The sequence below is a fragment of the Pseudomonas sp. ICMP 8385 genome, from assembly GCF_002699915.1.
Taxonomy (GTDB): domain Bacteria; phylum Pseudomonadota; class Gammaproteobacteria; order Pseudomonadales; family Pseudomonadaceae; genus Aquipseudomonas; species Aquipseudomonas gessardii.
The window spans coordinates 1-114,894 of record NZ_LKBY01000035.1 but is presented as its reverse complement, the minus strand read 5'-3'; the positions used below and the strand labels follow the sequence as shown (position 1 = coordinate 114,894).

103 protein-coding genes and 5 pseudogenes (1 of these 108 only partly in view) are annotated in these 114,894 nt (G+C 61.9%); 54 read left to right on the top strand and 54 right to left on the bottom strand.

Going from position 1 to position 114,894, the window contains the following annotated elements; all coding sequences use genetic code 11:
- From AO268_RS06050 to AO268_RS06035, 4 genes are all read left to right on the top strand, one after another.
- A protein-coding gene (locus AO268_RS06050; RefSeq protein WP_099168161.1) for an alpha-ketoacid dehydrogenase subunit beta crosses the window boundary here: on the top strand, window positions 1-774 show its 3' portion. 285 nt of this gene lie to the left of the window's left edge; the window shows 774 of its 1,059 coding nt (coding positions 286-1,059); its start codon lies beyond the left edge, outside the window; the stop codon is at window positions 772-774.
- Window positions 775-2,040, top strand: a complete 1,266-nt coding sequence (locus AO268_RS06045; RefSeq protein WP_099168160.1) for a dihydrolipoamide acetyltransferase family protein — start codon at window positions 775-777, stop codon at window positions 2,038-2,040.
- Between the two features lie 4 nt (window positions 2,041-2,044).
- Complete coding sequence (lpdA, locus tag AO268_RS06040; RefSeq protein WP_076962602.1) at window positions 2,045-3,424, top strand: dihydrolipoyl dehydrogenase; 1,380 nt, start codon at window positions 2,045-2,047, stop codon at window positions 3,422-3,424.
- Window positions 3,425-3,529: 105 nt separating this feature from the next.
- Window positions 3,530-4,549, top strand: a complete 1,020-nt coding sequence (locus AO268_RS06035; RefSeq protein WP_076962601.1) for a branched-chain amino acid aminotransferase — start codon at window positions 3,530-3,532, stop codon at window positions 4,547-4,549.
- A gap of 134 nt (window positions 4,550-4,683) precedes the next feature.
- Here the strand turns inward: AO268_RS06035 and AO268_RS06030 are convergent.
- Window positions 4,684-5,330: pseudogene (locus AO268_RS06030) on the bottom strand (GNAT family N-acetyltransferase).
- A gap of 307 nt (window positions 5,331-5,637) precedes the next feature.
- Here AO268_RS06030 and ctlX point away from each other — a divergent pair.
- From ctlX to AO268_RS05990, 7 genes are all read left to right on the top strand, one after another.
- Window positions 5,638-6,564, top strand: coding sequence for a citrulline utilization hydrolase CtlX (ctlX, locus tag AO268_RS06020; RefSeq protein WP_076962599.1), 927 nt, complete (start codon window positions 5,638-5,640; stop codon window positions 6,562-6,564).
- 11 nt (window positions 6,565-6,575) lie between these two features.
- Window positions 6,576-7,622, top strand: a complete 1,047-nt coding sequence (locus AO268_RS06015; protein WP_076962598.1) for an ornithine cyclodeaminase — start codon at window positions 6,576-6,578, stop codon at window positions 7,620-7,622.
- Between the two features lie 257 nt (window positions 7,623-7,879).
- Window positions 7,880-8,659 carry an ABC transporter substrate-binding protein gene (locus AO268_RS06010; RefSeq protein WP_057439422.1) on the top strand — a complete coding sequence of 260 codons (780 nt, stop codon included), beginning with the start codon at window positions 7,880-7,882 and terminating at the stop codon, window positions 8,657-8,659.
- A 102-nt stretch (window positions 8,660-8,761) separates the two neighbouring features.
- On the top strand, window positions 8,762-9,463 hold the full coding sequence (locus tag AO268_RS06005) for an ABC transporter permease (protein ID WP_099168158.1): 702 nt from the start codon (window positions 8,762-8,764) through the stop codon (window positions 9,461-9,463).
- Complete coding sequence (locus AO268_RS06000) at window positions 9,460-10,173, top strand: ABC transporter permease (RefSeq protein ID WP_057439424.1); 714 nt, start codon at window positions 9,460-9,462, stop codon at window positions 10,171-10,173. The genes AO268_RS06005 and AO268_RS06000 overlap by 4 nt, the downstream gene beginning before the upstream one ends.
- Before the next feature lie 3 nt (window positions 10,174-10,176).
- Window positions 10,177-11,019, top strand: coding sequence for an ABC transporter ATP-binding protein (locus tag AO268_RS05995; protein ID WP_257154347.1), 843 nt, complete (start codon window positions 10,177-10,179; stop codon window positions 11,017-11,019).
- A 14-nt stretch (window positions 11,020-11,033) separates the two neighbouring features.
- Window positions 11,034-11,531 (top strand): Lrp/AsnC family transcriptional regulator, encoded by a 498-nt coding sequence (locus tag AO268_RS05990; protein ID WP_029296543.1) that lies wholly within the window; start codon window positions 11,034-11,036, stop codon window positions 11,529-11,531.
- A 165-nt stretch (window positions 11,532-11,696) separates the two neighbouring features.
- On the opposite strand, the gene AO268_RS05985 is transcribed toward AO268_RS05990, so the two are convergent.
- The 3 genes from AO268_RS05985 to AO268_RS05975 all read right to left on the bottom strand — a co-directional run bounded on the left by AO268_RS05985 (window position 11,697) and on the right by AO268_RS05975 (window position 14,287).
- Window positions 11,697-12,530: a TIGR03915 family putative DNA repair protein gene (locus AO268_RS05985; protein ID WP_099168157.1), complete on the bottom strand. Its 834-nt coding sequence runs from the start codon at window positions 12,528-12,530 to the stop codon at window positions 11,697-11,699.
- Window positions 12,527-13,747: a putative DNA modification/repair radical SAM protein gene (locus AO268_RS05980; protein WP_099168156.1), complete on the bottom strand. Its 1,221-nt coding sequence runs from the start codon at window positions 13,745-13,747 to the stop codon at window positions 12,527-12,529. Before AO268_RS05980 ends, AO268_RS05985 begins: the two co-directional genes overlap by 4 nt.
- A 195-nt stretch (window positions 13,748-13,942) precedes the next feature.
- Window positions 13,943-14,287 carry an FKBP-type peptidyl-prolyl cis-trans isomerase gene (locus AO268_RS05975; protein WP_076962593.1) on the bottom strand — a complete coding sequence of 115 codons (345 nt, stop codon included), beginning with the start codon at window positions 14,285-14,287 and terminating at the stop codon, window positions 13,943-13,945.
- A gap of 182 nt (window positions 14,288-14,469) precedes the next feature.
- On the opposite strand from AO268_RS05975, the gene AO268_RS05970 reads away from it, so the two are divergent.
- Window positions 14,470-15,357, top strand: a complete 888-nt coding sequence (locus AO268_RS05970) for a nitrilase family protein (protein WP_099168155.1) — start codon at window positions 14,470-14,472, stop codon at window positions 15,355-15,357.
- Between the two features lie 14 nt (window positions 15,358-15,371).
- A complete protein-coding gene (locus AO268_RS05965; RefSeq protein WP_090413012.1) occupies window positions 15,372-16,541 on the top strand; it encodes a hypothetical protein in 1,170 nt (389 codons plus the stop codon).
- 40 nt (window positions 16,542-16,581) lie between these two features.
- Here AO268_RS05965 and AO268_RS05960 read toward each other — a convergent pair whose 3' ends face one another.
- Together AO268_RS05960 and AO268_RS05955 are read right to left on the bottom strand one after the other, a co-directional pair.
- Window positions 16,582-17,208: a transglycosylase SLT domain-containing protein gene (locus AO268_RS05960; RefSeq protein ID WP_076962590.1), complete on the bottom strand. Its 627-nt coding sequence runs from the start codon at window positions 17,206-17,208 to the stop codon at window positions 16,582-16,584.
- Window positions 17,209-17,288: 80 nt separating this feature from the next.
- On the bottom strand, window positions 17,289-18,257 hold the full coding sequence (locus tag AO268_RS05955) for a hypothetical protein (RefSeq protein WP_076962589.1): 969 nt from the start codon (window positions 18,255-18,257) through the stop codon (window positions 17,289-17,291).
- Window positions 18,258-18,478: 221 nt separating this feature from the next.
- Between AO268_RS05955 and AO268_RS05950 the strand changes: the two genes are divergently transcribed.
- The 3 genes from AO268_RS05950 (at window position 18,479) to AO268_RS05940 (ending at window position 20,618) form a co-directional block, all read left to right on the top strand.
- Window positions 18,479-19,975 (top strand): PAS domain S-box protein, encoded by a 1,497-nt coding sequence (locus AO268_RS05950; RefSeq protein ID WP_099168154.1) that lies wholly within the window; start codon window positions 18,479-18,481, stop codon window positions 19,973-19,975.
- Window positions 19,976-20,106: 131 nt separating this feature from the next.
- Entirely contained in the window at window positions 20,107-20,358 is a 252-nt protein-coding gene (locus AO268_RS05945; RefSeq protein ID WP_076962587.1) for a CsbD family protein, read from the top strand.
- A gap of 11 nt (window positions 20,359-20,369) precedes the next feature.
- Window positions 20,370-20,618 (top strand): DUF1652 domain-containing protein, encoded by a 249-nt coding sequence (locus AO268_RS05940; RefSeq protein WP_099168178.1) that lies wholly within the window; start codon window positions 20,370-20,372, stop codon window positions 20,616-20,618.
- Window positions 20,619-20,689: 71 nt separating this feature from the next.
- Here AO268_RS05940 and AO268_RS05935 read toward each other — a convergent pair whose 3' ends face one another.
- Complete coding sequence (locus AO268_RS05935; RefSeq protein ID WP_076962585.1) at window positions 20,690-21,880, bottom strand: MFS transporter; 1,191 nt, start codon at window positions 21,878-21,880, stop codon at window positions 20,690-20,692.
- A 177-nt stretch (window positions 21,881-22,057) separates the two neighbouring features.
- Here AO268_RS05935 and AO268_RS05930 point away from each other — a divergent pair, with 177 nt between their 5' ends.
- From AO268_RS05930 to AO268_RS05910, 5 genes are all read left to right on the top strand, one after another.
- Window positions 22,058-24,223 (top strand): WG repeat-containing protein, encoded by a 2,166-nt coding sequence (locus AO268_RS05930; protein ID WP_099168153.1) that lies wholly within the window; start codon window positions 22,058-22,060, stop codon window positions 24,221-24,223.
- A 154-nt stretch (window positions 24,224-24,377) separates the two neighbouring features.
- Window positions 24,378-24,935 carry a helix-turn-helix domain-containing protein gene (locus AO268_RS05925; protein ID WP_076962583.1) on the top strand — a complete coding sequence of 186 codons (558 nt, stop codon included), beginning with the start codon at window positions 24,378-24,380 and terminating at the stop codon, window positions 24,933-24,935.
- 22 nt (window positions 24,936-24,957) lie between these two features.
- Window positions 24,958-26,304: a glutamine synthetase family protein gene (locus tag AO268_RS05920; protein WP_099168152.1), complete on the top strand. Its 1,347-nt coding sequence runs from the start codon at window positions 24,958-24,960 to the stop codon at window positions 26,302-26,304.
- 122 nt (window positions 26,305-26,426) lie between these two features.
- Window positions 26,427-27,524, top strand: a complete 1,098-nt coding sequence (locus AO268_RS05915) for a DNA alkylation repair protein (protein WP_099168151.1) — start codon at window positions 26,427-26,429, stop codon at window positions 27,522-27,524.
- Window positions 27,525-27,674: 150 nt separating this feature from the next.
- Window positions 27,675-29,534, top strand: a complete 1,860-nt coding sequence (locus AO268_RS05910) for a DUF3857 domain-containing transglutaminase family protein (RefSeq protein ID WP_099168150.1) — start codon at window positions 27,675-27,677, stop codon at window positions 29,532-29,534.
- A 131-nt stretch (window positions 29,535-29,665) separates the two neighbouring features.
- On the opposite strand, the gene AO268_RS05905 is transcribed toward AO268_RS05910, so the two are convergent.
- Complete coding sequence (locus AO268_RS05905) at window positions 29,666-30,553, bottom strand: LysR family transcriptional regulator (RefSeq protein ID WP_099168149.1); 888 nt, start codon at window positions 30,551-30,553, stop codon at window positions 29,666-29,668.
- 130 nt (window positions 30,554-30,683) lie between these two features.
- Between AO268_RS05905 and AO268_RS05900 the strand changes: the two genes are divergently transcribed.
- The 5 genes from AO268_RS05900 (at window position 30,684) to AO268_RS05875 (ending at window position 37,652) form a co-directional block, all read left to right on the top strand.
- Window positions 30,684-32,330 (top strand): GMC family oxidoreductase, encoded by a 1,647-nt coding sequence (locus tag AO268_RS05900; protein ID WP_099168148.1) that lies wholly within the window; start codon window positions 30,684-30,686, stop codon window positions 32,328-32,330.
- 100 nt (window positions 32,331-32,430) lie between these two features.
- Window positions 32,431-34,056: an MFS transporter gene (locus AO268_RS05895; protein WP_099168147.1), complete on the top strand. Its 1,626-nt coding sequence runs from the start codon at window positions 32,431-32,433 to the stop codon at window positions 34,054-34,056.
- Window positions 34,057-34,222: 166 nt separating this feature from the next.
- A complete protein-coding gene (locus AO268_RS05890) occupies window positions 34,223-36,172 on the top strand; it encodes a DNA topoisomerase III (protein ID WP_099168146.1) in 1,950 nt (649 codons plus the stop codon).
- Between the two features lie 124 nt (window positions 36,173-36,296).
- Window positions 36,297-36,737, top strand: coding sequence for a CBS domain-containing protein (locus tag AO268_RS05885; protein WP_076962658.1), 441 nt, complete (start codon window positions 36,297-36,299; stop codon window positions 36,735-36,737).
- 585 nt (window positions 36,738-37,322) lie between these two features.
- Window positions 37,323-37,652, top strand: coding sequence for a hypothetical protein (locus tag AO268_RS05875; RefSeq protein WP_029296579.1), 330 nt, complete (start codon window positions 37,323-37,325; stop codon window positions 37,650-37,652).
- 120 nt (window positions 37,653-37,772) lie between these two features.
- On the opposite strand, the gene AO268_RS05870 is transcribed toward AO268_RS05875, so the two are convergent.
- Window positions 37,773-38,675, bottom strand: a complete 903-nt coding sequence (locus AO268_RS05870) for a LysR family transcriptional regulator (RefSeq protein WP_076962575.1) — start codon at window positions 38,673-38,675, stop codon at window positions 37,773-37,775.
- Between the two features lie 132 nt (window positions 38,676-38,807).
- On the opposite strand from AO268_RS05870, the gene AO268_RS05865 reads away from it, so the two are divergent.
- From AO268_RS05865 to AO268_RS05855, 3 genes are read left to right on the top strand one after another with little or no spacing between them, the layout of a single operon-like run.
- Window positions 38,808-39,506 (top strand): CoA transferase subunit A, encoded by a 699-nt coding sequence (locus AO268_RS05865; RefSeq protein WP_010211319.1) that lies wholly within the window; start codon window positions 38,808-38,810, stop codon window positions 39,504-39,506.
- Window positions 39,507-39,540: 34 nt separating this feature from the next.
- Window positions 39,541-40,200 carry a CoA transferase subunit B gene (locus AO268_RS05860; protein ID WP_027603173.1) on the top strand — a complete coding sequence of 220 codons (660 nt, stop codon included), beginning with the start codon at window positions 39,541-39,543 and terminating at the stop codon, window positions 40,198-40,200.
- Window positions 40,201-40,211: 11 nt separating this feature from the next.
- The gene (locus AO268_RS05855; protein WP_099168144.1) at window positions 40,212-41,393 is read left to right on the top strand and encodes an acetyl-CoA C-acetyltransferase; all 1,182 of its coding nucleotides are present in this window, start codon (window positions 40,212-40,214) and stop codon (window positions 41,391-41,393) included.
- A gap of 172 nt (window positions 41,394-41,565) precedes the next feature.
- Here AO268_RS05855 and AO268_RS05850 read toward each other — a convergent pair whose 3' ends face one another.
- Window positions 41,566-41,976: a PaaI family thioesterase gene (locus tag AO268_RS05850; protein ID WP_099168143.1), complete on the bottom strand. Its 411-nt coding sequence runs from the start codon at window positions 41,974-41,976 to the stop codon at window positions 41,566-41,568.
- 169 nt (window positions 41,977-42,145) lie between these two features.
- On the opposite strand from AO268_RS05850, the gene AO268_RS05845 reads away from it, so the two are divergent.
- The gene (locus AO268_RS05845) at window positions 42,146-42,925 is read left to right on the top strand and encodes a DUF4349 domain-containing protein (RefSeq protein ID WP_099168142.1); all 780 of its coding nucleotides are present in this window, start codon (window positions 42,146-42,148) and stop codon (window positions 42,923-42,925) included.
- Between the two features lie 2 nt (window positions 42,926-42,927).
- Here AO268_RS05845 and AO268_RS05840 read toward each other — a convergent pair whose 3' ends face one another.
- The 4 genes from AO268_RS05840 to AO268_RS05825 all read right to left on the bottom strand — a co-directional run bounded on the left by AO268_RS05840 (window position 42,928) and on the right by AO268_RS05825 (window position 46,779).
- The gene (locus AO268_RS05840) at window positions 42,928-44,013 is read right to left on the bottom strand and encodes a DUF1615 domain-containing protein (RefSeq protein WP_076962572.1); all 1,086 of its coding nucleotides are present in this window, start codon (window positions 44,011-44,013) and stop codon (window positions 42,928-42,930) included.
- A gap of 125 nt (window positions 44,014-44,138) precedes the next feature.
- Complete coding sequence (hemB, locus tag AO268_RS05835) at window positions 44,139-45,113, bottom strand: porphobilinogen synthase (protein WP_099168141.1); 975 nt, start codon at window positions 45,111-45,113, stop codon at window positions 44,139-44,141.
- Window positions 45,114-45,234: 121 nt separating this feature from the next.
- Entirely contained in the window at window positions 45,235-46,077 is an 843-nt protein-coding gene (locus AO268_RS05830; RefSeq protein WP_099168140.1) for a PhzF family phenazine biosynthesis protein, read from the bottom strand.
- Between the two features lie 3 nt (window positions 46,078-46,080).
- Complete coding sequence (locus AO268_RS05825) at window positions 46,081-46,779, bottom strand: glutathione S-transferase N-terminal domain-containing protein (protein WP_099168139.1); 699 nt, start codon at window positions 46,777-46,779, stop codon at window positions 46,081-46,083.
- Window positions 46,780-47,030: 251 nt separating this feature from the next.
- Between AO268_RS05825 and AO268_RS05820 the strand changes: the two genes are divergently transcribed.
- Window positions 47,031-47,732 (top strand): histidine phosphatase family protein, encoded by a 702-nt coding sequence (locus tag AO268_RS05820; protein WP_076962569.1) that lies wholly within the window; start codon window positions 47,031-47,033, stop codon window positions 47,730-47,732.
- Window positions 47,733-47,784: 52 nt separating this feature from the next.
- Window positions 47,785-48,840: a permease gene (locus tag AO268_RS05815; protein WP_076962568.1), complete on the top strand. Its 1,056-nt coding sequence runs from the start codon at window positions 47,785-47,787 to the stop codon at window positions 48,838-48,840.
- Window positions 48,841-48,958: 118 nt separating this feature from the next.
- Here AO268_RS05815 and mnmH read toward each other — a convergent pair whose 3' ends face one another.
- The 4 genes from mnmH to AO268_RS05795 form a co-directional block, all read right to left on the bottom strand.
- Window positions 48,959-50,059, bottom strand: coding sequence for a tRNA 2-selenouridine(34) synthase MnmH (mnmH, locus tag AO268_RS05810; protein WP_076962567.1), 1,101 nt, complete (start codon window positions 50,057-50,059; stop codon window positions 48,959-48,961).
- The gene (gene selD, locus AO268_RS05805; protein ID WP_099168138.1) at window positions 50,059-51,093 is read right to left on the bottom strand and encodes a selenide, water dikinase SelD; all 1,035 of its coding nucleotides are present in this window, start codon (window positions 51,091-51,093) and stop codon (window positions 50,059-50,061) included. Before selD ends, mnmH begins: the two co-directional genes overlap by 1 nt.
- 94 nt (window positions 51,094-51,187) lie before the next feature.
- Window positions 51,188-51,937, bottom strand: a complete 750-nt coding sequence (locus AO268_RS05800; RefSeq protein ID WP_057726241.1) for a TerC family protein — start codon at window positions 51,935-51,937, stop codon at window positions 51,188-51,190.
- A gap of 28 nt (window positions 51,938-51,965) precedes the next feature.
- Window positions 51,966-52,217: a hypothetical protein gene (locus AO268_RS05795; protein WP_032857417.1), complete on the bottom strand. Its 252-nt coding sequence runs from the start codon at window positions 52,215-52,217 to the stop codon at window positions 51,966-51,968.
- A gap of 134 nt (window positions 52,218-52,351) precedes the next feature.
- Here AO268_RS05795 and nhaR point away from each other — a divergent pair, with 134 nt between their 5' ends.
- Window positions 52,352-53,257: a transcriptional activator NhaR gene (nhaR, locus tag AO268_RS05790; RefSeq protein WP_099168137.1), complete on the top strand. Its 906-nt coding sequence runs from the start codon at window positions 52,352-52,354 to the stop codon at window positions 53,255-53,257.
- On the opposite strand, the gene AO268_RS05785 is transcribed toward nhaR, so the two are convergent.
- Window positions 53,254-54,408: an MFS transporter gene (locus AO268_RS05785; protein WP_099168136.1), complete on the bottom strand. Its 1,155-nt coding sequence runs from the start codon at window positions 54,406-54,408 to the stop codon at window positions 53,254-53,256. The two genes, nhaR and AO268_RS05785, sit on opposite strands and share 4 nt — an antisense overlap.
- Window positions 54,409-54,600: 192 nt before the next feature.
- On the opposite strand from AO268_RS05785, the gene sstT reads away from it, so the two are divergent.
- Complete coding sequence (gene sstT, locus AO268_RS05780; protein ID WP_099168135.1) at window positions 54,601-55,824, top strand: serine/threonine transporter SstT; 1,224 nt, start codon at window positions 54,601-54,603, stop codon at window positions 55,822-55,824.
- 65 nt (window positions 55,825-55,889) lie between these two features.
- On the opposite strand, the gene AO268_RS05775 is transcribed toward sstT, so the two are convergent.
- The gene (locus AO268_RS05775; RefSeq protein ID WP_076962562.1) at window positions 55,890-56,399 is read right to left on the bottom strand and encodes a DUF1993 domain-containing protein; all 510 of its coding nucleotides are present in this window, start codon (window positions 56,397-56,399) and stop codon (window positions 55,890-55,892) included.
- A gap of 115 nt (window positions 56,400-56,514) precedes the next feature.
- Here AO268_RS05775 and AO268_RS05770 point away from each other — a divergent pair, with 115 nt between their 5' ends.
- On the top strand, window positions 56,515-57,165 hold the full coding sequence (locus AO268_RS05770; protein WP_076962561.1) for a YceH family protein: 651 nt from the start codon (window positions 56,515-56,517) through the stop codon (window positions 57,163-57,165).
- Window positions 57,166-57,309: 144 nt separating this feature from the next.
- Here the strand turns inward: AO268_RS05770 and AO268_RS05765 are convergent, their stop codons facing one another.
- Window positions 57,310-58,128, bottom strand: coding sequence for a shikimate 5-dehydrogenase (locus AO268_RS05765; protein WP_099168134.1), 819 nt, complete (start codon window positions 58,126-58,128; stop codon window positions 57,310-57,312).
- 165 nt (window positions 58,129-58,293) lie between these two features.
- Between AO268_RS05765 and AO268_RS05760 the strand changes: the two genes are divergently transcribed.
- The 3 genes from AO268_RS05760 (at window position 58,294) to AO268_RS05750 (ending at window position 59,354) form a co-directional block, all read left to right on the top strand.
- Window positions 58,294-58,641 (top strand): hypothetical protein, encoded by a 348-nt coding sequence (locus AO268_RS05760; protein WP_076964485.1) that lies wholly within the window; start codon window positions 58,294-58,296, stop codon window positions 58,639-58,641.
- A gap of 229 nt (window positions 58,642-58,870) precedes the next feature.
- Window positions 58,871-59,065 (top strand): hypothetical protein, encoded by a 195-nt coding sequence (locus AO268_RS05755; protein WP_076964484.1) that lies wholly within the window; start codon window positions 58,871-58,873, stop codon window positions 59,063-59,065.
- Between the two features lie 109 nt (window positions 59,066-59,174).
- A complete protein-coding gene (locus AO268_RS05750; RefSeq protein WP_099168133.1) occupies window positions 59,175-59,354 on the top strand; it encodes a hypothetical protein in 180 nt (59 codons plus the stop codon).
- On the opposite strand, the gene AO268_RS05745 is transcribed toward AO268_RS05750, so the two are convergent.
- Entirely contained in the window at window positions 59,351-60,418 is a 1,068-nt protein-coding gene (locus AO268_RS05745) for an AI-2E family transporter (protein WP_099168132.1), read from the bottom strand. The two genes, AO268_RS05750 and AO268_RS05745, sit on opposite strands and share 4 nt — an antisense overlap.
- Window positions 60,419-60,580: 162 nt before the next feature.
- On the opposite strand from AO268_RS05745, the gene trhP reads away from it, so the two are divergent.
- On the top strand, window positions 60,581-61,900 hold the full coding sequence (gene trhP / locus AO268_RS05740; protein ID WP_099168131.1) for a prephenate-dependent tRNA uridine(34) hydroxylase TrhP: 1,320 nt from the start codon (window positions 60,581-60,583) through the stop codon (window positions 61,898-61,900).
- Window positions 61,901-62,128: 228 nt separating this feature from the next.
- Here the strand turns inward: trhP and AO268_RS33670 are convergent, their stop codons facing one another.
- The 3 genes and pseudogenes from AO268_RS33670 to AO268_RS05730 all read right to left on the bottom strand — a co-directional run bounded on the left by AO268_RS33670 (window position 62,129) and on the right by AO268_RS05730 (window position 65,200).
- Window positions 62,129-62,884 (bottom strand): methyl-accepting chemotaxis protein, encoded by a 756-nt coding sequence (locus tag AO268_RS33670; protein WP_373562116.1) that lies wholly within the window; start codon window positions 62,882-62,884, stop codon window positions 62,129-62,131.
- Between the two features lie 102 nt (window positions 62,885-62,986).
- A pseudogene (locus tag AO268_RS33665) lies at window positions 62,987-63,808 on the bottom strand (cache domain-containing protein); the annotation flags it as partial.
- A gap of 72 nt (window positions 63,809-63,880) precedes the next feature.
- On the bottom strand, window positions 63,881-65,200 hold the full coding sequence (locus tag AO268_RS05730; protein WP_176561343.1) for a Na+/H+ antiporter family protein: 1,320 nt from the start codon (window positions 65,198-65,200) through the stop codon (window positions 63,881-63,883).
- Between the two features lie 161 nt (window positions 65,201-65,361).
- On the opposite strand from AO268_RS05730, the pseudogene AO268_RS33660 reads away from it, so the two are divergent.
- Window positions 65,362-66,723 (top strand): annotated as a pseudogene (locus AO268_RS33660) (HAMP domain-containing protein); the annotation flags it as partial.
- 102 nt (window positions 66,724-66,825) lie between these two features.
- Window positions 66,826-67,581, top strand: a complete 756-nt coding sequence (locus AO268_RS33655; protein WP_373562115.1) for a methyl-accepting chemotaxis protein — start codon at window positions 66,826-66,828, stop codon at window positions 67,579-67,581.
- 7 nt (window positions 67,582-67,588) lie between these two features.
- Here AO268_RS33655 and AO268_RS05720 read toward each other — a convergent pair whose 3' ends face one another.
- From AO268_RS05720 to AO268_RS05690, 7 genes are all read right to left on the bottom strand, one after another.
- Window positions 67,589-68,005 carry a DUF1850 domain-containing protein gene (locus AO268_RS05720; protein ID WP_099168128.1) on the bottom strand — a complete coding sequence of 139 codons (417 nt, stop codon included), beginning with the start codon at window positions 68,003-68,005 and terminating at the stop codon, window positions 67,589-67,591.
- Window positions 68,002-70,029 carry a TRAP transporter permease gene (locus AO268_RS05715; protein WP_099168127.1) on the bottom strand — a complete coding sequence of 676 codons (2,028 nt, stop codon included), beginning with the start codon at window positions 70,027-70,029 and terminating at the stop codon, window positions 68,002-68,004. Before AO268_RS05715 ends, AO268_RS05720 begins: the two co-directional genes overlap by 4 nt.
- A gap of 125 nt (window positions 70,030-70,154) precedes the next feature.
- Window positions 70,155-71,108, bottom strand: coding sequence for a TAXI family TRAP transporter solute-binding subunit (locus tag AO268_RS05710; protein WP_099168126.1), 954 nt, complete (start codon window positions 71,106-71,108; stop codon window positions 70,155-70,157).
- 204 nt (window positions 71,109-71,312) lie between these two features.
- Window positions 71,313-72,632, bottom strand: coding sequence for an ATP-binding protein (locus AO268_RS05705; RefSeq protein ID WP_076964474.1), 1,320 nt, complete (start codon window positions 72,630-72,632; stop codon window positions 71,313-71,315).
- A complete protein-coding gene (locus AO268_RS05700) occupies window positions 72,629-73,297 on the bottom strand; it encodes a response regulator transcription factor (RefSeq protein WP_099168125.1) in 669 nt (222 codons plus the stop codon). The genes AO268_RS05705 and AO268_RS05700 overlap by 4 nt, the downstream gene beginning before the upstream one ends.
- Window positions 73,297-73,611, bottom strand: coding sequence for a PepSY domain-containing protein (locus tag AO268_RS05695; protein ID WP_076964472.1), 315 nt, complete (start codon window positions 73,609-73,611; stop codon window positions 73,297-73,299). Before AO268_RS05695 ends, AO268_RS05700 begins: the two co-directional genes overlap by 1 nt.
- On the bottom strand, window positions 73,611-73,919 hold the full coding sequence (locus tag AO268_RS05690; RefSeq protein WP_076964471.1) for a PepSY domain-containing protein: 309 nt from the start codon (window positions 73,917-73,919) through the stop codon (window positions 73,611-73,613). Before AO268_RS05690 ends, AO268_RS05695 begins: the two co-directional genes overlap by 1 nt.
- A 159-nt stretch (window positions 73,920-74,078) precedes the next feature.
- Between AO268_RS05690 and AO268_RS05685 the strand changes: the two genes are divergently transcribed.
- The 5 genes from AO268_RS05685 to codA all read left to right on the top strand — a co-directional run bounded on the left by AO268_RS05685 (window position 74,079) and on the right by codA (window position 79,009).
- Window positions 74,079-75,158 carry a patatin-like phospholipase family protein gene (locus AO268_RS05685; RefSeq protein WP_076964470.1) on the top strand — a complete coding sequence of 360 codons (1,080 nt, stop codon included), beginning with the start codon at window positions 74,079-74,081 and terminating at the stop codon, window positions 75,156-75,158.
- 78 nt (window positions 75,159-75,236) lie between these two features.
- Complete coding sequence (gene queD / locus AO268_RS05680; RefSeq protein WP_003173033.1) at window positions 75,237-75,593, top strand: 6-carboxytetrahydropterin synthase QueD; 357 nt, start codon at window positions 75,237-75,239, stop codon at window positions 75,591-75,593.
- A gap of 20 nt (window positions 75,594-75,613) precedes the next feature.
- Window positions 75,614-76,237 carry an NUDIX hydrolase gene (locus AO268_RS05675; RefSeq protein WP_099168124.1) on the top strand — a complete coding sequence of 208 codons (624 nt, stop codon included), beginning with the start codon at window positions 75,614-75,616 and terminating at the stop codon, window positions 76,235-76,237.
- Between the two features lie 164 nt (window positions 76,238-76,401).
- A complete protein-coding gene (gene codB / locus AO268_RS05670; RefSeq protein WP_099168123.1) occupies window positions 76,402-77,670 on the top strand; it encodes a cytosine permease in 1,269 nt (422 codons plus the stop codon).
- A 103-nt stretch (window positions 77,671-77,773) separates the two neighbouring features.
- Window positions 77,774-79,009 (top strand): cytosine deaminase, encoded by a 1,236-nt coding sequence (gene codA, locus AO268_RS05665; RefSeq protein WP_099168122.1) that lies wholly within the window; start codon window positions 77,774-77,776, stop codon window positions 79,007-79,009.
- Window positions 79,010-79,018: 9 nt separating this feature from the next.
- Here codA and AO268_RS05660 read toward each other — a convergent pair whose 3' ends face one another.
- The 5 genes from AO268_RS05660 to AO268_RS05640 all read right to left on the bottom strand — a co-directional run bounded on the left by AO268_RS05660 (window position 79,019) and on the right by AO268_RS05640 (window position 86,071).
- A complete protein-coding gene (locus AO268_RS05660; protein WP_099168121.1) occupies window positions 79,019-81,172 on the bottom strand; it encodes a lipase family protein in 2,154 nt (717 codons plus the stop codon).
- 12 nt (window positions 81,173-81,184) lie between these two features.
- Entirely contained in the window at window positions 81,185-81,958 is a 774-nt protein-coding gene (locus AO268_RS05655) for a hypothetical protein (protein ID WP_176561342.1), read from the bottom strand.
- Complete coding sequence (locus AO268_RS05650; RefSeq protein WP_099168120.1) at window positions 81,951-82,787, bottom strand: DUF4123 domain-containing protein; 837 nt, start codon at window positions 82,785-82,787, stop codon at window positions 81,951-81,953. Before AO268_RS05650 ends, AO268_RS05655 begins: the two co-directional genes overlap by 8 nt.
- Window positions 82,787-84,808, bottom strand: a complete 2,022-nt coding sequence (gene tssI / locus AO268_RS05645; protein WP_099168119.1) for a type VI secretion system tip protein TssI/VgrG — start codon at window positions 84,806-84,808, stop codon at window positions 82,787-82,789. Before tssI ends, AO268_RS05650 begins: the two co-directional genes overlap by 1 nt.
- Window positions 84,809-85,099: 291 nt before the next feature.
- Window positions 85,100-86,071 carry a diaminopimelate epimerase gene (locus AO268_RS05640; protein WP_099168118.1) on the bottom strand — a complete coding sequence of 324 codons (972 nt, stop codon included), beginning with the start codon at window positions 86,069-86,071 and terminating at the stop codon, window positions 85,100-85,102.
- A 220-nt stretch (window positions 86,072-86,291) separates the two neighbouring features.
- Between AO268_RS05640 and AO268_RS05635 the strand changes: the two genes are divergently transcribed.
- Both AO268_RS05635 and AO268_RS05630 read left to right on the top strand, forming a co-directional pair.
- Window positions 86,292-86,954: a carboxymuconolactone decarboxylase family protein gene (locus tag AO268_RS05635; protein WP_083743095.1), complete on the top strand. Its 663-nt coding sequence runs from the start codon at window positions 86,292-86,294 to the stop codon at window positions 86,952-86,954.
- A gap of 117 nt (window positions 86,955-87,071) precedes the next feature.
- Entirely contained in the window at window positions 87,072-88,223 is a 1,152-nt protein-coding gene (locus AO268_RS05630) for an MFS transporter (protein ID WP_076964350.1), read from the top strand.
- A gap of 13 nt (window positions 88,224-88,236) precedes the next feature.
- Here AO268_RS05630 and AO268_RS05625 read toward each other — a convergent pair whose 3' ends face one another.
- From AO268_RS05625 to AO268_RS05575, 11 genes are all read right to left on the bottom strand, one after another.
- Window positions 88,237-88,821, bottom strand: coding sequence for a type III secretion effector protein (locus AO268_RS05625; protein WP_257154346.1), 585 nt, complete (start codon window positions 88,819-88,821; stop codon window positions 88,237-88,239).
- Window positions 88,822-88,840: 19 nt separating this feature from the next.
- Window positions 88,841-89,188 carry a hypothetical protein gene (locus AO268_RS05620; protein WP_076964352.1) on the bottom strand — a complete coding sequence of 116 codons (348 nt, stop codon included), beginning with the start codon at window positions 89,186-89,188 and terminating at the stop codon, window positions 88,841-88,843.
- Between the two features lie 177 nt (window positions 89,189-89,365).
- Window positions 89,366-89,581: a hypothetical protein gene (locus AO268_RS05615; RefSeq protein ID WP_076964367.1), complete on the bottom strand. Its 216-nt coding sequence runs from the start codon at window positions 89,579-89,581 to the stop codon at window positions 89,366-89,368.
- Window positions 89,582-89,928: 347 nt separating this feature from the next.
- Window positions 89,929-90,819, bottom strand: coding sequence for a hypothetical protein (locus AO268_RS05610; RefSeq protein ID WP_099168116.1), 891 nt, complete (start codon window positions 90,817-90,819; stop codon window positions 89,929-89,931).
- A gap of 317 nt (window positions 90,820-91,136) precedes the next feature.
- Window positions 91,137-93,533 carry a TonB-dependent siderophore receptor gene (locus AO268_RS05605; RefSeq protein ID WP_099168115.1) on the bottom strand — a complete coding sequence of 799 codons (2,397 nt, stop codon included), beginning with the start codon at window positions 93,531-93,533 and terminating at the stop codon, window positions 91,137-91,139.
- Window positions 93,534-93,617: 84 nt separating this feature from the next.
- Window positions 93,618-94,586 (bottom strand): FecR family protein, encoded by a 969-nt coding sequence (locus AO268_RS05600; RefSeq protein WP_099168176.1) that lies wholly within the window; start codon window positions 94,584-94,586, stop codon window positions 93,618-93,620.
- Between the two features lie 32 nt (window positions 94,587-94,618).
- A complete protein-coding gene (locus AO268_RS05595; RefSeq protein WP_076964354.1) occupies window positions 94,619-95,119 on the bottom strand; it encodes a sigma-70 family RNA polymerase sigma factor in 501 nt (166 codons plus the stop codon).
- A gap of 83 nt (window positions 95,120-95,202) precedes the next feature.
- Window positions 95,203-96,558 carry an MATE family efflux transporter gene (locus tag AO268_RS05590; RefSeq protein ID WP_099168114.1) on the bottom strand — a complete coding sequence of 452 codons (1,356 nt, stop codon included), beginning with the start codon at window positions 96,556-96,558 and terminating at the stop codon, window positions 95,203-95,205.
- Between the two features lie 96 nt (window positions 96,559-96,654).
- The gene (locus AO268_RS05585) at window positions 96,655-97,950 is read right to left on the bottom strand and encodes an NAD(P)/FAD-dependent oxidoreductase (RefSeq protein ID WP_099168113.1); all 1,296 of its coding nucleotides are present in this window, start codon (window positions 97,948-97,950) and stop codon (window positions 96,655-96,657) included.
- Complete coding sequence (locus AO268_RS05580; protein WP_099168112.1) at window positions 97,947-99,035, bottom strand: polyamine ABC transporter substrate-binding protein; 1,089 nt, start codon at window positions 99,033-99,035, stop codon at window positions 97,947-97,949. Before AO268_RS05580 ends, AO268_RS05585 begins: the two co-directional genes overlap by 4 nt.
- Window positions 99,036-99,066: 31 nt before the next feature.
- Window positions 99,067-100,425: a glutamine synthetase family protein gene (locus AO268_RS05575; RefSeq protein WP_099168175.1), complete on the bottom strand. Its 1,359-nt coding sequence runs from the start codon at window positions 100,423-100,425 to the stop codon at window positions 99,067-99,069.
- A 138-nt stretch (window positions 100,426-100,563) separates the two neighbouring features.
- Between AO268_RS05575 and AO268_RS05570 the strand changes: the two genes are divergently transcribed.
- Both AO268_RS05570 and AO268_RS05565 read left to right on the top strand, forming a co-directional pair.
- Window positions 100,564-101,484: a helix-turn-helix domain-containing protein gene (locus AO268_RS05570; RefSeq protein ID WP_099168111.1), complete on the top strand. Its 921-nt coding sequence runs from the start codon at window positions 100,564-100,566 to the stop codon at window positions 101,482-101,484.
- Between the two features lie 164 nt (window positions 101,485-101,648).
- On the top strand, window positions 101,649-103,811 hold the full coding sequence (locus AO268_RS05565; protein ID WP_099168110.1) for a TonB-dependent siderophore receptor: 2,163 nt from the start codon (window positions 101,649-101,651) through the stop codon (window positions 103,809-103,811).
- Window positions 103,812-103,922: 111 nt separating this feature from the next.
- Here AO268_RS05565 and AO268_RS05560 read toward each other — a convergent pair whose 3' ends face one another.
- The 4 genes from AO268_RS05560 to AO268_RS05545 form a co-directional block, all read right to left on the bottom strand.
- Window positions 103,923-104,360, bottom strand: a complete 438-nt coding sequence (locus AO268_RS05560) for a carboxymuconolactone decarboxylase family protein (protein ID WP_076964360.1) — start codon at window positions 104,358-104,360, stop codon at window positions 103,923-103,925.
- A gap of 104 nt (window positions 104,361-104,464) precedes the next feature.
- Window positions 104,465-105,907 (bottom strand): mechanosensitive ion channel family protein, encoded by a 1,443-nt coding sequence (locus AO268_RS05555; protein WP_099168109.1) that lies wholly within the window; start codon window positions 105,905-105,907, stop codon window positions 104,465-104,467.
- Between the two features lie 117 nt (window positions 105,908-106,024).
- Entirely contained in the window at window positions 106,025-106,708 is a 684-nt protein-coding gene (locus AO268_RS05550; protein ID WP_076964362.1) for an isochorismatase family protein, read from the bottom strand.
- 94 nt (window positions 106,709-106,802) lie between these two features.
- On the bottom strand, window positions 106,803-107,669 hold the full coding sequence (locus AO268_RS05545; protein ID WP_099168108.1) for a pirin family protein: 867 nt from the start codon (window positions 107,667-107,669) through the stop codon (window positions 106,803-106,805).
- A 97-nt stretch (window positions 107,670-107,766) separates the two neighbouring features.
- Between AO268_RS05545 and AO268_RS05540 the strand changes: the two genes are divergently transcribed.
- A complete protein-coding gene (locus AO268_RS05540; protein WP_099168107.1) occupies window positions 107,767-108,675 on the top strand; it encodes a LysR family transcriptional regulator in 909 nt (302 codons plus the stop codon).
- A 118-nt stretch (window positions 108,676-108,793) separates the two neighbouring features.
- Here the strand turns inward: AO268_RS05540 and AO268_RS05535 are convergent, their stop codons facing one another.
- Both AO268_RS05535 and AO268_RS05530 read right to left on the bottom strand, forming a co-directional pair.
- Entirely contained in the window at window positions 108,794-110,404 is a 1,611-nt protein-coding gene (locus AO268_RS05535; RefSeq protein WP_076964364.1) for an AAA family ATPase, read from the bottom strand.
- A gap of 257 nt (window positions 110,405-110,661) precedes the next feature.
- A complete protein-coding gene (locus tag AO268_RS05530; RefSeq protein WP_099168106.1) occupies window positions 110,662-111,897 on the bottom strand; it encodes a M20/M25/M40 family metallo-hydrolase in 1,236 nt (411 codons plus the stop codon).
- Between the two features lie 286 nt (window positions 111,898-112,183).
- On the opposite strand from AO268_RS05530, the pseudogene AO268_RS33075 reads away from it, so the two are divergent.
- The 3 genes and pseudogenes from AO268_RS33075 to AO268_RS33065 form a co-directional block, all read left to right on the top strand.
- A pseudogene (locus tag AO268_RS33075) lies at window positions 112,184-114,310 on the top strand (DUF6531 domain-containing protein); the annotation flags it as partial.
- A gap of 49 nt (window positions 114,311-114,359) precedes the next feature.
- Window positions 114,360-114,638, top strand: coding sequence for a hypothetical protein (locus AO268_RS33070; RefSeq protein ID WP_257154345.1), 279 nt, complete (start codon window positions 114,360-114,362; stop codon window positions 114,636-114,638).
- Window positions 114,524-114,894 (top strand): annotated as a pseudogene (locus AO268_RS33065) (hypothetical protein); the annotation flags it as partial. The gene AO268_RS33070 and the pseudogene AO268_RS33065, both read left to right, overlap by 115 nt.

The window sequence follows — 114,894 nt, the reverse complement described above, 5'->3', positions numbered from 1 at the left end:
ATCCAGTTCGCCGACTATGTGTACCCGGCCACCGACCAGATCATCTCGGAAGCGGCGCGCCTGCGTTACCGCTCGGCCGGCCAGTTCACCGCGCCTTTGACCATGCGCATGCCCTGCGGCGGCGGCATCTACGGTGGGCAGACTCACAGCCAGAGTATCGAAGCGGTGTTCACCCAGGTCTGCGGCCTGCGCACGGTGATGCCGTCCAACCCCTATGACGCCAAGGGCCTGCTGATCGCCTCCATCGAAAACGATGACCCGGTGATCTTCCTTGAGCCCAAGCGCCTGTATAACGGCCCGTTCGACGGCCACCACGACCGCCCGGTAACGCCGTGGTCCAAGCACCCGCAAGCCCAGGTGCCGGACGGTTACTACACCGTGCCGCTGGACGTGGCCGCCATCGTGCGCCCTGGCTCGGCCGTTACCGTGCTGACCTACGGCACCACAGTCTATGTGTCACAAGTGGCCGCCGAAGAAACCGGGATCGACGCCGAAGTCATCGACCTGCGCAGCCTGTGGCCGCTGGACCTGGAAACCATCGTCAAGTCGGTGAAAAAGACCGGCCGTTGCGTGGTGGTGCATGAAGCCACGCGCACCTGCGGTTTTGGTGCCGAGCTGGTGTCGTTAGTGCAGGAACACTGCTTCCACTACCTGGAAGCGCCTATCGAGCGTGTGACCGGTTGGGACACCCCCTACCCTCACGCACAAGAGTGGGCGTATTTCCCTGGCCCGACCCGTGTGGGCGCGGCTTTGCAACGGGTCATGGAGGTCTGAATGGGCACGCACGTTATCAAGATGCCGGACATTGGCGAAGGCATCGCAGAAGTTGAGTTGTCGGTATGGCACGTCAAGGTCGGCGATATGGTCGTCGAAGACCAGGTGCTGGCGGATGTGATGACCGACAAGGCGATGGTGGATATTCCCTCGCCGGTTCATGGCAAGGTGATATCGCTGGGCGGCGAGCCAGGTGAAGTCATGGCCGTGGGCAGTATCCTGATCAGCATTGAAGTCGAAGGCGCGGGTAATACCAAAGAGTCGGCGCTGTCGGCAGTGGTTGAGCAAGCCGCGCCGTCGCCTAAGGCCGAAATCAAGGCGCCGGTGGTTGAAAGCAAACCGGCCACCAAGCCGCAGGTAGCGGCCCAGGCCCCGGTGGCCCGCGAGGCCAATGAGCGCCCGCTGGCCTCCCCGGCCGTGCGCAAGCATGCGCTGGATGCCGGGATCCAACTACGCCTGGTGCAGGGCTCGGGCCCGGCCGGGCGTATTCTGCATGAAGACCTCGAGGCGTATCTGCAACAGGGCAGCCCCCGCGCCTCGGCCGGCGCCAACCCGTATGCCGAGCGCAACGACGAAGAGCAGATCCCGGTGATCGGCATGCGCCGCAAGATCGCCCAGCGCATGCAGGAGGCCACGCGCCGTGCTGCGCATTTCAGCTACGTCGAAGAGATCGACGTGACGGCCCTCGACGACTTGCGCGTCCACCTCAATGAAAAACACGGCGCCAGCCGCGGCAAGCTGACGTTGTTACCATTCCTGGTGCGCGCCATGGTTGTGGCCTTGCGCGATTTCCCGCAGATCAATGCGCGTTATGACGACGAAGCCCAGGTCATCACCCGTCTCGGCGCGGTGCATGTGGGCGTCGCCACCCAGAGCGATGTCGGCCTGATGGTGCCGGTGGTGCGCCACGCCGAGGCGCGCAGCCTGTGGGGCACCGCCGAAGAAATCACTCGCCTGGCCACTGCCGCGCGCAATGGCAAGGCCAGCCGTGACGAACTGTCGGGCTCGACCATCACCCTGACCAGCCTCGGCGCGTTGGGCGGGATTGTCAGCACCCCGGTGCTGAACCTGCCGGAAGTGGCGATTGTCGGGGTCAACCGCATCGTCGAGCGGCCAATGGTGATCAAGGGGCAGATCGTGATCCGCAAGATGATGAACCTCTCCAGCTCCTTCGATCACCGGGTGGTCGATGGCATGGACGCGGCGCAATTCATCCAGGCCATCCGTGGCCTGCTCGAACAACCCGCCAGCCTGTTCCTGGAGTAAGGGCATGACTCAGACATTACAGACCACCCTGCTGATTATCGGCGGCGGCCCTGGCGGTTATGTGGCGGCGATTCGCGCCGGCCAACTGGGCATCCCGACGATCCTGGTAGAAGGCCAGGCGTTGGGCGGCACCTGCCTGAACATCGGCTGCATTCCGTCCAAGGCGCTGATCCATGTGGCCGAGCAGTTCCAGCAAACCGTACACCTGAGCCAGGGTTCGGCCCTGGGCATCGACGTGGATGTGCCGACCCTGGATATCCGCAAGAGCGTCGAGTGGAAAGACGGCATCGTCGATCGCCTGACCACCGGGGTTGCCGCGCTGCTGAAAAAGCACAAGGTGCAGGTGATCCACGGCTGGGCCAAGATCGTCGACGGCAAGACCGTGGAGGTGGGCGACCAACGCATCCAGTGCGAGCACCTGCTGCTGGCCACCGGCTCGAAAAGCGTCAACCTGCCGATGCTGCCGATTGGCGGGCCGATCATCTCGTCCACTGAAGCCCTGGCGCCGAGCCGTGTGCCAAAACGCTTGATCGTGGTCGGTGGCGGTTACATCGGCCTGGAACTGGGGATTGCCTATCGCAAGCTCGGGGCCGAGGTCAGCGTGGTCGAAGCCCAGGACCGCATCCTGCCCGCCTACGACGCCGAGCTGACGCAGCCGGTGGCCGAATCCCTCAAGCAATTGGGGGTCAAGCTGTACCTCAAGCACAGCGTCACCGGTTTTGAAGGTGGCAGTCTGCAAGTGCGCGAGCCCAATGGCGAGACCCTGGCCCTGGGCACTGACCAGGTGCTGGTGGCCGTCGGCCGCAAACCCAACACCCAGGGCTGGAACCTGGAAGCCTTGAACCTGACGATGAACGGCGCGGCGATCCAGATCGACAACCGCTGCCAGACCAGCATGCGCAATGTCTGGGCGATCGGCGACCTGAGCGGCGAGCCGATGCTGGCGCACCGGGCCATGGCCCAGGGCGAGATGGTGGCGGAGCTGATCAGCGGCAAATCCCGGGAATTCAACCCGGCGGCGATCCCGGCGGTGTGCTTTACCGACCCGGAACTGGTGGTGGTCGGCAAGACCCCGGACGAAGCCAAGGCCGCGGGCCTGGACTGCATCGTTTCAAGCTTCCCGTTTGCCGCCAATGGTCGGGCCATGACCCTGGAGTCCAAGACCGGCTTCGTACGGGTGGTGGCACGCCGCGACAATCACCTGATTGTCGGCTGGCAGGCGGTGGGGGTTGGCGTGTCCGAGCTGTCCACCGCCTTTGGCCTGAGCCTGGAAATGGGCGCGCGGCTGGAGGATGTGGCGGGCACCATTCATGCCCACCCGACCCTCGGTGAAGCGGTGCAGGAAGCGGCGCTGCGGGCGTTGGGGCATGCCCTGCACCTCTGAGTCAATGCTCCCACACAGGCCAAGAATGAAGTATTGTTGCGCCCATCCAGAAATAAACCGAAAGCCTGCCTTCGACCAGGCGGTTGTGAAGAGATAGAGGGTGTCATGGGTAACGAAAGCATCAATTGGGACAAATTGGGTTTTGACTACATCAAGACCGACAAGCGTTTCCTCCAGACCTGGAAAGACGGCGCCTGGCAAGAAGGCACCCTGACCGAAGACAACGTGCTGCACATCAGCGAGGGCTCCACCGCCCTGCACTATGGCCAGCAGTGCTTTGAGGGCCTGAAGGCCTATCGCTGCAAGGACGGTTCGATCAACCTGTTCCGCCCGGACCAGAACGCCGCCCGCATGCAGCGCAGTTGCGGCCGCTTGCTGATGCCACAAGTGCCGACCGAAGCGTTTATCGAAGCCTGTAAGGCCGTGGTCCGCGCCAACGAGCGTTTCATCCCGCCGTACGGCACCGGCGGCGCGCTGTACCTGCGCCCGTTCGTGATCGGCACCGGTGACAACATCGGCGTGCGTACCGCGCCCGAGTTCATCTTCTCGATCTTCTGCATCCCGGTCGGCGCCTACTTCAAGGGCGGCCTGACCCCGCACAACTTCCTGATCTCCGGTTACGACCGCGCCGCGCCGAACGGCACCGGCGCGGCCAAGGTCGGTGGCAACTACGCCGCCAGCCTGATGCCCGGCTCCCTGGCGAAAAAAGCCAACTTCGCCGACTGCATCTACCTGGACCCGGCCACCCACTCGAAAATCGAAGAAGTCGGTTCGGCCAACTTCTTCGGGATCACCCACGACAACAAGTTCGTCACCCCGAACTCGCCGTCGGTGCTGCCAGGCATCACCCGCCTGTCGCTGATCGAACTGGCCAAGACCCGCCTGGGCCTGGAAGTGGTCGAAGGCGACGTGCTGATCGACAAACTGGCAGACTTCAAGGAAGCCGGCGCCTGCGGGACGGCGGCAGTGATCACGCCGATCGGCGGGATTGAGTACAAAGACAAGCTGCATGTGTTCTACAGCGAAAAAGACGTCGGCCCGGTGACCCAGAAGCTCTACAAAGAGCTGACCGGTGTGCAGTCCGGCGACGTTGAAGCGCCGGCGGGCTGGATCGTCAAGGTCTAAGCCGACCCTGATTATAGGCGCTGGCTTGTGTGGGAGCTGGCTTGCCTGCGATAGCGATATGTCAGTCACCAATGCGTTGACTGACCGTCCGCTATCGCAGGCAAGCCAGCTCCCACATTTGTTTTGCGGTGGCCTCAGGATTTTGGCAGGTTCTGTGCAATCCTCTTGCCCATGCTGATCCTCGGCTCCACGCCATATCCCAGCGCCTCGTAGAACCCCACCACGTTCTCGTTGCCCAGATTGATCTGCAGGTTGATCTTCAGGCAGCCCAGGGCGATCAACGCCTGTTCCCCATGGCGCACCAACGACACACTCAGATGGGGTGGCGAGACGACAATGCCTTCTCCATCACCAGGGTGCGCTCGTTGCCGTGGTACACATCCCGCACGGTGTGGAACCCCAGCTTGGTATAAAACGGCTCGGCGGTGAGGGACGACGGTACGCTCAATACCGTGACCCCAGCCTCACGGGCCCGCTGTTCGATATCGACCATCAGTTGGCGGCCGATGCCCTGCCCTTGCAGCGCCGGGTTGACGAACACCGAACGCACGACATTGGCGTCCAAGGCCGCCGTGGCGACGATCAGTTGCTCGCGGATTGCCACCAGCACCGTGCGCCGGGTGAGCAAGTGCAGCACCGCCTGCGGCGTGAAGTTGCTCGCCACTCGGGCAATCACGTCCGCCGGGTAGTCGCCGGCGTTGCTGCTGTGCAGGGCCGCCAGGATGACTTGGCTGATGCCTTCGGTATCGGTGGGTTGGGCGAGGCGGACGGCGGTAAACATGACTCCTCCTGACGGACGACGTTACGACAGCCACCACAATACCCATGTGTGGGCTTGTGTGGGAGCCGGGCTTGCCCGCGATGCAGGCACCTCGGTGTGTCCGCCACACCGCGGTGATGCTATCGCAGGCAAGCCAGCTCCCACACAAGCCGGCTCCTACAGGTTTGAGCCCCCCTGACAGCCGATTCAGCTGTAATACCCCTCTTTTCAGCTTTCCCGGCTGGGCCGCCCCCCTGTTTCAGCCGGGATTCTGCGGCCAGAGCGCACAAAATAGCCGCAATGCCCAACCCCATGGACCCGTGCCCCCATGCAAACCACCAATACCGTCCTGATGATCCGCCCGGCGCACTTTGCCTTTAACCCGGACACCGCGATCAACAACCGCTTCCAGCGCGCGCCTGTCGACCCGGTGGCCGCACAGCATAAAGCGCTGCAAGAGTTCGACGGTTACGTCGACACCCTGCGCCAGCATGGCGTGGAAGTGTTGGTGGTGCAGGACACGCCCGCGCCCCATACCCCGGATTCGATCTTCCCCAACAACTGGTGGAGCAGCCATGCCGACGGCAGCCTGGTGCTGTACCCGATGGAAGGCCAGAACCGCCGCCTGGAGCGCAACAAAGGTGTGCTGCAAGTGCTGGAACAACGTTTCGCGATCAAAGACACCATCGACTTCAGCCACCTGGAACAACAGAACATGTTCCTCGAAGGCACCGGCAGCATGGTCCTCGACCGCCAGCACCGCATCAGCTACGCCTGCCACTCCGGGCGCACCCACCACGATGCCCTGCGCCAGTTCGCCGAACGCCTGGACTATCAGGTCTGCGCCTTCCACGCCGTCGACCGCCATCACGCACCGATCTACCACAGCAACGTGATGATGAGCGTCGGCCGCGACCTGTCGGTGGTGTGCCTCGACGCGCTGCCCCAAGCCCACGAGCGCCAGGGCCTGGAACGCTCCCTGCGCGACACCGGCAAAGACATCCTGGCCCTGGACTTCGACCAGTTGGAAGCCTTCGCCGGCAACATGCTCGAACTTCACGACCGCGATGGCCAGCCGTTGCTGGTGATGTCTGCCAGCGCCTGGCACTCGCTCAAGCCGGCGCAGCGCCAGCATGTGGAACGCCACACCCACCCAGTGGTGGTGAATATCGACAACATCGAACGCATCGGCGGCGGCAGTGCCCGCTGCATGTTGGCCGAAGTGCATCTTCCGGCCCGCGCCTCATTCCAATAAGGAGTTATTCCATGACCCGTTATATCGACGTCAACGACCTCAGCTACCTGGTCTCGCAAAAAGGCCTGCAAACCTGCATCACCGAGATGGCCGAGTACATCCGCGCCGACTACCTGCGCTGGAATGACTTCGAAAAATGCGCGCGCCTGGCCAACCACTCGCCCGAGGGCGTGATCGAGCTGATGCCGGTCTCGGATGCTTCGCTGTATGCCTTCAAATACGTCAACGGCCACCCGAAAAATACCCAGAGCGGCATGCTCACGGTCATGGCGTTCGGCGCCCTGGGAGATGTGGACACCGGCAAGCCGGTGCTGCTCAGCGAAATGACCCTGACCACCGCGATCCGCACCGCCGCCACCTCGGCCCTGGTCGCACGCTACCTGGCGCGGGACAACAGCCGCAGCATGGCGCTGATCGGCAACGGTTCGCAAAGTGAGTTCCAGGCCCTGGCGTTCCATGCCTTGCTGGGCATCAATGAGATCCGCCTGTTCGATATCGATTCCAAGGCCATGCACAAGCTGGCGAACAACCTCAAGGCCTTCCCGGCGATCAAAGTGACCCTGGCCGCAAGCGTTGCCGAGGCGGTGAAAGGCGCCGATATCGTCACCACCGTGACCGCCGACAAGGCCTACGCCACCATTCTTACCGACGACATGATCGAGCCCGGCATGCACCTCAATGCCGTGGGCGGCGACTGCCCCGGCAAGACCGAGCTGGACCGGCGCATTGTCGAGCGCGCCCGGGTGATCGTCGAGTACGAACCACAAAGCCGTATCGAAGGCGAAATCCAGCATATGCCCGAGGACTCGCCGGTCACCGAGCTGTGGCAAGTGATCAACGGCCAGAAGCCGGGCCGGGAAAACGCACGCCAGGTCACCCTGTTCGACTCGGTGGGTTTTGCCCTCGAAGACTACTCGGCCCTGCGTTATGTGCTGGATGTGGCCAAGGCCCTGGACGTGGGTAGCGAACTGGAACTGGTGCCAGACCTGGCCGACCCCAAGGACCTGTTCGCCCGCTTGGCGCAGCAGCCGGTCGCACAGCATAAAAAGCGCGCCTGAAACCGCTCTGGCCTGCCGCTTTGCGCAAGCGGCGGGCCGTAAACGCCGGTTTGAAAAGCCGATATACAGGGTGTTGCAGCCGATTCCGCTGCCACCTGCGTTTTAACAGCGTATTCCGCGTGCCAAGGCCTAGGTAAACGACACAAAAAACGCACCACCATGAAGCATTCTGAGCGCGACCAAAGAGTCAGCACATGAATGTATGCCGCACCCTTTCTACTGCCCTGACATCAATTACAAAATATAGGGAAAACACCATGACTCCGCTCCGATCACTCGTCGCCGCGCTGCTCCTGCCTTTGTGCGCCACCGCCGTCCAGGCCCAGGAATGGAAAGAAATCCGTTTCGGCGTGTTCCCCGAGTACCCCCCCTTTGAATCCGTGGCCGCCGACGGCAGCCTGCAAGGTTTCGACATTGAGCTAGGCAACGCCATCTGCGCCAAGCTTGAAGTCAAGTGCACCTGGGTCCACAACGAATTCGACGGCATGATCCCGGCGCTGCGTGCGCGCAAGTTCGACGCCATCATGTCCTCCATGGCCGTGACCCCGGCCCGGCAAAAACAGATCGATTTCAGCGATCGCCTGTTCCTCAGCCCCACCTCGGTGATCACCCGCAAGGGCGCAGGTTTCGGCGACACCCCGGAATCCCTCAAGGGCAAACAGGTGGGTGTGCTCCAGGGCTCGCTGCAGGAAGCCTACGCCCGCGCCCACCTGGCCAAGCTCGGTGCCCAGGTCAAGGCGTACCAGTCCCAGGACCAGAACTACGCCGACCTGCAAAACGGCCGCCTCGACGCAACGCTGACCGACAAGCTCGAAGCCCAGCTCAACTTCCTGTCCAAGCCTGAAGGCGCCGACTACCAATCCGGCCCGGCCTTCAAGGACCCGACCTTGCCGCTGGACATTGCCATGGGCCTGCGCAAGAACGACCAGGAACTGCTGGCGCTGATCAACAAGGGCATCGCGGCCATCCAGGCCGATGGCACTTACGCGCTGATCCAGAAGAAATACTTCGGTGACGAAGATATCTATCACGAGTAATCCCCCGCCCTATCCCCTGTAGGAGCCGGCTTGCCAGCGCTGGCGGTGCGATAAACACCGCCATTTGCGGCAGGTTCCTACCGGTTCTATCGAGACTTTCCCGTGAATGAACTCCTCAACCTGCAAGGCTTCGGCCCGCTGTTGGCCCAGGGTGCCTGGATGACCATCAAGCTGGCGTTCCTCGCGCTGGTTCTGAGCCTGAGCCTGGGCCTGATCGCCGCCGGTGCCAAGCTGTCCAGCCATAAACTGTTGCACATCCCGGCTACGCTCTACACCACCTTGATCCGCAGCGTGCCGGACCTGGTGCTGATCCTGCTGATCTTCTACAGCCTGCAACTGTGGCTCAATGACCTGACCGAAATGCTCGGCTGGAATTACTTTGAAATCGATCCCTTCACCGCCGGGGTCGTCACCCTGGGGTTTATCTACGGTGCGTATTTCACCGAGAATTTTCGCGGTGCGATGCTCAGTGTGCCGGTGGGCCAACTGGAAGCGGCAACTGCCTACGGCTTGAGCCGCTGGCAGCGCTTTCGGCTGGTGATGTTCCCGCAGTTGATGCGCTTTGCCTTGCCGGGGCTGGGCAATAACTGGTTGGTGCTGCTCAAGTCCACCGCGCTGGTGTCGATCATTGGCCTGGCCGACTTGGTCAAGGCCGCGCAGAACGCCGGCAAGACCACCAATGATCCGCTGTACTTCCTGATCCTGGCGGGCCTGGTGTACCTGGTGATCACCACCCTCTCCAACCGCATCTTCAAACGCCTGGAACGGCGCTACAACGTCGGCATCAAAGGGGTGGCGCGATGATTGAACTGATCCAGCAATATGGCCTGGCGTATCTGTGGACCGATGGCTCGGGCTTTTCCGGGGTGGCCATGACCTTGTGGCTGTTTATCGTGTCGGTGATCCTCGGGTTTTTCCTGTCGATCCCGTTGGCAATTGCCCGCGTCAGCGAGCACTTCTGGCTACGCTGGCCGGTGGAGGTGTACACCTACCTGTTTCGCGGTACGCCGCTGTATATCCAGTTGCTGATTTGCTACACCGGCCTCTACAGCCTGGAAGTGGTGCAGGACAATGCCCTGCTCAATCAGTTTTTCCGCAATGCGTTGAACTGCACCCTGCTGGCCTTTGTGCTCAACACCTGTGCCTACACCGTGGAAATCTTCGCCGGGGCCATTCGCAATATTCCCCACGGCGAAATTGAAGCAGCGCGGGCCTATGGTTTGCACGGCTGGCGGATGAACCTGTTCGTGGTGATCCCCGCCGCGCTGCGCCGCGCGTTGCCGGCCTACAGCAACGAAATGATCCTGATGCTGCACGCCACATCCCTGGCATTTACCGCCACCATCGCCGACATCCTCAAGGTGGCCCGCGACGCCAACGCCGAAACGTTCCTCACGTTCCAGGCCTTCGGTATTGCCGCACTGCTGTACATGCTGCTGTCCTTTGCATTGGTGGGCCTGTTCCGACTGGCCGAACGACGCTGGATGCGCTTTCTTGTCCCGACCCGAGGCTAACCCATGAATCAGTCCGCACAGGCCCTGGCCGCCCATCCCACCCACATTGCCGCGCCCCGCCCGAGCGTGGTGGCGGCCGGCACCAACGTCAAACTCAAGGTCGAAGACCTGCATAAAAGCTACGGCGACCATGAAGTGCTCAAGGGTGTTTCGCTCAACGCCAGCAAGGGCGATGTAATCAGCCTGATCGGCGCCAGCGGCTCCGGCAAGAGCACCATGCTGCGCTGCATCAACTTCCTCGAACAACCCGACGCCGGGGTGATCACCCTGGACGGCATCAGCATTGAAATGCGCCAGGGTCGCGCAGGCGTGCAAGCGCCACACCAGGCGCAACTGCAAAACCTGCGCACGCGCCTGGCCATGGTGTTTCAACACTTCAACCTGTGGAGCCACATGACCGTGCTGGAAAACATCTGCATGGCGCCGCGCCGGGTGCTGGGTGTGAGTGGCGCCGAGGCAGAAAAACGCGCGCGCATGTACCTGGATAAAGTCGGCCTGCCAGGCCGGGTCGCCGATCAATACCCGGCGTTTCTCTCCGGTGGCCAGCAACAGCGCGTGGCCATCGCCCGGGCCCTGGCCATGGAACCGGAGATTATCCTGTTCGACGAACCGACCTCGGCGCTGGATCCAGAGCTTGTAGGGGAAGTCCTAAAAGTCATACAGACGTTGGCCGAGGAAGGTCGTACCATGCTCATGGTCACCCACGAAATGGGCTTTGCCCGGCAAGTGTCCAGCCAGGTGCTGTTCCTGCACCAGGGCCGCGTCGAAGAACAAGGCAGCGCCGAGATCCTCGACCACCCCACCAGCGAACGCTTGCAGCAATTTCTCTCCAACCGCTTGAAGTGAACACAGAACCGACCATGGATACCAAGGCCAACGGACCCCATTCCTCCCCTGCGCTGGATCGCATTGATGAAGCCATCATCGATGTGCTGCGCCATCAGGGGCGCATCACCTACGAGAAGCTGTCTTCGCTGGTGCACCTGACGCCCAGGCCCTGCCTGGAGCGGGTGCGCAAGCTGGAGCGGCGCGGGGTGATCCGCGGTTATGGCGCAATCATCGATGTGCAGATGGTCTCGCCGGGGTTGTCCTTGCTGGTGCTGGTGGCCTTGTCTAACCAGAGCGGGCGCTCGGCACAAAAAGCTTTTGAAGCCTGCGTCAAAGCCTGCCCGCAGGTATTCGAGTGCCAACTGATCAGCGGGCCCTTCGACTACAGCCTGCGCATGCGCTGCCGGGACATGGAGCACTACCGCGTACTGACGGAAACCTGGTTGAACAATGATGAGCTGCACATCGACAAACTGGTGGCCCACCCGGAGTTGGCCGTGGTGAAAAATACGGCGACTGAGTTGGCCTGACCCCCATCCCCTGTCGCGATGAAGATCCAATGTGGAAGCTGGCTTGTGTGGGAGCTGGCTTGCCTGCGATAGCATCACCTCAGTACAACTGATAGACCGAGGCGTCTGCATCGCAGGCAAGCCAGCTCCCACACAAGCCAGCCCCCATATATTTCCCCACATGTTTTAACCATGCCCGCTTGAAATCCGCTTGCCTGGGCGCTCACCAATCAGCTTCGCCTGCCCATCCCGCTGCTTCCCCGTCCGCGCCTCACTGATCAACCCCGGTATCAACTTACCCTCCGGCAGATTCTTCCAGAATCGGCTCGGCAAGTGCCCTTCCATGACCTTGGGATTCAACCGCGCCGGGTTGAAGATATGGCTGTAATAGGTCAGCCACATGGCACTGTGTGGGTCCTCGACATTCTGTGCCAACTGCTGCCATTGCTCCGGGCACTGGCGTTGGTGGATCAACTGCGCACCGTCGTAATACACCCCGTCCAGGGGCGTGGCGATCATCCAGCGATGACGGCCCATGCGCCCGACAAAGTGCTGGCTGGCGCTATGCAAAATATCGTGGGCCGGCTCGTGCCAGGCCACGTACTCCGGCAGCTCCGGGCCCGCCGCCGCCGGCAGGGCGATAAAACGCACAAACGCATGCAGGTGATGGGCCTCGCGCCGCACCTGCTTGATCCGCCGCTGCAACTCGCTGCCCAGTTGATCCCCTGCCATCATCGCCGTGCGGTCGCCATGGCTGACGCGCCACAGCACTTCATACAACAGGCTCCAGCGCTGCTCGCCGTGGTAGCAGGCTGCACTTTCCAGCAGCTCCAGCAGGGCCTTGGGAATGCGCGCCTGGAACGGGCCGTTGTGCGCCGGGTAGTGCTCGTCGGTGGCGAACAGGTCCGCCACTTCCGCTTCGCCCCAACTGACATGGCTGGGGTCGACCTGATGGCTGAGCAGCCAGCGCGCCTGCTCGCGCCAAGTGCTGAACAGGTTGTCGCATTCCAGGCTGATCATCCCCACAACCCCATCTGTTGCGGTAGCGGGCGGTCGCGCAGTTGCTCGCGCAGCAACACACTGGTGCTTTCCGCTTGCTGGGGGTGGTAGTCGCTGGTGATGAAAAACGGCTTGGCCTTGCTCAGCACGCAGCGCATGCGCGCCAGGTCTTCAAAACGGATCTTGCGTTGCAGGCGCAGCGCCACCAGGCGTTCGGTGGTGCGCAGGCCAATCCCCGGGATACGTGCGATCAACGTCGCCTCGGCACGGTTCAGGTCCAGCGGGAACACCTCGCGATGCTCCAGGGCCCAGGCCAGCTTGGGGTCGATATCCAGCGCCAGATCCCCCGGCCCGGCGAACAGTTCATTGGCGCGGAAACCATAACTGCGCAGCAGGAAATCCGCCTGGTACAACCGGTGCTCGCGCATCAATGGCGGCGCCGCCAGGGGTACGCTTTTCGGGCTATTGGGAATCGGACTGAAGGCCGAGTAATACACCCGGCGCAACTTGAAATTGCCATACAGCGCCTCGGCCCCATGCAGGATAGTGCTGTCGTCCGTGTCATCGGCACCGACAATCATCTGCGTGCTTTGCCCAGCCGGGGCGAAACGCGGTGCCCGGGGCTCGTTGAGCACGGTTTGCTCGCCGGTGAAAATCGTCTGCATCGCCTGCTTGATCGAACCGATCTGCTTCTCTGGCGCGAGGAGCTGCAGGCTTTTATCGGTGGGCAATTCAATGTTCACGCTCAAGCGATCGGCATACCGCCCGGCCTCGGCAATCAACGCAGGATCGGCTTCGGGAATGGTCTTGAGGTGGATATAACCGCGAAAGTCATGCACCTCGCGCAACAACTTGGCGACCCGCACCAGTTGCTCCATGGTGTAGTCCGCCGAGCGGATGATCCCCGAACTGAGAAACAGCCCGCTGACGCAATTGCGCCGGTAGAAGTCCAGGGTCAGGCTCACCACCTCCTCCGGGTTGAACCGGGCACGGGGCACATCGCTGGAACGGCGGTTGACGCAGTATTGGCAGTCGTAGAGGCAGAAATTGGTCAGCAGCACCTTGAGCAGCGACACACAGCGCCCATCGGGGGTATAGCTGTGGCAGATGCCCATGCCATCGCTCGACCCCAGCCCGGCCTTGCCCTCGGAGCTGCGCCTGGGCGCCCCGCTGCTGGCGCAGGACGCGTCGTACTTGGCCGCATCGGCGAGGATGCTGAGTTTTTCGATCAACTGCATGGGGGGCTACCGAATACTGTATTTTTGTACAGTATCAGCAGCAATACCCGGCATTCAAGGAGAGATCGGCGAATGGTAGAACAAATAACTGTGGGAGCTGTCGAGCCCACAAGGGTTGCGCTTGCCAGTCAGGCCTTCATCCGCCTGCCGACGTTTTTTCAAACATATCGAGAACAGTTGACCGGCCCTGAGCCTTCAATCATCACGGGTCAACACTTCCAGCAACTCGATCTCGAAACACAGATTGCTGTTGGGCTGGATATGCGCCCCCATCGCCCGCTCGCCATACGCCAGATGCGCCGGCACAAACAGCTTGCGCACCCCACCGACCTTCATCCCCATCAGGCCCTGGTCCCAGCCTTTAATAACCCGACCGCTACCGATCACACACTGGAACGGCTTGCCCCGCGCCCAGGACGAATCAAACACCGTACCGTCTTCCAGGGTGCCGGTGTATTGAGTGGTGATCAGCGCCCCCTTGACCACGGTCTTGCCGTCGCCTGGGCGGATGTCGGTGATTTGCAGTTCTTCGTTGTTCATGGAGGATCTCGTAGGGTTCACACTGGCTGGCTTTTTCCCAGAACCAAGCGCCTTTGGCAAGCGCCCTCTAAAGGATCCAGACTACGCCTCAGCCAGAAGCGCCTGACTTAACCCCGTCCATTTTTTCCCCTCTTATAAAAAACCAACCACCCCGGTTGCATAACAATAAGAGGTCACCCCCAATGAACGAGCCAACAAGCCCTGTCCGCGTCGCTGTCGTGCAGTTCGACCCCCAGGTCGGCCTGGATAACCGCGAAAGCAACCTTCATCGCAGCCTGGCCCTGGCCGCCGAGGCGGTCAATGGTGGGGCTAACCTGATCGTGCTGCCCGAGTTATCGAACTGCGGCTACTTCTTCAACAGCCGCCAGGATGCATTCGAGCATGCCGAGGTTGTTCCTGGCGGGGCCAGTGTGCAGGCCTGGATGGCGTTTGCGGCCACGCACCAGGTGTATCTGGTGGCGGGCCTGAATGAGATCGATGGCCGGCAGTTGTTCAACACTGCACTGTTGCTGGGCCCGGATGGGTTGATCGGCAAGTACCGCAAGGCCCATTTGTGGAACCTGGAAAAGCTCTGGTTCACTCCCGGTAACCTGGGCTTTCCAGTGTTTGAAACGCCTATTGGACGGATTGGCCTGTTGATCTGCTGGGACATCTGGTTCCCGGAAGTGCCACGGATCCTCAGCCAGCAAGGCGCCGATATTATTTGCAGCCTCAACAACTGGGTGTGGACGCCGCCGCCACTGTTCGACGAGGCCGGTAAATGCATGGCGTCGTACCTGACCATGACCGCCGCCCACGTCAATAATGTGTTTATCGCCGCCGCCAGCCGGATCGGTGAGGAGCGCGATGCACGCTACCTGGGCTGTTCGTTGATTGCCGGGACCAATGGCTGGCCTATCGGCAATGTAGCGTCGGCCAACCGCCAGGAAATCCTGTTCGCCGATATCGACCTGACCAGCGCCCGCAGTGCGCCGATCTGGAACAGCCTCAACGACCTGCAACGTGACCGGCGCAATGATCTCTACGATCAGATGCTCGGGTATTGCCAACACCCCGCCCTGCCACGCTGAAGGGAGGGTGGGCCATGGAAAATCTATTCACGAAACCCGGGACCGAGCGATCTCAGGCCGATAAGGCAATCATCGCCTTGGGGCTCATCAGCGCCCTGCTGATCCTCTGGACGACCCTCACCCATCAAGGCTCCTGGCCCAGCTACGGCGATATGGTGGCGGGTTTTCCTGAGCCAATCGCCTGGCTACGCTGGGTACTGGGGGATATCAGCGAGGTAGCCTTCTACAAGCATGAACTGGCCTCCCTCGGGTTGCTGGCGGGGGCCTACCTGGCCTGGTGGGCCAGCCGCACCGGCAAGCGCTGGCAAGGCTTTGCGATTTGCTACGGCAGTGGGCTGTGGCCGTGGCTGGTGAGCAGCTCCCTGCTGGGCCTGCTGTTGAGCAACCTGTTGTGGGGGTGGACGGTCACTGCTGACACCTGGCAACCCACCTTCGCCGCGTTTGTTTCCCTGCCGGCGGCGATGGTGCTGATGTTTGGTGGTGGCTGGAAGGTCACCCTCAACGGTGCGCTGCTGGGCGCCCTACTGGTCACGCCCCTGTGCTTGCTGATCGTCAATTTTGTGTGCGTCCCCCTGGGTTTGCCCGTGGTGATTGGCAACGTACTGGGCATGGCGCTAGGCAGTGTGGTTGCCTTTGTAGTCTGTCGGCGCGTCCCGGCGCTGGTGCGCTCCGGCTATATCGCCCCGACCAGGCCGGTGCCGGTCAAGCCACAGTCTTATGGCGTGGCCTGGAGCCTGCGCCGGGTCCTGGCGGACTTTACCGAAGCGCCGTTTTTTGGCAATGAATGGGCCAGCCTTGGCCTGCTGGCGGGTGTCCTGCTGGCCTATGCCTTGAACCCCATGAGCGCCGCCTATGGCTCGGGGCTGGTGCTGCAACTGATAGGCGCCCAGGCACTGACATCGGCATTGGGCGTAGTACTCTGGCGCAGCCAGTGGATCAAGCGCGGTTGGTATCCCACCTATGTGCCGCTGGTGTCGGTCGTACCGGCAGCGGTGCTGACCCATGGCGGGAGTTGGATGGTGATCGGCTCCAGTGCGTTGCTTGGCGCACTGCTGGCGCCGCCTCTGGCCTGTGCCATTGCAGGGCGACTGCCCCCCCACTTTCATCCGTATATCGGCAACGTGATCTCGATGGCGTTGAGCACCTTGTTGATTGTGCCTCTGGTGGGAAGACTGGTCGCGTAAACAAGCGGGTAAGGCTCATGTGCCTTACCCGCTTCCGGCCTCACAACCACCGCCAAAACCGCCCCCAGAACCCCCGCTCCAGATCCGCCTTGCACCCTGCATACTGGCGCGCATACAGATCGGAGCGGGCCTTGACCTTGCCGGCAACCGGCAACAGCCACGCCTTGCTGGCGTAGGTGCGGTTACGGTAGCCGCCCCAGCCTTCGTGGTAGTTGAGGTACTGGCCATAGGCGTCGTATTTGTACACGCCGTTGATGCTGGCGGTCTTGTCCATGTACCAGCCGACAAAGTCGATGGCATCGTCGAAGTCCTGGCGGCTGGCCCAGTTGCGGCCGGTGCTTTTCTGGTAGTCGCCCCACACTTCATCCTTGGCCTGGGCGTAGCCGGCGGCGGTGCTGACGCGGCCCCAGGGGATGATCCAGAGCAGGTATTTGCGCGGGGTCTTGGCGTTTTGCCGGAAGCCCGATTCCTGATACATGATGGCGAACGGCACCTGGATCGGCACGCCCCAGCGCTTCTGGGTGACTTTGGCGGCGTCGTACCAGTCGTCTTTTTCGCGGAAGATGCCGCAGATGTCGTCAGGGGTACGTGGCGGTGAGGTGCCGCACGCCGCCAGCAGGCTGGTGAGCAACAACAGGGTTGTGGTTTTTAGCGGGGTCAAAAGCATACCTTGGCGTGAGCGCGTAAAAAGCCGACAGTTTACGCGCTCACGCCAGGTGTTGGGGTCAAGACATCAACGGGCCTTGATCAAGCCACGGGTACTTTGCGGGTCGAAATGGCCAGGCGGCCGATGCCAAAGCTCAAGGCGGCCCCCAATACCAACATCAACAAGGTGCTCCACGCTGCGCGGGACAGTTGCTTGGCTGCGACTTCACCCGCTTCGCGAGCCTTTTGTTCGGCCTGGGCCTTGAGCTCTTCGACTTTCTGCACGGCCTGCTGATAAGCCTGGGCATAGTTCTCGACGATCTGGCTGGCCTCGGCCTGGCTCTTGCCGGTGCGGGCGGCGACGATGTTGACCAGCGCCTCTTTGTCGGCGGCATTCAACGCCGGTTCACCGGAAGCCTTGACGCGCTCGAACCATTGCTTGAGCTCGGTCGCGGCCTGGGCCGGGTTGGTGGCGGCCTCAGTGGCCGCTTGCTGGCCGTCTGCGGCTGCCTGGTCGGCTTTTTGCTCGACCTTGGCCGGATCCAGTTCAGCCTTGCCGCTTTGCTTGAGCAAGGTGTCGAGTTCGCCCTGCAGGCTCTCCCAATCCAGGCGGATGCCCTTTTCGTCCATCTGCTGCTTGACGCTGTCGCTGATGCCGGGGGCCACGGCGGCAATGCCGCTACCGGCCGCCGACAGGCCTTTGCCCACCACATTGCCTGCGGCGCCGACCACGCTGGTGGCCAATGCCGCCAGCAGCCAGGTGGTGAGCAAGGTGGTGATGGTCCAGCTCAGGACGCCATGCAGGCCGCCGCGATCCGGGGCCGTGCGGCCGGCGACGAAAGCACCCACGCCAATCGCCAACAGTGTGGAGACAAACAGCCAGATGCCAGCACCGGTGCCAAAACCGCTCAACGGGTTACCCGCCGCCATGGGGTCGACCGCACTGGCGCCGATGGCGGTGCCCAGTACGCTGAGCACCAGGTAGGTCACCAGGGCAATTGCACTACCGGCCAGTACCGAGCCCCAGGACACACGAAAGGGCGAGCGGCTGGTTTCATATAAAGGGGTCATGATCTTTCCTTGGACAAATGAGTAGGCCGTCAGTGTGTCCAGGCCGACGCCTACGGTCTCGGCACAATTGCACTAGGCGGGCTGGTGCATTCGCACCCCGCCAAGCCGAATCGGTCTGCACTATGCTCAAGGCCAGTTGTCGTACTCCACACCAGCCAGACATGCCCTCCTACAGGAAGCAGGAGGTGCCATTGTCGTTATGTCACCATTTTGGAGAAACCATGAGCCAGGCCGTCCTCGCCCAAGAAACCAATCGCCGCCAATTGCAGCAGATCATTTCCGGCCTGTCCGATGGGGTGATTCTTGCCGAGATCGATCAGACAATCCTTTGGGCCAACGAGGCGGCGCTGACCATGCACGGCCTGGACGAGATTGCCGGGCTGGGGGCCAACACCGCCGAATACGCCGAGCGCTTTGGCCTGCGCTATCGCAACAATCACCCGCTGGCCCTGGAGGCCTATCCGCTGAGCCGGGTGGCCAACGGTGAAGAATTCAGTGACGTGGTGGTCGAAGTCACGCCCACCGCCGACACCGACCGCACCTGGGTCCATCGCCTGCGCAGCCTGGCGCTCACCGACAGCGCCGGCAAGCCGGAGTTGCTGGTGCTGATCTTGAGCGATGCCACCGAATGGGCCAGCGCCGAACAGCGCTTTGAAAAAACCTTCAACGCCAACCCGGCGCCGGCGGTGATCTGCCGCTTGAGTGATTTGCGCTATATCAAGGTCAACCAGGGTTTCCTGGAAATGACCGGCCACAACCGCGACCAGGTGATCGGCCGCTCGGTGTACGAACTGGACGTGCTGGAACAGGCCGAGCGCAAGGAGCTGGCCATCCAGCGCCTGAGCGAAGGGGCAACCATCCCGCAGATGCAAGCCGAGCTGAAGCTGCCCGAAGGCGGCAGCAAGCTGGTGATTGTCGCCGGCCAGCCGCTGGATATGAACGATGAGGAATGCATGCTGTTTTCCTTCACCGACCTTGAGCCCCGGCGCAAGGCCGAGACCGCCCTGCGCCAGAGCGAGGAGCGCTTTGCCAAGTCCTTCCGCCTGACACCGGTGCCAACCCTGGTGTGCGATGCAGACAACTTGCAGGTGGTGGACGTCAACGATGCGTTCATGAGCATCACCGGCTATACCAGTGAAGAACTGATCGGCAAATCCATCAGCGAGATCAACTTTATCGACAACCGCGACGCCTGCACGCAGTTGTTCGCCACCCTGGAAAAAGCCGGCAACCTCGACGGCCATGACCTGAAGATCCGCAAGAAAGGCCATGAGGTGATTGATTGCGTGGTGTCGGCTGACACCGTGTGCATCCAGGACACCGCCTGTTACCTGCTGGTGATGATGAATATCACCGAGCGCAAACGCTCGGAGCTGGAGTTGGTGTCGGCCATCGAGGAAGTGATGAAGGACGCATCCTGGTTCAGCCAGACCCTGATCGAAAAACTGGCCAACGCCAAGAGCGTCAACAGCCCCAACCTGCCAAACATCGCCTTCACCGACCTGACCGCCCGCGAACGGGATGTGCTGGGGTTGATCTGCGAAGGCCTGGCCGACAAGGAAATCGCCTCGCGCCTGAAGCTGGCGCCCAATACCGTGCGCAATCATGTGGCCACGGTGTATTCCAAGCTCAATGTGCACAGCCGCAGTGCCGCCATCGTCTGGGCCCGGGAACGCGGGCTGTTTGCCGGGGAGCGACGGGTAAAAACCGCAAAATAAGGTGCAAATGCACTAGGGCTACCAGTGCAAATTCGCCTTATTGCACGCCGATACGCTGCTTAACCTTGAAGGGTAGGCACAGGGTGTGAAGCCCTGGGTCATGGTGATTTTTTGCCCTTGAAGGAGGCATCATGAAAAGCGAACAGGTCAAAGGCCGCGTTGAAAAAGCCGTGGGCAAGGCTCAGGATTTCCTCGGCGAGATGACCGATGACGAACAACTCCAGGCCCGGGGCGTAGCCCGCCAGGCAGCCGGCCAACTGCAACAGACCTATGGCGATGTGCTGGACAATGTTGGCGACTTTGCCCAACGCAAGCCCCTGGCCACCGTGGCAATCGTGGCTGGCGTGGGTCTGCTGCTGGGCCTGTTGTTGCGTCGTCGTTAATGGGGGCTGGCATGTTTACCCTGGCCCAACTGCGAAACTGCATCGAAGAAGCCCTGTTGCCGCTGACCTGCGAATTCACCCTGTGCCGCGACTCATCACTGACGCTGAAGGTATTTGATGCCGAAAGCGGCCGCGTGGACCTGGTCGTCACCGGGATCAGCGTGAACAAGCTCAAGACCCCGCAGGACGTCGCGACGATGGTCGAGGAACTGCGCTATGAGTTGCACAGCAACACCATGGGCGGGGCGATCTCCATCTGACCCCACCCCTTTGTAGGCACTTATCCCCTGTGGGATAGGGGATACAGCTCCGCGCGTGAGTCTTGCCACGCCTACAAAGAGCGTGGCTTCAACGATGCACCGATAAAGTAGAACAACCCCCCGGCCACGATAAACCCCGCCAGCATGTAGAACATGTAGTGCGCCGGCAGGCTGGCCAGCACCAGCCCGCATAACACCGGCCCCAGCGCGGCGCCAAGGTTGGAGAGGTTTTGCGCGCCGTAGTACATGCCGCGCAGGTGGTCCGGGGCGATGCGGTCGATAAACATGTATTCGGCGGGGAACACGATGATTTCCCCCACGGTAAAGATCGCCATCGACACCACCCACCACCACACGCTGGTGGACAGCGCAAAGCCCATCACCCCCAGCATGAACATACCCAGCCCCAGGAGCAGCCAGCGGCTCAGGTGACGGTGGCTGATCTGCCGGCCAATCACGTATTGCAGGGCGATCACCAGCAGGGCGTTGGTGGTCAGGATGGCGCTGATTACGCTGTAGGTGTATTCGGCGTCCGAAGTGGTCACCAGGTACTGCGACAGGTAGGCAGTGAACTGCCCGAACACCACCGCGCTCAGCAATCCGCCAAGGGTGAAGCACACCAGGCGATGATCGCGCAGCAGCACCCGGCCCACCGCGAGGAAGGGCACCGGCTTTTGCGCGGTGTCCACCGTAGCCAGGCTGCGGTCGCCCCAGCGCCAGTAGAGCAGGAAGAAACCGATCCCCAGCAGCACCGACAAGACAAACGGCAGGCTCATATCGACCTTGGCCACCATCGCCCCCAAAAACGGCCCTACCGCATAGCCGATATTGGTCAGGGTGTACTTGATGGAAAACACTTCACTGCGCGCATCGACGGGCAACAGGCTGGCAAACCCGGCCTTGACCGCGACATCGATCACCGCATACGCCAGGTTGATCAGGATCAGGCAACTGTAGAAAAGCCACAGCTCGCGGGCCAGCAGCGTGCCGACAAACCCCAGCACGAACAGCAGGCTCAGGCCCAGCAACAGCCGGTAGCTGTTGACCCGGTCCACGAGGAAACCGCCATACACACTCAGCAGGGAACCGACGATCAGCGAACTGCCGATCACCAGGCCCACTTCGCTGATGCCCAGGGCAAAGTGGCTGGACAGGTAGATCACCATGTACGGAAAGGTGATCGCCTTGGCCAGGGTCAGAATCAGCGTGGCTGACAGCAGCAGGTTTACGCTGCGGGGGTAGTTTCTTATGGTTTTAAGCATCCTGCTCTCTTTGCCTGGCGGCATGCGTTGCGCGGGGAATAAGCCGCTACCTTAACGCAGGATGAGCGGCAGAAAAGGCTGTTTTATGCATTTATGCAAAATTTAAATCCACAATCCTGAATAACGTGTATACGGTACTACTCTCTTTGCGCCAGCCTACTGACGAGTCCAAGAACAATGAAAACAGCTCTGCCGCGCACCAAACTATTGGCCAGCGCCTTGATTGTGATCGCGGTGATCGGCGGCGCAACGTATTACCTGCTGGGCCGCAATGCTGACACCGACCTGCTTGAAGGCGCCGAGTACAGCGAGGCACAGCTCGATGAGGGCGGTGTGGATGGCATTCGGGACCTGCCCTTGGCGCAAGCGAAAAAACGCCTGAATTACCTGATCCTCGATATGCGCGACAACCTCAATCGCATCGCGATGATCGAAAGCATGCGCCTGGAAATCGGCCCGGCCACCCCCGCGTCCAACGAGCCCCAGGCCCAGAAAGAACTGAGCTACGAAAAGCCCTTCGCGCCCTTCCCCGATCAACAACTGAAGGCGGCGTTGACCACCCTCAAGCAAACACCGCTGCACTTCCAACAGGTGTTTTTCGACAATGGCTCCGGGCTCAACCTGGATGTCGAAGCGATCCGCGACACCCTCAAGCTTGGCGCGCTGCCGGATCAGGAAAGCCAAGGTAGCTACCAGATCCAGACCGTGCATTTTCGCGATGGCACCCAACAGCCGTTCGCCGATGTGGTCCTTGAGGACGCCAATCGCGAAGCAGAGCCAAACCACACCAGCACCGAGCTGAAGGTCAACAAGCCGGTTGAACGCCTCCAGGTTGCCCTGCACTACCAGGCTTACCCAGGCTTCAGGAAAATCCTGCTGGACCCGGCCAACCCGAAAGCCACCGGTGAAAACGGCGAGGCTTACCAGCTGACAGCCCTGGGCGATTCACGCGCCGCCCTGCAACTGGCCACGCCAAAGCACAAGTCCTATGTGATCCAGGGCCTGACCGCCGACGGCAAGACCCTGTACAGCGGCGGCAGCAGCACCAACACCTCGCCCACGGCCGAACAAAAGGCCAACCTGCAGGCGTACTACAACGAACTGCTGCGCATGGCAGATAACTTCGCCGACTTCAAAAGTGCCGCGGCCGTGCAGGATCATCTGGAAAAATTCGCCAGCAGCCTGCCCAGCTCAGACAGCGAGCTGAGCAATGTCCAGGTGACTTACCAGTTTGAAGACACACCTGCCAGTGTGGTCATCTACCTGCTGGAGCCGGCGCAACCGCAGACGATCGATCTGGAAATGAGCAACAGCCTGCCCCCCCGTGAACGCTACATTGCCTTCGACAGTGCCAGCGAAAAAAAGGGCTTTATCGATAACCAGGGAAAATGGGTGGTCAAGCCACGCTTCGAGCGTATCGAGTACACCGAGATGCCCGATGTCTACCAGATGATGGTCGGCGAAAAATCCTCGGGCGAGGGCTGGAGCCAGCTGTTGTTCAAGTACTTTGCCTTTGTGCCGGGGACCCACACCCTCAATGAACTGCCGTTCGAGAGCATCGAGAAGCAGATAAACGACCGGCTGGTGGTGGTCCAGCGCGAAACCAACGGCCCCTATGGCATCTACGACGTCAAGAAATTGCAGCTCGTGGTGCCGATGAAGTACATCAACCCCAATGTCATCGGCAATGTGTTCATCGCCCGTCCGGGCCAGAAAACCTATGGTTCCGACTCGCTGTACGGCGCCTGGAGCCTGAGTGGCCAGGAACTGCTGGCGCCGCGCTATTCCAGCGTTAACGCAGAAGGCGCGTTTATCTACGCCACCTCTGCCGACAAGCAGCAAACCGACGTCTACGACCTGGGCATGAAAAAACTCAACCCGGCCAGCGCGACGGTCTTCGGCCAGTTTATCCAGGGCCAGCCCTTGCTGATCCAGGACCGTGGCAGCCGCAAATACAGTTTTATCAACGAACAGGGCAAGGCGCTGCCTTTTAGCCTGCCCTTCGATGACGTCAACCCGTTCTCCAACGGCATGGCGGTGGTGCAAAAGGGCAGCCGCTATGGCGCCATCGATGTGCACGGCAAACTGCGCGTGCCGGTGACCTACAGCACACTCAACCCTTTCCAGAAAAACCTGGCCTCAGCGCAAATGGACGGGTTTGAAGGCCTGGTATTGATCGACAAAAACAACCGCGTGGTGAAAAAACTGGGTTCGTATACCAGCTACAGCTTCCCGTCCAACAGCAACGAGGCGACCTATAGCATCTGGGATACGCAGGTGCCGAACCGGATCAATGTGTTCGATGCCGATGGCAACCAGACCGATAGCTTCGAGCGCGAGTGAGTTGATACAGCTTGCCAGCGATAACCCAGCGCTATCAGGGAGCCTGTGGGTTTTTCGCGAGCAAGCTCGCTCCTACAAGGGGGGGCTCTTGCGCCCGTGAAATTAATCCTGTAATTTTTCATGAAATTTTTAGATAAGAATTTCACGAAGCCCCATGGACAAACAAGAAGAACTGGACGCCCTGGCGATCCTGATCCACGACCTGCGTAAATACAAAAAACTGACCCTGGCCCAGTTGGCGCAAAAGATCGAGCGCTCCGTGGGGTTCCTGTCCCAGGTCGAGCGCGGGTTGTCGCGCCCGACCGTGGCGGACCTGACGGCCATCAGCCATGCGCTGGACGTGCCCACCACCTACTTCTACAGCCTGTCCAAGCCCAAGACGGTGGCTTGGGTCACCCGCCCCAACGAGCGGCGCACGGTGTATTACGCCAATGGCATCACCGACATCCTCGTCTCGCCCAGCATGCAGGGGGCGTTTTCGATCCTCGACAGCCTGCTCGAACCCGGCGCCAACAGTGGCGAGCAAACCATGAGCGACCGCGCCGAACAGGCCGGCTTTGTGCTTGAAGGCCACCTGACGCTGTGGGTCGAAGGCGAGGCCGACGCGGTCACCCTCGGCCCCGGCGACAGCTTTCACCTGGCCAGTTTCGCCCACTGCCGCTACGGCAACCTGACCGACCTGCCGGCCCGCGTGCTGTGGGTCTATAACTGAGGCACACCAAGGAGCGTCACCCGTGAAAAGCCATTGCGCCACGTTACTGGCCGAAGTGCGGACCTTTCGCCAGAACCATCCCGAGGTACGTTACGTCGACCTGATTGCCCTGGACATCCCCGGGCGTTTCTACGGCAAGCGCTACCCGGTTGAAATGTTGGAAAAAGTCGCCGCCGGCAGCCCCCTGAAGCTGCCACAGAACGCGGTGTTGCTGGGCGCCCAGGGCGGTTTGTTCAAGATCGGCGACTATTGCTTCCACGACGGCGACCCCGACGCCAACCGCCGCCTGGTGCCCGGCACGCTCAAGCCGGTGAGCTGGGAAGCGCAACCCCTGGGGCAGATGCTGATCACCTCCGACGGCACCGAAGCCCCCATCGAATTTGAACCCCGCGAAGTGTTGGCCAAGGTCCTGGAGCGCTTGCACGGCAAGGGCATTCACCCGGTGGTGGCGTTCGAGCTGGAGTTCTACCTGTTCGACCGCAAACTCGCCGACGGCCTGCCGCAATTTGCCCGCGACCCGTTGAGCGACGACCCCGATGACCAACCGACCCTGCATATCGAGCGGCTGTCGCGTTTCGCCCCGGTGCTCGATGACATGGTGCAGACCGCCCAGGCCCAAGGGATCGATATTACGGTGATCACCGCCGAGCTGGGCCCCGGCCAGTTCGAGATCAATTTCGGCCACCTCGACGACGGCCTGCGCGCCGCCGACTGGGCCGCCCTGTTCTGCCGCAGCACCCGTGGCGTGGCGCTCAAGCATGGCTATCGCGCCAGCTTCATGGCCAAGCCCTACCTGCAACATCCGGGCAGTGGCATGCATGTGCATGTCAGCCTGTACGACGCCGCCGGTAACAACCTGCTGGCGGCGCACCAGCAACAGCCCTTGCGCCACGCGGTGGCGGGCTCCCTGGAACTGCTGCCGCACTGCATGCCGATTTTCTCGCCCAACCACAACGCCTTCCGCCGCCTGGGCGGTACGGTCAATGCGGCCACCCAGGCCAGTTGGGGTTATGAGGACCGGGATGCCTGCGTGCGCATTCCCGAGTCCGACCCGCGCAACCTGCGGATCGAACATCGGCTGGCCAGTGCCGACGCCAACCCGTACCTGGTGCTGGCGGCGATCCTGGTCGGGCTTGAACACGGCCTGGAGGCGGCGCGCGAACCTATCGCACCGCTGAACGAAGACCGCGCCAGCGGCCAGGCTTTCCCCCTGGAAATGCTTGAGGCCGTGCGCGCCATGCAGCAGCAACCGGCCCTGCGCGAAGGCTTGGGCGCGGAGTTTGTCGACGTCTATTGCGAAAACAAACGCCAGGATCACCTGGCCTTCCAGCAGGAGATCAATGCGCGGGAATATCGCTGGTATCTGTAGATACCGAGCACCCTGCACAGCCCTTGTGGGAGCTGGCCTGCTCCCACATTTTGAGCTTCGTGGCCTTGAGTAAGGTGTTATTTTGAAAAAGCCCGACCATCGCCCTCTCCTGCGGACTGCCCATGACCGACCAAAGCGCCCCTGCCCTCAAGGAAATCTTCAACCTCGAACGCCTGCAGCACATCGCCGATGAGATGAGCGCGGTGTACCCGCCATTCGATGCCAGGGGGTTTCTCAAGCACGCCAGCCGCGACCTCGCCGGTTTGTCGGTGATGCAGCGCATGGCCCGGGTCAGTGAAAGCCTGCATGCGGTGATGCCCCTGGACTACGCGCACACCCTCCCGCATCTGTATGCCCTGGCCCCGCGCCTGAACAGTGGTTTTGTCAGCCTGTTCCTCGGGCACTATGTGGCCAGCTATGGCCTGGATGACTTCCAGCGCTCGATGGCGGCGCTCAAGTACTTCACCACCTTTGGCTCTGCCGAGTTTGCCGTGCGGGCATTTCTGCTCAAGGATTTCGAGCGCACCCTGGCGGTGATGCAGCAGTGGTCACTGGATGACAATGAACATGTACGCCGCCTCGCCAGCGAGGGTTCGCGCCCGAGGTTGCCGTGGTCGTTTCGCCTGGCCCGGGTGCAGGCCGACCCGCGCCTGTGCGCGTCGATCCTGGATAACCTCAAGGCTGACACGAGCCTGTATGTGCGCAAGTCCGTGGCCAACCACCTCAACGACATCACCAAGGACCACCCCGACTGGGTGCTGGAGGTGATCGAGCACTGGTCCCTGGACAACCCCCACACCGCCTGGATCGCCCGCCACGCCCTGCGCAGCCTGATCAAGCAGGGCAATACCCGCGCGTTGACGATCATGGGCGCAGGCGCGCAGGCCGAGGTACAGATCCACCAGTTCAAGGTCGAGCCGGCGGTGATTCGCCTGGGTGAGCGCATCAACCTGTCGTTTACCCTGGAATCCATGGCCAGCGCCCCGCAAAAACTGGTGGTGGACTACGCCATCGACTATGTAAAAAGCGCCGGCCATAGCGCCGCCAAGGTGTTCAAGCTCAAGGCCTTTACCCTCGGCGCGGGTGAACGGCATACCGTGCTGCGTGGCCAACACATCCGCGACATGAGCACGCGCAAGCACTACCCTGGCCAGCACACCGTGCATGTGCTGGTGAACGGCGAACGCCTGGCCAGCAGCGGATTCGAGCTGCTCGGCTGACCCTTCCTACGAGGCTAAAGGCTCTATCCAGGGTCTTTCAACGATATTTATTGTCCTACAATACTGGCCTTTGGTGTTGCGAGCCATTATCATCTGAAACCTCTTGATACCTGCCAGGGTATCCGTGTCAACGTTCCACCCGAGGCGCCCATGCACCGTTTCTCGTTTTACCGCCCTTTGATTTGCGCCAGTCTGGGGCTTGTTTCGCACACCGCTCATGCGGCGTTGCAACCCATGGCCGAAGCGGCACTTGCCAATGAATCCGAGCTGCATTGCCACTTCAACCGCGATGCCAGCACCGATTGCACCACCACCTACCGCTACACCATCCTCCAGCCCAGCGGCCGGGAGATCTTGTCGCGAATCGACTTCAACTATGCCGAAGGCGATGGTTTTGAAGTGCTGCACGCCGAGTCTACCCAACCCGGCGGCAAGCCCCAGGCGCTGGACGCGTCGCAGATCGATACGCGCACCGCGCCCAACCCCGACCAGGGGTTTTCAAGGCTCAAGCAAACGTCATTGGCTTTTCCCAACCTGCGGGTCGGCACGCAGGTCCGCTATACCGTGCGCGAACATCACCCGGCCAAGCCGCTGATGACCGAGTTCCACTACGCCCTGCAGTTCGGCCCCAGCAATGCCCGGCGCGACCGGCTCAAGGCGCGTTTCACCGCGGAACGGCCCATCGAGTGGCGCGCCGAGTTGATGGACGGCTTCACCATTACCCCCTCGGTCAATCGCAAGACCCTGGATATCGAGCAAAAGACGCCGACCTATCTCAACTACATCAACGAATCGGGCCACGCCTATATCCGCCTGATCCCACGTATCGAAGTGGGCAGCAGCCTGGATGTGCAAAAGCACTTCGGCGGCTTTGCCCAGCGCTACAACCAGATCCTCGCCGCCAAACTGCCGGCTGGCAGTGCCGCCGCCGTTGCCGCGGTGAAGGGCTTGGACCCGGCGCAGCAAGTGGCCGGCCTGATGCAGCACATCAACGACCACTACCGCTACCTGGGTGACTGGCGGGCCACCGATCGCGGCTATGTGCCGTTTAACCTGGCGGAGATCGAACAGCACGGTTATGGCGACTGCAAAGACCTGTCCATCCTCCTGGCGGCCATGCTCAAGGCCAGCGGGATCAAGGCCGAAACCGCCTGGGTCAGCCGTGGGGATGTGGTGGATTCACTGCTGGTGCCGGGCACTGGCGCGCCCAACCATGCCATCGTGCGTGCCGAAGTGGCCGGCCAGGTGTGGTGGCTGGACCCGACCAACCCGGTGTTCGCCCCGGGCCAGACCCTGCCCGATATCCAGGACCGCTGGGTGCTGGTCAACGATGCCCAGGGCCGGGTGCGCGAGGAACACATCCCCCTGGCGCGCCCTGACACCAGCATCCGCCTGGACAAGCAGGTGCACTATGACAAACAGGGCAACGGCACGACCCGCGCCAGCATCACCTTCAGCCGCCTGACGCTGATGCAGTTGAGCATCGCGGACCGCGAACAAGGGGCTACCGCCACCGACCAGAACATCTGCGACAACTTCGGCCGCGAGATCAGCGATTGCCAGGTCACCCGCCAGCCCACCGGGTTCGTGCAGCCCGACACCTATACAGTCAAGGCCAGCATGACCGACCTGGGCGCCCTGGATAAACTCGACGAAGGCTACGTCTACACCGACCAGTCCCTGAAGGAGAAGTGGGACGAACTGCTCAACTACCGCCGCAACGGGCAACAGGGCGACCTGTACCTGGGCAATCCAGACACCATCGACTACACCGTTACCTTGACCGGCGGGCAGATGGACAAGCCGGTCCAGGGCTGCAAGGTCAGCTCGCCCTGGTATGACCTGGAACTCGATGGCGAACGGCTCAAGGATGGCTTGCGCTACCACTACCGGTTGACCCAGAAAGTGCGCTGGTTGAGCCATGATGAAATCGTCAGTGCACCGTTTGAAAAGATGATCAACGATGCCCGGGCGTGTGGTGAACAGGTGCATCAGACGGTAAAACTCTAATATGTGGGAGCTGTCTCGCCCTGCGAGGCTGCGATGACGGTGGGTCAGTGAACTTATCTGCTACTGATACACCGCCATCGCTGGCAAGCCAGCTCCCACATTTGATCTCTGTAAAGCCCCCTTGCCCTTCGCTACTCGCCCAACAACAGCCCCTGTTCCTGGGCGCACAACTCCACCACGTAATCCCACAACACCCGCAACCGCACCGACTTGTGCAATTCGCGCCGGGAGCTGATCCAGTAGCTGCGCTGGATGCTTTCCTGCGGCAACAACGGCACCAGGTCCGGGTCGCCGGCGGCCATGAAGCACGGCAACACGGCAACCCCCAACCCCGAGCGCGCGGCCTGGTGCTGGGCAATCACGCTGGTGCTGTGGAATACCACCCGGGGGTTGCGGCAAAAGCTGCTGAGAAACTTCAACTCCTGGCTGAACAACAGGTCGTCGACGTAATCGATCCAGGCATGGGCGGCCAGGTCTTCGCGTTTCTCGATGGCCGGCGTGCGCGCCAGGTAACTGCGGCTGGCGTAGAGGGCCAGGCGGTAGTCGGTGAGCTTGCGCGTGACCAGTTGGTCGACACTGGGGCGCTCCAGGTGGATGCTGATCTCGGCCTCGCGGTTGAGGATGCTGACAAACCGCGGCACCGCCACCAATTCCACTTCCAGCCCTGGATAACGCTCGAACAGGCCGCCCATGCGGCTGGCGAGGAACATCACCCCCAAGCCTTCGGCCACCCCCAGGCGAATCTTGCCCAGGGGCGCGGCGGAATGGGTCAGCTCCTCTTCGGCCAGCAGCGCCACGTTCTCCATGGCTTCGGCATGCTTGAGCAGCGCTTCGCCCGACGGCGTCAGTTCATAACCCTGGGCGTGCTGCACAAACAGCGCCGTGCCGAGGCTTTTCTCGATGGCCTCGATGTGCCGGGCCACGGTGGCATGTGTGGTTTTCAGGCGCTGGGCGGCGGTGAGCAGGCGCCCGCTGCGCTGCAACTCCAGGAAGTACCGCAGGTCATTCCAGTCGAACATGCCACCTCCCTTCTCGGCCATGGGCGCAACGCTGTTTAAAAACGCACAGCAGCTGGGTAAAAACTAACATTTTTAAGACGAAAACTAACAACTAGGATGGAGCCAATAAGAAAAACAAGCGAGCCCCCAGATGACTATTGCACCTGCGCAATACGATTACGTGGTGGTAGGCGCCGGCCCTGCGGGCTGCCTGCTGGCCAATCGACTGTCCGCCAACCCTGCCCATCGCGTGTTGCTGCTTGAAGCGGGCGGGCGCGACAACTATCCCTGGATCCATATCCCCGTCGGCTACCTGTTCTGCATCGGCAACCCGCGCACCGACTGGTGCTTCAAGACCGAGGCCCAGCCAGGCCTGCAAGGTCGTGCCCTGAGCTATCCACGGGGCAAGGTATTGGGCGGTTGCTCGTCGATCAACGGCATGATCTACATGCGCGGCCAGGCCGACGACTACGACGGCTGGGCCGCCGAAGGCAACCCCGGCTGGGCCTGGGACGATGTATTGCCGCTGTTCAAACACAGCGAAAACCACTTTGCCGGCGCCTCGCCCCTGCACGGCGACAGCGGCGAATGGCGCGTGGAACAACAGCGCCTGCACTGGCCGATCCTCGACGCCTTCCGCGAAGCCGCCAAGCAGAGCGGCATCGCCAGCATCGACGACTTCAACCAGGGCGATAACGAGGGGTGTGGCTACTTCCAGGTCAACCAGAAAGGCGGCGTGCGCTGGAATGCGGCCAAGGCGTTTCTCAAGCCCATCCGCCAGCGCGCCAACCTCACGGTGCTCACGGGCGTGGAAGTCGACCGCGTGCTCCTGGAACACGGGCGCGCCAGTGCCGTGGTGGGCCGTCAGCAAGGGCAAGCGGTGACGTGGCAAGCCCACAAGGAAATCATCCTGTGCGCCGGGGCGGTGGGTTCGCCCGGCATCCTGCAGCGCTCCGGTATCGGTCCTGCCAGCGTGCTCAAGCCCTTGGGCATCGAGGTGCGGCACGAACTGCCAGGTGTGGGCGGCAACCTGCAGGATCACTTGCAACTGCGGCTGATCTACAAGCTGGAAAACGCCCGCACCCTGAACCAGATCGCCGGCTCCGTGTGGGGCAAGATGGGCATGGGCCTGCAATACCTGTATGACCGCAGCGGCCCGCTGTCCATGGCCCCCAGCCAACTCGGCGCCTTCGCCCGCTCGGGGCCGGAGCAGACTTCGGCCAACCTCCAATACCACGTGCAGCCACTGTCGCTGGAACGCTTTGGCGAGCCGCTGCACACATTCCCGGCGTTTACCGCGTCGGTCTGTGACTTGCGCCCACAGAGTCGCGGACGCATTGATATCCGCTCGGCCGATCCGGCGGCGCCGCCACTGATCCAGCCCAACTACCTGAGCCATCCAGAAGATTTACGCGTGGCCGCCGCGGCCATCCGCCTGACCCGGCGCATTGTCGGCGCCCAGGCCCTGCGCCCGTTCAACCCGGTGGAATACCTGCCCGGTGAGGCGTTGCAAAGCGACGAGCAATTGCAGGAAGCCGCGGCGCGGATCGGCACCACGATCTTTCATCCGGTCGGCACCTGCCGCATGGGCCATGGTCAAGACGCCGTGGTCGATGCCCAACTGCGCGTGCATGGCGTACCCGGCCTGCGCATCGCCGATGCCTCGATCATGCCGCGCATCACCTCCGGCAATACCTGCTCACCCACGTTGATGATCGCGGAAAAAGCCGCGCAACTGATCCTGTCCCCTCCCACAAGGAACTTCAGCCCCGAACCAGAACTGACAACACCGGCATGACCTGTCGGCGCGAGTGTGCTCGCGCCGGCCGGGCAAGAGCGGCGCTGAAGTTGGCGCCGACAGTGGGACAACAATAAATAATCACTGTGAGGACTACCCCATGTCAGAACGTGCTCAACCCCTGGACGCCCTACCGGGCGCCACTGTCACCAGCAAGGAGTCGCAAAAGGTCATCTTCGCCTCGTCCCTGGGGACGGTGTTCGAGTGGTATGACTTTTTCCTCTATGGCGCCCTCGCGGCGGTGATCAGCAAGCAATTTTTTGCCGGGGTCAACGACACCACGGCCTTTATCTTCGCCCTGATGGCCTTTGCCGCCGGCTTTGTGGTACGGCCGTTCGGCGCGCTGGTATTCGGCCGCCTGGGCGATATGATCGGGCGCAAGTACACCTTCCTCGCCACCATCGTCCTGATGGGCGTGGCGACCTTCTGTGTAGGCCTGTTGCCCACCTACGCCAGCATCGGCATCGCCGCGCCGATCATCCTGGTGGTGCTGCGCATGCTCCAGGGCCTGGCCCTGGGCGGCGAATACGGCGGCGCCGCGACCTATGTCGCCGAGCACGCCCCGGCCGGCAAGCGCGGGTTCCACACCAGCTGGATTCAATCCACCGCCACCCTTGGCCTGCTGCTGTCGTTGTTGGTGGTACTGGGTTGCCGTTACTTCACCGGCGATCAATTTGAAGTCTGGGGCTGGCGCCTGCCGTTCCTGCTGTCGATCGTGCTGCTGGGGATTTCCACCTGGATCCGCATGAGCCTGCATGAATCCCCCGCGTTCCTGAAAATGAAAGAGGAAGGCAAGGCCAGCAAGGCGCCGATCCGCGAGTCGTTCGGCAACTGGGAAAACCTCAAGGTGGTGCTGATTGCGCTGTTCAGCATCAACGCCGGCCAGGCCGTGACCTTCTACGCGGCACAGTTCTATGTGCTGTTCTTCCTGACCCAGTTCCTGAAGATGGACCCGGCCCTGGCCAATATGCTGCTGATCATCAGCGTGGTAATTGGCGCGCCGTTCTTTATCTTCTTCGGCTGGCTGTCGGACAAATGGGGGCGCAAGCCGGTGCTGATGGTCGGCCTGCTGCTGGCCACCGCGCTGTACTTCCCGATCTTCAAGGGCCTGGCCCACTACACCAACCCGGCCATGGACCAGGCCAGCCGCCAGGCCCCGATCACCGTACTGGCGGACCCAGCCACCTGCACCTTCCAGTTCGACCCGGTGGGCAAGGCGCGCTTTGACAGCCCATGCGACAAGGTCAAGACCTTCCTGGTCAAACAGGGCCTGCCCTACAGCAGCGAAGCCGCACCGGCCGGCAGCGCGGTGCAAGTGAGCATCGGCGATGTACGCATCGACGGCTACGACGAAGACGCCCTGCGCGGCGCCGTGACCCTGGCCGGCTACCCGAAATCGGCGGACGTGGCCCAGGTCAACAAAACCATGGTGGTGGTGTTGATCGTCGCCCTGATCCTGATCGCCGCGATGTGCTACGGCCCGCTGGCCGCGCTGATGGTGGAACTGTTCCCGACGCGCATCCGCTACACCTCCATGTCCCTGCCCTACCACATCGGCAACGGCTGGTTTGGCGGGTTCCTGCCGACCGTGTCGTTTGCCCTGGTGGTGTACACCGGCGATATCTTCTACGGGCTGTGGTACCCGGTGGTGATTACCGGGGTGAGCCTGATCGTGGGGCTGCTATGCCTGAAGGAAACCAAGAACGTGGATCTGGATAAGAACTAATATCCCCCAAGCACTGCAAATCCCTTGTGGGAGCGAGCTTGCCCGCTCCCACATTGGTTTCCCGCTGCTCACACAAATTGCTGTATATCCATCCAGATAAAGGTTGCTCAATTCCCTTCTTTTGCCCATCCTTCGCCTATTCAACGGTGTAACCAATGGGCTGAACATGCGGCTGTTCCTCTGTGAAAAACCCTCCCAGGCCAAGGATATCGCGGCCGTGCTTGGCGCCCGGCGCCGGGGCGATGGGTGCTGGCTGGGCACCGATGTCACCGTCACCTGGTGCATCGGCCACTTGCTGGAAACCGCCCCGCCCGACGCCTACGATGCCAAGTACAAGCGCTGGGTGCTGGCCGACCTGCCCATTGTCCCGGAAAAATGGAAGATGACGGTCAAGCCCAAGACCGCCAGCCAGTACAAGGCGGTCAAGCGCCTGCTGGGGGAAGCCCGGGAGCTGGTGATTGCCACCGATGCCGACCGCGAGGGCGAGATGATCGCCCGGGAACTGGTGGAGCATTGCCGCTATCGCGGGCCGATCCAGCGCCTGTGGCTGTCGGCGCTCGACGATGCCTCGATCCGCAAGGCCCTGGCCTCGTTGAAGCCGGGCGCAGACACCTTCAGCCTCTACCATTCGGCCCTGGGCCGCTCCCGCGCCGACTGGCTGATCGGCATGAACATGAGCCGCCTGTTTACCCTGCTCGGCCGCCAGTCCGGCTATCAGGGCGTGTTGCCGGTGGGCCGGGTGCAAACCCCGACCCTGCGCCTGGTGGTGGACCGCGACCGCAGCATTGCCGACTTTGTCCCGGTGGCTTACTGGGCCATTGATGTCGAGTTGCTGCACCGGCAGATGAGCTTTATCGCGCAATGGCGCGCTGCCGACGACCTGTGTGACGACCAGGGTCGCTGCCTCAACCCAGAGCGGGCACGCCAGGCGGCGACGGCAATGAGCAACGCGGCCAGCGCGCAGTTGGTGAAGTTGCGCACCGAACGCATGCGCGAAGTGGCACCCCTGCCCTTTGACCTGGGCACGCTGCAGGAGATCTGCTCGAAGAAACTCGGCCTCGGTGCCCAGGAAACCCTGGATATCGCCCAGTCTCTCTACGAAACCCACAAGGTCATCACCTACCCACGCAGCGACTGCGGCTACCTGCCCGTGAGTCAGCATGGCGACGCGGCGACAATTCTCGCGGCACTGGGCCGCGCCGACCCGGCGGTAAATGCGCTGATGCCACACCTCGATGCGCAACGCCGCTCCCGCGCCTGGAACGACGCCAAGGTCAGCGCCCACCACGGCATCATCCCCACCGGCGCCGGCAAGGACCTCGCGCAACTGACCGGCAAGCACCGCGCCGTCTACACCTTGGTCCGCGCCCGTTACCTGGCGCAGTTCCTGCCCAACCACGAATACGACCGCACCCAGGCGGATTTCGACTGTGCCAGTGAAGCCCTGCGCGCGGTAGGCAAAGTGGTGGTGGAGCCGGGCTGGAAGCGCGCCTTGCCCGAAGCCCTGGCGCCCAGCAAGGGCCGCGAGGCGCCGGCGCCACAGCCTTTGCCAGCGTTGGTGCAGGGCCAGGATTACGCAGTGGCGAAGGTCAACCTCAAGGACCTGTGGACCCAACCGCCCAAGCCTTTCACCGAAGGCGACCTGATCAAGGCGATGAAGAACGTCGCCAAACTGGTGGAGGACCCGTTGCTCAAGCAAAAGCTCAAGGACACCACCGGCATCGGCACCGAGGCGACGCGGGCCGGAATCATCCAGGGCCTGCTGGACCGTGGTTACCTGGTCAAAAATGGCAAGGCACTGTCGGCCACGCCAGCGGCCTTCAGCCTGATCGACGCGGTGCCCAGGGCGATTGCCGACCCCGGTACCACGGCGATTTGGGAGCAGGCCCTGGACATGGTGCAAAGCGGTGAGATGAGCCTGGAAGAGTTTGTCGCCAAGCAGGCGGCCTGGATGAGCAAACAAGTGGCGCGCTGCAATGGTATGCAAATAACCATCAGCGGCCCGGCCAGCCCGGCAGGCCGTGGCGCCACCCCCTGGAAAAACAAGCGCAAGCCGGCGAAGCGAAAGGCCGGCGCCAGCCCGAAACGGGCGGTAAAACCGGCAAACAAGGGCTGAAATTGCAAAAAAAGTCAGGTAATGACGCTTTTCAAGCGGATATACGCCGCTTTGGGTCTTGCCCTGGCGCCAGCGGTCGAGGATTCTGTAGGCACTGCCGAATAACAAAACCGGGGTGGACACCATGAAGACCGTCGCACAGTTGCTCAAGTCCAAGGACCAGAAGAATCAGGAAGTCCATACCATCCAGTGGAATCACACCGTGTTTGAAGCGTTGGTGGTGATGGCAGCGAAGAACGTCGGCGCCTTGCCGGTAGTCAAGGACGGCAAGGTCGTCGGCATCATCAGTGAGCGCGACTACGCGCGCAAACTGATTCTCCATGGACTGTCCTCGACGAGTACACAGGTCCACCAAGTGATGAGTTCCCCGGCAATCACCGTGGATACCCACAAAAGCGTCGAAGACTGCATGGGTATTATGACTGACGGCCACCTGCGTCACCTGCCCGTGGTGGAAGGCGGAGAACTGCTGGGCCTACTGTCCATCGGTGACCTGGTCAAGGAAGCCATCGCTGAACAGGCTGCCCTTATCCAGCAACTGGAACAATACATTCGCGGCGAATGACATTCCCCTAAGCACTACAAATCCAATGTGGGAGCTGGCTTGCCTGCGATGGCATCACCTCGGTGTAACTGACACACCGAGGTGATGCCATCGCAGGCAAGCCAGCTCCCACAGCAGCGCCCCCCCGACTCCCCGGCACAAAAAATGACGCCCAAGTCACCTTTCCCCAGACCACCCTCTCCTCTGCAAAAAATATGTAGTGCTCAAAAATAATCACTACATAACCGTTGACGTAAGCATTTTGACCTTGCATGATTCAAGCGTCTCCCGGATCGGGAGCGTTGGTAACAAGCGTTTTGAACAAGCTCGTCTGACCGCCGGGCTGTTTTTCTGGATGTGCACTGCCCACAAGGCAGATTGATGAAGCTGACCGGCCCGAAAGGATCGGTACAAGAAGCTCAAATGCTGCTTGTCTTCGTTATGAAACCATTGCGTAGCAGTTCATCAGAAACACTACATGCATCAGGTTCAAGACCCTGCCCGTATCTGGCAGACCGTTTCTGACGCCCGGTTTTCGCAACCGGAGACAACTAACGTGGATTAACGAATCAACTGAAGATCGCCAACTGGTCAAGGGGCTTACACATGAATCTGAACAACCAACCAACTATCGATGAATTGGCTGAGATGTTCGCAGCGCAGAAAGACACACTCGACGACCATATCCTGTGGATTGGCAAATCGGGCGAAGTGCAAATTGACTGCCTGGCGCCCCATACCGAAGAAGCCGAGTTCGACCGCAATAACCGTGAACTGGCGGCGCGCCTGAAGATGTACCGCCGCGGCCAGGGTTATGTCGGTAAAAAGGCCGCTGCCGATCGCAACTTTATTGAGCAGGTCTTCGATACACTTAACAATGCCTGGGAGTCGTTCAAAGACAACTCGCAAGTTAAAGTGATTGACCGTTACTACTAAGAATAACTAGACCTTTGTGGGAGCTGGTTTGCCTGGAATAACCGTTTAACGATCAACCTAGTTGTTGAATGTTAAATAGCTATCGCTGGCAAGCCAGCTCCCACATTTGTTTGTGTTGACTTAAATCCCCGGGAATCGCCCCTTCTGCGCTTCGCCCCTGAAGATATCAAACAGTGCCTGCGCCGCCGCCGACAGCTCATATCCTGGCTTGGTCAGCACCCCAATCGGCCGCTCGATCACCGGACCGTTCAAGGTGAGGCAATGAGCCCCCGCCTCCTCCATTTGCTGTGCACATAAGGCTGGTACGGCGCTGACACCCAGGCCGCTGGCAACCATCTTGCCCACCGTCGCCAATTGATGGCTTTCCAACGCCACTGGCAGCTTCATCTGCAATGCACCCAGGTGCTCTTCGAGCATCACCCTTACCGTCGAAGGTCGCTGCAAGGTAATGAAGGGTTGTGCCAGCAGGGTTTTCCAGTCGATCTCGCTCATGTGCGCCAACGGCGAGTCACCGGGCACGACCGCGACAAAGCGGTCCAGGTACAGCGGGGTAAAGGCCAGCGACGACCCCGGTGAGGGCTCAAACGCCACACCCAGTTCGACCTGGCGATCGCGGACCATTTCCAGGACCTGCTCGTTGATCAAGTCATGCACCGTGACGTTGACCTGGGGAAACCGCGCACGAAAGATCTTCAGGATCGGCGGCAGCAGGTTGCCGGCAAACGACGGCATCGCCGCCACCGTCACGCGCCCACGTTGCAGGGTAAAACGCTGACGCAATTCATCCTCGGCATTGTCCCAGTCGGCAATCAACCGACGGGCCAGGGGCAACAGGGATTCACCTTCCGGGGTCAGCGCGACGTTGCGCGTATTACGACTGAACAGCCGCCCGCCCAGGCCTTCCTCCAGGCCCTTGATGGTCAGGCTCAGGGCCGACTGGGACAAATGCAGGCGCTCACAGGCGGCGGCAAAACTTAAGGTCTGGGCCACGGCAAGAAAGGCCCGCATCTGTTTAACTGTCATGACGCTGCTCCAACGGCTTGGCGATTGTGCTGTTTTTTAAATCAATCAACCTCAAAAAACAACTTAACAAATCAATCCGTCAGCGCAACACTCGGTTTACTGGCTGGACCACAAACAATAAAAGAGGTGCATATGGCAGGTTTCGATAAACGCGTGGCGTCCTATGAAGAAGCGCTGGCAGGCCTGGAAGACGGCATGACCGTACTCTCCGGTGGCTTTGGCCTGTGCGGCATCCCGGAAAACCTCATCGCCGAAATCAAGCGCAAAGGCACCCGCGACCTCACGGTCGTCTCCAACAACTGCGGCGTCGATGGCTTTGGCCTGGGTGTGTTGCTCGAAGAAAAACAGATCAGCAAGGTCATCGCCTCCTATGTCGGTGAAAACGCCCTGTTCGAGAAACAACTGCTCAGCGGTGAAATCGAAGTGGTGCTCACGCCCCAGGGCACCCTCGCGGAGAAAATGCGCGCAGGCGGCGCCGGCATTCCAGCGTTCTTTACCGCCACCGGTGTTGGCACGCCCGTCGCCGAAGGCAAGGAAACCCGCGAATTCAACGGCCGCCCATACCTGATGGAAGAATCCATCACTGGCGACTTTGCCATCGTCAAAGGCTGGAAAGCCGACCATTTCGGCAACGTCATCTACCGCCACACCGCCCAGAACTTCAACCCGCTGGCCGCCACCGCCGGCAAGATCACCGTGGTCGAAGTCGAGGAAATCGTCGAACCGGGCGAGCTGGACCCGGCGCAGATCCACACCCCTGGCATCTACGTCGACCGGATTATCTGCGGCACCTTCGAGAAGCGCATCGAACAGCGCACTGTCCGTAAATAATCTGCCTCCAGCCCGAACAATAAGGACACCTAAAATGGCTCTTACCCGCGAACAAATGGCTCAACGCGTCGCCCGCGAAATGCAGGACGGCTTCTACGTCAACCTCGGCATCGGCATCCCGACCCTGGTGGCCAACTACATTCCCGAAGGCATGGAAGTGATGCTGCAATCGGAAAACGGCCTGTTGGGCATGGGACCGTTTCCTACCGAAGACACCATCGATGCCGACATGATCAACGCCGGCAAGCAGACCGTCACCGCCCGCATCGGCGCCTCGATTTTCTCCTCGGCCGAGTCCTTTGCGATGATTCGCGGCGGCCACGTTGACCTCACGGTGCTCGGCGCCTTTGAAGTGGACGTACACGGCAACATCGCTTCGTGGATGATTCCTGGCAAGCTGGTCAAGGGCATGGGCGGCGCCATGGACCTGGTGGCCGGCGCAGAAAACATCATCGTGATCATGACCCACGCCTCCAAGGACGGTGAGTCCAAGTTGCTCAGCCAGTGCAGCCTGCCGCTGACCGGCGCCAACTGCATCAAGCGCGTGCTGACGGATTTGGCCTACCTGGAAATCGAAAATGGCGCTTTTGTCCTCAAGGAACGCGCACCTGGCGTCAGTGTTGAAGAGATTGTGAGCAAGACCGCCGGTAAACTGATCGTCCCGGACCACGTTCCAGAAATGCACTTCCAGTGAGGACAGATTCCATGCAAGACGTCGTGATTGTTGCTGCCACCCGCACCGCCGTGGGCAGCTTTCAAGGGGCCCTGGCCGGCATTCCGGCACCGGAACTGGGCGCCGCCGTGATCCGCCGCCTGCTGGAGCAAACGGGCCTGGACCCTGCACAAGTAGACGAAGTGATCCTTGGCCAGGTGCTGACCGCAGGCTCCGGCCAGAACCCGGCGCGCCAGGCGTCGATCCTCGCCGGCCTGCCCCACGCAGTGCCCAGCCTGACCTTGAACAAAGTCTGCGGCTCGGGCCTCAAGGCCCTGCACCTGGGTGCACAGGCCATCCGTTGCGGTGACGCCGAGGTGATCATCGCCGGCGGCATGGAAAACATGAGCCTGGCCCCCTACGTGCTGCCCGCCGCCCGCACCGGCCTGCGCATGGGGCACGCGAAGATGGTCGACAGCATGATCAGCGACGGCCTGTGGGATGCGTTCAACGACTACCACATGGGCATCACCGCTGAGAACCTGGTGGACAAGTACGGCATCAGCCGTGAAGCCCAGGACGCCTTCGCCGCCGCCTCCCAGCAAAAAGCTGCCGCCGCCATTGAAGCCGGGCGTTTTGCCGATGAAATCACACCGATCCTGATCCCCCAGCGCAAGGGCGACCCGATTGCCTTTAGCGTGGACGAACAACCCCGCGCCGGCACCACCGCCGAGTCCCTGGGCAAGCTCAAGCCGGCTTTCAAGAAAGACGGCAGCGTCACCGCCGGCAACGCGTCGAGCCTCAACGACGGCGCCGCCGCGGTGTTGCTGATGAGTGCCGATAAAGCCAAGGCCCTCGGCCTGCCAGTGCTGGCGCGGATTGCCAGCTATGCCAACGCAGGTGTCGATCCGGCGATCATGGGCATTGGCCCGGTGTCCGCGACCCGTCGCTGCCTGGACAAGGCCGGCTGGCAGTTGGCCGACCTGGACCTGATCGAAGCCAACGAAGCCTTCGCCGCACAGGCGCTGGCAGTGGGCAAGGAACTGGAGTGGAACGCGGCCAAGGTCAACGTCAATGGCGGCGCGATTGCCATCGGCCATCCGATTGGCGCCTCAGGCTGTCGGGTGCTGGTGACCCTGCTGCATGAAATGCTCAAGCGCGATGCCAAGAAAGGCCTGGCGACCTTGTGCATCGGCGGCGGCCAGGGCGTGGCACTGGCCCTTGAGCGCGACTGATTCAACGAGCAACACGGAAAAGGCCCGGCTCCACGAAAAGCCGGGCCTTTTTTGCCTATACCGTCCAGTGTGGGAGCTGGCTTGCCTGCGATAGCGGTGGGGCAGTCCCCGGCAGCATTGACTGTTACCCCGCTATCGCAGGAAAGCCAGCTCCTACATTAGATCTCTATCGTCAATTGGATTGCGGCACGGCAAACACCGCATTGGCCCGCACCACCACCTTTTCCCCCACCTGCAGACTGACCGTGGCAAACGCCATCTGCCGCCCGCGCTTGTGGTGCTCCAACTGCACCTCGATCCACTCCCCCACCTGCACAGCCCCCAAATAATCGAGGGTCATGCTCGCGGTAATCAACGGCAACGGCGGGTCACTGGAAAACGCCATGGCATAGCCCATGCCGACATCCGCCAGGGTCGCCAGCACGCCGCCATGCACCGTGCCGCGCCCGTTGGCGTGGCGGTTGTCGGCGCGCAGGCCCAGTTGCAACCGCAGGCCTTCGCCACGGCAATACACCGGGCCCAGCAAATCCAGGAGCGGGCTGCTACGGGGTAAGGGAATAAAACCTTCAGGGATATCCGCCATGGTAGATCGTCCTTGTGGCCGGGCATGAGGTTTAACCCGTGTCGCTCATGGCAGCCAGCATGATCAACCGGGTAAATCAGTGTCGATAAGCCCACACCTGCTTTGCGTTCGCCGGGCAAATTCGCTTTAATCGCCGCGCACTGTATCCCGCACACTTGAAGGAACCGCCATGCGCCACCTGGAAGGCAGATCGACTGCATTGATGTTATTGACCGCCCTGCTGCTTGGCGGCTGTTCGCCCAAGGAATATTCCGAAGCCACGCTGATCAATGGCGAACAGGGCCGGGCCGGCGCGCAGTTGGCCTATGAACACGAGTTGAGCCTGGCGATGCCGGTGGCCCTGCTGGCCCCGCGCATGCAGGCTACCCGCCAGGCCTGTGAGTCGGCGCAGTTTGGCGCCTGCAATATCCTGCGGATCGAAGAGAACAGCGACGGCGGCATGATCGTGCTGCGCATTGCCCCAAGCGGGGTCGAACCGCTGGTGAAGATGGCGGCCGAGGGCGGGCAACTGGGGCAACGCATCACCAGCGCCGAAGATCTGGCCGACGCAGTGGCCGATGTGCGTCGCCGCCAGGAGCGCTTGCAGGCCCAGCAAAAACGCCTGGATGAACTGGCCGCACGCAAGGACATCACCGTGGGCGACCTGATCACCCTCACCAAAGAACAGGCCGCCATCGAAAACGAGCTGCAGGAGCTGGCGCAGATCGCCGCCGGCCAGCAGCGGCGCCTGGACACCAACCGCGTGACCCTGAATTTCCGCCCCTCCGACGGCGAGCATCAGCAATCACGTTTTGCGCGGATGTTCGGCAACCTGGGCGACAACCTGGTCGACGGCACCGCCGATGCCCTGGAACGCTCCAGCTATGTGCTGCCGTTTGTGATCCTCGCGTTCCCGGTGTTGTGGCTGTGGGTCTGGTTGTGGCGCAAGCTGGTCAAGCGCCGCCCTTGACCTCAGCGCTGCATGCAGCGCTGGTAACGCTCATCCACGCGCTTGGCGAACCAGGCGGTGGTGAGGTTGCGGGTGATCTTCGGGCTCTTGAGCACAATCCCCGGCAGGATCGCCCGTGGCAGCGGCTTGCCTTCGGCTTTCTCGGCCAGGGCAAATACCCGCTGGTACAGGGTGGTCTGTTCAAAGTCCAGGCGGTCACCCTGCTCCAACTGGCTGCGAATGCTCGGGTTGCGCATGTCCAGCTTCTTGCCCAGGGAACGCACCGCCAGCTCCGTGGTGCCGGGCATGATCGAGCCGTAGCGGATCAAATCGCCATCTAGCGCCAGGCGGGTCCCGGAAGCGCGGCTGACCGCAGCCTGGAACGCGGCATTGCGGCTGGCGTACCACCCGGCGTTAAAGTCCGCAAAGCGATACAGCGGCTGCGCGTAGCTCACCGGATAACCCAACAAATGGGCGATGCCGAAGTACATGCCGCCACGCCGGGTAAACACTTCGCGGCGAATGCTTCCGTCTACGGTGTAGGGATAATCCCGGGCCTGCTGCTCGGCGAAGGCAATGCTCACCTGCATCGGGCCTGCGGTATGCACCGGGTTGAAACTGCCGAACAAGGTACGGCCCAATGGCACGCTGCCGATAAAGTCGTCAAAGATCCCACTCAGGTCCTTCTCGGTACGCGCAGCACTCAGACGCTCGGCGTAGGACTTACCCGTGGGCGAACGCAGTTGCAGCGCGGTGCGCACCAGCACGGCCGGCACATGCACCTTGGCTGCACGCTTGAGGATTTCATCCTGGGCGATCTTGCCCATGTTCGGCACCGGCGGGTCGACCTGGTAGGTGGACTCTTGCTCGGTCACCGCCAGGACCGCGCAGATATTTTCGGTGCTGGGGTAGATTTTCTGGCTGTCGAAGGCGGTGTAGATGTCCTGGGCCCAGCCGGCGCGATCGGCCACCTTGGCCGGCAGCAACCGCACGATCTGCGCCTTGACCTCGGTTTCACTGCGCTCTGGAAGCTGCTGGCCGCGTTGTGTCGAACAGCCGGCCAGCACCAGTAAGGCGGCCAGGCAGAGAGTCAGCCGGGATGAAAGCATGCGGGGAGTGTCCTGTGAGTCGCTGAAAGCGCCCACTATCTCACAAACCCACACCCACCCCCTGTAGGAGCGGGCTGGCCCGCGATGGCGTCCTCAAGCCGGCGCCCACAGTACATGCACCGGGATCAGATACCGGCGAGCGCCAGGTCCATCGCAAAGTAGGTAAAGATCAGGTCCGCACCGGCACGCTTGATCGACCCCAGGGTCTCGCGCACCACCCGCGCTTCGTCGATGGCCCCGGCCTGGGCGCCGAACTTGATCATCGCGTATTCGCCACTGACCTGGTACGCCGCCACCGGCAAGCGCGAGGCTTCGCGGATGTCGCGGATGATATCCAGGTAGGCACCGGCCGGCTTGACCATCAGCGAGTCGGCACCTTCCTGCTCGTCCAGCAGGGATTCGCGCACTGCTTCGCGGCGGTTCATCGGGTTCATCTGGTAGCTTTTGCGGTCGCCCTTCAGTGCACTGCCGCCTGCCTCGCGGAACGGGCCATACAGGGCCGAGGCGAATTTGGTGGAGTACGCCATGATCGGGATATGGCTGAACCCGGCCGCGTCCAGGGCCCGGCGAATGGCCTGGACCTGGCCGTCCATCGCGGCCGACGGCGCGATCACATCGGCACCGGCACGGGCGGCCGCCACCGCTTGCTTGCCCAGGTTGGCCAGGGTGCGGTCGTTGTCCACTTCATTGCCGTGCATCACGCCGCAATGACCGTGGTCGGTGTATTCACAAAAGCAGGTGTCAGACATCACGATCATTTCCGGCACCGCGTCCTTGCAGATCGCCGACATGCGCGACACCAGCCCGCGCTCGTTCCAGGTGTCGCTGCCGCTGGCATCCAGGTGATGGGACACGCCGAATGTCATGACCGACTTGATCCCGGCGTGGGCAAAGCGCTCGATTTCACTGGCCAGTTTCGATTCGGGGATGCGCATCACGCCGGGCATGCTGGTAATCGGCACGAAATCGTCGATTTCTTCCTCGACGAAAATCGGCAACACCAGGTCATTGAGGGTGAATTCGGTCTCCTGGAACAGGCTGCGCAGCTCGGGGGAACGGCGTAGGCGGCGGGAACGGGTTTCGGGGAACTGACTGGACATGCATGCTCCTGAAAAAAACAGGCGAAAAAACCTAGGGGCGAAAGCTTATGCCCTACGCACCCATCAGAACAAACGCTGGGGAACAACAGTTTATTCCCCTGGCGGTAACAATTGCATTGACCTACAGCCGTAGACAGCCCTCTATGCAGAGCGTCACGGCACCACCGATCCAGACATCATCACCTTGCTGGGCGACACGGATCCGCCCGACGCGGCCCATGGCCGTGCCCTGGCTGACCACATACTCGTCGGGCGCCAGGCCTTCGCCTAGCAGCCACTGCGCCAGGCCGGCATTCAGGCTGCCAGTGGCCGGGTCTTCCGGCGCACCATCACCGGCAATGAACGCCCGCACCTCAAACTGCGCATCAACCTCATCGCGGGCAGGGTCACACGGGGCAATCACGCCCACCGCCAGCCCCAGCAACTTTGAATAGTCCGGCTGCAAAGCCAGTACCGCCTGCCGATCAGTCAACATCAGGGCCAGCCAGCCCGCGCCGTTATCGACCCATTGGCTGCGAAGGATCGCCTCGGGCTCAAGGTTCAGGGCAAGACGCACACGCTCCAGCAACTCAACATCCAACGGGCCCGAACGGAGCAAGGGCGGTGCGATAAACGCCAACTCGTCACCCTCGCGGCGGATGCGCACCAAGCCGATCTCGCACTCCTGGATGATCTCGCTGCCCCGGGGTACACCACCGGCGTGCAGCCACGCCTGGCAACTGCCCAGGGTTGGGTGGCCGGCGAACGGCAGCTCCTGCACGGTGGTGAAAATGCGCACCCCGTAATCCGCACGCGGGTCGCGTGGTTGCAGCAGGAACGTGGTTTCGCTGAGGTTGGTCCACTTGGCGAAGTCGGCCATCTGCTGGTCGCTGAGGCTATCGGCGCCCAGCACCACTGCCAGTGGGTTGCCCTTGAGGGCCACGCTGCTGAATACGTCCAGTTGCTTGAAATCGAAAGTCGGCATGGGTCAACTCGGAATATTCAGACCACGGATCACCGCCGGCCGGGCGACAAAACCATCCAGCGCGCGCAGCACATTGGGGAAGTCGCTGATGCCCACCAGCTCGCCCGACTCATAGAAGCCAATCAGGTTGCGGATCCAGGGAAAGGTGGCGATATCGGCGATGCTGTACTCATCGCCCATGATCCAGCTGCGGCCCAGCAGGCGCGTTTCCAGCACCGCCAGCAGGCGTCGGGCTTCAGCGGCATAGCGGTCGCGGGGGCGTTTGTCTTCGTAGGCTTTGCCGGCGAATTTATTGAAGAAACCGACCTGGCCGAACATCGGCCCGATCCCGCCCATCTGGAACATCAGCCATTGCAGGGTTTCGTAGCGCGCGGCGGGGGCCTGGGGCAGCAGTTGCGCGGTTTTTTCCGCCAGGTAGATCAGGATCGCCCCCGACTCGAACAACGCCAGCGGTTCACCGCCCGGGCCGTTGGGGTCGATGATCGCCGGGATCTTGTTGTTGGGGTTCAGGGACAGGAACTCGGGCGAGAGCTGGTCCTGGGTGTCGAAGCTGACCTTGTGCGCCTCATACGCCAGGCCCACCTCTTCGAGCATGATCGACACCTTGACGCCATTGGGGGTCGCCAGCGAGTACAACTGCAGGCGCTCGGGATGCTGGGCTGGCCATTTGGCAGTGATCGGGAAAGCAGAGAGCGAAGTCATCGAGAGGCCCCAAGGCGAAAAATCCCATGATAGTCGCCTGGTTGCCGGCCTGCATCAGACTTTAATCCGCAACATCCGCCGGTTAATCTCTGGCCGCCAGCGAACCAAAATGCCCTGGTGCACTCTTAGAGGCGCTTGAACGGGTGAATGGAAGCATACCGTCATACTCATGGAAAATCGCACGATGCTCGGAGCGTCGCTGTGGCTGGGCCTTGCGGTCTTGATCCGATACACAGAAGACCGACCCCCAAATGAAAATCAAGCCTCCGGGCCTTGGCAAACGCTTTAAACAATATGCTTACTTGATGTTACCGACAGCCTTCGTAGGCGGTGCCTTGATGCTGGCCTTTGAAGCCCGCGAAAGCAGTGCCGAACCCAAGAACGGCGTGCAAACCCTGGTCTTTTTACGCCATGGCGAAAAGCCCGCTGGCGGCCTGGGCCAACTCAATTGCCAGGGCCTCAACCGCGCGATGAACCTGGCCACGGTACTGCCGGAAAAATTCGGTGCCGCCGATTTTGTGTTCGCGGCCAACCCGACACGCAATGTCGAAGAAGGCGAGTTCGACAATTCCTACAGCTACATTCGCCCGTTGATGACCATCAGCCCCAGCGCGATCAAACTCGGGCTGCCGGTGAACATCGAGTTCTCCGCCAACGACACCAGCGACCTGGCGGATGAGTTGATGCATGACAAGTACCACAACGCCACCATCTACACCGCGTGGTCCCACGGCTATCTGCCGGAGTTGATCAACAAGGTGGCCAGCGAAGCAGTCGGTGAGAAGTACACCATCACCGACGACTGGTCCGGCGGCGACTTCGACAGCCTGTACGTGCTGACCCTCACCTGGCAGAACGGCAAGGCCAGCCTGCTCAGCCGCAATGACAAGCAAGGGCTGGATAACGGCTTGCACACGTGCCCGGATGCGACGCACATAGCCGCCGACACCTGACACCGGGACCGCGTATGATGCGTCGCTATCGACTTATCTGCGGATCTTGACCATGTCTAACCTCACCTCTGCCAGCCCTGTACGCGGCTGGTCTTTCTGGTGGAAACCGGCGCTGTTCCTGTTGGTGGCCTGCGTCGGCCTGTATTACGTGAAGTGGTCGCCCTACTACTTCAAGGCCTTCGTCGCGGCCGACAGCCATAGCATCGGCAACTCGATTCTCAATGACCAGCAAGGCTCGCCCTTGGCGGCGGCCCTGGCCTATGCCCAGGTGTATTTCCTGGCGATCTGGAAAGCTGCCGTGCTGGCGGTGATTCTCGGCTCGTTGTTGCAGGTATTGATTCCCCGGGACTGGCTGTTGCGCCTGTTTGGCCGCGCCGGGCTGGGCTCCACGGTACGCGGCGGGCTATTCGCCCTGCCGGGCATGATGTGCAGTTGCTGCGCCGCGCCAGTGGCTGCCGGCATGCGCCGCCAGCAAGTGTCGGTGGGCGCCGCCCTGGCATTCTGGATGGCCAACCCGGTGCTCAACCCGGCGACCCTGGTGTTCATGGGCTTTGTCCTGGGCTGGGATTTTGCCGCCCTGCGGCTGGTGGCCGGCATCGTGCTGGTGATTGGCGTTGCGCTGGTCGCCCAACGCATCGCCCGGCCGGAGCAGGTGCCACAGGTGGCGCTGGAGGCCGTGGCCAACGTCAGCGGCGCCGAGACCCAGCCGTTCCTCAGCCGCTGGCTGCGGACCCTGTGGCAGTTGTTCTGGAGCACTATCCCGGTGTACATCCTGGCGGTGCTGTTGCTGGGCGCCGCGCGGGTGTGGCTGTTCCCCCATGTGGACGGGGCGATGGCCGACAGCCTGCTGTGGCTGGTGCCGCTGGCGATTGTCGGCACCCTGTTTGTGATTCCCACGGCCGCGGAAATCCCCATCGTGCAAACCATGATGGCCCTGGGCCTGGGCACCGGGCCGGCAGTGGCGCTCTTGATGACCCTGCCGAGTGTGAGCCTGCCGTCGCTGTTGATGCTGCGCAAGGATTTCGATACGCGGGTGCTGGTGACGGTGGCCGGGCTGACCATGCTGATGGGTGTGGTGTGTGGGTTGGTGGCGGTGGTGGTTCTTTAGTTGCTCGGTGAATGTTAGGGCCCTATCGCGAGCAAGCCCGCTCCCACATTTTGAATGTATTCACCGTCCAAAATGTGGGAGCGGGCTTGCTCGCGATGAGGCCCTAGAAACCACCCCATCACCCGCGCCGGGCAGCACGCTCGCGCAAATACTCCAGCACCGCCGCCTGCTCCCCGGCAAACTCGATCCGCGCGCCCTTCTTCTCACGCTGGAACGCGTACATCGGGTCGTAGTACTCACGCAGCCCGACAATCCACCCGCGATGCAAATCCACGTTCCCCGAGCGGGCCTGCTCGGCCAGGGCTTCCTGCATCAGCCCGTGCAAGCGCTGGTAGCGCTCCCCACCCAGACGCTTGTGGATATTGGCCAGACTCTGCACCAGGCGCTCGGCAAACAGGGTGAACCCCGCTTCGCCAAACTCGGCGTTGAATTGCGCGCACAGGTCAATGACATAGTCGCGCAGAACCCGCTCGACGCGGTTTTCCAGGCTCTCTTCCAGCCATACCATCGGATACGCCTGCATGCCCCGGTGCAGGTTCAGCGGCAAGGCGCAGCTGCCGATCATGCGGCTTTCGTCCTCAAGCACAAACTGCTCGATACCCCGCGCGCGCTTTTTCAGCACGTCCACCGCCAGGCGGTTTTCAAAATCGATATTCGACGGCTGGCCCGTGGCACGTTTGCCAAAGCTGGAGCCCCGGTGATTGGCATGGCCCTCCAGGTCCAGGCCATTGTGCAACTGATGGAGCACCTCGGTCTTGCCACTGCCGGTCAGGCCACCCAGCAACACGAAATCGCATTGCTCGACCGCCTGGTCCACGGTCTCCAGCAAGAAGGTACGCATGGCCTTGTAGCCACCGCCGACCCGGGGATAGTCGATGCCCGCCTCGTCCTTGAGCACCTTCTGCACCAAGTGCGAGCGCAAGCCGCCCCGGAAGCAATACAGGTAACCGTCAGGGTTGGCCCGGGCAAACGCGGCCCAGCGCGCCAGCCGCTCCTGCAACGTCGCGCCACTGACCAACTGATGCCCCAGCACAATCGCCGCCTGCTGCCCCTGCTGCTTATAGCAAGTGCCTACCCGCTGGCGTTCGTCGTCGTTCATCAAGGGCAGGTTGACCACGCCGGGGAACGCGCCCTTGACGAATTCGACCGGGGCACGGGTATCCATCATCGGCCGGTCATTGAGAAAGATGTCGCGGTAATCGGTGATGTCGATGGGCATCAAGACACCTCTACCGCGTTGCTCTGTCGCTCAACCAACTGGCCAATGGGCGCAAGGTTCAGCCCCAGTTCGGCGGCGGCCGCCAGAAACTCGGCTTCACCCTGCGGCGTGACCGCCACCAACAGCCCGCCACTGGTTTGCGGGTCGCACAGCACGCGCTTGTGCAACTCGGTGAGACGGCCCAACTGGCTGGCATAGCTGTCGAAATTGCGCAACGTACCGCCGGGCACGCAGCCCTGGTCCAGGTAGTACTCGACCCCCGGCAGGCGTGGGACTTTTTCGTATTCGATAAGCGCGGTCAACCCGCTGCCGTCCGCCATTTCCACCAGGTGCCCGAGCAGGCCGAAACCGGTCACATCGGTCATGGCGGTAACGCCGGCCAGCTTGCCAAAACGGCTGCCGGGCGTGTTGAGGGTGCACATCCAGTCCCGCGCCAGGCCGATATCGGCTTCGCGCAGTTTGCCCTTCTTCTCGGCCGTGGTGAGGATGCCGATGCCCAGGGGTTTGGTCAGGTACAGGCGGCAGCCGGCGGTGGCGGTGTCGTTGCGCTTCATATGGCGCTTGTGTACCAGCCCGGTGACGGCCAGGCCGAAGATCGGCTCCGGGGCGTCGATGGAATGGCCGCCGGCCAGGGGAATGCCCGCCGCGTCGCACACCGAGCGGCCACCGCGAATCACTTCCCGGGCGATTTCCGGGGCCAGCACATTGACCGGCCAGCCGAGAATGGCGATGGCCATCAACGGATCGCCGCCCATGGCGTAGATATCGCTGATGGCGTTGGTGGCGGCAATGCGCCCGAAATCGAAGGGATCATCGACGATCGGCATGAAAAAGTCGGTGGTGGACACCACCCCGCGCTCGTCATCGATGGCGTACACCGCCGCGTCGTCCCGCGAGGCATTGCCCACCCAGAGCTTGGGGTCGAGGTTCTGCGCGCCGCTGCCGGCGAGGATCACTTCCAGCACCTGCGGCGAAATCTTGCAGCCGCAACCGGCACCGTGGCTGTACTGGGTCAGGCGAATCGGCTCGTTCATGGTGGACCTCAAGCTATCAAGTGCGGGGATTCTAACAGACAGCAAAAGGCCGGCTGGGCTCTTGTGAGCGCAGCCGGCCTTGGGGGCCTGGCGATTACTGACGGGCAGCGAGCAAACGCTTGTGCCGATTGCGCCGTGCAATGTTCAGGCACTCGATGGCAGCCGAGAACGCCATGGCCGCGTACACGTAGCCTTTCGGCACATGGGCACCGAAGCCTTCGGCGATCAAGGTCATGCCGATCATGATCAAGAAGCCCAGGGCCAGCATGACCACGGTCGGGTTGTCGTTGATGAACTTGGCCAGGGGTTCAGCCGCCACCAGCATCACGATCACCGAGGTCACCACGGCAATGATCATGATCGGCAAGTGCTCGGTCATGCCCACGGCGGTGATGATGCTGTCGATGGAAAACACCAGGTCGAGCAACAGGATCTGCCCGATCGCGGCGGCGAAGCCGATCGCCACTGTGTTGCCGACGCTGGCCTTCTCTTCGGGCTCCGGGTCCATGCTATGGTGGATCTCGGTCGTCGCCTTCCACACCAGGAACAGGCCACCGGCGATCAGGATCATGTCCTTCCACGAAAACGCCTGGCCGAACACTTCAAACACCGGCGCCGTCAGTTGCACGATAAACGCGATGGTGCTCAACAGGCCCAGACGCAGGATCAGCGCCATGCTGATGCCGATGCGCCGTGCCTTGGCCCGGTGCTGCTCCGGCAGCTTGTTGGTGAGGATCGAGATGAAGATCAGGTTGTCGATCCCCAGCACGATTTCCATGACGATCAGGGTTGCCAGCGCCACCCAGGCAGTGGGGCTGGCGGCCAGTTGTAAAAGGTAATCCATAGGTCAGTCCTGACGTTGTGCTGGGAGATTAAGTTTCTTTGGTGTTCGATTCAGACTCTTTAGTTTCCTGATCGTCCTTTTTTTCTGGGCTGATCAGGCCTTGTGTCGCTTCACTCAATGCCTGCTCGGCAGCCTTTTGGGTGTCGTCGATCGCTTGCTTGGCCGACTCACTGGCTTTGTCCAGGACCTGCTGCGTGCTTTTTTCGACCTGATCGCAGCCGCTAATCATCACTAATGAAAGCGCAAGCAACGATGCCGCACCGAAAGAATTGAGTTTCATGATGTATTCCTCGTTAGAACCATTGGGTCCAAGTAGTGGCCCCGCGATAGCGAGGCATTCTATGCAGGTGAATACTTCAGTAAAATTCGTATTTTTATCGCGTATACTTCGGTTTTTACGAAGTAACGGTCGCCATGCTCAATTACCGACAACTGCACTACTTCTGGGTGGTCGCCAAGACCGGCAGCATCGTGCGTGCGTGCGAGCAACTGAACCTCACGCCGCAGACCATCAGCGGGCAAATCAGCCTGCTGGAGCAGACCTTTGGTATCGCCCTGTTTCAACGCGTCGGCCGCCAGCTGGAGCTGACCGAGGCCGGGCGCCAGGCCCTGCCCTATGCCGAGCAGATATTCCAGACCGGCAACGAGCTGGAAGCCATGTTGCGCGCCCAGCCCCATGAACAACAGATTGTCTTTCGCGTCGGCGTGGCGGACGTGGTGCCCAAGTCCATCGTCTACCGCCTGATCGCGCCGACCATGGAGTTAAGCGAGCCACTGCGCATTACCTGCCGCGAAGACAAACTCGAACGGCTGCTGGCCGACCTGGCGATCCAGCGCCTGGACCTGGTGATTTCCGACAGCCCGATGCCGACGCACCTGGATATCAAGGGCTACAGCCAGAAGCTGGGGGAATGTGGCATCAGTTTCTTCGCCACCCAGGCTTTGGCGGACCTGCATGGCGGCGATTTCCCACAATGCCTGCACGGTGCGCCACTGTTGATTCCCGGTGCGGAAACCGTGGTGCGCAGCCGCTTGCAGCGCTGGTTCGCCGAGCAGCAGATCCGCCCGAAGATCATCGGCGAATTCGACGACAGCGCCTTGATGCAAGCCTTTGGCCAGTCCGGCAGCGGGATTTTCATTGCCCCCAGCGTGATTGCCGAGGAAGTGCTGCGCCAATACGGCGTGGCCTTGATTGGCCAGACGGACGCGGTCACCGAGTCGTTCTATGCCATCTCGGTGGAGCGCAAGGTCAAGCACCCCGGCATCGTGGCGATTACCGAAGGCGCCCGCCGCGAGCTGTTTACCGCGTTGCCGGCCTAGGCGCAGGCGACCCGGGTCTTGGCGGTCATCAACCACAGGGCCAGGAGGATCGACAGCAGGATAAACCCCGACGCGGCGAACCCCAGGCTGCCCAGGCCCAGGGTGTCGATCACCCGCCCGCCGACCATGGCGCCCAGGCCAATGCCCAGGTTGGCCCCGGCAATGTTCAAGGACGCGGCAAATGCCGGCGCATGGGGCGCCGCCTTCATCAGCCGCACATGGCTGACCAGGAACAGCGCCGCCTGGGTCACGCCCCAGACAGCCATGGCTGCCGCCAAGCCGAGGGTGGAGTGGATCGCCGGGACCAGCGCCACCATGCCGGCGATCATAAAGCCGCAGAACACCATGGACGCGATCAGCGGATGCTTATCGACCATGCGCCCGCCCAGGGAATTGCCAATCAGGCCGACGGCGCCAAAGCCCATCAGGCACCAGCCCACCAGGGTGCCATCGAAACCGGCCAGGCGCTCGAGAATGTCCGCCAGGTAGGTATAAGCGGTGAACATGCCGCTAAATACCAGGATCGACAGCAATACATGGCCCTGCATCAACGGATTGCGCAGGATCTTGAACTGCGAGCGCAGGGTCACGGGGTCTTTCTTCAGCGTGATCGCCGGCAGGTAAATCAATAGCAGCAACGCCTTGAGCAGCGCCACCCCGGCGAGAATGCCAAAGGCGGTGCGCCAGCCGAACATGTCAGAGATCAGGGTGCCCACCGGAATGCCGAACACGGTGGCACAGACAATGCCGAAACCGATCTTGGCAATTGCCCGGCCCGCGTAGTCCGGCCCGACGATATCCACCGCCGTTTCACTGGCCAGGGCCCAGAACACCGGCAGCCCCAGGGCGGGAATCAGGCGGGCCACGGCCATCACCCAGATATTCGGCGCCAGGGCCGCCAGGGTATTGGCCGCGCCGAACATCAACAGAATGCTGATAAACAGGCGCTTGCGCTCGAAACGCGCGAAATACGCGGTAAGAAACGGCCCGAACGCCGCCACAGTGAAGGCAAACAGGGTCACCAGCAGCCCGGCCTGGGACACGCTGACCTCCAGGTCACGGGCAATGGAGGGCAACAGGCCGACGATGACAAATTCGGTGGTCAACACCGTAAAACCGGCTGCGGACAACAGCAGGATGGGCAACAACATGCACAACTCCAGAAACGGCGACGCCAGCGCTGGCCCAAGGGCCCGCTGGCAGAGAGATAAGAAGAGGATGGCGAATCTTAACAGAATGTGACGGCGACTGAATGCCGCAACGAACAGGATAACTCCTACAGCATGTTAGACTTCGCGCCCTGCATAGCGCTGTACACATTAAAAAAACTAGAGACACTCTTTATGACTGCTGCCCCTTCGCTGTTTCAACGCCTGCTGCGCCTCAGCCTGGTGACCCAAATTGTCATCGGCCTGATCGCGGGCATTTTACTGGCCCTGCTGTCGCCCAGTGCTGCCTTGTCTACCGCGTTTATCGGCAAGGTCTTTGTCTCGGCGCTCAAGGCCGTGGCGCCGATCCTGGTGTTTGTGCTGGTGATGGCCTCGATAGCCAACCACAAGCATGGCCAGGAAACCCATATCCGGCCGATCCTGTTCCTATACCTGCTGGGCACCTTTTCGGCGGCGGTGGTCGCGGTGATTGCCAGCACCCTCTTCCCGTCGAACCTGGTGCTCAGCACCCATGACGTGGCCATCAGCGCCCCTGGCGGGATCGGCGAAGTGCTGCAGAGCCTGCTGCTCAGCGTGGTGGACAACCCCGTCAGCGCGCTGATGAACGCCAACTTCATCGGCATCCTGGCCTGGGCCATCGGCATGGGCATCGCGATCCGCCATGCCGGGCAAACCACCCGCACCGTATTGGACGACCTGTCCAACGGCGTCACGCTGATTGTGCGCGTGGTGATTCGCTTCGCACCGCTGGGGATTTTCGGCCTGGTGGCCTCGACCCTTGCCGCCTCTGGTTTCGATGCACTGCTGGGCTATGCGCACCTGTTGCTGGTGCTGATCGGCTGCATGCTGTTCGTGGCCCTGGTGGTCAACCCGGCGATCGTGTTCTGGAAATTGCGTCGCAACCCCTACCCGCTGGTGCTGTTGTGCCTGCGTGAAAGCGGGATCACGGCGTTTTTCACGCGCAGTTCGGCGGCCAATATCCCGGTCAACCTGGCCTTGAGTGAGCGCCTGGGCCTGCACGAAGATACCTATTCGGTATCGATCCCGTTGGGGGCGACCATCAACATGGCCGGCGCCGCCATCACCATCACTGTGCTGACCCTGGCGGCCGTGCATACCCTGGGCATTGCCGTCGACCTGCCGACCGCCGTGTTGCTCAGTGTGGTGGCGGCGATCTGTGCATGTGGCGCGTCGGGTGTGGCCGGTGGCTCGTTGCTGCTGATTCCGTTGGCGTGCAGCCTGTTCGGCATTCCGAGTGAAATCGCCATGCAGGTGGTGGCCGTGGGCTTCATTATCGGGGTGTTGCAGGATTCGGCGGAAACCGCGCTGAACTCGTCTACCGACGTGTTGTTCACTGCAGCGGCGTGCCTGGGCCAGGAAGACAAGAACCCGGCCTGACACAACGCGGTAAGCAGGTGGGAGCCAGCTCCCACCCACATTTGTTTTGCAGGGTTACTCAGGGCTTAGAACGCGCCCATGTAGTCACGCTTGCCCACTTCCACACCGTTATGACGCAGCAAGGCGTAGGCAGTGGTGACGTGGAAGAAGAACTGCGGCAGGCCGTAGGTCAGCAGGTAGGACTGGCCGCTGAAGCGCTTCTCTTTAGGGGTGCCCGGACGGGTAACGATCTCGATGCCTTCCTTGCCGTCGACCTGTGCCGGGGCGATGGTGTCGATAAAGGCCAGGACCTTGGCGATCAGCGCTTGCAGGTCGGCGAAGGTGACTTCGGTGTCTTCGTATTTCGGCACTTCAATCTCGGCCAGGCGTGCGGAAACGCCCTTGGCAAAATCCACGGCAATCTGTACCTGGCGCACCAGCGGAAACATATCCGGGTACAGGCGTGCCTGCAGCAAGGCGTTCGGATCGATATTCTTGGCGCTGGCGTGGGCCTCGGCCTTGTTCAGCACATCGCTCAGGGCGTTGAGCATTTGCTTGAAGACCGGGAGGGAAGCGGCGTACAGGGAAATAGTCATGGCAGTCTCGACAGTGGTGACAGGGTTTGAACAGCGGCGATTATAGCCATGCGCGCTGCTTGTCTTTTATTTTTTCGGGATTAGGCTAGTGGGCTCACTGCATAGGGAAAGCGCGATGACCACCGAGCACGACACCACTTCCTCCGAGCCGCGCCTCAACAGCACGGAAATCCGCGTCCTGGGCTGCCTGATCGAGAAGCAGGCCACCAACCCGGAAACCTACCCGCTGACCCTCAATGCCCTGGTGCTGGCCTGCAACCAGAAAACCAGCCGCGAACCGGTGATGAACCTCAGCCAGGGCCAGGTCGGCCAGAGTCTGCGCGCCCTGGAAGGCCGTGGTTTTACCAAACTGGTGATGGGCAGTCGCGCCGACCGCTGGGAACACCGGGTGGACAAGGCCCTGGAACTGGTGCCGGCACAGGTGATTCTGACCGGCCTGCTGTTTCTGCGTGGCCCGCAGACGGTCAATGAACTGCTGACCCGCAGCGGGCGCATGCATGATTTTGAAGATGCCGAGCAAGTGGTGCATCAACTCGAACGCCTGATCGCTCGCGATCTGGCGGTGCTGGTGCCCAAGCAGGCAGGCCAGCGCGAAGACCGCTACACCCACTCCCTGGGCGACCCGGCGGATATCGAGGCGATCCTGGCGGCCCGGGGTAGCCCGGTGGAGCGCAGCAGCGCTGGCAGCGGGGTTTCCCTGGAACGCATCGAGGAGCTGGAGGCGCGGATTGCGGCGCTGGAAGAGCGCCTGTCCCGTCTCGAATAAACACCGCGTCCCCCTGTGGGAGCGGGCTTGCCCGCGATGACGGAGTGTCAGTCAACTATTTATTAACTGACCCACCGCTATCGCGGGCAAGCCCGCTCCCACACAAGCCCGTTCCACAGGGGCCGGCGGTGTTTGTGAGATTTGTTACTGCCGGGCAAAATCCACGGCCTTCTGGAACTGCTCGTCCGTCGGCCGGATGCCGGTGTACAGCACAAACTGCTCCAGGGCCTGGATCGCGATCACTTCCAGCCCGGTAATCACCCGCTTGCCCTGGGCCCGGCCACGTACGATCAGCGGCGTTTCGACGGGAATCGCCACCACATCGAACACAGTGTCGGCCGCCTCAATCGCATCGGCCTCGAATGCCAGGTCCTGCGCCTGGGCGCCGCCGGTCATGCCGATCGGCGTCACGTTGACCAGCATCTGCGGGCGCGCGTCCCCCAAGGTCGCCTGCCACTGATAACCCAGGTTCTGCGCCAGGGCCCGGCCCGCCGCTTCATTGCGCGCAACGATCAGGCCATGGGCATAGCCACCATCGCGCAAGGCGCTGGCCACGGCCTTGGCCATGCCGCCGCTGCCGTGCAGGGCGAAGGTCGACTCCTTGGGCACCGCGTGTTTTTGCAGCAGTTGTTCGATGGCGATGTAATCGGTGTTGTAGGCCTTGAGGTGCCCGGCGGTATTGACGATGGTGTTGATCGAGGCGATGGCGCGGGCCGAGTCGTCGAGTTCATCCACCAGTGCGATGCAGGCTTCCTTGAACGGCATCGACACCCCACACCCCCGGATACCCAATGCACGGATCCCGGCCACGGCGCCGTTCAAGTCCTGGCTGCTGAAGGCCTTGTAGTAGAAGTTCAGCCCCAACTGCTCATACAAATGGTTATGAAATCGCAGGCCGAAATTGCCTGGGCGGGCCGACAACGACATGCACAACTGGGTATCTTTATTGGGGTTCATCAGCATCGGTGATTCCTTTTTCAAGTAGGCAAACCGGTACAGACCTTACACAACCTTTACCGAGTCGCGGTGCTGTTTTCCTGAAATACGTTGTCTTAAAAGTATCCCCGCGACAATCCTTGAGTCTATTGATTGCAGACCACAAGCGCTGGGGCCAACCGAGGAAAGACCATGATGCGTAAAATCCCCAGGATCGCCTTGCTGATCGGTGCATTTGCTGTAGCCAGCCAAGCCTTCGCCCATGGTGGCGGTTGGGGTGGCCCGGCCGTATTGGGTGCAGTGGTCGGCGCAGCCGTAGTGGGCTCGGTAATCGCCAGCCATGATCGGCCGGTGTATGTGCAGCAACAACCGGTGTATTACCAACCACCGCCGGTGTATGCCGCCCCTCCACCGGTCTATTACCAGCCGGCGCCGGTATATGTGCAACAGCCGGTGTATTACCGCCCGGCGCCCGTGTATTACGGGCCACCACGCGGCTACTATGGTCCGCCCCGCGGCTATTACAGGCGCGGCTGGTAAGCCCGGCAGAAAAAGCCCCCCACACCAGGCGGGGCTTTTTTATGGACCCGGTCTGGATAACGCTCGCCAAAGTCGTTATGGGGACAACGCTGGCTGCTGAATCCGACACGATTAAGGCCAAAGTACACTTGCCCAACCGGGGGCCGCGCTGTCATGTTTATGTCACGCAACACTCTCACTATTGAAACTGTCCACCTATAACAGGTCATAACAACAAGGACGACCCAGCATGCCCACACAAAACCCGCACCGTGCCGCCGGCCTCTGCACGTCAAGCAAGGTCTATAGCGCCCTGACCGAGCTCAAGCACCTGGAAGGCCATCGCAGCGCCAAGTTTCTCGCGCTGCTGGCAGAAAATCTGGTCCGCAAGGGCCTGCTCAATGAGCAGGAAGTGCTGAACATGCTGGACCAGGTGGTTGATTGAGCCCCTGCCGGCGCAGTCTCGATGGCAGTGATGTTGACTATCGAGCAGGGTGATTTTCCCTCGACGCCAACCCGCCGTAAGGTGACTTCCATCAGCAATGGAGGTCGATATGCCCACTATCCAGATCATGTCCGTCGTCGGCAGTGCCGTCCCCGTCCCCCTGCGCCAGCGCGGTTTGCTCGCCTGCTGGTACCTGGTACGCGACGGTGAAGCCATCAGCGGCCCCCTGACGTCGCTGCCCGATGCCCAGGCCCTGTCACGTAAGATGGCCCACTGCTTCTCAGCCTAGGGCAATGGCAGGCGCACCCGGGGTTTGGTTTCAACAAACAGTGCCCAGCTGGAGATAAACAGCGCGGCAATCAACGGCCCGATAACAAAACCGTTGAGGCCGAAGACCGACAGGCCGCCCAGGGTCGAGATCAGGATCAGGTAGTCCGGCATCTTGGTGTCCTTGCCCACCAGGATCGGGCGCAACACGTTGTCCACCAGGCCGATCACAAACACCCCGAACAACGCCAGCACCACCCCTTGCCAGATCGAACCGCTGAGCAGGAAGTAGGCGGCCACCGGCCCCCACACAATCCCCGCGCCCACCGCCGGCAGCAATGACAGAAACGCCATCAGCACCGCCCAGAGCAACGCGCTGGGGATATCCAGGAACCAGAAGATCAGGCCGCCCAACGCGCCTTGGGTCACGGCCACCAGCACATTGCCCTTGACGGTCGCCCGCACCACGCGGTTGAACTTGAGCTGCAGGCGACGCTTCTGTGGTTCGGCCAGCGGCACCGCCGTGCGCACTTTGCGCACCAGGTCGGGACCGTCGCGCAGCAGGAAGAACAGCAAGTACAGCATGATGAAAAAGCTCACCAGGAAATCAAAGGTGCCCTGGCCGAAGCTGAATGCCTGGCTGGCAAAGAACTGGCTACCCTGCATCGCGCCCTTGACGATTTTCTCGCGTAAGCCTTCCAGGTTGCCCATGCCGAAGCGGTCCAGCAGGTGCTGGAAGTACGGTGGCAGGAAGTTCTTGAATTGTTCGAGGTAGCCCGCCACATCCAATCTGCCGCTTTCAACGTTCTTGTACAGCGTCGCGCCCTCCTGCACCAACAAGGCGCTGGTGATGATCACCGGCAAAATCGCGATCACCAGGCACACCATCAAGGTGCACAGCGACGTGAGGTTGCGGTTCCAGCCAAACTTGAGCTGCAAGCGCCGCTGCAGAGGCGCAAAGATGATCCCAAGGATGATTGCCCAGAACACCGCGCCATAGAACGGCAACAGGATCCAGAAGAACGCGAGGGTCACCATCACCAGCAGCAACAGCAGGGTTTTGAATTGCAGATTCGTTTGGTTCATGTCCGATCCATGCCAGAAAAACGCCGGGCGCCCAGCGCGCCCTGTTGCTTAGTCCACCACGCATCCGGCGAGTGCCATCTTTATTTCTACAGCGTAGACCCAGATCAATAACCGCCTGGCCCGGCTCGGCTACCCTGCCGCCCTTTTGCGACCCGAATCCCCATGCCTCCTGTCCTCGCCCCCGAATTGCTCGCCCCCGCCGGCACCCTGAAAAACATGCGCTATGCCTTTGCCTACGGCGCCGATGCGGTCTACGCCGGCCAGCCGCGCTACAGCCTGCGGGTGCGCAACAATGAATTCGACCACGCCAACCTGGCCCTGGGCATCGCCGAAGCGCAAGCCCAAAGCAAGCGTTTTTATGTGGTGGTCAATATCGCGCCGCACAATGCCAAGCTGAAAACCTTTCTCAAGGACCTGGAACCGGTGATCGCCATGGGGCCGGACGCGCTGATCATGTCCGATCCGGGCCTGATCATGCTGGTGCGCCGGCACTTCCCGCAGATGCCAATCCATTTGTCGGTGCAGGCCAACACGGTGAACTGGGCCAGCGTCGAGTTCTGGCAGCAGCAAGGCATCTGCCGGATCATCCTGTCGCGGGAGCTGTCCCTGGAAGAAATCGCCGAGATCCGCCAGCACGTGCCGGCCATGGAACTGGAAGTGTTTGTGCATGGCGCGTTGTGCATGGCCTATTCCGGGCGCTGCCTGTTGTCGGGGTATATGAACAAGCGCGATGCCAACCAGGGCACCTGCACCAACGCCTGTCGCTGGAAATACCAGGCCACCCCGGCGGCCGAAAACACCGTAGGCGATATCGTCCAGCAGTATCAGCCCGAGCCGACCCTGGGCCTTGGTGCGCCCACCGACCAGGTGTTCCTGCTGCAAGAGGCCAACCGCCCGGATGAGCAGATGCCGGCCTTCGAGGACGAGCACGGCACCTACATCATGAACGCCAAGGACCTGCGGGCGGTGCAGCATGTGGAGCGCCTGACACAGATGGGCGTGCACTCGCTGAAGATCGAAGGCCGCACCAAATCCCACTTTTATGTGGCGCGCACCACCCAGGTGTACCGCCAGGCCATTGATGACGCGGTGGCCGGTCGCGCGTTCGACCGGGGCTTGATGACCAACCTCGAATCCCTGGCCCAGCGCGGCTACACCGAAGGTTTCCTGCGCCGCCATGTGCATGACGAATACCAGAACTACCAGAACGGCAGCTCCGTCTCCGAGCGCCAGCAGTTTGTCGGGGAGTTGACCGGGGAGCGACGCGGCGAACTGGCCGAGGTCAAGGTGAAGAACCGCTTTGCCGTGGGCAATCACCTGGAATTGATGACCCCGACGGGGAATTTCCATTTTGATTTGGGGATGATGCACAACGCCAAGGGTGAGGCGATTGAGGTGGCACCGGGGGATGGGCATACGGTGTATGTGCCGGTGCCGCTGGAGATGGATATCGGGTTTGGGTTGTTGATGCGGGACGTGTAGCGGCCTTTAGGGCCCCATCGCGGGCAAGCCCGCTCCCACATTTTGACCGTGTTCACCGATCAAATGTGGGAGCTGGCTTGCCCGCGATAGGGCCGGAACCAGCACCGCAATTGCCAGGTCAGAGCCTGAACTGCCCTACCAGCTCCCACATTTTGAACGGTGAATACATTCAAATGTGGGAGCTGGCTTGCCTGCGATGGGGCCAGAACCAGCACCGCAATTGCCAGGTCAGATCCTGAACTGCCCCACCAACTGCCCCAACCGCTGCCCCAGGTCCGCCAGGCTGCGCGAGGTCTGCGCGCCCTGCTGGGTCTCGTCCGCCACGCTGTCCACTGCCACGGCAATCTGATGCACGCTGCGGTTGATCTCTTCAGCCACGGCGGTTTGCTCTTCGGCGGCGCTGGCGATCTGCGCGTTCATGGTGTTGATGGTGCCGATCAGTTGCGCCATGGTGTCGAGGGACGCCCCGGCCTCGTTGGCCTGGGCCGAGGTGCCGTCGCCGGCATCGCTGGAGCGGCGCATGGATTCCACGGCCGCCTCGGTGCCCTTTTGCAGGCGGTCGATCATGCCCTGGATTTCCTGGGTGCTTTGCTGGGTGCGGCTGGCCAGTGCACGGACCTCATCGGCCACCACCGCAAACCCACGCCCGGCCTCACCGGCCCGGGCCGCTTCGATCGCGGCGTTGAGCGCCAGCAGGTTGGTCTGCTCGGCAATCGAGCGGATCACCCCGAGTACGCTGACAATCGACGACACGTCCTGTTGCAGGCTGTCCAGGGACACGCCACTGCTGCGGATATCACTTACCAGCGCATGGATCTGCGCGATGCTGCCATCCACCACACGTTTGGCGGCCTGGCCTTCGGCGTCGGTCTGCTGCGCCGCCACCGCCGCACTCTGGGCACTGCGTGCCACTTCATGGGCGGCGGATGACATTTCATTGATCGCGGTGGCCACCTGGTCGGTTTCCTGGCGCTGGCGTTCCATGGCCTGTTCCGAACGGTGGGCCTGCTCGGACACCTGGCTGACCAGCCCGGTCAGTTGCGCAGTCATGTCCGTGATCTGGCGCACCAGGCCGTGGATCTTGTCGACAAACCGGTTGAACGAGCCCGCCAGTTCACCCAGTTCGTCCTGACTGGTGATGGCCAGGCGCCGGGTCAAATCACCCTCACCGGCGGCGATGTCATCGAGGTTGACCTTCATCAGGTGCAAGGGCCGCAGGATGGCATTGGCCAGCACCATGCCCACTGCCGCGATCAGCAACAGCAACACCGCCGCTATGCCAACGATGCTCAACAGCACCCCTTCCATGCGCTCGTTGACCTTGGCTTCCACTTCGCTGACCAGGGCGTCGATCCCGTCGAGGTTGACTGACGTGCCGATCACCATGTCCCACTTGGGCAGGTATTCGGTATAGCCGAGCTTGGGCACCAGTTCGGTTTGCCCCGGCTGGGTCGAGCTGTATTGCAGGTAGTGGCTGCCGTCCTTGCCGACCTTGACCAGGTCGCGGTTGACGTAGACGCCGTTGGGGTCGCGGTTGTCCTTGAAGCTCTTGCCTACGCCTTCGGGGCTGTTGCCCTTGAACAGGCGAATAGTCTCGGAGTCGTAGCCGAAGAAGTAACCGTCCTTGCCGTAGGTGGTGTTGGACAGCAGCTTGACCACTTGCGCCCGCGCCTCTGTATCGCCAGGGGCGGCGGCGTCGTACAGCGGCTTGATGGTGGTCATCGCCACTTCGACATAACTTTGCAGGGTGGCCTTGGCGTTGTTGAGTAGGCGCTGGCGGGTTTCGGCCACCTCGGTGCGCGCCTGTTCCTTGAGGATCCACACGGTGGTCAGGCTGATGACCACGGCAAACAACAACACCGGCAGTACGGCGAGGGACAGGACTTTGGCCTTCAGACTCAGACGCATGGATCTTCTCTCTTGTAGGGCAACGTTAAGAGGTTAACGGCCCTAAAAGAGAAAACTGTAGGAAGCTCGTTGCTACAGAGTCATCGCGGCCAACCAGCCAAACACCAGCAACGGCAAGTTGTAGTGCAGGAAGGTCGGGACCACGGTGTCCCAGATATGGTGATGCTGGCCGTCGATATTCAAACCCGAGGTCGGCCCCAGGGTCGAGTCCGAAGCTGGCGAACCGGCGTCACCGAGGGCCCCGGCGGTGCCGACGATGCACACAATGGCCAGTGGGCTGAAGCCCAGTTGCACACACAACGGTACAAAAATCGCGGCGAGGATCGGCACCGTGGAGAACGACGAGCCAATGCCCATGGTCACCAGCAGGCCCACCAGCAACATCAACAGCGCCCCCACGCCACGGCTGTGGCCGATAAAGGCGGCGGAGGACTCCACCAGGGTCTGCACTTGGCCGGTGGCCTTGAGCACTTCGGCAAACCCCGAGGCGGCGATCATGATAAAGCCGATCATCGCCATCATCTTCATGCCTTCGGTAAACAGATCATCGGTGTCGCGCCAGCGCACGATGCCCGACACCGAGAAGATCAGGAAACCCGCCAGGGCACCGACGATCATCGAATCCAGCCACAACTGGATGATAAACGCCGAGGCAATGGCCAGCCCGGCCACCAGCAAGGTCAGCGGGTTGTAGTGCACGGCCACCTGCTCGACCCGCTCGATCTTCGCCAGGTCGTAGACGCGCTTTTTGCGGTAGCTGATAAACACCGCCACCAACAGGCCGAACACCATGCCCAGCGCCGGGATGCCCATGGCATGGGTGACATTGACCTGGCTGATATCCACCCCGCTCTTGGCGACGTTGGCCAGCAGGATCTGGTTGAGGAAGATATTGCCGAAGCCCACCGGCAGGAACATGTACGGGGTGATCAGGCCAAAGGTCATGACGCAGGCGATCAGGCGCCGGTCAATCTGCAGCTTGGTCAGCACATACAACAGAGGTGGCACCAGCAGCGGGATAAAAGCGATATGGATCGGCAGGATGTTCTGCGAGGCAATCGCCACCGCCCCCAGCAGGCAGATCAGCAACCACTTGACATGATTACCACCGCTGGCCTCCTGACGCCCCACCAGCAGCAGGGCCTTGTCCGCCAAGGCGTGGGCCAGACCGGACTTGGCAATCGCCACGGCGAAAGCGCCGAGCAACGCGTAGGACAGCGCCACCGTGGCACCGCCGCCCAGGCCGCTGTTGAACGCGCTGAGCGTCGCGTCGATCCCAAGACCTCCGGTCAAGCCACCGACCAGGGCGCCGACGATGATCGCGATGACCACATGCACGCGGGACAGGCTCAGCACGAGCATGGTGCCGACTGCGGCGATTACTGCGTTAATCATGGTTACCTCAAGACAGAAACACACGCCCGGGCCTCGCCCGCCGGGTTATTGGCAGCCTGGGCACAAGCAAAAAAGGAGTTTTATTAGAGGGCGCGCACTTTGCAACAGCGGGCGCGTCATGTCAAAGAACGACGTCGCCCACAGATTCAATCGAACGTATGAATAAAGAAAAAAGCTGCCCGGCCGATACGGTGGATCATCTCTGTCGTAACGAAAGGTTAAGGATCTCCATGTCGCTCAGGCAGCTGTCCATTCAATGGAAAATCACCCTCCTCGCCGGCCTTTGTCTGTTGGGGATCGTAACCTTGCTGGTGGGTCTTTCGCTGTACCGCATGGACCAGAGTTCGCAACGGGTCAAGGCCTCCAGCATGGACATGCTCGACGTCGCAGCCCAGGCGCGGATCGAAGCCCAGGGCGAAGTCCAGGCACTGGGCATTCGCCAGCAGTTTATGGACGCCTACCAATATGGCCATGGGTTTTCGCGCCAGGTGCTGTTTTTGCGCGAACAGGCCGAGAAGCGCTTCCTCGATGCCTTCGACCTGCGTGAAGACCTGACCCGCCAGGTCAAGGCCGCCCTGCAAGCCAACCCGGACCTGCTGGGCCTGTCCCTGGTGTTTGAAGCCAACGCCCTGGATGGCAAGGATGAGCTGTTCGCCGGCCAACCGGAGCTGGGCAGCAATGAAAAGGGACGCTTTGCCCTGTACTGGTCGCAGCCGACACCCGGCACGCTGACCTCGATGGCGCTGCCGGAAAGCGATATGGCCGACACCAGCGTCGGCCCCAGCGGCGAGAAGGCCAACACCTGGTTCACCTGCCCGCGTACCACGCTCAAGCCGTGTGTGATCGAGCCGTACTTCTATGTGATCGACGGGCGCAACGTCTTGCTGACCAGCATCGTGTTCCCGCTGACGGTCAATGGCAAAGTCATTGCCTCGCTGTCGGTGGACATCAACCTCAACAGCCTGCAGGCAGTCAGCCAGAACGCCAGCCGCAAGCTGTATGACGGCCAGACCAGCGTCAGCATCATCAGCCCGGTGGGTTTGCTCGCCGGCTACAGCCCGGATGCCAGCAAGCTCAGCCAGCGCCTGGACAGCGTGGATACCGCCAGCGGCGCGCAACTGATCAGCGCCATGGCCAACAGCACCCAGACCCACAGCCTGCGCACCGATCATCAACTCAAGGTGCTGGCACCGTTCCAGCCCATCCCCAATGGCAAGTCCTGGGGCGTCTTGCTGGATGTGCCGGAAAAAGTCCTGGTCGGCCCCGCCGAAGCCCTCAAGGCCGAACTGGATGCCGACAACACCCGCGGCACCCTGCTGGAACTGGGTCTGGGCCTGCTCGCCGCCATCGTCGGCCTGCTGCTGGTATGGCTGATGGCCCGCAGCGTGACCCGGCCGATCCTTGGCGTGGCCCATATGCTGGAAGATATCGCCAGCGGCGAAGGCGACCTGACCCGGCGCCTGGCCTACGACAAGCGCGACGAGCTGGGCGAACTGGCCAGTTGGTTCAACCGTTTCCTCGACAAACTGCAACCGATCATTGCCGAGGTCAAACGCTCGGTGCAGGACGCGCGCAGCACCGCCGACCAATCGGCGGCGATTGCCAGCCAGACCAGCGCCGGCATGGACCAGCAATACCGCCAGGTCGACCAGGTGGCCACCGCCTCCCACGAAATGAGCGCCACCGCCCAGGACGTCGCGCGCAGCGCCGCCCAGGCGGCACACGCGGCACGGGATGCCGACCAGGCCACCCGCGAAGGCCTGACCGTGATCGACCGCACCACCACCAGCATCGGCCACCTCGCCGCCGACATGAGTACGGCGATGGCCCAGGTCGAAGGCCTGGCAGCCAATAGCGAGCAGATCGGTTCGGTGCTGGAAGTGATCCGCGCGATTGCCGAACAGACCAACCTGCTGGCGCTCAACGCCGCCATCGAAGCCGCCCGCGCCGGTGAGGCCGGGCGCGGTTTTGCGGTGGTCGCCGATGAAGTGCGCAACCTCGCACGGCGTACCCAGGAATCGGTGGAAGAAACCCGCCAGGTGATCGAGCAGTTGCAGAGCGGCACCCAGGACGTGGTGAGCTCCATGGGCAACAGCCATCGCCAGGCCCAAGGCAGTGTCGAGCAAGTGGGCCAGGCAGTGACGGCATTGCGCCAGATCGGCGAGGCGGTGACGGTGATCAGCGACATGAACCTGCAAATCGCCAGCGCCGCCGAGCAGCAAAGCGCGGTGGCCGAGGAGATCAACAGCAACGTGGCGAGCATTCGCGACGTAACCGAGTCGCTGTCGGGCCAGGCCAATGAATCGGCGCGGGTCAGCCAGACGCTGAACAGCCTGGCCAATCAGCAGCAGGGGTTGATGGATCAGTTCCGGGTCTGATGGCGCTTTAAAATGCGCGGGGCCTGGTGCTGGACGCGCCGTCCAGCTCACAACTCCACAACTCCAACGCCGGCCGGCTCGCGTGTGGCGGGCCGAGCCAGGCACTCATCCACTGGCAACGCTGGTTGAAGCACAGCTGATAATCCCCGGCCTCGGGGGTTCGCCCCACACGCAGGGGTTGCAAGGGCGGCAGCTGGCGCTGGTAGTGCCAACTGCCCTCGCGCAGCTCGGCGCCGTCCGGGATTTCCATGCCAGCCCCCGAACCCTTGACCCGCGCCTCGCCCAATACCAGCCCCGCAGGCGTCACGCGGTAATCCTCTTCCCAGCGTACTTTCTCAACGGTATGGGTCCAGGCCAGGGTGAAGGCCGGCGTGGGGAGTTGCGCCCAGACCACACCGGCCAAGCCCAGGCATACACCGATCACGCAGTGGCCACCTGAGCACGGCGGGCACGCCAGCAGTGCTGGGCGATCAACAGCACGGCCAGGGCGAAGCCGATTTCATCGCTTAACGGCGTCGCCAGGATCAGGCTGGCACCGGCGACAAAGCCCAGCACGCGCTCCCAACCATTGAGCCTCGTCAGCAGGTAACCGGTGAATACCGCGCCCCAGATGCCAATGGCCAACAGCGCCTTGGCCACCACGTAGAGTGTGGCCAGTAGGCTGTCGCCCTGGAGCATCAGCGCCGGCTCGTACACCGCCATAAAGGGCACGACAAACCCGGCCACGGCGATGCGGATCGCCCACAGGCTGATCTTCAGCCCGCTTGCCCGGGCAATCGGTGCCGCCGCGAAACAGGCCAGTGCCACCGGTGGTGTGAGGTCCGCCATGATGCCGAAATAGAACACGAACATATGCGACACAATCAGTGGCACCCCCAGGTCCAGCAGGGCCGGTGCGGCAATCGAACTGGTGATGATGTAGTTGGGAATGGTCGGGATGCCCATGCCCAGCACCAGGCAGGTCAGCATGGTGAGCACCAGTGAGAGGAACAGGCTGTCCTGGCCAATGGCAAGGATGTAGCCGGCGAAGGTGGACGCCACCCCGGTCAGCGACACCACGCCGATGATCACGCCCACCAGGGCGCAGGCGACCCCCACCGGCACGGCATGGCGCGCCCCTTCTACCAGTGCGTGCAGGCAAAGGGTCAGGGTGTCACGGCCGCCCTTGATAAACCAACACACCGCCACCAGCAGCGCCACGACGCCGAACACCATACCGATACCAAGCCGGAAGAACCCCGCGCAGAGCACGCCCAGGGCAATCCAGAAAGCCAGGCGCATGCCCGTGGACGAGACGCGCAGGATGATCGCCGAGCCCAGGATCACGATGGCCGTCAGTGCCAGGCCGACCATGCCCGAGAACAGCGGTGTGCGCCCGGAGAACAGCAGGTAGATCAGCACCAACAGCGGGATCAGCAAGTACCAGCGCTGTTTCACCGCCGCCCAGGGGTTGGGGCATTCAGCCTTGGGCAGGCCACGCAGGTTGGAGCGCCGGGCTTCCAGGTGCACCATCCAGAATACCGAGCCGAAGTACAGCAACGCCGGCACCAACGCGGCCTTGGCCACCTCGAAGAACGGCACGTTGATCGTCTCGGCCATGATAAAGGCCACCGCGCCCATGATCGGCGGCATGATCTGGCTGCCCATCGACGAAGTCGCTTCCACGCCGCCGGCAAACGCCGATTTATAGCCAAAGCGCTTCATCAACGGGATGGTGAACTGGCCGGTGGTGACCACATTGGCCACGCCCGAACCGGTAATGGTGCCCATCAGCGCCGATGACACCACCGAAACCTTGGCCGGGCCACCGAGCTTGTGGCCGAACAGGCCCATGGCGAAATCGGTGAACAGCTTGATCATCCCGGCCTGTTCGAGAAACGCGCCGAACAGGATAAACAGGAAGATGTAAGTGGCTGATACATAGGTTGGCGTGCCATACAGCCCCTCGGTGCCAAAAGCCAGTTGGTTGACGACCTGGTCGATGGCGTAGCCGCGGTGCATCAGGTCGCCCGGCAGGTACTGGCCAAACAGGCCGTAGGCCAGAAACAGCGCGCAGATCAGCGGCAGGGCAATGCCCATCACCCGCCGCGCGGCTTCAAATACCAGCACGATCAGCACCAGGCCTATGGCCATGTCGCTGCCCGTCAGGTCGCCGGAGCGTTGGATCAGGTCGGCCTCGAAGTACCACTGGTAGAACGCCGTGGCCATCCCGGCCAGCCCCAGCAGCCAGGCCAGCGGCTGCCAGGGCTGGGCCTTGCCCCGCGCCGGAAAACACAGAAACACCACCAGCAGCAGAAAGCCCACATGCACAGCCCGCAGAATCTGGCTGGAGACCGGGTGGAAGGCGGCGGTGATGACCTGGAAGGTGGAAAACAACAGCGCGACATAAAACAGTGCCCTGGGCCAATCCCTGGGGTTGGCAGCGAGGCTTTGGTCTTGCTCACTCATGGAGGTACTCCCACGTTACAACGTCGATAGGCCCACAAAACCTGGCACGCGGCGTACACAGGTTTTATCGCAGCCTCGGCATGCATCCGCAACGGTGGGTGCCGCGTACAGCACCCACCTGCCGCTTACAGAGCGCCCACTTCCCTGTAGAAACGCTCGGCCCCCGGATGCAGCGGGATCGGCAAGCCCTTGGCCGCGCCTTCCAGCTGGATATCCTTGGCGGCCGAGTGGGCATTGCCCAGGCGATCGAGGTTGTCGAACATGAGTTTGGTCATCTGGTAGGCCACGTCATCAGGCACACCGTTATGGCTGACCAGAAGGTTAGTGATGGCCACGGTCGATACATCGCTGTCCTGGCCGTCGTAAGTGCCCGCCGGGATCGTGCCCGCCTGGTAGGCCACGTTGTCGATCCTGGCGATGACATCCGCTGGAATGGCAACGAAGGTGAGCGGCAGGGTCGCGGCCAGGTCACGGATCGCCGCCATGCCCAGGCCCGAGGACTGCAGGGTGGCATCCAGTTGGCGGTTCTTGATCAACTCGACCGACTCGGCGTAAGGCAGGAACTCGACCTTGCCCATGTCTTCGTAGCTCAGGCCAGCGGCCTTGAAGATGGCGCGGGCGTTCAGCTCGGTGCCGGACTTCGGCGCGCCAACCGAGATGCGCTTGTTTTTCAGGTCGGCCAGGGTGTTGATGCCAGACTCCTGGCTGGCAACGATCTGGATGTAGTTGGGGTAGGTGCCGGCAATCGCCCGCAGTTTTTTCAGGGGGGTCTTGAAGCCGGCGTCTTCCACACCGCTCCAGGCATCGGCCACCGAATCACCGAGGGCAAAGGCCAGTTCGCCGCGACCGGTTTGCAGCAGGTTGAGGTTTTCTACCGACGCCTTGGTGGCCTGCACCGAGGTCTTCGCCCCTTCGATACCGTTGCTGTACAGCTGCGACAGGCCCACGCCAATCGGGTAATACACGCCGCTGGTGCCCCCGGTCAGTACGTTGATAAAGGTCGGGGCGGCGAGTGCCGCAGAGCTGACGGCAAAGGTTGCCGCAACAGCAAACACGCTGAAACGCTTGGTCATTCCCATGGAATTCACCTTTTTATCGTTCTTATTCGGCGCCGAGCAAGCGAGTGCCCGGCTGACAAGTGCTCCGGCAGATACCGTACCTTGCAAGAGCGAAAACCTGCTCGGCATGGCCAGCCAGGTGGCTGTTATAAGCGAAATTGTCCCGTCAGGCGTTACAAGAAAAGCCTTGTTGCAAATCCCTACACACCGACACCAAGGTGCCCATCAGACCTGGCGTCGGGGCAACTCGATCAGCACCTTGAGCCCGCCTAGTTCACTCTCGTGCAACTGCAAGGTGCCCCCCCACACTTCGACGATATCCCGCACGATCCCCAGACCCAGGCCATGGCCATCGGTCTGCTCATCCAGGCGGGTGCCGCGGCTGAACACCTGGCTGCGCTGGGCCTCGGGAATCCCCGGCCCGTCATCCTCGACCCGCAACTGAAAACAGTGGAGCGCCTCGTCGAGGCTCAGGCGCACCTCGGCATCCGCCCATTTGCAGGCGTTGTCCAGCAGGTTGCCCAGCAGTTCCAACACATCTTCACGGTCCCATGGCAGTTGCAGGCCAGGGCGTACGTGGTAGCTCAGGTCCAGGTGCTCGCCGTGAATCATGCGCAGGGTTGCCAGCAGGCCCGGCAGTTCGCTGTCGCAGTCGAACAGCGCGCCAGGCAGGGTTTCACCGGCCAGGCGGGCGCGGTTGAGTTCGCGGTTGAGGCGTTGCTGCACCTGCTGTAATTGGTCGCGCAGCAGCTTGACCAGTTGTGGCTGGTCCTTGAGCTGTTCGCTGGAGGCCACGCTCAACAGCACTGCCAGGGGGGTTTTCAGGGCATGGCCAAGGTTGCCCAGGGCATTGCGCGAGCGCTTGAGGCTGTCTTCGGTATGGGCCAGCAGGTGGTTGATCTGCGCCACCAGCGGCTCCAGCTCCACCGGCACCTGGGTATCCAGCTGCGAGCGCTGGCCTTGCTGCAGTTGCGCAATCTGTTCGCGGGCGGTTTCCAGCGGGCGCAAGGCCCGGCGCACGGTGACCCGTTGCAGGACCAGGATCAGCAGCAACGCCGCCAGCCCGAGGACCAGGCCAACCTGGCGCATCAGATGGAAACTTTCCCGCACCGGCGTGTAGTCCTGGGCCACGCTGATGGAGATCGACTGGCCAAAACGCTTGTAGTCCGAACGCAGGACCAACAGTTGCTGGCCTTCCGGGCCCAGTTGCAGGTTGCCCTGCAGGCCGACCTGGGGCAGTTGCGGCAGTTCCTGGTCCCACAGGGAACGGGAACGCCAGTGGCTGTCGCTGAAGTCGATGCGAAAATAGTGCCCGGAAAACGGCCGCTGATAGGCCGGTGACAAGCGCTGCTCATCCAGTTGCACGCCGCCAGGGCCGCGTACCAGGGCCACCAACAGGTTTTCGCTGTCGTTGCGCAAACCCGATTCCAGGTAGCGCTGCAAGCCCATTTCAAACAACCACAGGCTGGTTTGCGCCAGCACCAGGCCGACAATCACCATCACGCTGATCAGCCCCAGGCTCAACCGCCGCTGGATCGACCTCACGCGGGGCTGGCGCCAAAGCGGTAACCCTGGCCACGCCGGGTTTCAATCACGCTGCGCCCGAGCTTGCGCCGCAGGTGGTTGACGTGGACTTCGAGGACGTTGGAGTCGCGCTCGGTCTCACCGTCATACAAGTGCTCGGCCAGATGGCTTTTCGACAGAATCTGTTCGGGATGCAACATAAAGTAGCGCAACAGGCGAAACTCGGCAGCGGTCAGTTGCACCTCGGCCCCGTCGCGCAGCACGCACTGGCGGCCTTCATCCAGGTGCAAGCCCGCCGCCTGCAAGGTCGGCTGGTTGGCCTGCCCATGGGAGCGACGCAACAGCGCCTGGATGCGCAGGTACAGCTCCTCGGGGTGAAACGGCTTGCTCAGGTAGTCATCCGCCCCGGCCTTGAGCCCTTCGATGCGCTCGGCCCAGGAGTCGCGGGCGGTGAGGATCAACACCGGGATCGCCAGGGCGGCGGCGCGCCATTGGCTCAACACCTCAAGCCCCGGCAGCCCGGGCAGGCCCAGATCGAGGATGATCAGGTCGTAAGGCTCGCTGCGCCCCTGGTACACCGCGTCGCGGCCGTCCGCCAGCCAATCCACGGCATAGCCCTGGGCTTTGAGCCCGGCCATCAGTTCATCGGCCAACGGTACGTGGTCCTCCACCAGAAGCAGGCGCATCAGTCATCTTCCTCGTCTTTAAGCAACGCGCCGGTGGTCGCGTCCAGTTTGATTTCCCGGACCACGCCATCGGCGGTCACCAGCTCCACCTCATAGGCATACCCGCCGTTTTTGCTCTCAAGATCAGCCTCCAGCAACCTGGCGCCGGGATGCCGCGCCATGGCCTGCTGCAACAGCAGCTCAAGGGACAGGATCACCCCTTGTTGGCGCAGCTCCAGAGCTTCATCCTGGTTGAGGTCCCGGGCAGCCACCACCGAGCAAAAGGCCAGGAGCACCAGCGCCAGTCGACTGCCGGTGCGTAGATTTACCTTCATTACGTATCCTGATGATCCTTGAGGACTTGCCCGGTAACAGCGTCCAATTCCACATCCCACTCGACGCCTTGGGCATCGCGCAGCTCAACCTGGTAAATATACTTGCCGTACTCCTGCTCCAGCTCGGTTTCATGCACGGTGCCACCGGGATGTTTGGCCAGGGCGGCGGCATTGAGCTTCTCGAAAGACTGGATGGTACCAGCGTCACGCAATCTCAGCGCTTCATCCGGCCCCAGGTCCCGCGCCTGGGCCAGGCCGGTGGTGAGGGCGATGATACTGGCGGCGATAATGGCTGTGAGGGTTTTCATGATGATTCTCCATTTCCGGATGTTTTGCCTACGGCCCCCACAGTACGGGTCACAACTTAACTGAAACTGAATTGCCACCATGGCAATTGTCCCACAACACCTTGCCTGACTCCGGGGAAAATTTCCTATACTGCCCTGCTCGCCTGCACAGAGACCGGTATGACGGCCATCCACATCAAGTTCCCAGCCCTAACAGTCAAGGCTGGCCAGCGCGCCTTTTCACGCATTCGCGAGCAAGGGCTGGCGCCTGCGGACGTGGGCATTCTGCCCGGCGCGGCCGGTGGCCCCAAGGCCTTGGGGATTCAGGGCCTGGACCTGGCGCTGTTCGGGGACTGGCTGGCACGCGCGCCCCGCGAGCGCTCGCTGATTGGCGCGTCGATTGGTTCCTGGCGCTTTGCCAGCGCCTGCCTGCCGGACCCGGTGCAGGGCCTGCTCGACCTCGGGCGCCTGTACAACGAGCAACGCTTTGCCAAGGGCGTGACCATGGCCGAGGTCAGCCAGAGCTGCCAGCGCATGCTCGATGACCTGCTGGCCGGGCGCGATGCGACGCTTTTGGATAACCCGCACTACCGCCTGAATATCATGGTCGTCAAAAGCCATGGCCTGCTGGCCGACGATCATCGCGGGCGCCTGGGCCTGGGCCTGTCCTCGGTGATTGCCGACAACCTGCGTGGCCGGGCACGGCTGTCCCGGCACTTTGAACGGCTGATCATCCACGACCCGCGCCAGGCCCCGCCGCTGCACCCACTCAAGGATTTCCCTTCGCGTTTCCTCGACCTGGAACTGGGCAACCTGCGCCAGGCCTTGCTGGCGTCCGGCTCGATCCCCATGGTGATGCAAGGTGTGCGCGACTTACCGGGCGCCGGTGCCGGCACCTATCGCGATGGCGGCCTGCTGGACTACCACCTCGACCTGCCCTACCACGGCCATGACATTGTGCTGTACCCGCACTTCACCGACCGGGTCATCCCCGGCTGGTTCGACAAGAGTCTGCCGTGGCGGCGCAGTAGCCCGCAGGGTTTGCAGGATGTGTTGCTGGTGGCCCCGTCACGGGACTACCTGGCCCGCCTGCCCCACGGCAAATTGCCGGATCGCAGCGACTTCAAACGTTTTATGGGGGATGACACGCGCCGCAATCAGTACTGGCAAACCGCGATGAGTGAAAGCCAGCGCTTGGGCGATGAGTTCCTGGAACTGGCCGATAACGGCCGATTGGGTGAACGCCTGGCCCCCCTCTGATCCGCCAGTGCGCGCAGTGCGCCAGCCAAGCTGTTAAACTCGCCGCCTGCCAGACACCTGACCGAGCTGAAAAACACCGTGGAAATTTTCAAAGAGTTCACATTCGAGTCCGCCCACCGCTTGCCCCACGTTCCTGATGGCCATAAATGCGGGCGCCTGCATGGTCACTCCTTCAAGGTGGCCATCCACCTGAGCGGCGACCTCGATCCGCATACCGGCTGGATCCGTGACTTTTCGGAGATCAAGGCGATTTTCAAGCCGCTCTACGAGCGCCTCGACCACAATTACCTCAACGACATCCCCGGCCTGGAAAACCCCACCAGTGAAGTACTGGCCAAGTGGATCTGGAATGAGTTGAAGCCGTTGTTGCCGGAACTCAGCGCCATTCGTATCCATGAGACCTGCACCAGTGGTTGTATTTATCGCGGCGAGTAGGTCAATCAAAGGAGCGATCCATGGAATCCACCTGGCTGGCCCAGGCCAAGCGCCTGCAGGCATTGGCTTCTACCGGGCTGCACTTTTGCACGGATGACTTCGAGCGCGAGCGCCTGGAAGAGATCGCCCAGATTGCCCACAGTATGCTCGCGCAGTTGGGGCAAGTGCCCCTGGAGCGCATTACCGGACTGGTCTCGGACTTCGCCCAGCGTTATTCAACGCCGATGATCGATGTGCGGGGAGCGCTGATTGAAGGCGACCGGATCCTGCTGGTGCGCGAAGCAACGGATGGCTGCTGGGCGTTGCCGGGGGGCTATGCCGATATCGGATTGTCGGCGGCAGAAAATATTGTCAAGGAGCTTCGCGAAGAGGCCGGGTTGAGTGTGACCGCGCGGGCGCTGTACAGCGTGACCCACAAGGCCAAGGGTTTGTACCGGCCCGACGTGCGCGACTTCTACAAGTTGTACTTCCTCTGCGAACGCACCGACCAGGCCGCCCCCGTGGCAGGCTTTGAAACCACCGATGTCGGCTTCTTCCGCCTCGACGACCTGCCTCCCCTGTCACGCGGGCGCACCATCGAGAGTGATCTTGAAGCCGCCTTCGCCTTTCACCGCGGGGAAATCACCCAGACCCTGTTCGACTGACACCCTGGCCCGGTGATCCAATTTGTCTCACCGCTGCACCGCTTTCGCGCCTGAGCGGCCATCCCTGCTGTGCAACCTGCACAGCGCCCCCACGTGCGCATCACCGCCACGCAGTTGGCACGCGCACTGCAACAGCCCCGGTGTCACTCACAGGGGAACGGCACATGACGCACAACGAACCGGGCAACGATTACCCTCTCAGCGAGGTGCCCATGCATGCACGCAAGGGCCTTGGCTCCACGGCCATGGTGTTGCTGGGCTTCACCTTTTTTACCGCGACCATGTTCGCCGGCGGCAAGCTGGGGGTGGCCTTCAGCTTTACCCAGATGCTCGCTGTCGTGGCCCTGGGTAACCTGCTGTTGGGTATCTACGCCGCAGGCCTGGGTTACATCGCCTTCAAGAGCGGCTTGAACTCGGTGCTGATGGGGCGTTTCTGCTTTGGCGAAGTCGGTAGCAAGTTGAGTGACCTGATCCTGGGGTTCACCCAGATTGGCTGGTACGCCTGGGGCACTGCTACGGCGGCCGTGGTGCTGGGTAAATATTTCGAGTTGAACCAGGGCAGCGTGCTGGCACTGATGGTGCTGTTCGGCCTGGTGTTTTGCGCCACGGCCTACGTGGGTTATCGGGGGCTGGAGATTCTCTCTTACATTGCAGTACCGGCCATGGGCCTGCTGCTGTTGCTGTCAATGTGGGTAGCCACCGTACACATTGGCGGGCTTGAAGGCTTGCTCGCGGTGGTACCCAGCGCGGAACTGGATCTGTCCACGGCCATTACCCTGGTATTCGGCACCTTTGTCAGCGGGGCCACCCAGGCCACCAACTGGACACGGTTTTCCCGCTCGGCCAAGGTGGCGGTGCTGGCCAGCCTGATCGGCTTTTTTATCGGCAACGGCCTGATGGTGCTGATCGGGGCCTATGGCGCCATCGTCTATCAACAACCGGATGTGGTGGAAGTCTTGCTACTGCAAGGGTTCGCCATGGCGGCAATGGCCATGCTGCTGCTCAATATCTGGAGCACCCAGGACAACACCATCTATAACTTCGCCGTCGCCGGCTGCAACCTGCTGCGCACCAAGCGCCGCAAGACCGTGACCCTGGTCGGCGCCGTGATTGGCACCCTGCTCGCCTTGCTGGGCATGTACGACATGCTGGTGCCCTACCTGATACTGCTGGGCACCGTGATTCCACCGATTGGCGGGGTGATCATGGCCGACTTTTTCTATCGCTATCGCGGTCACTATCCACGGCTCGCGGATGTGCGCTTGCCAGCCTTCAACTGGCCGGGGCTGATGGCCTATGCCGTCGGTACGGTGCTGGCCTTCAGTTCGCCGTGGGTCGCGCCCTTGGTAGGGATCGTCACTGCATCCGCCACCTACATCGCGCTTACCGCCGTCCTGCGGGTGCGCGTACCATTGGCTGACATCCAGGCATGAGCCTGAGCGCCCCGACACTACAATGACCGCCTGGACATCGGCGTCGCGCCGATGATCTGGCGGCTGTCTGCCTGATTGCTTTTTGCCCAAGAGGAACTTGCCCATGCATATCATCAATGCCCGCCTGCGCAACCGTGAAGGCCTGCATGATCTGCACCTGGAACACGGCCGGATCGCCAGTATCACGCCACAAACCGCCGCCCCGATCCTGGGGCCGGACGACCTGGACGCCGCCGGCAACCTGGTGGTGCCGCCGTTTGTCGAACCCCATATCCACCTCGATGCCACCCTGACCGCCGGCGAACCGCGCTGGAACATGAGCGGCACGCTGTTTGAAGGGATCGAATGCTGGGGCGAACGCAAGGCCACCATTACCCAGGCAGACACCAAGACCCGCGCCAAACAGACCATCCAGGCCCTGGCGGCCCACGGCATCCAGCATGTGCGCACCCATGTGGATGTCACCGACCCGGACTTGACCGCGCTCAAGGCCATGCTCGAAGTGCGCCAGGAGAGCAGCCACCTGATCGACCTGCAAATCGTGGCGTTTCCCCAGGAAGGCATCGAGTCCTATCGCAATGGCCGTGAACTGATGGAAGAAGCTATTCGCCTCGGCGCCGATGTGGTGGGCGGTATTCCTCACTTCGAGTACACCCGCGACCAGGGGGTCAGCTCGGTCAAGTTCCTGATGGACCTGGCCGAGCGCACGGGTTGCCTGGTCGATGTGCATTGCGATGAAACCGACGACCCGCACTCGCGCTTTCTGGAAGTGCTGGCCGAAGAAGCCCGCAGCCGCGACATGGGTAGCCGGGTCACCGCCAGTCACACCACGGCCATGGGTTCCTACGACAATGCCTACTGCGCCAAGCTGTTCCGCCTGCTGGGGCATTCGGGCATCAGCTTTGTATCCTGCCCCACCGAAAGCATTCACTTGCAGGGCCGTTTCGACAATTTCCCCAAGCGCCGGGGTGTGACCCGGGTCCACGAACTGTTGGAGGCCGGCATGAACGTCTGCTTCGGCCAGGACTCCATCGTCGATCCCTGGTACCCCCTGGGCAACGGCAATATCCTGCGGGTACTCGAAGCCGGGCTGCATATCTGCCATATGCTCGGCTACAGCAACCTGCAAAAAGCCTTGGACTTGGTTACCGACAACAGCGCCAAAGCCATGGCCCTGGGCGACCGCTACGGGCTGGAGCCCGGGCGCCCGGCCAACCTGCTGATCCTGTCGGCAAACAGTGACTATGAAGTGATTCGCAGCCAGGGCCTGGCGCTGTACTCGATCCGCAACGGCCAAGTGTTGATGAAGCGCCAGCCTGCGCAGGTGACTTTTGTGTAAAGCGCTGGCTTAAACGATCGAGTCCAGGTCCAGTGGTTTGCCCCTCCCCCGGTCTGCCTGGAAGGCCGGCGGGATACTTGCCAGTTGGGACAACTCACGGTTTTCCCGGTGACCGAACCAACGCTCGAGGCTGGGTTGCAAGTGCGCACTGGAAGCGTAGCTGCCGTATACATCGCGCACTTCCAAGCGGCGCCAGCGCAGGCTCTCCAGGCGCTGGCGACTGGTTTGCAGGCGATCGATTTCAGCGCTCAAGGCATCGTGCTGCTCATGACCACGCCCGTTCGCCGGGCTGAGGCGGTGGAGTTCAAGCCGCTTGTCCTGCAGTTGTTCACGCATAGTGCTCAGCGCGCGATCGATCAGTGCGTACTCCCGCGCCGTCACCAGGGAGCCGCGGTTATCCAGTGTCTGCTGCCAGCGGCGCAAGGTGGCCCACGCCGCCGGCACGTAGCTGACGACCATGGCGTGCTGGCTGGCCTGGAACAGTTGCTTGAGCAGGTTGTCACGCTCGGGCATGTCACCATGCAGGCGCAAGGCGCGATTGCACTCTGCCTCCTGCACCGACTCACACCCGGGCTTCCACAGCACCGAGGAATGCGTCCCGTCCGCCAGGGTGATCGGCATGAAGTGCTGTTGCTCGCCGTGATGCTGATAAGGCTGGCCCCCGATACGCACCAGACCCGCAGCAAACAACAGGCCTCCCGGCGTGGACGCGCTGAACAAGGCCACAGCCCCTGGAACCCAGAGCTTGGCCGTGGTGTTCATCCACGTTGTGGGAACGCTGGGGACCGGGTCGTTATGGTTGACGATCCGGTGATGCACCAGGGCCGCGGCACCGCCTGTAAATTCGGCATCGGCGGCGCGCGGGGCGCCATAGGTGTAAAGGAGGACGTTGTAGTTGGCATCCTTGACACGGCGCAATCCCTCAGCCAGCAACAAGGCGATTGCCCCACCCAGGCTGTGGCCACATATCACGATGCGTTGGCCGATGTAGAACTGATCCAGATAACGCAATACGAAGTCACGCATGGCGCGGTAAGCCTGGTAAAAACCTTCATGGGCTTTGCCAAGGCCGTCGGCAAAAGGCACCTGGTGGGCGTTCGCGTCACGCAGGCCATCCGCGGCACTGGCCGTCCCCCGCACGGCAATCAGCACCACTTCGTCGTGATGGCAGATAAAGGCCTGGGTATCGGTCCCCTGCTCTTCATCATCGAAAAAATGCAGGCGCGCCGGATACTCCTGCCTGGCCTCCAGCGTCGGACTGTTCTGCGGATACACGTCAGGATCAAAGGGCAGGATCTCGAAGCGCCGGGAGTACGGGACCTCCTCATACAACGGGTAAAAGCGCTGCACTTGCTCGGCGTCGACCCGCCAGGCCTGCTGATACCCCGAGAGCTTTTCAGCAAACAGATGGCCGATGCTGGGCTCCTGGGGAAAGTGGACCTCATCTTGCGGGTGGCTGGCCGGTTCCTGGCCAAAACGGCAGTAACTCAAGGTCGCCATCAATGCCAGTTGGTACAGGTTCATGGCACAGAACCCGTCCTCGGTGGACAACATCGGGCGCAGTGCGCGCAAGGGCCGCACTTGCAGCACCGTATGCTGGTTGGGGAACAGCACGACGCCCCACAACCCGGGCTGGGGTGGACCAAACCCAAGGTCGGCCATCATTTGCAGGGCATGTCGCTGGGGGCCGTGGGACCGGGGCGCCGGAGGCGGCAAATGGGCGACATGGCGGACCAGGTCGCGGACTTCGACCTGGTAGAATCGATTGGCTTGCTGCTGAGCCGGGTTGGTCTCGACACGCTGGCCGTCACTGCGAACAAAGCGTGTCTGTTCAGCTCGAAATTGCAGCTCTGTAATGGGCAAAGGGTAGTGACTTCGTGCTTGTAACACTCCGTAATAGTCACTTCCAGATGCCTCATGGAGCGCATCGAAAGTCAGAACCTGGGGGCCTCTGTACGGGTTATCCAGCTTCACATAACCATCGCCATCCAAGTGCCCAACGTGTTGCTGCCCCTGGCTGTCCAAGACCGAGTAGGCAAGCCCTGCATAGGCTTTCCCATCGCCTGTTTCATCAACCAGGGCAAAACTCAGCCAGCCTCCCCGTAACGGACAAACAGGCATTTTTTCGCTGAAAAACGGCTTCTTCCACGCTTCAAAATCCATAGCTGAATATCCTTATTCAGTACAGGTTGGGTAAACAGTGCATTCACGCCCGTCAGGCATCTTGAAAGGCCTGAAATGGGCAGCGCCCTTTGTGCAAAAACCATATTGATCATCCATGTTCTTCCCCTGGCAACGCTTCCACCCTTGTGGAACGCGAACCCAGGTATTGCCCATGTAAGGCTTCTCTTCGTTCGCAACTTCCAGGACCAGCCGGAGCGTGTTGCCAGGCAGTCGGTTGCGCGGCACGACACCACCGGCCGGTGCCCCCTGCGGTTGCCCTTCGTTGTCCAGCGCGTTGCATTTAAGAATTTTCCTGATGGCATGCTGCGATCCAAGGGTACGAAACAGCCACTGACATCGCCCTTTCAACTCCGGCGCACCCGACTCGGGCCGCTCAACACCTGCACGGTCCTGAATGTAGATAGCCGCCATATCTGCGCCGACATCGGTATCGCGCACGCCCCACCGTGCATAAAAATCAAATTCCACGCTGCGCAACACCAACGAGCAGCCTTCTACCGTTTCAGTCAGGGGCAGCTCCTGGGTCACGCGGCTGGCTGTCGGGTTGTAGGGCACACTAAAAATCTTCCGCTCTGGCCTTTTGCCTCGGCGCCAAGGCAAGGTGCAGCTTTCACCTGTCGCCGGGCTGTAGTTGGCGGCGCTTTTAACACGGAAATTGGCCGGCAAGTCCACCTGCAACGTCACGCGATCAACGGGTACGCGCGCACATCCCGACGTGCACGCCATGCCAAGCGCAAGCCATGCCCCCCACTCCCGCCTATTCATGCTGATGCCCCAGCGTGCGCCACTGCTCCACCACCCGTCCAAAGTGATCCCCCGGTGTCTCCGCCACCAATGGCGGCCACCGGAGCACGCTCGCTCGCGTCGCTTCCTCCAAACGCCGCACCACCAAGAACTCCAACTGTTCCGGCTCTCGCCATTGCCAGGTACGGGCCTGCTCCAGTACATGGGCCAACCATATTCTCGGGTCCTGGAATTCAACCAGGGCCACGAGGTTTTCGCTGTGCTCGGCCAACAGGTAGCGCAGGATATTGGCCTGCAGAATGGCCTTGGCCTGGGGGTTGGGGAGGTTTAGCCAAGGGGCGGGATCGGGTACCGGGTACTTGCCCGGCGCCGGATTGCTGGCACTGCACCATTGCGCTTCATGCCAGTAGCACACGCTGATCAACGGCCCGAGATAGGCCGGCCATTGCGCTACCGGCAAGTAACCCAGCGCACGTGCCAGGGTGCGGTTGTCGTGGAAACGGTACAGGGCCTGATTGCCCGGGGGCCCTACCAGCATCCGCGCCTGCCAATGCTCGATAACGCCGCCTAGGTCCACGTCGGGCAAACTGCCCAGCCAGCCCCAGTTCGCCTCGGGGTGCTCCAGCAAGCCTACCAACGCAGGCTCACCAAGATGCTCCACTGACAGGATCACTGGCCCGGCCGCCGCCAATTCTGCCACTGCGCTCGTGCCGTAGAGGTTGCAATACTGCGCCCGATTGCCAGACGCCATCAGCCTCTGGAGCGCGTCGTTGTTTCCCTCAAGGATCAAGCACAGCCGACGCCCTGCCTGCTGCTGTTGGGTCATCCATTGGCCTGGCATGCGCGCCATCAAGCCACCCTCCCGCCAAGGTCGCAGACCGCTTCACGGCAGTGCTCGCAGACCGGGCAAAAGTCCGCCCCGATCTGCCTGGCCATATGCATGATCACGCCCTGGACCGCTGAAAGATACGGCCCCGGATCGCCCGGCCCCAAGGGACTGGCCGCGTGCGCGGCGACCGGCGAGCCCCCCAGGGTAATGGGACGACTGCTGAAAATACCGCCGGCCTGGATCAGCAGGTGTTCTCCTCCGGCCTTGAAACTCAACTGCGCACCGGCGTCGATCACCAGGCTGGCACCCGCCTTGAGATGAACCTGTTGCCCGGCCTCGATCACCAGGTTCTGGCCGATACAGGCCTGGCTATCGCCCTGTACCTGGCGGTGCTCGCCACCCCCGACCAGGACTTTGCGATCACCGCGAACGTGGTGGTGCTCTTCGCTTTCCAGGTGGACCGTGCTCAGACCGTGAATGGTTTCACGCCGCTGCCCACCGACTTCCAGGTGGCTGTCATGGCCCACCTGCTGCTGCAAATCCCGCTGGGCCCGCAGGTAGATGAGTTCTTCACCCAGGCGGTCCTCCAGGTGCAGTTCGTTGGAGCCTGCGCCACCGGGGCAACTGTGGCTGCGCAATACGCTGCGGGTCTTGTATTGCGGCAATGGATAGGCTGGCCTGTGCCGCGCATTAGGCAGGCAACCGTTGATCAACGGCCGGTCAGGGTCGCCTTCCAGGAAGGTCACCAGCACTTCCATGCCGACCCGGGGCGTCATGATCGCGCCAAAACCGTCACCCGCCCACCCGGAGGCCACACGTACCCAACAACTGCTTTTATCACTCGCGGTGTCCAGACGATCCCAGTGAAACCGCACCTTCACTCGACCATAGGCATCGCAATGCACTTCCTCGCCCACCGGGCCTGTCACTGTAGCGGTCTGGCTGCCGGTGATCGTCGGCTTGGGGTGCTTGAGCGCCGGGCGATGGACCGCGCGCCAGGGCGTGGCGTTGAAGCGGTTGCGATAGCCCTGGAACACCTCAGCACCGGGCATTGCCTCTTCCAGCACCTGGGGTTGATAACCCTCGTGACGCACTGAAGTCAGCAGCCACAAGTCATTGCAGGCGGGTTGCGGGTGATCGCGCAATGGCAGGAAATGGCCACTGCACAACGCCGGCTGATCACTCTTGCCCAAGGCCCGGTGACGGTCGCGCTGATGGCGCTCCAGGCTGCGACGCGCCAGTTGCGCACCCCGCGCATGGCCGGTAAAGCCGCCAGGGTAGTGATAGTCCTCAAGGGGCGGCACCGCTGTAGCCCCGGCCTGTTCCTGCAGGCGCCGCGAAGGATGCTCGAAATCATGATCACGCCGGACAGCCTGGCGACTGCGGGTAGCCAGGCGCACATCGAACCGCTGGATCACCCGCGTCTCGGCGGCCGGGCCGCTGGCCAGGCAAAAACGCTGTGCAGGCAGGCGCCGGAATACCGTCTGGTCATCACCAAACACCACTACATGGGCATCCGGGCTGTGGCGGAAGTGGTAGTGAATCCCCTCTTCTTCACACAGCCGCTGGATAAAGTGCAGGTCGCTCTCGGCGTATTGCACACAGAACGTGCGCGGCGGATAGACCACAGGGCCTAACTCGAAGGCATACGCATCGGCCAGGATTGCGTGGTGTTCAAGCACGGCCGCGATAATCTGCGGCACGCTGCGTTGCTGAAAGATGCGCTGGTCACGGCGATGCGCCAGCCATGCCAGGCGCGGGGCCAGGGTCAGGCGATAACGGGTGAGCCGAGCCCCTGGATCGTCGCGGCCAACGGCATACACCTGCCCGTGCAGCCCTTGGCCCGCGTCGCCAAAACCCAGGTAGGCCGGCTGGTGCAGCAATGCTTCCAGGTCAAGGCCAGGGTTTTCGCTGACCAGTTGCACCTCGATGAAGTATGGCTGGTCCAGGGCTTCGCGGCCTTTGAATGCCAGTACTTGAAAGTCGGCCTCTACGCTTTGAAGCGTAAAGTTGAAACGTGACGAAACAAACGCGTTAACCATCCGTTGTTACCCGCCATAACTATTTGACTGAAACACTCCCTCCCGCCAAACATAAATCCTGCGGCCAAAGAAAGTGCCTGAACGCCCTAAAGATTAGCGAGGTCCGCGAGAATCCGGCACTTTCAAAAATAAAAAAGAAGTTTCGTACGAAGAGAATGGAAGTCTCTTTTACAAGATGAGAAATCCTTAAAATAAACCAGACAGCAACAGCAGGAACTTACTTACACAACTCCCCGAATAACAAGTAAACAATAAAGAAACGACTGACACTTATTTAAGCCCTCAAGTACTTCAGTCTTGAAGCACTGCGGCCCCGAACAGGCTGACACTCAGCAACGTATCGGCCTGAACCTGCAAGCGTACTGGCGCCGTGCCGCCCGGCATCACCACCGCCACCTCTCCTGCCTCGACCCACCCCGCCCGCCATGCCGCACAGGCCACCGCGCTGGCACTGGTCCCGGAAGACGCCGTGGGACCCTCGCCGCGCTCGAACACCCGGGCAATCACCCGATTGGCAGCGTCGCGCGCAGCCCATTGCAGGTTGACCCCGGCAACACAGGGCCGGCCATTGCCAGCCGGAGGGGCAAAGGCCATCGCTTTCAATGGCTCGAACAGCCCAGGCTGGTGCATCTGCCGATTGTCCGGCAAGGCCGATGCGTGCTCGACCAGGGTCACGCAATGGGGGTTGCCGATACGCACAAATTGACTGTGCGCCCATTGCGGGTTGATCGCAGCCAGCTCACGTACATGACCAGGCCCGGAGCTTCCCTGCCCCAACGCGCCCACCGCCTGTGGCCCGAATTCCGGCTGCCCCAGCGCCAACCAGAACCCCGGGACCTGGCCATGGACTGCCGGCTCAACCCAGGTTGCTAGCGGCGATAGCCCACCCGGTTGGTCGTGGTGCACCCGCAGCTCACAGGCCCGGGGCATCAGCCCCGCATCCGTCAGGGCCTGGGCAAAAATCGTCAAGCCGTTGCCGCTGCGCTCGGCCAGGGAACCATCGGTATTGATAATCAGCAGGTCATACGGCGGCGCAGCCTGGAACGGCCCGACCAGCAAACCATCGCAGCGATAGGCCTTGGCCTCGGCTGGACGCGGCGACGTCCCCCAGCCACATTCGGCCGCTATCGCCGACGCCGCCCACCCCTGGCGAGTGCTGGCGGCCAGGGCGGCGCTTGTGGGCACGGCAATGCCCCGGCGGCGTAACAAGGCCGGGCTGACCACACCGTAGATATTGCCGCGAGCGTTGTAGAACAGGGTCATGGGGTGATCCACCTCAGTATCCGCCAATATCGGCCATGGGAAAAACGCCTGGTGATTGTGGGGGATGTCTGGGTGCGGCACCACCCAAGCTGTGTGCATCCCCCTGGCAAAACCAGCCACGCACCCTACACTTCTGTTTTCCCTGGATGGACGTTTTCATCAGGCCGAAGTCCGTGCGCAGTCGAACAAACGCCGTCCTCATGTTCCCGGAGGATGCACCATGAAGCCACTTGCCCCGCAACATCCCATTGAAACGCTGTACCGCGCTGGCCGCAAAACGTTCATTGAACTGGTACCTGATGGCGGCGCACGCCTGGACGCGCTGTTCCATACCGCACCGGCCCTGGGCGAATTGGCGGTCGGCGTGGTGTATGGCTATCTGCATGATCGCCCCGGCCTTGATCCACGCCTGCAGGAGGCCGCGATTTTTGCCGCGATCGTCGCCGCCGGCATGGTCGGCCCACCGTTGAGCGTGCACTTCAAGACCAGCCTGGCCCAAGGCCTGGCGCCTGGGGAGCTGACTGAACTGTTATTGCTCGCCTCGGCCTTTACCGGTTTCCCCCGTGCCGTCGCCACCGCCGACCAGCTCAACCTGCTGTTTGCCGGGGCCAACCTGCCCTCGCCTCCGCCACCGACACCCCGCGCCGTGGCAGTAGCGTTTTGCGAAAGCGTGCGCCAGGGCCACCCGTCGTTCCCGGTGGATGCCCAGGCTCGAAAGCTGCTGCGCAAACCCCATAAGCTGTCGCTGCACGCCACCGCTGCGGATCGGGTGATGGTGGAGAGTTACATCGGCCAGGAAACCACGCCGCGCGGCACGCTTGTGGTGCGGGTCGATGGCGCTGATGTGGTGCAAGTCAGGGCGTATCTCCCTGCACCGACCTGACCCGTGCACACATGAAAGTTCGCGCTCGCCAAGGGAACCTGGCTCGCTCCAGAGGGACTGATGTGCAAGGATGTCGCGCCGGACATCGTTCGCTGAACGCAAACCCCAAGGACTTTCATGACTGCCATTCCTACCCCAGCGCCCGTGGTTCCAGGCCGTCTGGAACAAATGTCGACTCGTATCGCGTTTTTTATTGCCGGCTTTGGCATTGCCGCCTGGGCACCGCTGGTGCCCTATGCCAAGGCTCGCGCCCAGCTCAACGAAGGCACGCTGGGCCTGTTGCTGCTGTGCCTGGGGGTGGGGTCGATCCTTGCCATGCCCGTGGCCGGCGCGCTGGCATCACGCTATGGCTGCCGACGCGTGCTGAGCGCCGGCACGCTCCTGCTCTGCGTGGCCTTGCCGATGCTGGCCACCGTCAGCTCGATCCCCTGGCTGATGGCCGGGTTGTTTCTGTTTGGTGCAGGCCTGGGCACGGTGGACTCCACCGTCAACCTGCAGGCGGTGATCGTGGAGCGGGCCAGTGGCAAAACCATGATGTCGGGCTTCCACGGGCTGTTCAGCCTGGGGGGGATTGTCGGGGCGGCGGGTGTCAGCGCGTTGTTGGGGTTGGGGTTGTCACCGCTGTCGGCCACCCTGGTGGTAATCGTGATTACCCTGGCCGCCCTGCTCAAGGCGGCCCCCCATCTGCTGCCCTACGGCAGTGAAAGCTCCGGCCCTGCCTTTGCCATTCCCCATGGGGTGGTGCTGTTTATCGGCTGCCTGTGCTTTATCGTGTTCCTGGCAGAAGGTGCCGTGCTCGACTGGAGCGCGGTGTTCCTCAGTGACGAACGCGGCCTCGACGAAGCCTATGCGGGCCTGGGTTATGCGGCGTTTGCCTTGACCATGACCCTCGGGCGCCTGACCGGCGATAGGATTGTGCGTCGCCTGGGCGCCAAACGGGTGATCGTGATCGGTGGCTTGCTGGCCACCGCGGGCATGCTGTTGGCCACACTGCTCCCGGCATGGGAAACCGCGCTGCTGGGCTATGCCCTGGTAGGCGCCGGCTGTTCTAATATCGTGCCGGTGCTGTACACCGCCGTCGGCAAGCAAAAGGTCATGCCGGAACATATTGCAGTACCCGCCATTACCACCCTGGGTTATGCCGGTATTCTCGCCGGCCCCGCGCTGATCGGCTTTATCGCCCATGGCAGCAGCTTGAGCGTGGCCTTTGTGTTGATCGCCGTGCTGCTGCTGGGCGTGGCAATCAGCGGGAAAATACTGCGGGTGTAAGGCCCGCAAGGCGCTACAGGTTTTTGTTGTTTTCGAGCCAGCCGTCAAGGTCTTTGTTGCTCAACCATCCCTTCTGGTAATGATTGCCGTAGAGGCGTCGCCAGCCAGAATGGACGCGCTCCAGCGAGCTCAATAGCCGGGGACGGTCCACCAGGTTTTTTGACATGTACACCAGTTGCTCGCTGTACATCTTTTTCGGCAACCCGGTGGCGGGGTCCCGGATAACGGCGCCGTCCTTGTCCGTTTCGTCCGGGTCCCGGCTGATTGAGACCAGCCTCGCGATTTCGACGTAGCCGACCTGCTCAAAAAAGCCCGTGCGGTCCCGGGACCGGTCACGCAGTTCATCAAAGGCCGCCCTGAACGCCTGCACCAACTCGACATTGGTCTTGGCGTGAAAAGGGTCCGAACTGAAGGCGTTGGGGTCGCTGTTGCCAAACATTCCCTGTACGGCCTTCGACAGACTTTCCCGCGTTATAAAACCCTCCTCATCAAGGATCGCATCGATCAACCGCGGGCGTTGGAGCAGGGCCTTGGCCAGCAGGATGGCGTTGTTGAACACCGGCGTTTCCGTCATTTTTTCACCGGCGATTCGCTGCAATGAAGACAGTTTCAATCCTTCATTTTTCATGGAATTTTTCCAGCACGGTGAAATGCTCGGCCAGCGCCGTCACTAACTGGCTATCCGGCAATTGGGTATAGGGATTCACATGGGTGTTACGCGTCGCAGGCGTGTTTCTCAGTTCCTGATGATGCAGCCTGACCTCGTCGGGCGTGGCCCAGCGCAAGGGGCGCCTGAACCCCGAGGTCCGGATTGTATTGGGCAACGGTTGATTGTCGACCTGCCACGCAGGCGGCGTGTTCTCGCTTGAAGCAGCATGGGCTTTGTGTTGTGCGTCATCCGGTATCGCATCATGGCGGCTCGTAACATCGGGCCGCAGGAAAGGGATCCCACCGTCAATTGCCATGATTCATCTCCACCTCTTTCAGATCCATACTCAGGCCGGCCAACACCACCGTCACTGCAAGGGTGGCTTTCCAGCAAGCGCAAAGTATGTGGCCAACGACCAGCAATGGTTCCGGGGTGGCCGACCATTTTCGATGACTGCATGTAAACAATGAGCAAGGCTTGGCTGTGGCCTCAATCAAGCACCCGGTCGGGAAACGCCCAGCAAGGCTTTTATGGCATTGATCAGCCCCGTCGGGGGCTCCGCAGCAGCCTCCATGGGCGCGCCTGGCACAGAGGGCGTGCGGTAGGCCAGCATGCCCTTGGCGAAGTCATCCGCCGCCGGGGCCTTGAAGGTGTACTGGCCGGAAAAATTCTTGACTCGCTGAACTTCGGTGCCTTCCTCGCCAGGCATACCCTGACCCTGGGCAGCGAAATGGCGGCACTGCGTGTGGTTGTCGCAAGGGGGGGCAAGAAGGGATTGCGGCAGGCCGGGAGTTTGAGTTCCAAACGACGTTGAAGTCATGTCGACACCCTCTCTTTGAGTGAAACCGGCGGCGTCATAAAGGCCGTCAGATACACGTTATGTGGCAAACCGCTGAAAACAGTTCCTGATCATTGAGGGGCAGGTGATGAGTGGATGCAGGCAGTATCAGCCAGCCCTGTCATCGAGAAAGCGGGGCATCCTGGGCGAACCGGGAAACACCGCGAAAGACTCGTGGCGCTCCCCGGTTCTGTGCTTGCAATGCAATTGCCCGTGGTTTAACGGGACAACTTCCTCAACCCCCACCAACTGATCCTGCCGTCCTCGTCACGCCCCGCGGTATTGTCCATTTTTTGCAACAACTCGGACCGGTTGGTGAGTTCCTTCGCCAGGTAGGTGAGCTCATCTTTTTTAGGGTTACCCGTCAGGTCTTTTATGGCCGTCTGATAGATTTTGTCGAGTTTGATCTCTCTTCGCCAAAATTGATCCCAGGATTTATCTTCGAGCCGACTAAAATTCTTGAGCAGATCCTTGGCCAGTTCTTTGTCGTCCTTATACTTCAGCGGGCTGTCAGAGAGTATGACGTCCCTGATGTTTTGCCGGGTGAGCTTCTGATCCAGCCCGCCCGTACTACCATTGCGATCAAGGGCCTGCAGGAGGTCCGGACGCTTCAGGATTTCCCTGGCCAGCCGGGTGTTCGAGTCCTTGTGGGCGTAGCCTGTGAGGGAACGTTCTGCTCTATCTTTCAAGTCCTGCTGCGTAATATAGGACGAGTCGTCCTTACTACTGAACCCCGAGAAGTTTTTCAGCAGTTTCTGGGCCAGTTCATCATGGCTGAACTGTGAATACACCGGATCGGGTTTCTGGGGGAATGGCCTTGGCGGCGGGTTCCCAGGAATCACAGGCTTGGCCGGGGAAAAAAACCCTTTCAGGCTGACGAAAAAACCCTGACCTGTCGCCCCTGCCGATCCTGCCGCCAGCGCTCCCCCCCCAGAGCCTTGTGCCATCGACGGCGCAGCCGCAAACATCGGGCCCGACTGACTCGTTACCCCGCTGAAACTAGGCCCGCTGGTGGCTGATACGGTAGCGCCCTTGGCATTGCCGGGCAGGTTAGGTGTGGCGCCATTCGGTAGATTGACGACAGACTGGTTGAAAGCTGATACCGACATATTGATCTCCAGTGCGGCTTGTTGACACGATTTACCACACCGTCCACAGCCCCCGACGATAGCCTGATCGCGAGCCGCCCGTGCACAGTGGGCTAATCGGGTATGTGGCAGGCCTACAGAGTTCGGTTCCTCAAAGTGATGAAAGCGGCTAAAAAAAGGTAGGAAATGGGTCAAGGCAACCCTTCAACAGCGGCAGCAGGGTCGTAAGCTGCAAGAGGAACGGCAGGAGGAAAAGCGCACCGGGACAAGCCCCATTGCCGCTGCCCCGGTCACACTCTCGATCAGGGCAGGCGACGCTCGCCCCCGTCAACGAACCGTCAAAACCCTACGCTCGCCTGTACAAAGAACGTACGCGGCTCACCCAGGTAGATCCCGGAGTTGTTATCGCTGGAACGGGTGTAGTGCTGCTGGTCAAACAGGTTTTTCACCCCCACCCCCAATTTCAGGTTCGACAACTGTGCGCCAAAGTCATAGCCACTGCGTACGTTGACGGACACATAGCCCGGAATATCACCGTACTGGCCATCAGCGGTCGGCTGGGTGATATAGGTGCTGGTGGTGCCTGGCGCCCGCTGGCCGGACTGGGCATACGCGTCCAGGTTGTGGGTCCAGTGGTTGACCGCGTAGCGCAGCCCCAGGGTCGCCACTTGCCGGGAGTACAGCGGCAGGTCACGGCCCTTGAACGCCACATCGCCTTCGGCGGTCGCCCTGGTGTAGGTCAAGCCGGCATTGGCACTCAGCCCCTCCAGGCGCGGGTCGAGGTTGGCCAGGTCGTAATGGGCCGAGGTTTCGATACCGGCGTGCTTGGTGGCCCCCAGGTTGGTCCAGCCCACGTCATTGCTGACGTACTGCAACTCATCGGCAAAATCGATGTAGAACAGCGTCACTTCGCCGCCCCACACCGTGTCGTTGTAGCGCGTACCCACCTCGTAGGTCTTGGCCTTTTCCGGTTGCAGGCCGTTGGCCGTCTGGTCGCCATTACCACCCTGGCCCAGCTGGAAATACTGCAAGCTGCCGAAGGACGTTTCGTAGTTGGCAAACAGCTTCCACGCATCGGAGACGTGGTACATCACGCTCAGCGCCGGCAGCGGTTCGTTGTTCTTGATCTGGCGGTGCTTCTCCTGGGTGCGGCGGCCATTGAGCGCCACCACCGGGCGGTCATGCCATTGGGTGCGGATGCTTTCAAAGCGGATACCAGGGGTGATCGTCCACTTGCCCACGTCGATCTTGTCATCGATATAGAACGCGTTGGCCTCGGTGCCACCGGTGCGGTCCTGGTACACATGGCCGTCACTCTGGCCACCCGGCGTGGGCACGTTGTTGACCAGGTTGAGGCTGGTGGCCTGTTCGTGCATGCCTTCTTTCAAGTAACGGTAGCCGATACTGGCTTCCTGGGTGGTCGGCCCCAGGTCGAACACATGGGACACCCGTGGCTCAATGCCGAAGGTGTAGTAGGTACGTGGGTAGGCACTGAGGGTTTTCAAGTCGCGGTTGGCGATGTTGCTGCCACGGAAGCTGTCCGAATAATAGGTCAGCACCTCGGCCTGGGTCCGGTCGTCGATCTGGCGGATGTACTTGAACGACACATCCTTGCGCCGGCCGCTGAAGTTGTCCCAGTCGCGCACCGACTGGTAAGGGTTGGCGTCGAACTGCTGCTGGGTCAGGCCGCCCGGCATGTCGGCGCTGGCGTCGTAGTAATGGAAGTTGAGGGTGAAGTCGTCTTGATCGGTCGGCGCCCAGTGGGTCTTGAGGATCACATCGTCGATGTCGTTGCCATTGTTGCTGTCGCGATAACCGTTGCCATTGACCCCGGAATACAGGAGCGCCATGCCCATGCCATTGTCGGCGGTGCCACCGATAAAGGCGTTGTCGATATGTTTCCAACCGCCATGGGCAGCGGTTTGCAGGGTGGTGCCGACTTCACCGGAAAAGGTCTCGGGGATCGCCCGGGTCACGAAGTTAATCACGCCGCCGACGTTCTGCGGGCCATAACGCACGGAACCGGCGCCGCGGACCACGTCGATGCTTTCCAGGTTACCGGCGGAAATCGGTGCCATCGACAACTGGGGCTGGCCATAGGGCGCGAACGCCGCAGGAATGCCGTCGATCAGCACCGTGGAGCGTGGCGACAGGCGCGATGTCAGGCCACGTACGCCGACATTGAGGGAAATATCGCTGCCGCCGGTGCCGTTGGATTCCTGCACCTGCACCCCGGGCACCCGGCGCAGTACGTCACCAACGTTCATCGCGCCCTGCTCCACCATGGCCTCGCGGCGGATCACGGTCCGTGCGCCGGGATGGTTCTGCACCACTTCGGCATTGGCGTCGCCCAGCCAGTCGCCCACCACCTTGATATCTGTCGCGCCCAGTTCCAGGGGCGAGCCGGCTTCACCGCTGCCCTGGGCCAGCGGATGCAGGGTCACCGAGCCCGAGTCGATCCGGTAGTCCAGGCCACTGCCTTGCAGCAACTGGCGCAGAGCCTGTTCCGGCGCCAGGTTGCCATCGACGGCCGGGGCTTGCTTGCCGGCCACCATTGCCGGGCTGAAAAACACTTGCAGCGCGGTTTGCTGGCCCAATTGGCTCAGCGCAGCGCCCAGGGGCTGGGCCTTGATATGGATGGCATCGTCGGCATAGGCCGCGGTACTGATCGCCAAGGCCAGGGCCAACGGCGCCCAGCGGGGTGTTTTATGGTTGTGCGCAGCGAGTTTATTCACGTCGTAATCCCAGGAAAGCACGGCGGTTAATGCAAACCAGTTGCAGTTGGACAAGAAGACGAAGAACTCGGAAAAAACCTGAACCTAGCGTGCAATTATTTCCTGGCTACCGTCGGGCAGCGTGCGCAGGGCCACCGGCAGAATGTGCGGCAAAGCCTTGAGCAAGGCCTCGGTGTCGTGGGTGTTGAACACGCTGGTCAAGCGCAGGTCGCTGGCCGCGGCGCTAACCCGCAGGGGCTTTTCGCGGTAGCGCGAGGCTTCCCGCGCCACCTCGGCCAGGCTGGCGTCGTTGAACACCAGCTTGCCGGTCTGCCAGGCCATGAGCGCCTGGGCGTTGACCGGGCGGGCCGCCGCAACCGTGCCCTGGCTGTCGATCGAGGTGCCCAGGCCCGCCGTCAGGGTGACCACCGGCTGCGCCGCCCGCCCCTGGACCTTGACCGTTCCCGCCTCGACCACCACGCGGGTCTGGTCATCGTCGCGGCGCACGTCAAAGCGGGTACCGGTGACCGTCACCTGCCCGGCCCCGGCCTGCACCACAAAAGGCCGGCTGGTGTCGTGCTCGACGCGAAACAGCGCTTCACCCTGCTTGAGCACAATCGCCCGTCGGCCCTTTTCGTAATGCACCGCGACGACGCTGCGGCTGTTGAGGTCCATCAGCGAACCGTCCGGCAGCGCCACTTGCCGACGCTCCCTCAACAGCGTACTGAACTCAGCATCGTAGACCGCCGGATACTCCAGGCCGCTGAACAGCCCAAGGCCCACAGCCACCGCCAGCACGCTGGCCGCCATGGCATAGCGCACGGCGCCACGACGCTTGCGCGGCCCAGGCGTATCGAGCAAGGCCTGCAAACGCCCCTTGGGCAGCAGGTCGGCGGCGCGCCACAGCCCTTGCAGCACCTCGAATTCGTACTGGTGCGCAGGATGTTCCCCACACCAGGTGTCGAAAAGACGTTGCTCCTCGACGTTCAAGGGTAGGTCCTGCAAACGCACGAACCACCGCGCCGCCTCGTCACGCACCGCTGCGCGGCCACAGGCACACTCACGGGTATCCATCATGGAAGATCCTGTTTCAAAGCGGGCATTGGTCATGGGGCCAGCGCATCCAGGCGCTCGCGCAAATGCCGCAGGGTGCGGATCATATACTTTTCCACCATGTTTTTAGAAAGCCCCAGGCGCTCGGCGATTTCCTGTTGGGTCAGGCCTTCGATCTTTTGCCAGATGAAAATCCTGCGGCAATTGAGAGGCAATTCGGCCAGGGCCCGCTCGATGGAGTCCGCCAACTGGACCGCGTGCATGTAATGCTCCGGGTCGCCACTGTGCGACGCACCCTGCTCAAAGGCCGGCAGCGCCAGCGCGTCGCGCCGGTCGGCACGACGATGGGCATCCACCGCAATATTGCGCGCCGTCTGGTGCAAATAGGCGCGCGGCTGCTCAACCCGCGTCGACTTGGCTTCCAACACCCGTACGAACGTATCGTGGGCCAGGTCCTCGGCCTGCTGGCGATTGCGCAGGCGCCGCGTCCAGGTTCCGACCAACTCTTCGTAGTACGCGAAAAAGCCAGGTCGGCGGGGCGGCTGAGGAGTCATCGGGGGAGCACTGGGTCGGCGGGGCGGGAATAGTAATGCTTCCTATTAAGTGGAGCAATTGCTTCCCGTCGCCACAGCCACTTCTACACCAACCGCCTGATCGGCTGATGCCGCCACACCAACCGGTAATACGCGGTCTGCAACCCGAGCATCACCAGGTAAGTCACCGGAAACGCCATCCACACCCCTTCCAGGCCAAAGCGTGCATTGAGCAGGTACGCCACCGGCAGCTCCACGCCCAGCACGCAGAAGATCGAGATCGCCACCGGCATCAGCACCACGCCGCTGGCGCGCATGATGCCGCCAATCACCGCCTGGAAACCGAATACCAGAATGCTCCAGAGCATGATGTGCAACAGGTGTTCGGCCTGAACCCGCGCCGCGTCATCGGTGATGAACAGGCCCAGCAGCCAGTGGGACAAGGCATAGCCGAGCACGATCAGGCCACCGGTCAGGCACAAGTTGATCGCAAGCCCAGTGCGCAGGATCGGCCCGATGCGTTCCAGGCGCCCGGCGCCGATGGCCTGGGCGCCGAGGATCGAGGCGGTGATGGCAATCGACAGCGCCGGGAACTGCACGTAATTGACGATCTGCGTCACCGCGCCATACGCCGCCGTGGCCTGGGAACCGTGGCCATTGACCAGCGCCAGGATCACCAGCTCCGACAACGACAGCACCACCATCTGCAAGCCGGTGGGCAGGCCGATACGCAGGACTTGGCCGAGGATCGCCCGGTCCAGGCGCAAGGCCGCCAGCAAGGCACGATCCGGTGCCATCACGTGGTTTTTATGGCGCAGGCGCAGCACCAGAAACAGCATGGCCACGGCATTGGCCACCAGGCCAGCATAGGCCGCGCTCTGGATGCCCATGGGCGCCAGCCCCAGCCAGCCGCGGATCAGGGCCGGAGTCAGCAACAGGCCGACCAGCGTCGACACCATCAGCGCCAGCAACGGCGACACGGTGTCGCTCACGCCCCGCAGCAACTGGGTGTAGAGGATGAACACCAGCAACAGCGGCATGATCAGCATCATCACCTGGGCATAGCCAACCGCATCGTCCAGTACATCCAACGGCGTACCCAGCGCTTGCATGGCCGGGCGTGCGAACAGGCTGCCGAGCACGGCGGCGAACACGCCGATCAACGCACCCAGGGTCAGGGTCGCGCCAGTGATGAGCTTGACCAGCGCGGTTTCCCCCGCGCCCCAGGCCTGGCCGATCAGCACCGAGGCGCCCGCCCCCAGGCCAATCACCAGGGCGATAAAAAAGAACACGATGGGAAACATCCCCGACACCGCCGCCAGCGCCTGGGTACCGAGCATCTGCCCGACATAGATGCCATTAAGGGTGCCGGAAAAACTCTGGAGGAAGTTGGACAGCACCATCGGCGCAAGAAAGAACAGGTAGACCTGCCACAGCGGGCGTTGCAAAGGGTTCTGCATGAAAAGCGGGGCCTCGGAATGACACAGCGACCGAGGGGTTATAGCGTATTGGATCCGATCCTGCTGTGTTTTAAACCGCCACCCAACTCACAACGCCTATCCCAGCATTTCGCGAAGCCTGTACCACAACATGCCCAGCGCCAGTAAAGGCGAGCGCAAGGCCTTGCCGCCCGGGAAAGTCATATGGGGCACCCGGCTGAAGGTATCCAGGCCCTGGCTGACGCCGGCGTGGATCCCTTCGGCCAGCAGCCGCGCGCACCAGTGGGTGACATTGAGCCCGTGTCCCGAATAACCCTGGGCGTAAAACACGTTGGGATACTGCTGCAACCGACCCACCTGGGGAAAGCGATTGGCGGTAATACCAATCTTGCCGCCCCACTGGAACTCAATGGCCGTGTTGAACAACTGTGGAAACACCTTGAGCATCTTCGGCCGCATATAGGCGGCGATATCCACCGGGTCCCGCCCCGAATAATGACAGGCGCCACCGAACAACAGCCGGCGGTCGGCGGAAAGCCGATAGTAGTCCAGGCCGACTTTCTGGTCGCACAGCGCCAGGTTCTGCGGGCTCAATTCATCGGCGAGTGCAGCCGGCAACGGCTCGGTGGCGATGATATAGCTGCCGGCCGGCAGTACCTTGCCGCTCAGGCGTGGCTCCAGTTCGTCGAGGTGCGCGTTGCACGCCAACACCAGGCTGCCGGCCCGCACGGTGCCACCGGCGCAGCGCACCTGCACGGTGTCGCCATGGCTCAGTTGCAGCACCGCGCTGTGCTCGAAGATCCGCACCCCCAGGGCCTCGGCCACGCGGGCCTCGCCCAACACCAGGTTCAGTGGATGCAAGTGACCGGAGCCCATGTCCACCAAGCCTCCGGCATACCGGGTCGAGCCGACCACCTGTGCCATATCCTGCGCCGCCACCCGCCGGGTTTCAGGTAGGTAACCCAGGGCCGCAAGGCTGTCCTGCTCCCCCTTGAACGCAGCAAATTGCGCCGGTGTATTGGCCAGCTCGCAAAAGCCCCAGCGCAGGTCGCAGTCGATGCCATGCTCACGGATGCGCTCCCCCACCAGTGCCACCGAATCGATACCCGCGCGCTGCAAATAACGCACGCCCTCCTCGCCCACATGCCGAGCAAACCCCGAAACGTCATGGCCAATACCCCGGATCAACTGCCCGCCATTGCGCCCGCTGGCGCCCCAGCCAATGCGCCGGGCCTCCAGGAGGATCACCGACAGGCCACGCTGGGCCAGTTCGATGGCGGTGTTGACGCCGGTAAAACCGCCGCCGATCACACACACATCGGCATTCAGGTCCGCAGCCAGTGCCGCGCGCTGGGGCATGGCATGGGCCGACGCCAGGTAATAGGAACGGGCATGGTCTTGGGGCTGATTCATCGGTTGGACTTCACTTTGCTCCAGGCCCGGGTCATCACACGCATGATGGCCGGGCTGGGGGTGGTGGAAATGTACAGTTTGTCGAGCACGGCCTGGGGCGGGTACACCTCGGGGTTGTTCACCAGCTCTGGTGCCATGAAGGCCTTCGCCGCCAGGTTGGGGTTGGCGTAGCCAACGTAGGTACTGACCTTGGCAATCACCTCGGGGTCCAGCAGGTTGTTGATAAACGCGTGGGCCTGTTGCGGGTTAGTGGCGTCTGCGGGAATCGCCAGCAAGTCGAACCACAGGTTGCTGCCTTCCTTGGGAATCGCATAGGCGATGTTCACGCCATTCTTGGCTTCCTTGGCGCGGTTGGCCGCCTGGAACACATCGCCGGAGTAACCGAAGGCCACGCAGATATCACCGTTGGCCAGGTCCGAGATGTACTTGGAAGAGTGGAAATAGGTGATGTACGGGCGCAGAGTCAGCAACTTGGCCTCAGCCTTTTCATAATCGCCGACCTGCTCACTGCGCGGGTCCATGCCCATATAGTTGAGGATCGCCGGGAACGCTTCATCCGCCGAGTCCAGGAACGCCACGCCGCATTGCTGCAGCTTCTTCAGGTTCTCGGGCTCGAACAGCACCGCCCACGAGTCAATCTGCTCGATGCCCAATACTTGCTTGACCTTGTCGACGTTATAGCCAATGCCATTGGTGCCCCACAGGTACGGCACCGCATGGGCATTGCCGGGGTCGTTCTGCTCCAGCAACTTGAGCAGCTTGGGGTCCAGGTTCGGGTAGTTGGGCAGTTGTGCGCGGTCCAGTTTAAGGAACGCCCCGGCCTTGACCTGGCGCCCCAGGAAATGATTGGACGGCACCACCACGTCATACCCGGTACGCCCCGCCAGCAGCTTGCCCTCCAGGGTTTCATTGGAGTCGAACACGTCGTAGACCACCTTGATCCCGGTCTTGGCCTGGAAATCGGCCAGGGTGGTCTCGCCGATGTAATCGGTCCAGTTGTAGACACTGACCGTCGGCGCAGCGTGGCTGGCGCTGCTGAATACGGCGGCCAGGGCCAGTGGGAGAAGCGGTTTGACGAGACGCATATCGACACCTTTTTTAGAGTTGAGGGTGGAGTCAGACACTCAGCAGCAGGAACTCACGCTCCCAGGAGCTGATCACCCGCTTGAAGTTTTCATGTTCGGCACGTTTCACCGCCACATAACCGCGCACGAACTTGTCCCCCAGGTATTGCTTGACCGTATCGCAGGCCTCCATGCGCGCCAGGGCATCTTCGATGGTGATCGGCAGGCGCAGGTTGCGGCGTTCATAGGCACGGCCTTCGACCGGGGCGCTCGGTTCGATCTTTTCGATCATCCCCAGGTAGCCGCACAACAGGCTGGCAGCAATGGCCAGGTAGGGGTTGGCATCGGCCCCCGGCAGGCGGTTTTCGACGCGCATCGCGTCGGGGCTGGAGGTCGGCACGCGCAGGCCGACGGTGCGGTTTTCTTCGCCCCACTCCACGTTGACCGGGGCCGAGGTGTCGGGCAGGAAGCGGCGGAACGAGTTGACGTTGGGCGCGAACATCGGCAGCAGCAGCGGGATGTATTTCTGTAGGCCGCCAATATGCTGCAAGAACAGCGGGCTCATCTGCCCGTCGGCATCGACAAACACCGGCTTGCCCGTGGCAATCTCCACCACGCTCTGGTGCAGGTGCATGGCGCTGCCCGGCTCGTCGGCCACCGGCTTGGCCATAAAGGTCGCGGCCACATTGTGCTTGAGCGCGGCTTCGCGCAGGGTGCGCTTGAACACGGTGATCTGGTCGGCCAGGTCGAGGGCATCGCCGTGGCGGAAGTTGATTTCCATCTGCGCCGGGCCGTCTTCGTGGATCAGCGTGTCGAGGTCCAGGCCCTGGGCTTCGCACCAGTCGTACACATCCTCAAACAGCGGGTCGAACTCGTTGGCCGCATCGATGGAAAACGACTGGCGCCCGGTTTCGGCCCGCCCGGAGCGGCCCACCGGAGTTTTCAGCGGCAGGTCCGGGTCATCGCAACGCTGGGTCAAGTAAAACTCCATTTCCGGCGCGACAATCGGCTGCCAGCCCTGTTCGGTATAGAGTTGCAGGACCTTTTTCAGCACATTGCGCGGCGACAACTCGATGGGGTTGCCCTGCTTGTCGAAGGTGTCGTGGATCACGATGGCGGTGGGCTCGATGGCCCACGGCACCACGTAGGTGGCGTTGGCCACCGGGCGGCAGATCATGTCGATATCGGCCGGGTCCAGCAGGTCGTAGTAGATATCGTCGTCGACAAAATCCCCGGTTACCGTTTGCAGCAACACACTTTCCGGCAGGCGCATGCCGCGCTCATGCAGGAACTTGTTGGTGGGCGCAATCTTGCCGCGGGCGATGCCCGTCAGGTCGCTGATCACGCATTCGACTTCGGTAATCTTGTGTTCTTTCAGCCAGGTGGACAGCTGATCGAAAGGGGCATTCATAAAGACCTCGGCATGGGTGGGATGCTGCGCCGGCTTGTACTTGCGGCGCATTGAGGTCTATCTTGGGCCAGCCTTCAAACGGCATCTATCCACTTTGCACGACCCACAACGCACCAATAGAGTGCGCACGGATCACCCATGACACAGGCAACCGCTTTGCGCGTACAGGCCTTCACCACCGGTGATGTGGCCGCCCAATGCAGTGCGACACCCGGTTGGGTGCAGCAGTACCAGCAGATGTCCCCGGGGCATTTTGCCGGGCAGGTCCGCTACCTCGACCTGCAGGGGGTGCAGGTGTACGAAGAGTGCATGAACACCCGCGTCGAGCAGCACTTCAACGCGCCGCCAGGCTCGCTCGCGTTCTGTTTCGACGGCAGCGACAACACGCTGTACCTGCTCAATGGCGAAAGCCGCAACACCTGGATCACCCCGGAAAACTACCGGGAAGTGGCCGTGGTGTTCGGCCCGCAGTTCGTGCAACGCCATGGCCTGGAGATGGCCAGACTCGAAGGCCTGTTCATGGCGCCGTTGACCGGCCAACAAAACGCGCTGTTCAGCCGCTGGCTCAGTGGCACCCTGACACGCTTGTCCAGCATGATCGACCCGCTCAGCCGCGATGCCCTCACCCGGCAACTGCTGGACGATTGCCTGTTTATTCTCGACAACGCCTGTGTGTGCCTGGACCGCCACTCATTGCAGCGGCGCAGCGAAGCACGCCGGCTGATGGCGCGCATCGGCGCGTGGGCGGCGGATGCGCCGGATGAAAGCGTCAACCTGCTGCAACTGGCGCAGATTGCCGGCGTACCGTTGCGCCAATTGCAGCAGGGGTTCAAGACCTACACCGGGATGAGCCCGGCGCAATGGTTGCGCCTGCGCCGGTTGAACGGCGCACGCCGCGAGTTGTTGAGCGCAACCGATACCACGGTGGCCGAGGTGGCGATGAATTGGTCGTTCTGGCATTTGGGGCGGTTTTCCCAGAGCTACCGGGCGCTGTTCAAGGAACTGCCGAGCGAAACCCGCAAACGCCATTGCTCAAATGCAATCCCCTGTAGGAGCTAGGGTGGGTCAATGGCTACTGACACACCGCTATCACAGCCCCGGAAAGATTGGCGTGAAGCCTCAGACACCGTGTCTCGAACAGCCGGGCCAAGCCGAGTACTTGTAAAGCCGCGCACTTATGCCTAGCTTATGCGCCCCCGCCCCGCGCTTTAAGGCCTTGCCCCATGGTTTTGCGTTTTCGCCCCGTCGTCACCCCACGTTTGGCCCTCGGCCTGTTGCTCAGCGGCGGCATCGGCAACAGCCTGGCGGCTGAGCTGGAACTACCGGCGCTGAACATCCAGGGCCAGGATGAGTCCGGTTATCGCGCGCAAAGCGCGTCGGTCGGCGGCTTCGATGAAGCGCCGCTGCTCGACACCCCGGCCTCGATCACCGTGATCAACGCCCCGCTGATCAAGGACCAGCAGGCCCGCCTGCTCAGCGAAGTGCTGCGCAACGACGCCTCGGTGGGCGAAAGCTATGCGCCGATCGGCTACTACGAGAATTTCGTGGTCCGGGGCTTTTCCCTGAATGCCGCCAGCAGCTACAAGATCAACGGGCGCACCATCACCGGCGAGCAGAACGTCGCCCTGGAAAACAAACAGCGGGTGGAATTGCTCAAGGGCCTGGCGGGCCTGCAAAGCGGGATTGCCGAACCCAGCGGCGTGATCAACTACGTGACCAAGCGCCCGGAAGACGTGCGCTCGGTCACGGTGTCCACCGATGACCGCGGCAGCGGCTATATCGCCACCGACGTCGGCGGCTGGTTTGGCAGCGAGCAGCAATTCGGCCTGCGCGCCAATGTCGCCCATGAAGACCTCAATTCCTATGTCGAACACGCCAATGGCCAGCGGGACTTTGTGTCCCTGGCGTTCGACTGGAACATCAGCCCCGACGCCGTGCTGCAACTGGATGCCGAATACCAGGACAAGCAACAGCGCTCGGTGCCCGGCTACCAGTTGCTCGGCGGCACCGAAGTGCCCCACGACGCCTCGCCGAAAAAACTGCTCGGCCACCAGAGCGGCGCCAAACAGGTGGGTATCGACTCGCTGAACCTCAACGGCAAGTTCGAGTACCGCTTCACTGACCAGTGGAAAGGCAGCGTCAGCGCGGCCCGCAGCAAGGTGGTGATTGATGACTACAGTTCGTTTGCCTGGGGGTGCTACGGCTTTCCCAGTTGCGCCGGCGTCAAAGTGCCCAACTACTTCAGCCCGGAAGGCAACTACGATATCGCTGACTACCGCAGCCCCGACGACACCCGGCGCAATGATGAAATCCAGGCGGCCATGAGCGGCCTGTTCAGCACGGCCGGCCTGAGCCATGAACTGACCTTCGGCACCAGCGCGTTTCGCCGGGTGATCGACAAGCGCAAGTCGGTCAACGAATACATCGGCAGCGGCAATATCGATCAGGACCCGGAAACCTTCCCGCCCACCGACAAGCCCCTGAACGACAGCCACCGGCGCCTCGACAGCCGCCAGTACGGGCTGTTCGTCACCGACCGCATCCGCTTCAACGAACAATGGCAAACCGTGCTCGGTGGCCGCGAAGTGCGCCTGGATGAAAAAGCCTTCGATCAAGAGGGCGTGCAGGAGCGTCACACCCAGCAGTACGAATTCCTGCCCAACGCTGCGCTGATCTATAAGCCAATGGACAACCTGTCGCTGTACACCAGCTACAGCAAGGGCCTGTCCCTGGGTGGCGAGGCGCCGTGGTATGCGAGCAATGACGGGGAAATCCTCGCCCCCACCGTCTCACGCCAGATCGAAGCCGGGGTGAAATACGACTGGCGCCGCATCAGCTTCGCCGCCGCGGTGTTCCAGACCCGCCAGGCCTACCAGTACGCCAAGCCAGACAGCGCCGGCGAATTCACCTACGTACAGCAGGGCCAGCAGAAAAACACCGGCCTGGAACTGTCGGCCAATGGCTGGGCCACCGAGCGTTTGCAGATTGCGACCAGCGTGGCGGCGATTCGCGCCCGGGTGAACGGCAGCGGCACGCCGCAATACGAAGATCACCAGACGATCAACGTGCCCAAGCTGCGTGCCAGTGTGTACGCCGACTACGCCCTGCCCTGGGTCAATGGCCTGGCGGTGCTCGGCGGCGTGCAATACAGCGCCAGCAAGAAGGCCAACCGTACCGGCAATGTGGAAGTGGGGGATTATGCGCTGGTCAATATCGGCAGCCGCTACACCACCAAGGTCGATGGCTATGAAACGGTGTTGCGCCTGAGCGTCGACAACCTGTTCGACAAGCGCTACTGGCGTGACGCCGGCGAATACATGGGCGATGACTATCTGTTCCAGGGTGCGCCACTGACCGCGCGCTTGAGTGCTTCCGTCAACTTCTGACCCCGGCCCCTGTGGAACCTGGCTTGTGACTTGTGTGAGGCTGGCTTGTGTGGGAGCCAGCTCCCACACAAGCCAGCTCCTACATTAGCCAGCACCTACCCTTGCATATCGCTACTTGGGCATCTTGCGAAAGCCCACCGCCAGGCGGTTCCAGCTGTTGATGGTGGCAATGGCCACGCTCAGGTCGACCTGTTCGGCCGGGCTGAACTCGGCCTTGAGCAATGCATAATCCTCATCGGCGGCGTGGGTCTGGCTGATCAGCGTCAGGCTTTCGGCCCAGGCCAGGGCGGCACGTTCGCGTGGGGTGAAGAACGGCGTTTCGCGCCAGGCCGAGAGGGTGCACAGGCGGCGTTCGGTCTCGCCGCCCTTGCGTGCGTCGGCGGTGTGCATGTCCAGGCAGAAGGCGCAGCCGTTGATCTGCGACACCCGCAGGCGCACCAGTTCCAGCAGGGGCAGTTCGATGGACAGTTTGCCGACGGCCGCCTCCAGGGCGAGCATGGCTTTCAGGGCGTCGGGGGAAGCGGTGTAGAAGTCGATGCGCGCGTGCATGGTGTTGCTCCAGGACAGTAAAAATCGGTGCCCAGCTTAATCAGCCCACGGCCACAGACAAATAGCCAATTGGCGCGAAGAACAGGTAGCCAATGCCCGGCGCTTCAGGCCCGGTTGCGCAACCAATGCAAAAAGCCCTTTTTCACCGGCACGATTGGCGCCTCCTGGGTCAGGTGCTGGGCGGCGTGCAGACGGAAATCCAGGAGGTTCTGCATGGCTTCGCCAATGTCGTGGCGCGCATCCAGGCACGGTTTGAGGTATTCCTTTTCGATGCGGTAGAGGGTGCAGTAGGTCTTGGCCACAAAATCTGCCGGCAGGCTCTGCCCATCGAGGATCCCGGCCTCGCCGATCACTTCCCCCGGGCCCATGCGCCCGGCTTCGAATTTATGCCCGGCCTTGGCCAGCATCACCGACACCACCCCGGACTCGATGATGAACAGATGGTCGCTGACCTCCCCGGCCGGCAAGATCATCGCGCCGGCACGGAAGGTGTGTGGGGTCATGTTCTGGCTGAAGGTTTCCTTTTCTTCCTGGCGCAGGGTCGAGAAGATCGTCGAGCTTTCCAGCAACGCCCGCGCGGGGGATGTGGTTGGCGAGGTCGGGCTTTCGGCACTGGACAGCAGGCTCACACCAGCCGCCTGCAAGTGCCGGTAGGCCAGGTCGTAAAGCTGGTTGCGCACCTCGCGCTTGAGGGTCATGGCCGGCACGAAGCCGCTGATTTCATATTCCACGCCACCGCCGGTGGAGGTCTTGAACGCCACACTTGGCGCCGGCTTGGCCAGCAGTTGCCGACAGCCCTGCATGGCGCGCTCCAGGGCTTCGAGCACTGTTTGCGGGCGCGCATGGGGGCTGACTTGCAGGCTCACCGCCAGGCCGAACATATCGGCCGGGCGCGAGAAGTTGATGATCTTGGCCTTGGCCGCCAGCGAATTGGGGATCACCGCCATGCTGCCCTGGGAAGTCTGCAGGCGCGTGGCACGCCAGTCGATATCCGTCACCCGGCCTTCGGTGCCGTCGATGGAGATCCAGTCATCCAGCTGGTAGGGCTTGGTGGTGTTGAGCACAATCCCGGAGAACACATCACTCAAGGTACTTTGCAACGCCAGGCCGACGATGATCGCCACCGCGCCGGAGGTGGCGAGCACGCCCTTGACCGGCAGGTCGAGCACATAGGCCATGGCCGCAATAATCGCGATCAGGAAGATCACCGCGCCCATCAGGTCTTGCAGCAACCGCCCGGTATGGCCGACCCGTTGCATCATCACGGCGCCAAGCAACACGGTCAGGGTGCGGGCTGCGAACAGCCACCAGCCGATCTGCAAGGCCGTGGCAGCCAGGTGCAGCGGGGTGTTGTCGGCATAGGGGGCCAGTTGCATGGGGTTCATGCCGTCGTTGAACAGCACGGCGCTGAACACAGCGAAGATGCCCAGGCGCGCGATCAGCTTCCAGTTACCGGGGTTGGCGACGAACAGGCGCCACACAGTCATGTCGATAACAATCAGCGCCAGGGCGCACAGCATCGGGTGATCGGCGATAAAAGACAGCATCCAGGCGACTCCAGGGCGAAGGCCCTGAAGATCGCACAAAATGGCACTGGCGGGTATAGGGCGCAGCCATCTGTGGCGAGCAGGCTTACCCGCTCGCCACCACCACAAAGTCCAGATTCAGCGCTGGGAATCGAGCAACTCATGCTCGGTCGCCACCTGCTGGGCCTTGATATAGCTTTCGATCAGCAGTTGGTAGTGCGGCATCGCCTGGGTGTAGACCTTCGCCCACTGCTCGGCATCCGCGCGGTTCCAGGAGCCTTGCAGTTCCGACAGGGTGGCCATGATGTCGATGGGCACCGCACCGGCCTGGGCCAGGCGGGCGATAGTCAGGTCGGTGGCCAGTTTCGAGTGGTTGCCCGAGGCATCGACCACGGCAAACACTTTGTAGCCGGCATACACCGCGCTGATCGACGGGAAAGCCAGGCATACGCTGGTCAAGGTGCCGGCGATCACCAGGGTTTTCTTGCCAGTGGCCTCGACGGCCGCGCGGAACTCGGGGTTGTCCCAGGCGTTGATCTCACCTTTGCGCGCCACGTATTGCGCGTGGGGCGCGGCTTCGGCGATTTCCGGGATCAGCGGGCCATTGGGGCCCTGGGGAACAGACGCGGTGGTGATCACCGGGATGTTCAACAGGGTCGCCGCCCGGGCCAGGGCGATGGCATTGGCCCGCAATTGCGGCACGTCCATGTCCTTGACGATCTGGAACAGGCCGCTCTGGTGATCGATCAACAGCATCGCGGTGTCGTTGGCGTCGATGGTCGGTTTCTGGCCGTTGAAATTAGCCGCTGCTGGGTGGGTCATGGGGTCTTTCCTCTTTTCACGGGCAACAGCCATCCTTGGCCGGTAAACCGGCCTGGCTGTCAGGGTTGGGTGATTTAGGTGCCGCGCAGGCGTATCAGCCGTGCAGTTGGCCGAACTGACCGGACTGGAAGTCGGCGAAGGCCTGGTGGATCTCTTGCTCGGTATTCATCACGAACGGGCCGTGACCGACGATGGGCTCGTCGATGGGTTCACCGCTGAGCAGCAACACCATGGCGTCGGCGTTGGACTCCAGGCTGATTTGCTCGCCATCGCGCTCGAACAGCACCAGTTGCCCTTCGCGTGCCAGTTCCTGGCCGTTGACTTGCACAGTGCCTTTGAGCACCACCAGCGCGGTATTGCGCCCGGCAGGCAGGTCCAGGGTCACGGCCTTGCCGCCGTTGAGGCGCAGGTCCCACACGTCAATCGGCGTAAAGGTGCGCGCCGCGCCGGTGTGGCCGGCGAACTCACCGGCGATCAGGCGCAGGCTGCCAGCGCCATTGGCCAGGGGCAGCACGGGGATATCGCCGTCGAGGATCGTCTGGTAGCCGGCGTCGCTCATTTTGTCCTTGGCCGGCAGGTTGACCCACAGTTGCACCATCTCCAGGGCGCCGCCGCTTTTGGCGAACGCTTGGGAATGGAACTCTTCATGCAGGATCCCCTTGGCAGCAGTCATCCACTGCACATCGCCCGGGCCGATTTTGCCGCCAGCGCCGGTGGAATCGCGGTGCTCGACTTCGCCCTTGTAGACGATGGTCACGGTTTCAAAGCCGCGATGCGGGTGTTGGCCCACCCCACGTCGTTGTGTAGTCGGGGTGAAATCCGCCGGGCCGGCGTGGTCCAGCAGCAGGAACGGGCTGATGTGCTTGCCCATGGTGTCGTAGGAAAACAGCGTGCGAACCGGGAAACCGTCGCCGACCCAGTGACCGCGGGGGCTGGTGTAGATACCGATGATGTTTTTCATGGTGTTTCTCCTAATCAGTGCATGGAGACACCTTAAATCCGTTACCTTTATTGCACTAGACGGCAAAAACGACCCTTAGCGTTCTATTTGGAGAACGATGGTGGAAGACCTCAATACCCTCTACTACTTCACCCAGGTGGTCGAACATGGCGGCTTCGCGGCCGCCGGCCGGGCCCTGGACATGCCCAAGTCCAAGCTCAGCCGGCGTCTTGCCGAGCTCGAAGAGCGCCTGGGCGTGCGCCTGATCAACCGTACCAGCCGCCATTGTTCCCTGACCGAGATCGGCCAGGCCTATTACCAGCGCTGCCTGGCGATGCGCATCGAAGCCGAAAGCGCCGCCGAAGTGATCGAACGCAACCGCTCCGAACCCCAGGGCATCGTGCGCATAAGCTGCCCCACCGCCCTGCTCAACTCCTGGGTCGGGCCGATGCTCACCCGCTATATGCTGCAATACCCATTGGTGGAACTGCATATCGAGAGCACCAACCGGCGTGTCGATGTGATCCACGAAGGGTTTGATATCGCCCTGCGTATCCGCTTTCCGCCACTGGAAAGCAGCGAGTTGGTGATGAAGGTTTTGGGCAACAGCACCCAATGCCTGGTGGGCAGCCCGCAGTTACTGGCGCGCATGTCCAGCCCGGCGCTGCCGGCCGACCTCAATGGCCTGCCGAGCCTGCATTGGGGCTCGGCGCAACGCGAATACCACTGGGAACTGTTTGGCAGCAATGGCGCCAGCGCGGTGATCCGCCATATGCCGCGCATGGTCACCGATGACTTGCCGGCCCTGTGTCACGCGGCGACAGCCGGCCTCGGCGTGGTGCACCTGCCCAGTGCGGTGGTGCACAACGATATTGCCGCCGGGCGCCTGGTCAACCTGCTTCCCGGTTGGGCGCCGCGCACCGGGATCGTCCATGCAGTATTCCCCTCGCGCCGGGGCTTGCTCCCGTCAGTGCGGGCCCTGATCGACTTTCTCGGCGTGGAGTTTGGGCAGAGCGACATGGTGTAACGCCCCCTCCTCTAGACACCAACCCCGTAGTCGCGACTGCCGAGCTTTAATCTCTCGGCACCAGCGGGGTGTTGGAGCGGTCCGGCAAACCCACAAGTTGCTCCGTGAGCGCCGCAGATTAATGCAACTGAGGAATCTCCGGTAACGCACGACGCAACGCGCCAACGAGCCCAGGCTCCTTATTGTTGAGAAGAACTCGCGTCAGCCATGCCTCAAAGGGACCTCGGCCAGTATTCTTCAACCGGCTCGCCGCCTTGGCGAGCATGCCCTTGTTATCAATGAGTGATAGAAGCATCGGGATATTGCGCGAAGCAATAGCTTCGTTAATTTTTGCTCGACGTTCTTGTGCAATGGCCAACACATCAAGGCTTTGCGTCTGTTGCTGGTAGGCTGCACTCATCTGTTCAATGGACGGCTGCGCACTCAAGTCCGTTTTCTTGAGTAGCATGTCAATTCGTCGTAGGCAGTACATCCGTACAACTTGCTCAATGGCCGGGGGCTGACCCGCCATCGTCAACAGATCATCGTGCAGGGCCGCGATACGACTATCGACCTCCTCCGGGGCCAAATGCTCGCCCATTGCTATTTCCCGAGTGACGTCAGGCAGCAAGAACAGGTTTTCAATTTCAGATACGGGCAATACAGCCACACCGCGTTGGGCGAAGTGAGCAATATCGTCCGCCTCATAGCCATCAGCATCAATGATCCCGGCGCATGTGATACGCGTAAAAGCGTTATTGGCCCTCAGCGTCACAACGGCATGAATCACATCCTGGCAAGAGCCTCTTGGCATGACCGTCCACTCTGGGTAGGCGCAGCGATAAACCGCTGTATCAAGGCTGTTCGAGTTACCTTCAACGAAGAGAATCGGGCGACGACTGCCGAGTAACAGCGTCGTCACCTCCTCCGAAAACCCAGTGTCTTCCGGGACGGGCTCAACATTCCAGATCGGCCCTGTTGACTGAAAGTCACGGATGACAAATTTTTGCCCCACCCGACTGGCTGCGAACTCCAAGTCGTGCGTAATGAACAGCAGGGCACAATCTGGCCTGGCGTTTTCCAACTGGTCCCAGAGTTTGCTCATGATGGATCGATGGATATGCAACTCAGGCTCATCGATGACCAGGATGGAGTCTTGGGCCACGACCAGCACTTGTCCGATGAGGTAGAAAATTGCGCGTTCGCCGTCGCTCATATCGGCAGCGCTGTAGAATCTTTCGTGGCCGGGTATACGGACCTGAATGTCGTCTCCGCTGAACACAAGCTCCCGATGGGGTAACAGCTGTTCCCAAATCGTCTTCAGTACTTCGAACTTTGTAGCAGCGGGTGTCTCAGTGTTTCCCGCTCGTATGTTGTTGTGTGAAACCAATGCCGTGCGCGACTGTTCTGCGAACAATACCTGGAGGAGAAAGTCGAAGTCGTTTAATAATTTACCCGCAGCCTTAGATCCCCAACGATACCCAGAACGTTGATGGATCTCGACAGATGAATGTCCAAATCGCAAACCCTTCACCGCGTGACTTTCTTTTATCTTTGCTACGTCAGGGTTTAGCTCAAGTGCACGATGCGCCGAGATTCTATGAACCGCCTCACCACCCGCCTCCTCCAGATAAACCGCCAGCCTGCTTTTACCCCCTCCGTTTGCCCCCACAAATATTGCTGACGTGCCAGATTCAAGAGTGACTGAAACAGAACCTGTAGGCGTGGGAATAGCAAGTGTGAAAGGCATGATGGCTGAGCGTCCTGGCTGTCCGAAAAGGCAACCAGTATATCCGACGCACTAGATGGCAATTCAATAGCACCGCACAAATGCGAAAAACACCAAAAGCCCTGTAGGTATCAACTGGCTGGCGAAGGTGGTTAACGATAACGCGGGAAGCCTGAAGAAACGTGGTGCCCTTGCGTTTCCCTGCTATGCCAGCCAGTTAAGCGGATTCCGCTTAACTGGTCGACATTAGGGCAAGCCCGCGCCTTCAGATTGTGCTATCAGCGCTTGGCCAGCTCCATAATCATCCGGCTCAACAGATAAACCCTCGGCACCACGCTCTCCACCTCGGCATATTCCTGCGGTGTATGGATATTGCCGCCGACAATCCCGAACCCATCCAGCGTCGGGGTGCCGACGCCCGCTGACAAGCTGGCGTCCGCCGCCCCGCCACTGCCTTCAATGGTCAGCTGACGGCCCAGTTCGGCGTAGATGCCCTGGGCGATCACCACCAACTTGTCGGATTCAGGCGTCTGCGGCATCGGTGGCAAACCCCGTTTCAGACTGGTCGTGACCTGCGTTTCAGGAATCAGCTGGTTGGCGGACACCCGCGCCAGATCCCGCTCGATCCGATCAAACTCTTCCGGCAACGCCGCCCGCACATCGGCCTTGGCCGTGGCCTGGTCGGGGATCACATTAGTCCGGTCGCCGGCCTTGAGCACGGTGAAGTTGATGGTGGTTTTTTTCTCTGCATCCCCCAGCTTGCCCAGTTGCAGGATCTGGTGGGCGACCTCCATCGCGGCATTGCGCCCCAGCTCCGGGGCGACCCCGGCGTGAGCCGCCTTGCCCTTGACCTCGACCACCGCCGTGGCGCTGCCCTTGCGCCAGACCACCAGGCCATCGGCCGGACGCCCGGGTTCCAGGTTCAGCGTGACATCGTGGGCCCTGGCCGTGTTACGGATCAGTTCGGCGGCGGCCTCGGAGCCGACTTCTTCGCTGGCATCGAGCAGGAAGGTGATTTGCGCGTAGTCCGTGAAGTTCTGGTTTTTCAACACTTTCAAGGCGTAGATCCCGGCCACGATCCCGCCTTTGTCATCCATCACGCCGGGGCCATAGGCGCGGCCGTCCTTGATATAAAAGGGCCGCTCGGCCGCCGAGCCTTCCTTGAACACGGTATCCATATGCGCCATCAGCAGGATTTTGGCCTTGCCCTTGCCTTTGAGGGTGGCGATCACATGGCTGTTATTGGCCGCCGCATCCGGCACCAGCTCGATGCTGAAACCCAGCTGTTTCAATTCAGCGACGGCAATATCGCGCACCTGGGTCAGGCCCGGCTCGTAGCCAGATCCCGAATCGATATTCACCAGGCGCTCCAGCAACTTCAAGGCCGGGGCCTTGTACTGTTCGGCATCGGCCAGGATCTGCGGGTGCGGTTCGGCGCTGAAAGCCGGCATGGCGCTGCCCAGGGAAAGCGCCAGGGCGGCGGACAGCAGCGTGCGTTGGACGTTGAAAATCATGAACAGATCCTTGTTTATTAGAGAGGGAATGTCACAGCCTACCTGACAAAAGCCACTTTATTCAGCCTCAAGCCGGTCGCTTCCGACCGGGGGAATGTTCGGTAGGCACCGCCGAAATATCCCACCTGAGTACCGGATAAGCTCTACTGATACACGGTGAAAACCTCTGCAAAGTCCCTCGCCTGATCACACAGCGCAAGGGACCGCCGATGTACTGCCCAATTGATGCCCCGGTCCTGGGGGCAACCTCTTGAATGCCACCATGGGTTTTATGGTCCTGGCGGCCATGGACACAAAGACGCGGGACGTCGAGGCGATACTCGCCGACTTCCGCCAATGCCTGAACACCTATGACGCCTGGGCCGAGAGCTTCTGGCGCTTTTCGGCGCTGGAGCTGGAACAGGTATTCAAGGTGGGCGATGAGGTGGCGCTGATGGCGCCCATGTCGTCCAAAGCCCCCAGCAGCACCGTCGCCATGTGCAAGGCCAGTGGCACGTTGACCCTGGTGCATTTGTTTGAAAGCACACGGTTTGTGCCCATCGGCAACACCCCGGTGATGCTGCAAGCCATCCCCGCGGACGGTGGCCCGCTGGGCGAGCCCATTTACAAAACCATCGGCCCCAGCGGGATTCTCGAAGTCACCGAGTGCACTCGCGACCAACTCTATCGGATCACCTTCTATCCCAACGTTTCCAGGGATCACGTCAAGGCGTTGTATGCGTCTTACCAGTCGATCCTTGCGCCGCTGGAAAGTCAGTTGCGCAAAGACTGGACCGACACGTTCGAGCCCTTGTGGCAGGAGTATCGCGAAGCCAACTTTGTGCAGCGCTACCGCCTGCTGGACCAAGGCTATGCAAACGGGTTCGGCCACGCACTGCATGAACTGTGGGACAACATCGAACACTTGTATCAATGGCTGGCGGACCTCAGGCCCAACAGCGAAAAACTCCTGCAATACCTCGCTCAAACCGAGCTGGATGCCCTGCTGGAACTGAGCCAGGACGCCATCGCCAATGGCCTGCTGGTGCTTAGCGATGAGCCACTGCTGTTTATCTACCTGGCGGCGATGGTCAGCTGGATGCGGATGCTGCCGCCGCCGTACCTGAACGAGCTGCTGGGGCAAATCACCGCCGAGGTACTGATCAACCTGTTGCTGGTGTGGGTCACCGCCGGCATGGGCGTGACGGTACGCCTGGGCGCGCAAGTGCTGGGCAAGGTCAAGTCAGGGCGGGTGCGCCAGTGGCTGGAGCAAATGGCCCGGCCGTTTGCGGATACCCGGTTGGACCGTCATGCCGAGGCGCTCCGACCGTTATTACTGGGCAGCCCTGCAACGCCGATCAAGACGGTGCCCAGCGTGCCGCTGAAGGCCGGCGCGATGGAAGTAACCAATCCGGTGCCGTTGGTGCGGGAAAAATCCGCACCCAAAACGACCTTGGTCAAGCATCAGGCGGTGGACGACGCGCCCTCCTCCGCGAAAAACCCCAACGGCCAGGCCAGCGCCAGCGCCGACAACACCGCGACCCACGGCTGCCCGGTGTCCATGGTCACCGGCGAAGAACTGCTGACCCTGACCGATGGCGAGNCCAACGGTGAAGCAACCGCCAGCGCTGATAAAACCGCGACCCACGGCTGCCCGGTGTCCATGGTCACCGGCGAGGAACTGCTGACCCTGACCGATGGCGAACTGGACGGCGTACTGCCATTTGCCTGGACGCGCCTGTATCGCACCAGCGCCGTGGAGGTGGATTGCGGCCTGGGCTTTGGCTGGAGCCACGCCTTGGCCCAGCACCTGTGTGTGGTCGGCGGCTCGGTGGTGTGGACCGATCATGAGAACCGCAGCACCACCTTTCCCCTGCCCTCCACGGCCCGCCCGGCCATCAGCAATAGCTTGGCTGAAGCGGCGATTTATCTGGGGGCGGCGTCGGATGAACTGGTGCTGGCGCAGGGCGCACGTTTCTACCACTTTCACGACGGTGTGCTGACGGCCATCAGCGACGCGTATGACAACCGCCTGCGTATTTCCCGCGATGGTTTGGGGCGGATTCTGCGCCTGGATAACGGTGCCGGTCGCGCCCTGCTGTTGCGCTATGACCGTGGGCATATCGTGGCGGTGGACTACCAGGTGTTTCGCGTGGACAGCGAAGCGGACGACGCCTGGGTGACCGAGCAGAACCTGGTTGCCTACCGCTATGACGAAGAATGGCGACTGCTTGAGGCGACCAATGCCATCGGCGAAAGCGAGCGCTATCAGTACGACAGCCTCTCGGTCATCACTGAACGACAGTTGGCCGGTGGGGCGAGTTTCTTCTGGGCGTGGGAACGGTCTGGCAAGGCCGCGCGCTGTGTACGGCATTGGGCCAGTTTTGCGCAGATGGATACGCGCTATGCCTGGGATGACAACGGCAGCGTCACCTTGCTGCACGCCTGCGCGCTGTGTACGGCATTGGGCCAGTTTTGCGCAGATGGATACGCGCTATGCCTGGGATGACAACGGCAGCGTCACCTTGCTGCACGCCGATGGCAGCCAGGAAGTCTACGTGCATGACCCGCAGGCACGCCTGGTGCAGCGGGTTGATCCCGATGGCGGTAAGCACTTCAAGTCCTACGACGCCCAGGGTCCTTGCTGCACGCCGATGGCAGCCAGGAAGTCTACGTGCATGACCCGCAGGCACGCCTGGTGCAGCGGGTTGATCCCGATGGCGGCAAGCACTTCAAGTCCTACGACGCCCAGGGGCGGCTGACGGTTGAGCAGGATCCCCTGGGCGCGATCACGGCCTATCAGTACGACGAGGCTGGGCGCTTGGTCGCGCTGTTTCCTGGGGATGACGAGCCCACCTCCTACGAGCATGAGCATGGTTTCGTACGGGTCATGCGCCGGGGTGAGGCGGTCTGGAAGTACCAGCGCAACGATCAGGGCGCGATCACGCGCCAGACCGATCCAGACGGCAATCTCACCGAGTACAGCTACGACAAGCGCGGGCAGCTTTTAGCGGTTTG

Coding starts and splice junctions, on each gene's coding strand:
- hemB (WP_099168141.1), bottom strand. CDS start 45,113: ATGTCCAGTCAGTTCCCCGAAACCCGTTCCCGCCGCCTACGCCGTTCC.
- AO268_RS05640 (WP_099168118.1), bottom strand. CDS start 86,071: ATGACCCTGTTCTACAACGCTCGCGGCAATATCTACGGTGTGGTCAGC.
- AO268_RS05650 (WP_099168120.1), bottom strand. CDS start 82,787: ATGGCGCGCATGCCAGGCCAATGGATGACCCAACAGCAGCAGGCAGGG.
- AO268_RS05850 (WP_099168143.1), bottom strand. CDS start 41,976: ATGGCGGATATCCCTGAAGGTTTTATTCCCTTACCCCGTAGCAGCCCG.
- AO268_RS05910 (WP_099168150.1), top strand. CDS start 27,675: ATGCACCGTTTCTCGTTTTACCGCCCTTTGATTTGCGCCAGTCTGGGG.
- AO268_RS05825 (WP_099168139.1), bottom strand. CDS start 46,779: ATGACTTCGCTCTCTGCTTTCCCGATCACTGCCAAATGGCCAGCCCAG.
- AO268_RS05875 (WP_029296579.1), top strand. CDS start 37,323: ATGAATCTGAACAACCAACCAACTATCGATGAATTGGCTGAGATGTTC.
- AO268_RS05675 (WP_099168124.1), top strand. CDS start 75,614: ATGGAATCCACCTGGCTGGCCCAGGCCAAGCGCCTGCAGGCATTGGCT.
- AO268_RS05785 (WP_099168136.1), bottom strand. CDS start 54,408: ATGTTGTTGCCCATCCTGCTGTTGTCCGCAGCCGGTTTTACGGTGTTG.
- AO268_RS05925 (WP_076962583.1), top strand. CDS start 24,378: ATGGACAAACAAGAAGAACTGGACGCCCTGGCGATCCTGATCCACGAC.
- codB (WP_099168123.1), top strand. CDS start 76,402: ATGACGCACAACGAACCGGGCAACGATTACCCTCTCAGCGAGGTGCCC.
- AO268_RS05905 (WP_099168149.1), bottom strand. CDS start 30,553: ATGTTCGACTGGAATGACCTGCGGTACTTCCTGGAGTTGCAGCGCAGC.
- AO268_RS05915 (WP_099168151.1), top strand. CDS start 26,427: ATGACCGACCAAAGCGCCCCTGCCCTCAAGGAAATCTTCAACCTCGAA.
- selD (WP_099168138.1), bottom strand. CDS start 51,093: ATGAACGAGCCGATTCGCCTGACCCAGTACAGCCACGGTGCCGGTTGC.
- AO268_RS05980 (WP_099168156.1), bottom strand. CDS start 13,747: ATGCAGTTGATCGAAAAACTCAGCATCCTCGCCGATGCGGCCAAGTAC.
- AO268_RS05865 (WP_010211319.1), top strand. CDS start 38,808: ATGGCAGGTTTCGATAAACGCGTGGCGTCCTATGAAGAAGCGCTGGCA.
- AO268_RS06000 (WP_057439424.1), top strand. CDS start 9,460: ATGATTGAACTGATCCAGCAATATGGCCTGGCGTATCTGTGGACCGAT.
- ctlX (WP_076962599.1), top strand. CDS start 5,638: ATGCAAACCACCAATACCGTCCTGATGATCCGCCCGGCGCACTTTGCC.
- AO268_RS05970 (WP_099168155.1), top strand. CDS start 14,470: ATGAACGAGCCAACAAGCCCTGTCCGCGTCGCTGTCGTGCAGTTCGAC.
- AO268_RS06010 (WP_057439422.1), top strand. CDS start 7,880: ATGACTCCGCTCCGATCACTCGTCGCCGCGCTGCTCCTGCCTTTGTGC.
- AO268_RS05870 (WP_076962575.1), bottom strand. CDS start 38,675: ATGACAGTTAAACAGATGCGGGCCTTTCTTGCCGTGGCCCAGACCTTA.
- AO268_RS05895 (WP_099168147.1), top strand. CDS start 32,431: ATGTCAGAACGTGCTCAACCCCTGGACGCCCTACCGGGCGCCACTGTC.
- AO268_RS05795 (WP_032857417.1), bottom strand. CDS start 52,217: ATGAAACTCAATTCTTTCGGTGCGGCATCGTTGCTTGCGCTTTCATTA.
- AO268_RS05885 (WP_076962658.1), top strand. CDS start 36,297: ATGAAGACCGTCGCACAGTTGCTCAAGTCCAAGGACCAGAAGAATCAG.
- AO268_RS05975 (WP_076962593.1), bottom strand. CDS start 14,287: ATGAACAACGAAGAACTGCAAATCACCGACATCCGCCCAGGCGACGGC.
- AO268_RS05890 (WP_099168146.1), top strand. CDS start 34,223: ATGCGGCTGTTCCTCTGTGAAAAACCCTCCCAGGCCAAGGATATCGCG.
- AO268_RS05930 (WP_099168153.1), top strand. CDS start 22,058: ATGAAAACAGCTCTGCCGCGCACCAAACTATTGGCCAGCGCCTTGATT.
- sstT (WP_099168135.1), top strand. CDS start 54,601: ATGACTGCTGCCCCTTCGCTGTTTCAACGCCTGCTGCGCCTCAGCCTG.
- AO268_RS33070 (WP_257154345.1), top strand. CDS start 114,360: ATGGATACGCGCTATGCCTGGGATGACAACGGCAGCGTCACCTTGCTG.
- mnmH (WP_076962567.1), bottom strand. CDS start 50,059: ATGCCCATCGACATCACCGATTACCGCGACATCTTTCTCAATGACCGG.
- AO268_RS05610 (WP_099168116.1), bottom strand. CDS start 90,819: ATGTCGGTATCAGCTTTCAACCAGTCTGTCGTCAATCTACCGAATGGC.
- AO268_RS05620 (WP_076964352.1), bottom strand. CDS start 89,188: ATGGCAATTGACGGTGGGATCCCTTTCCTGCGGCCCGATGTTACGAGC.
- AO268_RS05580 (WP_099168112.1), bottom strand. CDS start 99,035: ATGCGTCTCGTCAAACCGCTTCTCCCACTGGCCCTGGCCGCCGTATTC.
- AO268_RS05820 (WP_076962569.1), top strand. CDS start 47,031: ATGAAAATCAAGCCTCCGGGCCTTGGCAAACGCTTTAAACAATATGCT.
- AO268_RS05900 (WP_099168148.1), top strand. CDS start 30,684: ATGACTATTGCACCTGCGCAATACGATTACGTGGTGGTAGGCGCCGGC.
- AO268_RS05995 (WP_257154347.1), top strand. CDS start 10,177: ATGAATCAGTCCGCACAGGCCCTGGCCGCCCATCCCACCCACATTGCC.
- AO268_RS05600 (WP_099168176.1), bottom strand. CDS start 94,586: ATGGATACCCGTGAGTGTGCCTGTGGCCGCGCAGCGGTGCGTGACGAG.
- AO268_RS05745 (WP_099168132.1), bottom strand. CDS start 60,418: ATGAACCAAACGAATCTGCAATTCAAAACCCTGCTGTTGCTGCTGGTG.
- AO268_RS33655 (WP_373562115.1), top strand. CDS start 66,826: ATGGACCAGCAATACCGCCAGGTCGACCAGGTGGCCACCGCCTCCCAC.
- AO268_RS05695 (WP_076964472.1), bottom strand. CDS start 73,611: ATGAAGGTAAATCTACGCACCGGCAGTCGACTGGCGCTGGTGCTCCTG.
- AO268_RS05595 (WP_076964354.1), bottom strand. CDS start 95,119: ATGACTCCTCAGCCGCCCCGCCGACCTGGCTTTTTCGCGTACTACGAA.
- AO268_RS05990 (WP_029296543.1), top strand. CDS start 11,034: ATGGATACCAAGGCCAACGGACCCCATTCCTCCCCTGCGCTGGATCGC.
- AO268_RS05660 (WP_099168121.1), bottom strand. CDS start 81,172: ATGGATTTTGAAGCGTGGAAGAAGCCGTTTTTCAGCGAAAAAATGCCT.
- AO268_RS33670 (WP_373562116.1), bottom strand. CDS start 62,884: ATGGAACGCCAGCGCCAGGAAACCGACCAGGTGGCCACCGCGATCAAT.
- lpdA (WP_076962602.1), top strand. CDS start 2,045: ATGACTCAGACATTACAGACCACCCTGCTGATTATCGGCGGCGGCCCT.
- AO268_RS05535 (WP_076964364.1), bottom strand. CDS start 110,404: ATGCCTTTCACACTTGCTATTCCCACGCCTACAGGTTCTGTTTCAGTC.
- AO268_RS05685 (WP_076964470.1), top strand. CDS start 74,079: ATGACGGCCATCCACATCAAGTTCCCAGCCCTAACAGTCAAGGCTGGC.
- AO268_RS05840 (WP_076962572.1), bottom strand. CDS start 44,013: ATGCTTTCATCCCGGCTGACTCTCTGCCTGGCCGCCTTACTGGTGCTG.
- AO268_RS05855 (WP_099168144.1), top strand. CDS start 40,212: ATGCAAGACGTCGTGATTGTTGCTGCCACCCGCACCGCCGTGGGCAGC.
- AO268_RS05750 (WP_099168133.1), top strand. CDS start 59,175: ATGCCCACTATCCAGATCATGTCCGTCGTCGGCAGTGCCGTCCCCGTC.
- AO268_RS05585 (WP_099168113.1), bottom strand. CDS start 97,950: ATGAATCAGCCCCAAGACCATGCCCGTTCCTATTACCTGGCGTCGGCC.
- AO268_RS05860 (WP_027603173.1), top strand. CDS start 39,541: ATGGCTCTTACCCGCGAACAAATGGCTCAACGCGTCGCCCGCGAAATG.
- AO268_RS05800 (WP_057726241.1), bottom strand. CDS start 51,937: ATGGATTACCTTTTACAACTGGCCGCCAGCCCCACTGCCTGGGTGGCG.
- AO268_RS05530 (WP_099168106.1), bottom strand. CDS start 111,897: ATGATTTTCAACGTCCAACGCACGCTGCTGTCCGCCGCCCTGGCGCTT.
- AO268_RS05770 (WP_076962561.1), top strand. CDS start 56,515: ATGACCACCGAGCACGACACCACTTCCTCCGAGCCGCGCCTCAACAGC.
- AO268_RS05755 (WP_076964484.1), top strand. CDS start 58,871: ATGCCCACACAAAACCCGCACCGTGCCGCCGGCCTCTGCACGTCAAGC.
- AO268_RS06035 (WP_076962601.1), top strand. CDS start 3,530: ATGGGTAACGAAAGCATCAATTGGGACAAATTGGGTTTTGACTACATC.
- AO268_RS05590 (WP_099168114.1), bottom strand. CDS start 96,558: ATGCAGAACCCTTTGCAACGCCCGCTGTGGCAGGTCTACCTGTTCTTT.
- AO268_RS05555 (WP_099168109.1), bottom strand. CDS start 105,907: ATGCTGTCTTTTATCGCCGATCACCCGATGCTGTGCGCCCTGGCGCTG.
- AO268_RS05550 (WP_076964362.1), bottom strand. CDS start 106,708: ATGACCCACCCAGCAGCGGCTAATTTCAACGGCCAGAAACCGACCATC.
- AO268_RS05560 (WP_076964360.1), bottom strand. CDS start 104,360: ATGCACGCGCGCATCGACTTCTACACCGCTTCCCCCGACGCCCTGAAA.
- AO268_RS05945 (WP_076962587.1), top strand. CDS start 20,107: ATGAAAAGCGAACAGGTCAAAGGCCGCGTTGAAAAAGCCGTGGGCAAG.
- AO268_RS05700 (WP_099168125.1), bottom strand. CDS start 73,297: ATGCGCCTGCTTCTGGTGGAGGACCACGTACCGTTGGCCGATGAACTG.
- AO268_RS05545 (WP_099168108.1), bottom strand. CDS start 107,669: ATGAAAAACATCATCGGTATCTACACCAGCCCCCGCGGTCACTGGGTC.
- AO268_RS05565 (WP_099168110.1), top strand. CDS start 101,649: ATGGTTTTGCGTTTTCGCCCCGTCGTCACCCCACGTTTGGCCCTCGGC.
- AO268_RS05615 (WP_076964367.1), bottom strand. CDS start 89,581: ATGCCTGGCGAGGAAGGCACCGAAGTTCAGCGAGTCAAGAATTTTTCC.
- AO268_RS06015 (WP_076962598.1), top strand. CDS start 6,576: ATGACCCGTTATATCGACGTCAACGACCTCAGCTACCTGGTCTCGCAA.
- nhaR (WP_099168137.1), top strand. CDS start 52,352: ATGCTCAATTACCGACAACTGCACTACTTCTGGGTGGTCGCCAAGACC.
- AO268_RS06045 (WP_099168160.1), top strand. CDS start 775: ATGGGCACGCACGTTATCAAGATGCCGGACATTGGCGAAGGCATCGCA.
- AO268_RS05765 (WP_099168134.1), bottom strand. CDS start 58,128: ATGCTGATGAACCCCAATAAAGATACCCAGTTGTGCATGTCGTTGTCG.
- AO268_RS05830 (WP_099168140.1), bottom strand. CDS start 46,077: ATGCCGACTTTCGATTTCAAGCAACTGGACGTATTCAGCAGCGTGGCC.
- AO268_RS05845 (WP_099168142.1), top strand. CDS start 42,146: ATGCGCCACCTGGAAGGCAGATCGACTGCATTGATGTTATTGACCGCC.
- AO268_RS05690 (WP_076964471.1), bottom strand. CDS start 73,919: ATGAAAACCCTCACAGCCATTATCGCCGCCAGTATCATCGCCCTCACC.
- AO268_RS05815 (WP_076962568.1), top strand. CDS start 47,785: ATGTCTAACCTCACCTCTGCCAGCCCTGTACGCGGCTGGTCTTTCTGG.
- tssI (WP_099168119.1), bottom strand. CDS start 84,808: ATGGTTAACGCGTTTGTTTCGTCACGTTTCAACTTTACGCTTCAAAGC.
- AO268_RS05710 (WP_099168126.1), bottom strand. CDS start 71,108: ATGGGAATGACCAAGCGTTTCAGCGTGTTTGCTGTTGCGGCAACCTTT.
- AO268_RS05760 (WP_076964485.1), top strand. CDS start 58,294: ATGATGCGTAAAATCCCCAGGATCGCCTTGCTGATCGGTGCATTTGCT.
- AO268_RS05940 (WP_099168178.1), top strand. CDS start 20,370: ATGTTTACCCTGGCCCAACTGCGAAACTGCATCGAAGAAGCCCTGTTG.
- AO268_RS05935 (WP_076962585.1), bottom strand. CDS start 21,880: ATGCTTAAAACCATAAGAAACTACCCCCGCAGCGTAAACCTGCTGCTG.
- AO268_RS05540 (WP_099168107.1), top strand. CDS start 107,767: ATGGTGGAAGACCTCAATACCCTCTACTACTTCACCCAGGTGGTCGAA.
- AO268_RS05775 (WP_076962562.1), bottom strand. CDS start 56,399: ATGACTATTTCCCTGTACGCCGCTTCCCTCCCGGTCTTCAAGCAAATG.
- AO268_RS05955 (WP_076962589.1), bottom strand. CDS start 18,257: ATGACCCCTTTATATGAAACCAGCCGCTCGCCCTTTCGTGTGTCCTGG.
- codA (WP_099168122.1), top strand. CDS start 77,774: ATGCATATCATCAATGCCCGCCTGCGCAACCGTGAAGGCCTGCATGAT.
- AO268_RS05635 (WP_083743095.1), top strand. CDS start 86,292: ATGAAGCCACTTGCCCCGCAACATCCCATTGAAACGCTGTACCGCGCT.
- AO268_RS05655 (WP_176561342.1), bottom strand. CDS start 81,958: ATGAATAGGCGGGAGTGGGGGGCATGGCTTGCGCTTGGCATGGCGTGC.
- AO268_RS05950 (WP_099168154.1), top strand. CDS start 18,479: ATGAGCCAGGCCGTCCTCGCCCAAGAAACCAATCGCCGCCAATTGCAG.
- AO268_RS05630 (WP_076964350.1), top strand. CDS start 87,072: ATGACTGCCATTCCTACCCCAGCGCCCGTGGTTCCAGGCCGTCTGGAA.
- AO268_RS05715 (WP_099168127.1), bottom strand. CDS start 70,029: ATGAGTGAGCAAGACCAAAGCCTCGCTGCCAACCCCAGGGATTGGCCC.
- trhP (WP_099168131.1), top strand. CDS start 60,581: ATGCCTCCTGTCCTCGCCCCCGAATTGCTCGCCCCCGCCGGCACCCTG.
- AO268_RS05575 (WP_099168175.1), bottom strand. CDS start 100,425: ATGAATGCCCCTTTCGATCAGCTGTCCACCTGGCTGAAAGAACACAAG.
- AO268_RS05570 (WP_099168111.1), top strand. CDS start 100,564: ATGACACAGGCAACCGCTTTGCGCGTACAGGCCTTCACCACCGGTGAT.
- AO268_RS05985 (WP_099168157.1), bottom strand. CDS start 12,530: ATGATCAGCCTGGAATGCGACAACCTGTTCAGCACTTGGCGCGAGCAG.
- AO268_RS05965 (WP_090413012.1), top strand. CDS start 15,372: ATGGAAAATCTATTCACGAAACCCGGGACCGAGCGATCTCAGGCCGAT.
- AO268_RS05960 (WP_076962590.1), bottom strand. CDS start 17,208: ATGCTTTTGACCCCGCTAAAAACCACAACCCTGTTGTTGCTCACCAGC.